This window comes from Trichocoleus desertorum ATA4-8-CV12 (assembly GCA_019358975.1).
GTDB lineage: Bacteria > Cyanobacteriota > Cyanobacteriia > FACHB-46 > FACHB-46 > Trichocoleus > Trichocoleus desertorum_A.
Map to the genome: position 1 here is coordinate 57672 of JAHHIL010000004.1, position 115343 is coordinate 173014.

106 protein-coding genes and 2 tRNA genes (1 of these 108 only partly in view) are annotated in these 115343 nt (G+C 48.4%); 49 read left to right on the forward strand and 59 right to left on the reverse strand.

Annotated features, from left to right (window positions below; all coding sequences use genetic code 11):
* The 3 genes from KME12_05950 to KME12_05960 form a co-directional block, all read left to right on the forward strand.
* Positions 1 to 99, forward strand: partial view of a UDP-N-acetylglucosamine--LPS N-acetylglucosamine transferase gene (locus KME12_05950; protein MBW4487316.1) — the end only. 1107 nt of this gene lie to the left of the window's left edge; the window shows 99 of its 1206 coding nt (coding positions 1108-1206); its start codon lies beyond the left edge, outside the window; it ends in the stop codon at positions 97 to 99.
* Complete coding sequence (locus tag KME12_05955; protein MBW4487317.1) at positions 89 to 1624, forward strand: family 1 glycosylhydrolase; 1536 nt, start codon at positions 89 to 91, stop codon at positions 1622 to 1624. Before KME12_05950 ends, KME12_05955 begins: the two co-directional genes overlap by 11 nt.
* 117 nt (positions 1625 to 1741) lie before the next feature.
* Positions 1742 to 2281, forward strand: coding sequence for a hypothetical protein (locus KME12_05960; protein MBW4487318.1), 540 nt, complete (start codon positions 1742 to 1744; stop codon positions 2279 to 2281).
* Between the two features lie 109 nt (positions 2282 to 2390).
* Here the strand turns inward: KME12_05960 and KME12_05965 are convergent, their stop codons facing one another.
* Together KME12_05965 and KME12_05970 are read right to left on the reverse strand one after the other, a co-directional pair.
* A complete protein-coding gene (locus KME12_05965) occupies positions 2391 to 2648 on the reverse strand; it encodes a hypothetical protein (protein MBW4487319.1) in 258 nt (85 codons plus the stop codon).
* 73 nt (positions 2649 to 2721) lie between these two features.
* Complete coding sequence (locus tag KME12_05970; GenBank protein ID MBW4487320.1) at positions 2722 to 2946, reverse strand: hypothetical protein; 225 nt, start codon at positions 2944 to 2946, stop codon at positions 2722 to 2724.
* A 204-nt stretch (positions 2947 to 3150) separates the two neighbouring features.
* Between KME12_05970 and KME12_05975 the strand changes: the two genes are divergently transcribed.
* Complete coding sequence (locus KME12_05975) at positions 3151 to 3798, forward strand: VTT domain-containing protein (protein MBW4487321.1); 648 nt, start codon at positions 3151 to 3153, stop codon at positions 3796 to 3798.
* An 83-nt stretch (positions 3799 to 3881) separates the two neighbouring features.
* Positions 3882 to 4700, forward strand: coding sequence for an NAD(+) diphosphatase (gene nudC, locus KME12_05980; GenBank protein ID MBW4487322.1), 819 nt, complete (start codon positions 3882 to 3884; stop codon positions 4698 to 4700).
* Position 4701: 1 nt separating this feature from the next.
* Here nudC and KME12_05985 read toward each other — a convergent pair whose 3' ends face one another.
* From KME12_05985 to KME12_05995, 3 genes are read right to left on the reverse strand one after another with little or no spacing between them, the layout of a single operon-like run.
* Positions 4702 to 6735, reverse strand: a complete 2034-nt coding sequence (locus KME12_05985; protein ID MBW4487323.1) for a plasmid pRiA4b ORF-3 family protein — start codon at positions 6733 to 6735, stop codon at positions 4702 to 4704.
* A 55-nt stretch (positions 6736 to 6790) separates the two neighbouring features.
* Positions 6791 to 8575, reverse strand: coding sequence for an ABC transporter ATP-binding protein/permease (locus KME12_05990; protein MBW4487324.1), 1785 nt, complete (start codon positions 8573 to 8575; stop codon positions 6791 to 6793).
* The gene (locus KME12_05995; GenBank protein MBW4487325.1) at positions 8572 to 10332 is read right to left on the reverse strand and encodes an ABC transporter ATP-binding protein/permease; all 1761 of its coding nucleotides are present in this window, start codon (positions 10330 to 10332) and stop codon (positions 8572 to 8574) included. The genes KME12_05990 and KME12_05995 overlap by 4 nt, the downstream gene beginning before the upstream one ends.
* A gap of 258 nt (positions 10333 to 10590) precedes the next feature.
* On the opposite strand from KME12_05995, the gene KME12_06000 reads away from it, so the two are divergent.
* Both KME12_06000 and KME12_06005 read left to right on the forward strand, forming a co-directional pair.
* Positions 10591 to 10803: a hypothetical protein gene (locus KME12_06000; protein ID MBW4487326.1), complete on the forward strand. Its 213-nt coding sequence runs from the start codon at positions 10591 to 10593 to the stop codon at positions 10801 to 10803.
* Between the two features lie 171 nt (positions 10804 to 10974).
* Positions 10975 to 12840 (forward strand): AAA family ATPase, encoded by a 1866-nt coding sequence (locus tag KME12_06005; GenBank protein ID MBW4487327.1) that lies wholly within the window; start codon positions 10975 to 10977, stop codon positions 12838 to 12840.
* Positions 12841 to 13043: 203 nt separating this feature from the next.
* On the opposite strand, the gene KME12_06010 is transcribed toward KME12_06005, so the two are convergent.
* From KME12_06010 to KME12_06020, 3 genes are all read right to left on the reverse strand, one after another.
* Positions 13044 to 14750 carry an RluA family pseudouridine synthase gene (locus tag KME12_06010; protein MBW4487328.1) on the reverse strand — a complete coding sequence of 569 codons (1707 nt, stop codon included), beginning with the start codon at positions 14748 to 14750 and terminating at the stop codon, positions 13044 to 13046.
* A gap of 102 nt (positions 14751 to 14852) precedes the next feature.
* Positions 14853 to 15182 (reverse strand): endonuclease/exonuclease/phosphatase family protein, encoded by a 330-nt coding sequence (locus KME12_06015; GenBank protein MBW4487329.1) that lies wholly within the window; start codon positions 15180 to 15182, stop codon positions 14853 to 14855.
* A gap of 169 nt (positions 15183 to 15351) precedes the next feature.
* Positions 15352 to 15732, reverse strand: a complete 381-nt coding sequence (locus KME12_06020) for a hypothetical protein (GenBank protein MBW4487330.1) — start codon at positions 15730 to 15732, stop codon at positions 15352 to 15354.
* Between the two features lie 142 nt (positions 15733 to 15874).
* Between KME12_06020 and KME12_06025 the strand changes: the two genes are divergently transcribed.
* From KME12_06025 to KME12_06050, 6 genes are all read left to right on the forward strand, one after another.
* Positions 15875 to 17269, forward strand: a complete 1395-nt coding sequence (locus tag KME12_06025; GenBank protein ID MBW4487331.1) for a carotenoid oxygenase family protein — start codon at positions 15875 to 15877, stop codon at positions 17267 to 17269.
* A gap of 223 nt (positions 17270 to 17492) precedes the next feature.
* Positions 17493 to 17822 (forward strand): metalloregulator ArsR/SmtB family transcription factor, encoded by a 330-nt coding sequence (locus KME12_06030; protein ID MBW4487332.1) that lies wholly within the window; start codon positions 17493 to 17495, stop codon positions 17820 to 17822.
* Between the two features lie 120 nt (positions 17823 to 17942).
* Positions 17943 to 18683 (forward strand): aquaporin, encoded by a 741-nt coding sequence (locus tag KME12_06035; GenBank protein MBW4487333.1) that lies wholly within the window; start codon positions 17943 to 17945, stop codon positions 18681 to 18683.
* Between the two features lie 123 nt (positions 18684 to 18806).
* Positions 18807 to 19211, forward strand: a complete 405-nt coding sequence (gene arsC / locus KME12_06040) for an arsenate reductase, glutathione/glutaredoxin type (protein MBW4487334.1) — start codon at positions 18807 to 18809, stop codon at positions 19209 to 19211.
* On the forward strand, positions 19208 to 19864 hold the full coding sequence (gene arsH, locus KME12_06045; GenBank protein MBW4487335.1) for an arsenical resistance protein ArsH: 657 nt from the start codon (positions 19208 to 19210) through the stop codon (positions 19862 to 19864). Before arsC ends, arsH begins: the two co-directional genes overlap by 4 nt.
* Positions 19865 to 20207: 343 nt before the next feature.
* Positions 20208 to 21032: an SDR family NAD(P)-dependent oxidoreductase gene (locus KME12_06050; protein ID MBW4487336.1), complete on the forward strand. Its 825-nt coding sequence runs from the start codon at positions 20208 to 20210 to the stop codon at positions 21030 to 21032.
* A gap of 84 nt (positions 21033 to 21116) precedes the next feature.
* Here the strand turns inward: KME12_06050 and treZ are convergent, their stop codons facing one another.
* Together treZ and KME12_06060 are read right to left on the reverse strand one after the other, a co-directional pair.
* Entirely contained in the window at positions 21117 to 22952 is a 1836-nt protein-coding gene (treZ, locus tag KME12_06055; protein MBW4487337.1) for a malto-oligosyltrehalose trehalohydrolase, read from the reverse strand.
* Positions 22953 to 22994: 42 nt separating this feature from the next.
* A complete protein-coding gene (locus tag KME12_06060) occupies positions 22995 to 24923 on the reverse strand; it encodes a cyclomaltodextrin glucanotransferase (protein ID MBW4487338.1) in 1929 nt (642 codons plus the stop codon).
* A 257-nt stretch (positions 24924 to 25180) separates the two neighbouring features.
* Between KME12_06060 and KME12_06065 the strand changes: the two genes are divergently transcribed.
* Both KME12_06065 and KME12_06070 read left to right on the forward strand, forming a co-directional pair.
* A complete protein-coding gene (locus tag KME12_06065; GenBank protein MBW4487339.1) occupies positions 25181 to 25693 on the forward strand; it encodes a hypothetical protein in 513 nt (170 codons plus the stop codon).
* Positions 25694 to 26007: 314 nt separating this feature from the next.
* The gene (locus KME12_06070) at positions 26008 to 27132 is read left to right on the forward strand and encodes a transposase (GenBank protein ID MBW4487340.1); all 1125 of its coding nucleotides are present in this window, start codon (positions 26008 to 26010) and stop codon (positions 27130 to 27132) included.
* 156 nt (positions 27133 to 27288) lie between these two features.
* Here the strand turns inward: KME12_06070 and KME12_06075 are convergent, their stop codons facing one another.
* Both KME12_06075 and KME12_06080 read right to left on the reverse strand, forming a co-directional pair.
* The gene (locus tag KME12_06075; protein ID MBW4487341.1) at positions 27289 to 28014 is read right to left on the reverse strand and encodes an SGNH/GDSL hydrolase family protein; all 726 of its coding nucleotides are present in this window, start codon (positions 28012 to 28014) and stop codon (positions 27289 to 27291) included.
* A 120-nt stretch (positions 28015 to 28134) separates the two neighbouring features.
* A complete protein-coding gene (locus KME12_06080; protein MBW4487342.1) occupies positions 28135 to 28896 on the reverse strand; it encodes a 5-formyltetrahydrofolate cyclo-ligase in 762 nt (253 codons plus the stop codon).
* 175 nt (positions 28897 to 29071) lie between these two features.
* Between KME12_06080 and KME12_06085 the strand changes: the two genes are divergently transcribed.
* Entirely contained in the window at positions 29072 to 30142 is a 1071-nt protein-coding gene (locus KME12_06085) for an arginase family protein (protein MBW4487343.1), read from the forward strand.
* A 131-nt stretch (positions 30143 to 30273) separates the two neighbouring features.
* Positions 30274 to 30978 (forward strand): cytochrome b/b6 domain-containing protein, encoded by a 705-nt coding sequence (locus KME12_06090; protein ID MBW4487344.1) that lies wholly within the window; start codon positions 30274 to 30276, stop codon positions 30976 to 30978.
* Here the strand turns inward: KME12_06090 and KME12_06095 are convergent.
* On the reverse strand, positions 30971 to 32482 hold the full coding sequence (locus KME12_06095) for an AAA family ATPase (GenBank protein ID MBW4487345.1): 1512 nt from the start codon (positions 32480 to 32482) through the stop codon (positions 30971 to 30973). The two genes, KME12_06090 and KME12_06095, sit on opposite strands and share 8 nt — an antisense overlap.
* Positions 32483 to 32556: 74 nt before the next feature.
* Here KME12_06095 and KME12_06100 point away from each other — a divergent pair, with 74 nt between their 5' ends.
* Entirely contained in the window at positions 32557 to 32847 is a 291-nt protein-coding gene (locus KME12_06100) for a hypothetical protein (GenBank protein MBW4487346.1), read from the forward strand.
* Positions 32848 to 32857: 10 nt separating this feature from the next.
* Here KME12_06100 and KME12_06105 read toward each other — a convergent pair whose 3' ends face one another.
* The 5 genes from KME12_06105 to surE all read right to left on the reverse strand — a co-directional run bounded on the left by KME12_06105 (position 32858) and on the right by surE (position 38584).
* The gene (locus tag KME12_06105) at positions 32858 to 34354 is read right to left on the reverse strand and encodes a peptidase S10 (protein ID MBW4487347.1); all 1497 of its coding nucleotides are present in this window, start codon (positions 34352 to 34354) and stop codon (positions 32858 to 32860) included.
* Between the two features lie 386 nt (positions 34355 to 34740).
* Positions 34741 to 36471: a glycosyltransferase family 39 protein gene (locus KME12_06110; GenBank protein ID MBW4487348.1), complete on the reverse strand. Its 1731-nt coding sequence runs from the start codon at positions 36469 to 36471 to the stop codon at positions 34741 to 34743.
* The gene (locus tag KME12_06115; GenBank protein MBW4487349.1) at positions 36468 to 37400 is read right to left on the reverse strand and encodes an NAD-dependent epimerase/dehydratase family protein; all 933 of its coding nucleotides are present in this window, start codon (positions 37398 to 37400) and stop codon (positions 36468 to 36470) included. The genes KME12_06110 and KME12_06115 overlap by 4 nt, the downstream gene beginning before the upstream one ends.
* A gap of 194 nt (positions 37401 to 37594) precedes the next feature.
* Positions 37595 to 37747, reverse strand: a complete 153-nt coding sequence (locus KME12_06120) for a hypothetical protein (protein ID MBW4487350.1) — start codon at positions 37745 to 37747, stop codon at positions 37595 to 37597.
* Between the two features lie 159 nt (positions 37748 to 37906).
* Entirely contained in the window at positions 37907 to 38584 is a 678-nt protein-coding gene (gene surE, locus KME12_06125) for a 5'/3'-nucleotidase SurE (protein ID MBW4487351.1), read from the reverse strand.
* Positions 38585 to 38736: 152 nt separating this feature from the next.
* Between surE and KME12_06130 the strand changes: the two genes are divergently transcribed.
* Positions 38737 to 39933, forward strand: coding sequence for a sensor histidine kinase (locus KME12_06130; protein ID MBW4487352.1), 1197 nt, complete (start codon positions 38737 to 38739; stop codon positions 39931 to 39933).
* Between the two features lie 95 nt (positions 39934 to 40028).
* Here KME12_06130 and KME12_06135 read toward each other — a convergent pair whose 3' ends face one another.
* The 4 genes from KME12_06135 to KME12_06150 all read right to left on the reverse strand — a co-directional run bounded on the left by KME12_06135 (position 40029) and on the right by KME12_06150 (position 41203).
* Positions 40029 to 40442, reverse strand: a complete 414-nt coding sequence (locus KME12_06135) for a response regulator (protein MBW4487353.1) — start codon at positions 40440 to 40442, stop codon at positions 40029 to 40031.
* Positions 40443 to 40576: 134 nt separating this feature from the next.
* The gene (locus KME12_06140; GenBank protein MBW4487354.1) at positions 40577 to 40735 is read right to left on the reverse strand and encodes a pentapeptide repeat-containing protein; all 159 of its coding nucleotides are present in this window, start codon (positions 40733 to 40735) and stop codon (positions 40577 to 40579) included.
* Positions 40707 to 40892, reverse strand: coding sequence for a hypothetical protein (locus KME12_06145; protein ID MBW4487355.1), 186 nt, complete (start codon positions 40890 to 40892; stop codon positions 40707 to 40709). The genes KME12_06140 and KME12_06145 overlap by 29 nt, the downstream gene beginning before the upstream one ends.
* 167 nt (positions 40893 to 41059) lie before the next feature.
* Positions 41060 to 41203, reverse strand: coding sequence for a hypothetical protein (locus KME12_06150; protein MBW4487356.1), 144 nt, complete (start codon positions 41201 to 41203; stop codon positions 41060 to 41062).
* A gap of 126 nt (positions 41204 to 41329) precedes the next feature.
* On the opposite strand from KME12_06150, the gene KME12_06155 reads away from it, so the two are divergent.
* Positions 41330 to 42556, forward strand: a complete 1227-nt coding sequence (locus tag KME12_06155) for a transposase (protein MBW4487357.1) — start codon at positions 41330 to 41332, stop codon at positions 42554 to 42556.
* A 385-nt stretch (positions 42557 to 42941) separates the two neighbouring features.
* On the opposite strand, the gene KME12_06160 is transcribed toward KME12_06155, so the two are convergent.
* Positions 42942 to 43181 (reverse strand): KGG domain-containing protein, encoded by a 240-nt coding sequence (locus KME12_06160; GenBank protein MBW4487358.1) that lies wholly within the window; start codon positions 43179 to 43181, stop codon positions 42942 to 42944.
* A gap of 462 nt (positions 43182 to 43643) precedes the next feature.
* On the opposite strand from KME12_06160, the gene KME12_06165 reads away from it, so the two are divergent.
* On the forward strand, positions 43644 to 44375 hold the full coding sequence (locus tag KME12_06165; GenBank protein ID MBW4487359.1) for a TPM domain-containing protein: 732 nt from the start codon (positions 43644 to 43646) through the stop codon (positions 44373 to 44375).
* A gap of 35 nt (positions 44376 to 44410) precedes the next feature.
* Here the strand turns inward: KME12_06165 and KME12_06170 are convergent, their stop codons facing one another.
* From KME12_06170 to KME12_06185, 4 genes are all read right to left on the reverse strand, one after another.
* Complete coding sequence (locus tag KME12_06170; protein ID MBW4487360.1) at positions 44411 to 46000, reverse strand: metallophosphoesterase; 1590 nt, start codon at positions 45998 to 46000, stop codon at positions 44411 to 44413.
* Complete coding sequence (locus KME12_06175) at positions 45997 to 46755, reverse strand: DUF2993 domain-containing protein (GenBank protein MBW4487361.1); 759 nt, start codon at positions 46753 to 46755, stop codon at positions 45997 to 45999. Before KME12_06175 ends, KME12_06170 begins: the two co-directional genes overlap by 4 nt.
* 195 nt (positions 46756 to 46950) lie before the next feature.
* Positions 46951 to 47142, reverse strand: coding sequence for a YqaE/Pmp3 family membrane protein (locus KME12_06180; protein ID MBW4487362.1), 192 nt, complete (start codon positions 47140 to 47142; stop codon positions 46951 to 46953).
* A 161-nt stretch (positions 47143 to 47303) separates the two neighbouring features.
* On the reverse strand, positions 47304 to 47672 hold the full coding sequence (locus KME12_06185; protein MBW4487363.1) for a phage holin family protein: 369 nt from the start codon (positions 47670 to 47672) through the stop codon (positions 47304 to 47306).
* Positions 47673 to 47889: 217 nt separating this feature from the next.
* Between KME12_06185 and KME12_06190 the strand changes: the two genes are divergently transcribed.
* Positions 47890 to 49341, forward strand: coding sequence for a lysophospholipase (locus tag KME12_06190; protein MBW4487364.1), 1452 nt, complete (start codon positions 47890 to 47892; stop codon positions 49339 to 49341).
* Between the two features lie 103 nt (positions 49342 to 49444).
* Here KME12_06190 and KME12_06195 read toward each other — a convergent pair whose 3' ends face one another.
* The 3 genes from KME12_06195 to KME12_06205 form a co-directional block, all read right to left on the reverse strand.
* Positions 49445 to 49720 (reverse strand): GlsB/YeaQ/YmgE family stress response membrane protein, encoded by a 276-nt coding sequence (locus KME12_06195; protein ID MBW4487365.1) that lies wholly within the window; start codon positions 49718 to 49720, stop codon positions 49445 to 49447.
* Between the two features lie 175 nt (positions 49721 to 49895).
* Positions 49896 to 52886: a HEAT repeat domain-containing protein gene (locus KME12_06200; protein MBW4487366.1), complete on the reverse strand. Its 2991-nt coding sequence runs from the start codon at positions 52884 to 52886 to the stop codon at positions 49896 to 49898.
* Positions 52887 to 52897: 11 nt separating this feature from the next.
* Positions 52898 to 53461 (reverse strand): Uma2 family endonuclease, encoded by a 564-nt coding sequence (locus KME12_06205; protein ID MBW4487367.1) that lies wholly within the window; start codon positions 53459 to 53461, stop codon positions 52898 to 52900.
* Positions 53462 to 53796: 335 nt separating this feature from the next.
* On the opposite strand from KME12_06205, the gene KME12_06210 reads away from it, so the two are divergent.
* The 6 genes from KME12_06210 (at position 53797) to KME12_06235 (ending at position 61257) form a co-directional block, all read left to right on the forward strand.
* A tRNA-OTHER gene (locus tag KME12_06210) sits at positions 53797 to 53925 on the forward strand.
* A gap of 26 nt (positions 53926 to 53951) precedes the next feature.
* Positions 53952 to 54076, forward strand: a tRNA-OTHER gene (locus tag KME12_06215).
* Between the two features lie 40 nt (positions 54077 to 54116).
* Complete coding sequence (locus tag KME12_06220; protein ID MBW4487368.1) at positions 54117 to 55721, forward strand: TROVE domain-containing protein; 1605 nt, start codon at positions 54117 to 54119, stop codon at positions 55719 to 55721.
* A 352-nt stretch (positions 55722 to 56073) separates the two neighbouring features.
* Complete coding sequence (locus tag KME12_06225) at positions 56074 to 59364, forward strand: DEAD/DEAH box helicase (GenBank protein ID MBW4487369.1); 3291 nt, start codon at positions 56074 to 56076, stop codon at positions 59362 to 59364.
* A 21-nt stretch (positions 59365 to 59385) separates the two neighbouring features.
* Entirely contained in the window at positions 59386 to 60225 is an 840-nt protein-coding gene (locus KME12_06230; protein MBW4487370.1) for an SWIM zinc finger family protein, read from the forward strand.
* A gap of 81 nt (positions 60226 to 60306) precedes the next feature.
* Entirely contained in the window at positions 60307 to 61257 is a 951-nt protein-coding gene (locus KME12_06235; GenBank protein MBW4487371.1) for a hypothetical protein, read from the forward strand.
* Here the strand turns inward: KME12_06235 and KME12_06240 are convergent.
* Positions 61254 to 62603, reverse strand: coding sequence for an FAD-dependent oxidoreductase (locus tag KME12_06240; GenBank protein ID MBW4487372.1), 1350 nt, complete (start codon positions 62601 to 62603; stop codon positions 61254 to 61256). The two genes, KME12_06235 and KME12_06240, sit on opposite strands and share 4 nt — an antisense overlap.
* 266 nt (positions 62604 to 62869) lie before the next feature.
* Between KME12_06240 and KME12_06245 the strand changes: the two genes are divergently transcribed.
* The 5 genes from KME12_06245 to KME12_06265 all read left to right on the forward strand — a co-directional run bounded on the left by KME12_06245 (position 62870) and on the right by KME12_06265 (position 66699).
* A complete protein-coding gene (locus KME12_06245) occupies positions 62870 to 63265 on the forward strand; it encodes a hypothetical protein (protein ID MBW4487373.1) in 396 nt (131 codons plus the stop codon).
* 153 nt (positions 63266 to 63418) lie between these two features.
* A complete protein-coding gene (locus KME12_06250; protein ID MBW4487374.1) occupies positions 63419 to 63604 on the forward strand; it encodes a hypothetical protein in 186 nt (61 codons plus the stop codon).
* A gap of 336 nt (positions 63605 to 63940) precedes the next feature.
* Positions 63941 to 66007, forward strand: a complete 2067-nt coding sequence (locus KME12_06255; GenBank protein ID MBW4487375.1) for an SDR family NAD(P)-dependent oxidoreductase — start codon at positions 63941 to 63943, stop codon at positions 66005 to 66007.
* Between the two features lie 86 nt (positions 66008 to 66093).
* Positions 66094 to 66339 (forward strand): hypothetical protein, encoded by a 246-nt coding sequence (locus tag KME12_06260; protein ID MBW4487376.1) that lies wholly within the window; start codon positions 66094 to 66096, stop codon positions 66337 to 66339.
* A 51-nt stretch (positions 66340 to 66390) separates the two neighbouring features.
* Positions 66391 to 66699: a hypothetical protein gene (locus KME12_06265; GenBank protein MBW4487377.1), complete on the forward strand. Its 309-nt coding sequence runs from the start codon at positions 66391 to 66393 to the stop codon at positions 66697 to 66699.
* A gap of 99 nt (positions 66700 to 66798) precedes the next feature.
* On the opposite strand, the gene KME12_06270 is transcribed toward KME12_06265, so the two are convergent.
* The 3 genes from KME12_06270 to KME12_06280 are packed head-to-tail and all read right to left on the reverse strand — an operon-like array spanning position 66799 to position 67820.
* Positions 66799 to 67002, reverse strand: a complete 204-nt coding sequence (locus tag KME12_06270; GenBank protein MBW4487378.1) for a hypothetical protein — start codon at positions 67000 to 67002, stop codon at positions 66799 to 66801.
* A 3-nt stretch (positions 67003 to 67005) separates the two neighbouring features.
* The gene (locus tag KME12_06275; protein MBW4487379.1) at positions 67006 to 67581 is read right to left on the reverse strand and encodes a hypothetical protein; all 576 of its coding nucleotides are present in this window, start codon (positions 67579 to 67581) and stop codon (positions 67006 to 67008) included.
* Positions 67578 to 67820, reverse strand: a complete 243-nt coding sequence (locus KME12_06280) for a hypothetical protein (GenBank protein ID MBW4487380.1) — start codon at positions 67818 to 67820, stop codon at positions 67578 to 67580. The genes KME12_06275 and KME12_06280 overlap by 4 nt, the downstream gene beginning before the upstream one ends.
* A gap of 687 nt (positions 67821 to 68507) precedes the next feature.
* Here KME12_06280 and KME12_06285 point away from each other — a divergent pair.
* Both KME12_06285 and KME12_06290 read left to right on the forward strand, forming a co-directional pair.
* Positions 68508 to 70718: a sugar nucleotide-binding protein gene (locus KME12_06285; protein MBW4487381.1), complete on the forward strand. Its 2211-nt coding sequence runs from the start codon at positions 68508 to 68510 to the stop codon at positions 70716 to 70718.
* 145 nt (positions 70719 to 70863) lie between these two features.
* Positions 70864 to 72801, forward strand: coding sequence for an ABC-F family ATP-binding cassette domain-containing protein (locus KME12_06290; GenBank protein MBW4487382.1), 1938 nt, complete (start codon positions 70864 to 70866; stop codon positions 72799 to 72801).
* 60 nt (positions 72802 to 72861) lie between these two features.
* Here KME12_06290 and KME12_06295 read toward each other — a convergent pair whose 3' ends face one another.
* A complete protein-coding gene (locus KME12_06295) occupies positions 72862 to 73653 on the reverse strand; it encodes a cobyrinic acid a,c-diamide synthase (GenBank protein MBW4487383.1) in 792 nt (263 codons plus the stop codon).
* A gap of 437 nt (positions 73654 to 74090) precedes the next feature.
* Between KME12_06295 and KME12_06300 the strand changes: the two genes are divergently transcribed.
* The 6 genes from KME12_06300 (at position 74091) to KME12_06325 (ending at position 79688) form a co-directional block, all read left to right on the forward strand.
* Positions 74091 to 74402, forward strand: a complete 312-nt coding sequence (locus KME12_06300; GenBank protein ID MBW4487384.1) for a BMC domain-containing protein — start codon at positions 74091 to 74093, stop codon at positions 74400 to 74402.
* A 79-nt stretch (positions 74403 to 74481) separates the two neighbouring features.
* Entirely contained in the window at positions 74482 to 74841 is a 360-nt protein-coding gene (locus KME12_06305) for a carbon dioxide-concentrating mechanism protein CcmK (protein ID MBW4487385.1), read from the forward strand.
* A 143-nt stretch (positions 74842 to 74984) separates the two neighbouring features.
* Positions 74985 to 76787 (forward strand): ABC transporter ATP-binding protein/permease, encoded by a 1803-nt coding sequence (locus tag KME12_06310; GenBank protein ID MBW4487386.1) that lies wholly within the window; start codon positions 74985 to 74987, stop codon positions 76785 to 76787.
* Between the two features lie 689 nt (positions 76788 to 77476).
* Positions 77477 to 78019 carry an inorganic diphosphatase gene (locus tag KME12_06315; GenBank protein ID MBW4487387.1) on the forward strand — a complete coding sequence of 181 codons (543 nt, stop codon included), beginning with the start codon at positions 77477 to 77479 and terminating at the stop codon, positions 78017 to 78019.
* A gap of 348 nt (positions 78020 to 78367) precedes the next feature.
* Entirely contained in the window at positions 78368 to 78775 is a 408-nt protein-coding gene (locus tag KME12_06320) for an aspartate 1-decarboxylase (GenBank protein MBW4487388.1), read from the forward strand.
* Positions 78762 to 79688, forward strand: a complete 927-nt coding sequence (locus KME12_06325; GenBank protein MBW4487389.1) for an MBL fold metallo-hydrolase — start codon at positions 78762 to 78764, stop codon at positions 79686 to 79688. Before KME12_06320 ends, KME12_06325 begins: the two co-directional genes overlap by 14 nt.
* Here KME12_06325 and KME12_06330 read toward each other — a convergent pair.
* The 5 genes from KME12_06330 to KME12_06350 all read right to left on the reverse strand — a co-directional run bounded on the left by KME12_06330 (position 79656) and on the right by KME12_06350 (position 83799).
* Positions 79656 to 80744, reverse strand: a complete 1089-nt coding sequence (locus KME12_06330; GenBank protein ID MBW4487390.1) for an anthranilate phosphoribosyltransferase family protein — start codon at positions 80742 to 80744, stop codon at positions 79656 to 79658. The genes KME12_06325 and KME12_06330 overlap by 33 nt on opposite strands.
* A 79-nt stretch (positions 80745 to 80823) precedes the next feature.
* Positions 80824 to 81780 (reverse strand): LysR family transcriptional regulator, encoded by a 957-nt coding sequence (locus KME12_06335; protein MBW4487391.1) that lies wholly within the window; start codon positions 81778 to 81780, stop codon positions 80824 to 80826.
* 124 nt (positions 81781 to 81904) lie between these two features.
* Positions 81905 to 82660: a hypothetical protein gene (locus tag KME12_06340; GenBank protein ID MBW4487392.1), complete on the reverse strand. Its 756-nt coding sequence runs from the start codon at positions 82658 to 82660 to the stop codon at positions 81905 to 81907.
* Between the two features lie 579 nt (positions 82661 to 83239).
* Positions 83240 to 83479, reverse strand: a complete 240-nt coding sequence (locus KME12_06345) for a hypothetical protein (protein MBW4487393.1) — start codon at positions 83477 to 83479, stop codon at positions 83240 to 83242.
* Between the two features lie 125 nt (positions 83480 to 83604).
* Positions 83605 to 83799, reverse strand: coding sequence for a heavy-metal-associated domain-containing protein (locus KME12_06350; GenBank protein ID MBW4487394.1), 195 nt, complete (start codon positions 83797 to 83799; stop codon positions 83605 to 83607).
* A gap of 325 nt (positions 83800 to 84124) precedes the next feature.
* Here KME12_06350 and KME12_06355 point away from each other — a divergent pair, with 325 nt between their 5' ends.
* On the forward strand, positions 84125 to 85249 hold the full coding sequence (locus KME12_06355; protein MBW4487395.1) for a DNA topoisomerase IB: 1125 nt from the start codon (positions 84125 to 84127) through the stop codon (positions 85247 to 85249).
* Between the two features lie 28 nt (positions 85250 to 85277).
* On the opposite strand, the gene KME12_06360 is transcribed toward KME12_06355, so the two are convergent.
* From KME12_06360 to KME12_06370, 3 genes are all read right to left on the reverse strand, one after another.
* Entirely contained in the window at positions 85278 to 89126 is a 3849-nt protein-coding gene (locus KME12_06360) for a diguanylate cyclase (GenBank protein MBW4487396.1), read from the reverse strand.
* A gap of 108 nt (positions 89127 to 89234) precedes the next feature.
* A complete protein-coding gene (locus tag KME12_06365) occupies positions 89235 to 91139 on the reverse strand; it encodes an aminopeptidase P family protein (GenBank protein MBW4487397.1) in 1905 nt (634 codons plus the stop codon).
* Between the two features lie 45 nt (positions 91140 to 91184).
* Positions 91185 to 91817: a TetR/AcrR family transcriptional regulator gene (locus KME12_06370; protein MBW4487398.1), complete on the reverse strand. Its 633-nt coding sequence runs from the start codon at positions 91815 to 91817 to the stop codon at positions 91185 to 91187.
* Positions 91818 to 91976: 159 nt separating this feature from the next.
* On the opposite strand from KME12_06370, the gene KME12_06375 reads away from it, so the two are divergent.
* The 3 genes from KME12_06375 to KME12_06385 are packed head-to-tail and all read left to right on the forward strand — an operon-like array spanning position 91977 to position 95103.
* Positions 91977 to 93191: an ABC exporter membrane fusion protein gene (locus KME12_06375; GenBank protein ID MBW4487399.1), complete on the forward strand. Its 1215-nt coding sequence runs from the start codon at positions 91977 to 91979 to the stop codon at positions 93189 to 93191.
* On the forward strand, positions 93191 to 94393 hold the full coding sequence (devC, locus tag KME12_06380) for an ABC transporter permease DevC (protein ID MBW4487400.1): 1203 nt from the start codon (positions 93191 to 93193) through the stop codon (positions 94391 to 94393). Before KME12_06375 ends, devC begins: the two co-directional genes overlap by 1 nt.
* 8 nt (positions 94394 to 94401) lie before the next feature.
* Positions 94402 to 95103, forward strand: a complete 702-nt coding sequence (locus tag KME12_06385) for a DevA family ABC transporter ATP-binding protein (protein MBW4487401.1) — start codon at positions 94402 to 94404, stop codon at positions 95101 to 95103.
* Positions 95104 to 95362: 259 nt separating this feature from the next.
* Here the strand turns inward: KME12_06385 and KME12_06390 are convergent, their stop codons facing one another.
* A complete protein-coding gene (locus tag KME12_06390; protein MBW4487402.1) occupies positions 95363 to 96415 on the reverse strand; it encodes a DUF3474 domain-containing protein in 1053 nt (350 codons plus the stop codon).
* A 210-nt stretch (positions 96416 to 96625) separates the two neighbouring features.
* Here KME12_06390 and KME12_06395 point away from each other — a divergent pair, with 210 nt between their 5' ends.
* Positions 96626 to 96967 carry a 2Fe-2S iron-sulfur cluster binding domain-containing protein gene (locus tag KME12_06395; protein ID MBW4487403.1) on the forward strand — a complete coding sequence of 114 codons (342 nt, stop codon included), beginning with the start codon at positions 96626 to 96628 and terminating at the stop codon, positions 96965 to 96967.
* A gap of 50 nt (positions 96968 to 97017) precedes the next feature.
* Here KME12_06395 and KME12_06400 read toward each other — a convergent pair whose 3' ends face one another.
* From KME12_06400 to KME12_06415, 4 genes are all read right to left on the reverse strand, one after another.
* Positions 97018 to 97524 (reverse strand): hypothetical protein, encoded by a 507-nt coding sequence (locus tag KME12_06400; GenBank protein MBW4487404.1) that lies wholly within the window; start codon positions 97522 to 97524, stop codon positions 97018 to 97020.
* Between the two features lie 60 nt (positions 97525 to 97584).
* Positions 97585 to 97776 carry a 30S ribosomal protein S21 gene (rpsU, locus tag KME12_06405; protein ID MBW4487405.1) on the reverse strand — a complete coding sequence of 64 codons (192 nt, stop codon included), beginning with the start codon at positions 97774 to 97776 and terminating at the stop codon, positions 97585 to 97587.
* A gap of 120 nt (positions 97777 to 97896) precedes the next feature.
* The gene (locus KME12_06410; protein ID MBW4487406.1) at positions 97897 to 98211 is read right to left on the reverse strand and encodes an RNA-binding protein; all 315 of its coding nucleotides are present in this window, start codon (positions 98209 to 98211) and stop codon (positions 97897 to 97899) included.
* Between the two features lie 218 nt (positions 98212 to 98429).
* On the reverse strand, positions 98430 to 100043 hold the full coding sequence (locus tag KME12_06415; protein ID MBW4487407.1) for an FAD-dependent oxidoreductase: 1614 nt from the start codon (positions 100041 to 100043) through the stop codon (positions 98430 to 98432).
* A 188-nt stretch (positions 100044 to 100231) separates the two neighbouring features.
* On the opposite strand from KME12_06415, the gene KME12_06420 reads away from it, so the two are divergent.
* Positions 100232 to 100789 carry a hypothetical protein gene (locus KME12_06420; GenBank protein ID MBW4487408.1) on the forward strand — a complete coding sequence of 186 codons (558 nt, stop codon included), beginning with the start codon at positions 100232 to 100234 and terminating at the stop codon, positions 100787 to 100789.
* 665 nt (positions 100790 to 101454) lie between these two features.
* Complete coding sequence (infC, locus tag KME12_06425; GenBank protein MBW4487409.1) at positions 101455 to 101946, forward strand: translation initiation factor IF-3; 492 nt, start codon at positions 101455 to 101457, stop codon at positions 101944 to 101946.
* A 101-nt stretch (positions 101947 to 102047) separates the two neighbouring features.
* Here infC and KME12_06430 read toward each other — a convergent pair whose 3' ends face one another.
* The 6 genes from KME12_06430 to KME12_06455 form a co-directional block, all read right to left on the reverse strand.
* Positions 102048 to 103016, reverse strand: a complete 969-nt coding sequence (locus KME12_06430; GenBank protein ID MBW4487410.1) for a protochlorophyllide reductase — start codon at positions 103014 to 103016, stop codon at positions 102048 to 102050.
* A gap of 279 nt (positions 103017 to 103295) precedes the next feature.
* Positions 103296 to 103835 (reverse strand): DOMON-like domain-containing protein, encoded by a 540-nt coding sequence (locus KME12_06435; protein ID MBW4487411.1) that lies wholly within the window; start codon positions 103833 to 103835, stop codon positions 103296 to 103298.
* A complete protein-coding gene (locus KME12_06440) occupies positions 103832 to 104953 on the reverse strand; it encodes an aminoglycoside phosphotransferase family protein (GenBank protein ID MBW4487412.1) in 1122 nt (373 codons plus the stop codon). Before KME12_06440 ends, KME12_06435 begins: the two co-directional genes overlap by 4 nt.
* A 143-nt stretch (positions 104954 to 105096) precedes the next feature.
* Complete coding sequence (locus tag KME12_06445) at positions 105097 to 105510, reverse strand: PIN domain-containing protein (protein ID MBW4487413.1); 414 nt, start codon at positions 105508 to 105510, stop codon at positions 105097 to 105099.
* Positions 105507 to 105779: a DUF2281 domain-containing protein gene (locus KME12_06450; GenBank protein MBW4487414.1), complete on the reverse strand. Its 273-nt coding sequence runs from the start codon at positions 105777 to 105779 to the stop codon at positions 105507 to 105509. The genes KME12_06445 and KME12_06450 overlap by 4 nt, the downstream gene beginning before the upstream one ends.
* Positions 105780 to 106229: 450 nt before the next feature.
* Positions 106230 to 107966, reverse strand: coding sequence for an AIPR family protein (locus tag KME12_06455; GenBank protein ID MBW4487415.1), 1737 nt, complete (start codon positions 107964 to 107966; stop codon positions 106230 to 106232).
* Between the two features lie 346 nt (positions 107967 to 108312).
* On the opposite strand from KME12_06455, the gene KME12_06460 reads away from it, so the two are divergent.
* The gene (locus KME12_06460; GenBank protein MBW4487416.1) at positions 108313 to 108876 is read left to right on the forward strand and encodes a Uma2 family endonuclease; all 564 of its coding nucleotides are present in this window, start codon (positions 108313 to 108315) and stop codon (positions 108874 to 108876) included.
* 47 nt (positions 108877 to 108923) lie between these two features.
* On the opposite strand, the gene KME12_06465 is transcribed toward KME12_06460, so the two are convergent.
* The 5 genes from KME12_06465 to KME12_06485 form a co-directional block, all read right to left on the reverse strand.
* Positions 108924 to 110297 (reverse strand): N-acetylmuramoyl-L-alanine amidase, encoded by a 1374-nt coding sequence (locus KME12_06465; protein ID MBW4487417.1) that lies wholly within the window; start codon positions 110295 to 110297, stop codon positions 108924 to 108926.
* A gap of 112 nt (positions 110298 to 110409) precedes the next feature.
* Complete coding sequence (locus tag KME12_06470) at positions 110410 to 111591, reverse strand: AGE family epimerase/isomerase (GenBank protein ID MBW4487418.1); 1182 nt, start codon at positions 111589 to 111591, stop codon at positions 110410 to 110412.
* Between the two features lie 228 nt (positions 111592 to 111819).
* On the reverse strand, positions 111820 to 112791 hold the full coding sequence (locus KME12_06475; protein MBW4487419.1) for a 50S ribosomal protein L11 methyltransferase: 972 nt from the start codon (positions 112789 to 112791) through the stop codon (positions 111820 to 111822).
* 48 nt (positions 112792 to 112839) lie between these two features.
* Positions 112840 to 114591: an ABC transporter ATP-binding protein/permease gene (locus KME12_06480; protein MBW4487420.1), complete on the reverse strand. Its 1752-nt coding sequence runs from the start codon at positions 114589 to 114591 to the stop codon at positions 112840 to 112842.
* A gap of 96 nt (positions 114592 to 114687) precedes the next feature.
* Positions 114688 to 115260 (reverse strand): GNAT family N-acetyltransferase, encoded by a 573-nt coding sequence (locus tag KME12_06485; protein MBW4487421.1) that lies wholly within the window; start codon positions 115258 to 115260, stop codon positions 114688 to 114690.
* Positions 115261 to 115343 lie beyond the last annotated feature (83 nt).

The following is a 115343-nucleotide window of genomic DNA, read 5'->3' on the forward strand; positions in this document are numbered from 1 at the left end:
GTCTTAGACAATTGGCAATCGGACTCGGTTCCTAAAGACCATCCCCCTAAAAACTCGAATGTAGAACCTTATGCAGAACAGCTCAACGATGCCACCTGAATCTTTTTTATGGGGAGTTGCCACCTCTGGATACCAAAGTGAAGGAGGATATAACCGCCCTGGAGAACCTCAGAATAACTGGGCCTGGGGTGAGTCGAAGGGGAGTGTGATGTCCACAGGTGGGGCTACAGAGTTTTGGACTCGCTATGAAGAAGATTTTCAACGCTGCCAAAATATTGGGCTAAACTCCTTCCGCTTGGGCTTGGAATGGGCGCGAATTCAGCCCTCTAGCGATCGCCACGCCAGTTCTCCTCCAGCCTTTGACGACAGCGCTCTAGATGCTTATGCTGACCGCATTGCCGCTTGTCGGCGGTATGGCTTAGAACCAGTCGTGACGTTGCATCATTTCACCCATCCTGCCTGGTTAGGGATAGATGCTTGGCTAAATGAGGCTACCGTTGATTGTTTTGTCGAATATGTCCGGGTGAGCGTCACCCATATCAATCGGCGCTTAGTCGATCACTATCAGTTGCCACCGATTCATTGGTATATCACGATCAATGAACCGAATATTCTAGTTTCCAATACCTATCTCAGTCGGCAGTTCCCCTCAGATGCCGCAATGGGTTCGGGTATCGTACTAGAAGCTTATAACTACATGTTGGCGGCCCATGTCCGAGCTTATAACTGTATCCATGACATTTATATGGCGGCAGGATGGATCACGCCACGAGTCACTCTCAATACCTATTGCAGCGATCTCTATTGGTCGGAAAAGGTAATTTGGGATCTCTTGGATCTGCGACAACATGATGTCAAGCCGAGAGATGTCAAAGAGTACATTCACGATAAAGCGGATCAGCTAGAAGCAGCTCTAATAGGGGCAAAGTTACCTTTTCAGCACAATCTACCTTATCAACTCGGACGACTCACTCATTGGAGCGTCAATCGCCTGGGTTATCGGCTATTTAACATTGAGAAGCTCGATCTCTTTTTACAGGAATTAGAACTTTCTCCTCGTCCTCAAGTAATTGACTATCTGGCGATCGATTACTACGACCCGTTTATTGCTCATATTTTTCGTCTGCCCGCCTTCTCAGATTTTGAGTTTAAAACCAAAGGGTTCCGAGCTTGGCTCATGAGTGGTATCACCAGCAAGTGGTGGGATTGGCGCAGCTTACCCGAAGGTCTGCATTTCTTCTGTAAATATTATTCGGAAGATTTGGGCAACCGCCCCATGATGATTGCCGAAAATGGCATGGCATTGCGACGGAGACCAGATAACAGTGTAGCCACCCATCGCACCGATCAACTTCGTCGCAGTGAATTCCTCAAAGCCCATCTCCAGCAGGTTCAACGATTGTTGAAGGAGTCTGTGCCGATGATTGGCTATATGCACTGGTCGCTGACTGACAACTATGAGTGGGGTTCCTATACTCCCCGCTTTGGTTTGTTTACTATCGACTTTGCGCATGGCAGCGATCGCCTCGAAGAAGACCACTTAGGCGATCGCCCTTCGGAAACCTATGCCCAACTCATCCAAGAAATTCAGGCTGAAATGCAGCAGGCGCGATCGCCCCGTTAAAAGTCGAATTCGCGGGAAGCTGCTTTGTATCTAGAAAAAAACGAAAGCCTTGGGAAAGTCTCCTGGGAAGGCTCAAGACAGCCTAGAATGCTTAAGGAAGCTTAGAAGAATGCATGAATGGAGACGATACGCACGTTCGCGATTCTTGCTCCTGTCCCAGAAATTCACCTACTTTCTGGACTAGAAGCGATCGCTGCTCAACTCAACTTAGATGAAGTGACTAGCCAAGGGTTGCCCAAGGTAGCTTTTGGTAGTATGGCCTTTGAAGTTTTTCGGAAAGCGGATGAACTTCGGAAAGAACGCGCGGTCGAAGTATTAATTTATGCTTCCGATGCTCAAGGCGACAAGCCATTAAATCCTGAAGTCTGGTGGCGCGCCCGCTACATTAGACATCTGCCTTCGCGCAATGGTCGTTACCCAGGCAAATCGGTGTTTCGTCCTCAATCTACTACAGGCGACAGACCAACTTGGGCGATTTATTGGGAAGTAGAAGAACTGGAGAAATTGAAGGCTCCCGTTGCGATCGCCTCTTTACAAGGTTTGGGCCAAAAAGCGAATTTTAAGTCTCGGTTTATTCCTGAAGGCCCCGTTTTGACGGAATATCCATTTGCCGCGTTTGTAGCAATTTCTCGCCAAGCTGCTGCCGATCGCAAGTAAAAGCAGGCAGTAACTTCTAGCGAAACCTCTAGCGAATGGTGGGCCTGAGCAATTTCTCGCCATTCGCTGCTGAATTTTATTTGAGTCTTAACTTTAATTAAAAATTAGCTTAGTTGTTGCGCTGTTCCTTAAAAGAGCGGTGCAGTAAGCGACAGGGCCAGAAAAAGGCTCCACCCACGCTAACAGCGGTAATGACTAAAAAAACTTGTAAAACTTCTCCCGCTGATTCAGGGGACTCTGTTGGCTTATCTTCTGTGCCTTTTAAGAGTTCTGGAACCAATTGGGAGAGCTGGTTGGCAGTACTAATTCCTTCGATCGCGGCTCCGATCAAATACGCTACTAAGGCGATGCCGAACCAGGAATGCATAAATATGTTCGGATGAAATCCGAAAGTTGGCAGAATGGTGAACGATGCGGCTGTAGTAGAGGTAATGGTAGCTTTATCGAACACAGAGCCGACTTTCAGCGGTATCGCGAATCAAAGGTAATTTTTCTTGAATATAAGTATTAAGGCAGTGCGCTGCTTGAGCATCAATGGGTTGCTCGGCTGTAAACTGCTTAAGAAGTAGTTGTGCTAAAGCAGAGTCGTCGAACTGGAGTAGAGTGCTGACCTGGGTCGTGTCTACTAAAGTCCAGAGTTGACGCATCATTTTGGGAGTAATCATGTTTCCTCCACCCTTTAAGCTTTTCTTTATAATTACCATGATTTCTGATTTCGCGTTGACTTTCTGTTTCAGATGTCACAAATCAACATAGCCCGCTCTGTTTTTCTCATAAACTGTCTAACGGGTTAATCTCAGCGATCGCGCTCTCAATCTGATGGGGTGCCTTTTCGTGCCACCATATAAAGTCTGAGAAAGGAACGGCGGATGAAATACAACTGGATGAGCCTGCTGCGCTGGATGCTAATCGGAGGTTTGATTGTTTTAGCGATCGCGTTTCTCAACCAAGTGGGAATTGAGCGGATTCGGCAGCAGGTTGATCAGTTCGGGATTTGGGCACCTGCGATCGTATTTGCGCTCCGCTTTACCAGCATTATCCTGCCCGTGCTACCGGGAACGGCCTACGCCATTTTGGCAGGTGGACTGTTTGGATTTGCTGAAGGGCTGCTGATTGTGGCCTTGGCAGATTTGGCTTCCTGTACCTTCAACTTTTACATTGCCCGTCGCTATGGCCGCAGCTTGGTGGAGCGCTTTGTCGGTCAGCAATTTATGGAGAAAGTCGATCGCTTGGCTCAACGCCATTTAGAACGTAACTTTTTCCTGATGACAGGTTTTCTCATGACTGGGTTGTTTGATTTTGCCGCTTATGGGGTTGGCTTGACTCAAGTGCGCTGGCACAGTTACTTGCTGGCTTTAGTGGTCAGTATTCTCGTCGCTAAACCCCTTTGGGTGGCAGCAGGTGCAGGCATCTTCGAAGATAGTCAGTTACTTTTAGGCTTTGCTCTCCTGGCGGCCTTTGGCATTGGTATTGTGACAGCAGTGGTGCAGCGACAACCCGATTCATCCAATTCCTAGTCCTGTACCAGTTTGTAGGGCGTTTGTGGAGCTAGGCCATCGCGATCGCAATGATAGGATAGAGGCCGTGACGTTATCCTGTTATGCACCGAACGTTTATCCCTAGCACTGCTGCCCCCGCAGTTCAATCTGGCCCTGCTTGGTGGTTTGCGTTTCTGGGTAATAAATTGTTGGTTCAGGTCAATGGTAGTAGTCACACGATCCCCAATCTCACTGGCTTGACAGCGATCGGCTTAGTGCCTGTACGAACCCAGTTTCTTGGCACGCTAGATGGTCAACCCTGCTACTCCGCAGAACTGCCTCCTGAGTCAGCAATTCCAGACAATATGGCTGTCCGAGGGCTCCGTGAGCTATATGGTGCTTTAGACGAAGATTTATATGGGGTGAGCAGTCGGGCCATCCAGATCATGGAATGGGATCGAACCCACCAGTATTGTGGTTGCTGTGGTACTCCAACCACTCAAACTTCCACAGAGCGGGCTAAGCGTTGCCCTCAATGTGGTTTGACGAGTTATCCGCGTCTCTCTCCCGCTGTGATCGTCTTGATCTCGCGTGGTGAGGAAGTATTACTGGCGCGGGCTCCTCGCTTTCCTCCGGGGATGTATAGCGTGCTAGCTGGCTTTGTAGAACCGGGAGAATCCCTAGAAGAGACAGTGGCGCGAGAAGTGCGGGAAGAAGTAGGCATCGAGATCAAAGATATCCGTTATTTTGGCTCTCAGCCTTGGCCCTTCCCCAACTCCTTGATGATTGGCTTCACGGCTACTTATGCTAATGGCGAGATCGTTGTGCAACTAGAAGAACTAACAGACGCAGCTTGGTTTCATAAACACAACTTGCCTAAAGTGCCACCCAAACCCAGCATTGCCCGCAAACTGCTCGACTGGTTTATCTCAACTCCCTAAACTATTCTTCCCACTCATCATAATCAGGATATTGGGGTGGGGCTTCTCCGTGACGCTCCAGAATTGCCCCATAATCGGTTCCAGGGTCATCAGACTGAATTTTTTCTAACTGCACCTCAAATTCCCACCAGTCACCAAAATCAAAAACATAAGTCATTGAGGCACCTTCAGCTAGGGGAAGATCCCCAATTCGTACCTCATCCGTTGCAGGAGAGCTTTCCGCATAGGGATGAGAAACTTCTATCGTGCGCCCTAGAGGGTTTTTATAGATGAACATATCCAAGTGATCGGAGTCGAACTCGACTGATTCGAGAATGAGGCTGCTTAAATCCGCTAGAGTCATTTGGCCAGAAATGCCAATGCGTCGCCACATTTTATCGAGGGATACCTTAAAGAGATGTAGCCCCGAACGAAATTCCAGCTTGGGCGCTGCTAAAGTGTTTTGCCATTCAGGAAAGTAAGGTTGAAAATCAGGCTGCAATTCACCAAACGGAATGCTTGGATCGGTTTCTGACTCCCACACCATGCCATGCGCCATAAAAGCCTGAACGACCACTTTCATCAAGGCATTTCCTAGAGGCGATCGCTTAATTTTCTTAACTCGCCAACCTTTGCCAGCCTCTGGCTTGCCCGATTCTACTTCCAAGATGCCAAACATTTTGAAGAGCGCAAGATTATGGAGGTCGGGATAATAGATTAACCTTTGCTGCTCACTATAACTATTAAATCGCTTGCCTTGGCTAGGAATATCAGGCCAAAATCTCACACATTTTGTCCCCTCATTTAGATGAGATCTTCTCTCTCCCAGCATCTCTGCATGACCTCGGATCAACCAAGCTTCCAGTAACGTAAAGTACTGCTCAGTCGGATTTAGGTTCTGCCAAGATTGCAGTAGCGTCGGCTCAAGCATGAGAAATCGTTTTTTGCCCTTGCCTGCCACCTGCCCCAAACCCGTCGCGCGGAGCAGCAGGTAAAGGCCATGAATGGATGAGTAAGACTTCTGTACAGGACGCTTGAGGTCTAGTTGAACGGGTTCACTCAGACGCTGATTCAGCTCTGCCAACGACTTCTGAGGTAATAGATGCTGAGTCCCGCTGATCGCAATGCCTGCTTCTCCTACAAAATCAAGTAGGGTCTGAAAATCTCGGAGGATCGTTCCAGGTTCAGTGTCACTAATCTGCTGTTGGTTTAACAGCGCTACAGTTTCAGCCGAGAGGGGAGGTAGTTCCTCTGCTACCTGCTGCCACATGCTGTTTTGAAGTTCCTGTAGAAAACTCGCTGGAGATTCTGGCTCAAGTCCAGAGGTCGAGTTTTGGGCGATCGCATCTCCTTCTTCACTACCAGAAAACTCACCTCCTAAAGCACCTAGCAGCTCCTGCAATTCTGCGGGGACTGGTGCAGATGAGCCTACCAGCATTGCACCTAAGTTACTCATTAGCATGCCTAAACCAGGGGGCACCCCAGGGGGCACAGGAGCGCTAGCGGAAGTTTCTTGAAGTTGCTGATTGTATTGCTCTTGAAAGGCTTTGAGTCCTGCTTCAGTCGTCATATCGAAGCCTGCTGCCATCCCAGCGGAGACAAAAGATTTCGCCATCCCAAACCGATTGGGATCGTTCATGATGTCTTTGTACTTAGGCTGAGTTTTCTCTAGAAACTTGATGATTTGGGTCGCATGGCGGTGTTTATAGGCCCGCTTGAGAAATTGCCAAAAGGCGAGTAGTTCAGGAATGGTGGTGTCTGCTTCGTCTGGGTGCGGCAAAGTTATCTTTTGTGGAAATAGCCCAGTCACAACTGCTTCCACATCCTGCTTGGTCATGCGCGGCAGGGTAACGGAGCGATAGGCATAGCCAAAGTAAAGCAGCTGATTGATCCAACTGCCAACATACTCTGACATCTCTGGATGAGCACTCAGATAGGCTTTACCTTCAGGAGATTCAATGAATTCTTCGGCTAGATCTGCAACAAACTCTTCCAAGGCCGCGATCGCCTCGTCATAATCTTGAATGGCATCAATGCGGTTGAGATCAATCGTCATGGCAGCACCGTTCCTGATCGCTACTTAAATTATGCGGGTTGAATCAATATATGACTTAGGCCACTGTAGCTGCGCCTAGTTGAAGAGCATAGAGATTGGCGTAAACTCCTTGTTGAGCGATTAGTTCGGCATGGGTGCCAGATTCTACAATTTGTCCTTGCTGAATCACTAGCACCTGATCGGCTTGGGTGACGGTGCTAAGGCGGTGAGCGATCACGAAGCTGGTGCGGCCTTGGAGGAGACGGGCGATCGCATCTTGCACCAGAGCCTCAGTACGGGTGTCGATGCTGCTGGTGGCTTCATCGAGGATCAAAATTCGGGGATTAATCAAGACGGCGCGAGCGATGCTGACTAGTTGCCGTTGACCTTGACTGAGAGGTGCTCCGCGTTCTCCTAGTTGAGTTGAGTATCCCTGGGGTAGGGAGGTGACAAATTCATGGACATTCGCGAGTTGAGCAGCCGCTTCAATATCCGCTTGAGTCGCGTGCGGAGAACCAAAAGCGATGTTTTCTGCTACAGTGCCGCTAAAAAGGATATTGTCTTGCAAAACAATGCCAATCTGCCGACGCAGACTAGCTTGGGTCACACTGCGGATATCAATGTCATCAATTTTGACTGCTCCACCCGTCACATCATAGAAGCGTAGGATCAAGTTGATAATTGTGCTCTTCCCCGCTCCTGTTGGCCCTACTAAAGCAATCATCTGACCTGGCTTGGCGCGGAGGTTGACTTCCTTTAGCACTAATTGATTAGGGCTATAGCCAAAGGAGACATTCTCAAAAGTAACTTCTCCTTGAATTGATGGCATTTCTGTAGCGTCAGGAGCATCATGGAGTTGAGAGGGTTCATCGAGTAGCAAAAAGATCCGCTCTAAACCCGCCAGAGCTGATTGGGCTTGAGTATAGAACTGGCTGAGAATCTGGATAGGGCGAAAGAATTGCTGCACATACAACAAGAAAGCAGTCACTACCCCCACTGTCGCAGCTCCAGTCACCGCCAGATAACCGCCATAGGCTAGTACCGCAGCGGTTGCCAATGTATTGAGAAAATCAATCGAGGGGAGAAACGCAGCCGTGATGGCGACCGCCTGGACGTTAGCATCTCGGTTAGCCGCGTTCACTAAGTCAAACTCGGCAATATTAAGCTCTACCCGGTTGAAAGCTTGCGCTTCTCGGACGCTGGTGATGCCTTCTTCTAGCTTGGCCGAGAGGTCGCCGATAGTCTGACGGGTGACGCGAAACCTGGCTCTAGCCCAACCCGCAAAGAAACTGGTGGTAAAGATCATCAGAGGCACTGCCAAATTGCTCAACAGCGCCAGCTTAAAGTTGATTAAAAACATGGCAATGATGATGCCGAACAAGCTGAATGTGTTGCCTAGCATTTGAGCGATCGTTTGTCCAAAGGCTTGATTCACCGTGTTGACATCATTCAGCAAACGGCTCATCAAGTCACCCGCTTCACTGCGATCGAAAAAGCTAACCGGGAGACTTTGGATTTTGGTGAAAATGTCCTGCCGCAGTTGTCCCAACAATCGCTGCATGATCCAACCCACGCGCAAAATCTGGCCACGAATTGCCTGAATGCCAAGGATATAGATTAACGCTAGCAACGCCAACATCAACAGCAATCCGGGTAGGTTTCCTTGGGTGATCAGGTTGTCGATTGACCAACCAATCAGGAAAGGGCCTATAGACTGAGTTGCAGCACCGAGCGCCACTAAAAGGAGAGCGATCGGAACTTCTTTTTTATAAGGTCGGAGATATTGCAAAAAGCGCTGCAATGTCGAAAGCTGACGGCTCGCTTGCTGCTCTCCTGCCACAACTGGCCCTGCACCTCTCATACTTTCTCCTTTTGTTTTACCTGCGACTCTAAGATGGCTCCATACAGCGGACTACTACGCATCAACTCCTCATGAGTTCCTTGAGCGACTAGGTTCCCTTTATCCATGAGCAGAATCCGATCGGCGTTCTGAACCGTACTAATGCGTTGGGCGATCACAAAAGTTGTACAGGCTTTTTGGCGCATCAAGTTGTCGAGTTCTGCTTGAATTTGTGCCGCAGTTTTGGCATCGACGGCAGAGGTGCTGTCATCCAAAATGAGAATTTTGTAGTCGGTGAGGAGGGTTCGCGCGATCGCGATGCGTTGTTTTTGCCCTCCCGACAAGCCCACGCCTCGTTCTCCCACAATGGTTTCATAACCATCGGGCAAGCTGGTGATAAAGTCATGCATTTGAGCTGTTTTTGCGACCTCAATCACTTCTTCTAGAGTCGCGTCTGGTTTAGCATACGCAATGTTTTTGTAGAGAGTGCCAGAAAACAAGGTAGTTTCCTGAAAGACAATGCCGATATGCGATCGCAGGCTCTCCAGGGTGAAATCTCGCACGTCTCGGCCATCAATCCGGATCGAGCCAGAGGTGACATCATAAAAGCGAGGTAGCAGGTTCATGATCGTGCTTTTGCCAGAACCCGTCATGCCCAAAATAGCGATCAGTTCTTTCGGTTTGGTTTCAAAGGAAACGCCTTTTAGGGCTTCGGTTGTAGCTCCGGGATAACGGAAGAAAACATGCTCGAAGGTGATTCTGCCCACGCAACTGTCAAACAACATGGCATGGGGGCGATCGCGGATCTCAATTTTGGCATCCACCACCTCATAGACTCGTTCGGCTGAGGCAGCAGCTTGAGCGATCGCGGGGGCAGCAAAACCAATTAACAAAATGGGTTGCAGAATTAGGAGCAAGTAGGAGTTAAACGCGACCAGTTCGCCGATCGAGAAGCGCCCGCCAATTACGGCTGCACCTCCGTAACCCACCACTACAACGGTGACTAAATTACTCAGCAAAAAGATAAAAGGGAACGTGTCATGAATGGCGCGAATGGTCTTCATGTTAGTCTTGACCAAAACATCATTCAGCATTGTGTAGCGGGCCGTTTCGGTGGACTCGCGCACAAACGCTTTTACCACTCGCACTCCAAACAGGTTCTCTTGCAACACCGCGTTCAAGTCGCCCAACTGCTGTTGTACCTGCCCAAATAAACTACTCGTTTTGCTGAGAAATTGGGCCATCAGCCATCCTGCCATTGGCACCACAGTTAGCGTAATCAGTGCCAGTCGCCAATTCATTAGCAGCAAAATCACAGCGACGCTTACCAATGTCACGATCGCACTAATGACCTGCATCAAGCTTGTGCTTAAAAACGTGCGAATTTGCTCGATATCGCTAGTGACACGGGTTAGCAGTTGTGAGGTTTGCGATTGGTCGTGGTAGCTAAAACTGAGGTTTTGAATTTTACTAAAAATGTTGTTTCGGAGATCGTAGGCCACGCCTTGGGACGCTGCCTCTGCCCAAAAGCTTTGACCAAAGTTAAACAAACCTCTGGCGATCGCGGCTGCCACCATCCACCCTGCACTATAGAGAACCACTTGCAAGTTTTTCTGGGCAATCCCGGCGTCAATGCCCCAGCGAAACAGTTGAGGCGTCACAGCGTAGGCAGCGGTTAAAAGTAAGGTGCTGAGCAACGCTCCGATTGCCGTCCAACGGTAAGCGCTTAAACTGCCCAGGACTCGCTGGAGTGGGTGTGTGGGTGAAGTTTCTCGCAGGTTTGGTGACTGAACCAAGGAAATTCCCTCTGCTATACGTGGCAATTGTATGTGGCAATCTTCTGCTGATTTAGCCTAATCCTGAATCACCATTCGATGGATTTTCTACCAGTTCTTTCCCAAATCTCAGCTAAGGCGATCGCTCTTTTATCGCTAGAATCGTCTAGTTGAGAAACTAGCGTATCAGCAGGAAGAAGGCAAACCACTAACCTAAAGCTAGCCTAGAGATCAAGAGCCAGAAAAACGGAGGGAGTGAAGATGCAGGATATACCGTTTACGTTCTTTATTGTCTTTGGCTTCGTCTGGGTGGTCATGGGCATTGCAGCGGTCGTTGCCATTCTCAAGGCCGATGGTCAAGAAATCCGCTTTGGTAAACAAGGTCTGCTTGTTGCCATTCCCATCCTCATTCCCATTGTTTTCACTCTGCTTTATCAAGTGTTCAGGTCGCTGAGCTTGGGGCACCACGCCTAAGTGTAACGAGTCTGACACACTCGCCAATCTGGCCTGAACTGGGATGTCTATACTGGAAGCACTCCCAAAGCACCTCAAAAGCACTCCCAAAACTGCCGAGTGGCCGTTGCCTTTACGCCTGTCTCTAGCTCCTTTCCAGCAAGCCCCCGCCCGCGATGCGGACACAAAATTATGGATGACTTACTTAAAGAATTTGAAGACCTCTTAGATCAAGGATTTGAGGGTCTATTAGAGATTGTCAGAACGCTGGAAGGCAGAGCGGAACCAGAAGAGTTTCAGGCAGAAGTACGGCGCAACACTTCCAAGACTGACAAGGCGGAGAGCGGCAGGACAACCACAGCAGAGCACCCAAGCTCCACGGTTGCGGGTGGTAGCCGCACCCAGGCTAAACCGACTCCACCTCGTCCATCCTCAACAGCAGATGAGGTGATTATCACGCCTCCTCCAGCGGATAGCGTCGCAACTGTCTCTCTCGCAGGCGTAGGCGGACTGTCTGAGGTGATTAGAGAGCTACGAGAATTAGTTGAACTGCCACTAAAACGTCCCGATTTATTAACCTCCTTGGGTCTAGAACCACCTAAGGGAGTGCTACTGGCGGGGCCTCCGGGTACAGGTAAAACGCTGACAGCGCGGGCTTTAGCTCAAGAACTAGGAGTCAACTACATCGCCATTGTGGGTCCAGAGGTGATGGGCAAGTACTATGGAGAAGCCGAGGCAAGGCTACGCAGCATTTTCATGAAAGCGTCGCGGTCAGCTCCTTGCATTGTCTTTATTGACGAGATTGACAGCCTCGCCCCCGATCGCGCCAAGGTAGAAGGAGAGGTAGAAAAGCGAGTAGTTGCCCAACTGCTGAGCTTGATGGATGGCTTTGCCAAGACCAAAGGCGTGATTGTCCTAGCTGCCACCAATCGGCCCGATCATCTTGATCCCGCACTACGCCGCCCTGGACGTTTTGACCGAGAAGTGCAGTTTCGTGTGCCCAATCGAGTGGGACGGTTAGAGATTCTCAAGATCTTGACGCAGACCATGCCTCTAGAACGTTCTGTAGATTTGGCAGCGATCGCAGATCTCTCCGTCGGAATGGTAGGGGCAGACCTGAAAGCGTTGTGCCAAAAGGCTGCTTATACGGCTCTGCGGCGTCATGTGCCTGCTTTGGATGGTCCTATCTCTGCTAACTTGACCGTATCCCAAGCCGATTTTCTCCAAGCGATTAAGGAGATCAAGCCTGCCGTGTTGCGATCGGTAGAAGTAGAATCGCCTAACGTCTCCTGGGATGCGATCGGTGGATTAGACAGCCTCAAGCAGACCCTACAGGAATCCGTTGAGGGAGCGCTGCTATATCCTGAACTCTACCAGCGCACTAAAGCCAAAGCACCACGGGGCATCCTACTCTGGGGGCCTCCAGGGACAGGCAAAACCATGCTCGCCAAAGCAGTCGCCTCTCAAGCCCGCGCCAACTTTATCGCTGTCAACGGCCCAGAACTCTTAAGCAAGTGGGTCGGTGCTTCCGAGCAAGCAGTCCGGGAGCTGTTCACCAAAGCCCGTCAAGCCGCTCCTTGTGTGGTCTTTATTGATGAGCTCGATACACTAGCCCCAGCAAGGGGAAGTTTTGGAGATTCAGGCGTGAGCGATCGCGTCGTCGGCCAATTACTCACCGAACTAGATGGTTTGCACGAATGCCCCAACGTTCTCCTGATCGGAGCCACCAATCGCCCAGAAGCCCTCGATCCTGCCTTATTGCGATCGGGCCGCTTGGACTTGCAACTGAAAGTTGATTTACCGGATCAAGCTAGCCGCTTAGCCATTTTGCAAGTTCATAACAGCGATCGCCCTCTGGCCGCAGTTGATCTACCTCACTGGGCTGCTCAAACGGAGGGTTGGAATGGTGCTGACCTGACTTTGTTGAGCAACCAAGCCGCTCTAGAAGCCATTCGTCGCTACCGCAAACAAGGACTGAATGATCCCAGCAGCATTCAAATCACCACTGAGGATTTCACAGCAGCATATCAACGCCTCTGTGAACAACGACACGTGTAGGGGCGTAGCATTTGGCAGTGGATCTGTACAAAAACAGTTTGTGTCAATTCCAAATGCTACGCCCTCAAATGCCTGCGTGGGGTAAATTGCAAAATATTTTGCACTGGGCAAAGCATTCAGACCAAAATTTGGAACTAATGTCTTACACTAATTGCTGAATGCTTTGCCCCTACAGTACTGTCAGGGTTAGGGTCATGTTATTTTCAAAATGGAGTTTTCGATTTTAGATGTAGCGTTTTACCCGATCGCGGGTGCTGGAAACGTAGCTTTCTGGCATGCAGATGTAATCGATGCGTATCTACGTCACATCCATATAAGCGATCGCCCAATATCGGTATCCCCAATCCTTGAGCATCCGCCGCATGCACCCTCAGTTGATGAGTCCGTCCTGTCACCGGAAAGAACTCCAGACGGGTAGATTCTCCTTCTCTCGACATGACACGAAAACGAGTGATACTAGGCTTGCCCTGCTGCCAATCTACTTTTTGCGAAGGGCGATCGCTGGGATCTCCCCATAAGGGTAGTTCAATCATCCCCTGCTTTCTAGTAACCACACCTGCCACAACTGCCTCATAAACCTTCTGTACTTGCCGCGCTTGAAACTGTTGGCTCAGTTGCCGATGTGTTTCGCGATCGCGAGCCAGAACTAAGATGCCCGAAGTTTCCTGATCCAAACGATGAACGGGAAAAAGAGAAGCACCATCAGGCAGGAGATACCGTAAGCGACTGAGAATGCTGTCTTGGCGATCGCGATACCGTCCGGGCACAGAGAGCAGCCCTGTGGGTTTGTTGACGACAATTAGCCACTGATCCTCGTAAAGGGTTGTTAAACTCTCTGCACTTGGCCCCCCCGACCCCCCAATGCTGGGGGGAGCAGACCAATAAATTCCCCCCAGTATTGGGGGGCTAGGGGGGCAAGACCCCGAAAGGAGAAATCCCATTAATGGTTGACATCGCTCTGCACAAGCAGCATAAAATTCTCCCTGAACTTTATCTCCGCTAGGTGACGCTGGTCCCCACCAGAATTCTGCCATCGCTAAGGGTTTGAGACCATGCGTAGCAGCATAGTGGAGCAATTTAGGCGCACAACAATCGCCCGTTCCCATTGGAGCGGAGTTCCCCAACACTAACTGTTCCAAAGAGAGAGACTGCCCAGCAAAATTGGTTAAATAATAAGCCTGTTGCATTTGGTTTTGTAGCTGATGCGACAAGGCTTTGCGCCGTTTTTTGAGTTCTCCTATCTTGAGGTCTTCTGCTGATATTATTTGTTGCAGCGATCGCAACTCAGTATCTCTTTCTTGTTTCAATTGCCGTCTTTCCATCCCATCCTGACGACTAGCTACATCCAGTTGTTGTAGCGCGATCGCCAATTCTTCTCCAGCCAATCTCTCTGAGAAGATCTGACGTTTCTTTTGTCGTTGTTTTTTGCGCTCTTGATGGCGATCGCTGATCTCCCGGAAGCGTTGCTCCCACTCCTGACATAACTGTTGGTACTGCTTCCGTTCTGGCAACTCCTGGAGCGTGATGATCTCCTGTTTCCAGGCATCCAATTCTGCCACGATCTGAGCTTCTACCAACGCTACTTGATCTCGCCCAGGAATTGGAGGCACCCACCCTTCACCTTGGCTTTGAGCGTTCAGTAGACCGGAAAAAGCTTTCAGAACTCTCTGTTCTCCGGATGGTAGCTCTACTAGCAACACCCCATACATTTTTCCTTCATGTGAGTAGGCGGCATCCTTGGCTAACCGTTGCATTAGACCTTGGGCGATCGCTTCTGCCAAAGAGGTACGAGGTAATCTCAGCCAAGCACCCGTTTGAGGGCAATATCCTTCATACCAGTAAACAGGAGTGACATTGCTGATTTCAATATTTTTATCAACAAAAGTTGAAAGTTTATGTAGATCCGCCATATCTAGTGATAAATCTACTGCCTCCTGGGAAGGTTTTTCTGTTTGCATTGACAACTCTAAAGTGTGACGCGATCCAGAGGAAACTAGCTTTATAAACTCGTTTCAAACTCTAAGTTTAGCAATTAGAGGACGATGATCAGAAACGCTGGGAGGTGCTGTGGTTATCTGCTCAACTCGGATGTGAGGCCTGACAAGGATATGGTCGAGAGGAATCTTGATGAACTGGAAAAATTTGTGGGTTGAAGGAGTTGCTTTGGCAGAGGTTGCATAATACCAGGTGGGATGCAAACCATGCCCTACAGCCGCATTCCGTAGCCGCGATCGCTGAGTAAAATCATGCAAATAGAATGACCATGCCGTTGTATTGAAATCCCCCATGACAATCAGCGGTGTTTTCTGTTGTTTTGTATATGCTGCTAAGGTTCGCAGCACTTGATTGCGGCGATTAAAGTAGTTTTGAATCTAATCCAGGTGGGAAGTCTATTTAAACTCCGCTCTTGTCCTTGACTGAAAACAAGACCAAGCAAGGGAATTCCGCACTCTAGCTTTAGTACAACCTGACAACTATTTGTAACCCAACCAGTTTTGCATGGCTATCCTATCAATGGTTCCTCAGGATTTGATTTCGTGTATTGCGAGTGATGCAGGAATCTAACGAGGTTATCAATATGGCAATATCCTGTTTGTGATCTGTTTCAGTGTACTGATTAGGATCGCGATTCACGAGAGCTTCAGCGATCGCGACCCCTCCCGCCACTACTTCAAAACGAACTTTAAAGACAAAGTCGCCCGTCCAACTACGATACAGATAGAGCCAGGGAGATTCATAGAAAACAAACCATTTCTCCTCCATTACCTCTGGAATCACCCCAGCAATGAGCTTATTGAACTCATCTTGAGAGTAAAACTTTTCGACTGAAATGGATGCCAACTTAGAAGGTATAGGTTGGATTTCCCAATCGTCCCGTTGAGCAATTCTCATTGTCTTAATTTGGTTCTGTGTGGCCAATATCCTAGCTCAATCACTCAGAAATTCTTCTGCTCATTCACAGTTCAAGCCAATAGCGATCGCAGACTGGAAGAGTTTTTGCTAGAACAGAGTAGCAGGCTCATTTTTAGGTTCCATGACTGCCACAAGCATCAACCCCTACTTGGCTGGCAACTTTGCCCCTATCCGTACCGAGATCACAGTTGAAGACCTCCCGGTGATCGGGGAACTTCCGGCTGATCTCAACGGTATGTTTGTTCGCAACGGCCCCAACCCACAATTTCCGCCCCTCGGTCGCTACCATTGGTTCGATGGAGATGGCATGTTGCATGGGGTGCGAATTAAAAACGGCAAAGCCAGCTACCGCAACCGCTACGTCCGCACAATGGGATATGAAGCCGAGCAAGCAGCAGGGAAAGCTTTGTGGGGCGGTATGTTGGAACCAACGCCTCCCAATAACCCCTACGGACCCAGTAAAAATGTTGCCAATACTGCCCTAGTTTGGCATCGCGATCGCCTACTTGCCACTTGGGAAGGAGGTGCGCCCCACGCCGTCACAGTGCCTGAGCTAGATACCATCGGTTCTGAAACTTACCAAGGTAAACTTACCTCCGCCTTCACCGCTCACCCCAAAGTAGACCCTGTGACAGGTGAGATGCTGTTCTTTGGCTACTCCCTCCTCCAGCCTCCCTACTTGCAGTACAGCATTGTTTCTCCCCAAGGCGAATTAGTTCGCACTGTTCCCATTGATCTCCCCGTAGGCGTGATGATGCACGACTTTGCCATCACCGAGCACTACACGATCTTTCTCGATTTACCGATGGAGTTTCGGCTAGAGCGGATGCAACAGGGGCAACCTCCTTTAGTGTTTCGGCGCGATCGCCCCAGTCGCTTTGGCATCTTGCCCCGCCACGGAGACAACAGTTCTATTCGTTGGTTTGAAGCTCCCAGTTGCTATATTTTCCATACCCTCAACGCTTATGAGTCAGGTGATGAGGTAGTTTTGCTAGCTTGTCGGATGAGCGAGTTAGATGTCCTTGGTGCTGCCGATTCACCTCTACATGACGAGAACGACCTCTCTCATGATTCTGGAGCCCCTTTTCTATACCGTTGGCGCTTCAACCTCAAAACAGGTGAGGTTCATGAAGAGAGACTCAGCGATCGCCCTGGCGAATTTCCTCGAATTAATGAGCAATATACAGGTCGCCCGAACCGCTATGGCTATCTGGCTAAGAGCGCTCCCGGTTCCATGCCCCGCTTCGATGGCTTCATTAAATATGATTTCACCACTGGATCTACCCAAGTTCATGAATTTGGGGCAGAACGTTATGGTGGCGAGGGCGTTTTTGCACCACGGCCCCAAGCAGCGGCTGAGGATGACGGTTGGCTAGTGACTTATGTACATGACCAGACTACAGACACTTCCGAACTGGTAATCATTAATGCTCAGGATCTAACCACCAAACCTGTTGCCCGTATTTCACTCCCCCAGAGAGTGCCCTACGGATTTCATGGCATTTGGGTTGCCTAAACTCATATCCGCTGTCCAAAACTAGCTTGAATTAGCACTCAACCCATTCATAGTTAGGTTGAATACACTTGTTGTCCCAATAAGCAATTGCTGAGAAATCTGTTGATTGTAGTTAGGGCGATCGTAGCCAGGGGGATAAGAATGACATTAACTTCAGCTAACACCTACAATGAAGTGTTAGAAAGATCACTTCAACAAAAGTCGATTTAACAAGTAGGACTTAATGCCAAAAGCACCCTCTTTGCCATCTACTTTAATCGTGGCTGGTTTCCACGCCCTCTCCGATCCGCTCCGCCTCCGGGTTCTGGATTTGATCAGAAATCAAGAACTTTGCGTCTGTGATTTGTGCGAAGCCTTAGAAGTCAGCCAGTCCAAGCTCTCCTTTCATTTGAAGGCACTCAAAGAGGCACAACTGGTACAAGCAAGGCAAGAGGGACGGTGGATTTACTACAGCCTCAATCTGCCTCAGTTCGTGATTCTAGAGCAATACCTCGCAGAATTTCGCCGCTTCAGCCCTATTTTGCCTGGTCGCATGTGTCAAAACGACTCCTAGATGACCAGCTTGGCTCATCAATTTTTTAGCAAGTCGTTTCTAGAATTCTCTTCACAGTTTTGCTGCTTGACATATCAATTTTTCTTGAAATAATGGATGTAGTTTCAATATAGGCCGTACATGCGGGCAGCGAAAACTTTATCCAAACCAAGGCAATGGAGAGCAGAGCAGTTCAGGTTTATTGCTTGTCAGCGAGAGGCGATCGCGGAAGCAGTAGGAACGTTCATCTTGGTGTTTGCGGGCACCGGAGCCGTTATGGTGAACCAGCTCAGCAATGGTGCTGTGACTCACCTAGGGATTAGTTTTGTCTTTGGGGCTGTTGTCGCTGCCTTGATCTATACGTTGGGACATATCAGTGGAGCCCACTTCAACCCAGCCGTCACGCTAGCTTTTTGGGCCAGTGGTTTCTTCCCTGGCCAGCATGTACTGACTTACATCTTGGCTCAGTCCCTCGGTGCCATAATTGCTTCTGCAACCCTTTTAGTCTCTCTGGGGCCAGTCGCTAACTTAGGGGCAACGCTACCCCTGAACGATAATTGGCTACAGTCATTCGTGCTGGAGACGATTCTGACCTTTATTCTCATGTTTGTGATCTTAGGCTCGGGTCTCGATCGCCGTGCTCCCATTGGGTTTGCGGGAGTGGCCATTGGGCTGACGGTAGGACTAGAAGCCGCCTTCATGGGGCCAATTACGGGAGCTAGCATGAACCCTGTGCGATCGCTTGGCCCTGCTTTCGTGGGTGGCATTTGGCAGCACCATTGGTTGTACTGGATGGCTCCCATTCTCGGCGCACAATTGGCTGTCTTAATTTATCGCCAGTTGTCTAACAATTTTCAAGACATCATTCGAGATATTACCTAGTGCTTCACTCCATTAGATTTGTGGTGTTGGGCGGGCTTCTATAAGGCGTCGCCCGCCCAACACCAACCAGCAAAATTAATGCGGTGAACTCCTGAAAACATTATTGAATTGGAGCAAATTGCGATGAAACGTGTGATGTTTGTGTGCAAAAAGAACTCTGCCCGCTCCCAAATGGCTGAGGGTTTTGCGAAAACCTTGGGGCAGGGAGTCATAGAAGTGACAAGTTCCGGGCTAGAAGCCAGCCAGGTACGACCAGAGGCGATCGCAACCATGAAGGAGATCGGGATTGATATTAGCGATCAAACTTCTGATGCTCTGAGCGACTTCAATCCAAATAATTTTGATGTGGTGATCTCCCTCTGCGGTTGTGGTGTCAACTTACCTCCTGAATGGGTGACACGGGAAGTATTTGATGACTGGCAGCTAGATGACCCCGCCGAGCAACCCGAAATCTTCCCTAGAGTTCGAGATGAAATTAAGGAACGGGTGACTCGCTTGGTGACATCGTTGCAAGGAGTAGCAGTATGAACTCATTTGACCATCCGCCTAGAATCTTGTTCTTATATGGTTCCTTGCGCGATCGCTCCTATAGCCGCTTGTTGTCAGAAGAAGCGGCCCGGATCATTCAAGAATTTGGGGCTGAGGTAAAATTCTTCGATCCGCGGGAACTCCCGATTTACGGTAGCGTGCCAGACACCCATCCCAAAGTGCAGGAATTGCGAGAGCTGAGCCTATGGTCGGAAGGACAAGTCTGGTCTAGCCCTGAGATGCATGGCCAGATTACGGGCATCATGAAAAACCAAATTGACTGGATTCCCCTTAGCATTGGAGCCGTTCGCCCTACCCAAGGGAGAACTCTGGCAGTGATGCAGGTGAGCGGCGGTTCCCAGTCCTTTAATGCCGTCAACACCATGCGGCTGCTCGGTCGCTGGATGCGGATGTTCACAATTCCGAATCAATCTTCGGTTGCTAAAGCCTACCAGGAATTTAACGAAGATGGCACGATGAAAGATTCTCCCTACCGCGATCGCGTAGTGGATGTGATGGAAGAACTCTATAAGTTCACGCTGTTGTTGCGAGATCAGGTAGATTATCTCACCGATCGCTACAGTGAGCGGAAAGAAAAGGCTGCCAAGCAAGTGGCTGAGGTTGCAAACCAAGCCTTAGAAGCCAGTCGGTAGGATGAGTGCCTGAGGGTAATCATTACGATTTCTCAGAGTGTTCTGGTTGAATCAAAAACTAAAAATTTTATAAAGCTGACCGCTGTCTAGGTTAGATAGTGGGGGCTGAACTGGGGTTCTCGTTGAATTTATGAGAGCCTCATTTCATTATGTAACAACTTAAGTTCTTTGTTAATAAATGTTGCAGCTATTTGATCCCATTGTTAGCTTGTGAGGGTTCAGTTCTGAGAGGAGTTTCTCTCATCTCTCAACCCGTGCTGAAAATACGATTCTACCGACTCTACAAAGTCATTCGATTCAATATCAGCTCAAAACAAGACCTCAATTTAGGAGGCTTTGCTTTATGGATATTCAAGGAAAAACAGCCCTTGTGACTGGGGCTTCTCGCGGCATAGGACGGGCGATCGCCTTGGAACTAGCTCAGCAAGGGATCAAGCGATTGCTCCTCGTTGCCCGCGATCGCCAACGCTTAGATGCGATCGCCACAGAAATTGAGGGGCTGGAGGTGGAAGTTGTGACCTTGGCTCTAGATTTGTCTCAACCCGTTGCTGTCAGTATTGCGATCGCTCAAGCTTGGCGCGATCATGGCCCGATTCATCTCTTGGTCAACTGTGCTGGCATCGCCCACCAGGCCCCCTTTTTGCAGTCCAAACTATCCAATGTCCAAGACGAGATTGCCGTCAATCTAGTGGGTATGTACACCATTACTCGTCTGATTGCCCGACGCATGGCGGCTCAGCGACAAGGACAAATTGTGAATGTTTCTAGCTTGATGGGTAAGGTAGCGGCTCCCACGATGGCCACCTATTCCGCCACCAAGTTTGCAATTTTGGGATTCACTCAAGCTCTCAGGGGTGAGTTGATGGCTTACAACGTTCAAGTCGCGGCCTTATTGCCCTCGCTGACCGACACCGATATGGTCCGGGAACTCCGCTGGTTCCGCTGGGCCGTCCCCATGACTTCTCAGCAGGTCGCGCAGTCATTGGTGACAGGGGTGCGCAAGGAATCTGCTGAAATTTTAGTCGGATGGCAAGGTCATCTAGTCGCCTGGGGCAACCGGATTGCGCCTGGTTTATTAGAGAAAATCTTGCTGATCGCGGCTCCCTTACCTCGCCATAGACACCCCATGCAGCATATCCCTGCGGCGGATAGTCCAGCGGAACTCTAATCTCCAATCTCATCTCCTAATTGGCCCCAAGGGTGGAAAAACATATCTCCATGCTTGGGGCCAAAACTGCCCCTAAACACCAGCTTAGACATAAGCCTCATACAGGGCAAAAGTCTGGGCTGGGATCTGGGCTGACTCATAAGCTGCTAGTTTCTCTGGCAGAGTTGAACCCGCTCCTAGCCATTTGGGTTCCGCTGTATCTAAGATTTTTTGCCAATTTTGACTATGGCTATCTGCCGCAAAAGTGGCCGCGCGATCGCCAAAATTGATCACTAAAAACACTTGGCTCTCCTCGGCGTATCGACGCATCAACAGCAGCTTATCGGCTTCGCGGCTAGAGACTTCTAAGTGATGTTTGTCTAGCTGCTTCAGAGCGGGATGAGCGCGGCGTAGGTTGATTAAATGTTGATGAAATGCCCACAGCACTTGATGTTTCCCTGTATATTGTTGCTCCCAATTCAGCTTGCTGTTTTGAAAGGTTGCGGCAGCTTGGGGATCGTAGGAATCGCCAGCCACATCTACTTTTTTAAACTCCTCCTCTTTCGATCGCCTTACCATTTCAATCAGTTCCGGGTCTGAGTGACTAATGAAGTAGAAGAAGGGAGCCTCCTCTCCATATTCTTCGCCCATAAACAACATCGGCAGATAAGGAGAAAGCAGAATTGTCCCTGCTGCCAACTTCAACCCTTCAAAGGACGTGAGTTTTGGCAACCTTTCAGCCAACATCCGGTTGCCCACCTGATCATGACTTTGGATATAGACAATAAATTTCTCAGCAGGTTCAGCCGCAGACGAATTGCCGTGGCGACGTTTGCGGTGAGGCGCATACTGCCCAGAATAAACAAAACCTTCCCGTAAAGATTTCTCTAAATCCTGACATCGACCGAAGTCTTGATAATAGTTGTGCTGTTCCCCAGTCAAAAGCGTGTGCAGCGAATGGTGAAAATCATCACACCACTGAGCTGCCAGTGCATAGCCCCCTCGTTCTTTCGGACGAATAATCCGCACATCATTCAGATCACTCTCGGCAATTAAAAAGAGGTTTCTTCCCTGTTGCTGAGAGAGTAACTGCACGCGATCGCTCAACTCATCCAGAAAATGTTTCGCACCCAGATCGAAAATGCCCTGGACTGCATCTAAGCGTAAGCCATCAATGTGAAAAGTTTCTAGCCAATACAAAGCATTGTCGAGGAAGTAGTCGGTGACGCCATCGCTGTAAGCATCATCAAAGTTGAGGGCTTCTCCCCAATCTCCGCCGTATTTTTTCGTGAAGTAAGGACCGAAATCACCTAAGTAGTTGCCTTCTGGCCCCACATGGTTGTAGACCACATCTAAGATCACCGCTAATCCTTGTTGGTGGCAGGCATCGACTAAGCGCTTAAAGCCCTCTGGCCCCCCGTAGGAATTTTGTACCGCATAGGGATAGACGCCGTCATAGCCCCAATTTCGTTCGCCGGGAAATTGTGCCACGGGCATGATCTCGATCGCAGTAATGCCCAATTCTTTTAAGCGAGGGAGATGGGCGATCGCCGCTTCAAAAGTGCCTTCAGGGGTGAAGGTGCCAATATGCAGCTCATAGATGATCAAGTCTTCCTGAGCGATGCCAGACCACCCTGCATCCGTCCAAGCGTAGGCAGACTGATCTACTACCTCCGAGGGGCCATGCACACCTTCTGGCTGCAAGTGAGAGGCGGGATCGGGACGCTCTATCTCACCCGCCTCACCAGCCCACTGATAGACATAGCGCGTGCCTGGTTCTACCCCTTCTGCCGTCACCTGCCAGTAACCATACTCCAGCGATCGCATTGGCAGAATTTGCTGATTGGGAGCCAAGAGTTTAACCGCGACTTGTTGATGCAGCGGTGCCCAAACGGTGAACTGACACCGAGCATCGCCTAAGTAATGAGCGCCTACTTTCACGATCTACTAGTTCCTGTATTGATGAATTTGTTGATGCTCTGCCTATGACTCGCGCCCAGAAGACCAAGTATCGCGCCACTTCACGGTGCCTTCGCTGGCAATGACCCAACGACGAGACACGATGTTCTCACGGAGAGGAGATTGGCCTTCACGCAGCAAGACATATTTGTAATTGATCAACTTACCAGCGCTTTCGTCAAACGGGATTTCCCCAAACCAAGTGTTGGTATTGATGTACTCCAAGGGATAGGCTTTGGCAATATCCCAATTACCCAGTTCGGGGCAGTCGCCAATCACGGCAATTTGCTCACCTAGCTTAGTTTGCACACCGTTGAGTTGCGCCCGTACAATCGTTTGGCCCTTCACTCGTTCACCCACATGGCTCAGCACGATGACATCACGAGGTTCTAGTTCTAAATTGATCAGTTTGCCATCTACCACTTCAAACTTGCGCCGCGTCAGAATGCAAGTATGTTCACCATCTGGCAAATCAGTCACTACCTCTGGCACCTGGCTGGCTTCACCACGATTCATCGCTACGAAACAAACAGAGTCCCGGTAACGCCGGATATAACAATAAACATCGGGAGTGAGATATCTTTGCCACTGTCCACCCATTGCCACTGCTGGGTTAAGGCGACGCAAACCAGACAGTAAACGGATATCTCGATATAGCGGTGTATCGGTATCCCACTGGTTCATCATGGGGCGGTTGTAGGGGTCATCGCCACCGTTGGTATCATCATGTAGATACTGCTCAGTGCCGTAGTAGATACAAGGAATCCCCCGACAGGTCATGATCAACGCGATCGCCACTCTCACCAGATCTGGGTCAGAATTGAGGCTTTGGAAGCGCGGCATGTCGTGATTATCAATAAAGGTAATCAGTTCATTCGCGCCCTTGTAGCGGTGATCCAAGTCAAAAATAGTTTGAATCTCTTGAAATCCTGCCTCTGAACCCTGCGCTAAGGTGGCACGAATAGCTAGACAGAGGCCAAAGTCCAGCATGGTCATGCCTGAGTCATTAGCAAACTCAACGGAGCGATCGCTGAAGGGGCTGCTAAAAATCCACTCACCAAAGATAAATACATCTGGTTTATGGCTCAGAATATCCGCGTTGAACTCCTGCCAAAACCAAATCGGCATGTGCTTCACCGTATCCACCCGCAGCGCATCTACCCCTCGGTCTAACCACTGCTTAATCGCCGATTTGATGTAGTTACGATACTGGATGTTGTTTTCATTAAAGGTAGCCAAACCCGATAACTCGCAGTTTTGCACCTGCCATTCATCTTCCCAGTTGGTCACTTCGCCATAGTGGTGATACCAGTTGTCTTTGTCATCGTTGAAGTCGGCGATCTTGACTCCGTCGTCGTACAGCTCTCCTTTCTTACCGCTGAAGTCGGGATTGCTGTGGTTGCAGACAATATCTAGCACCAACTTCATCCGCCGCTTGTGCATCTCCTCAATCAGGCGATCGAACGTTGTATTTCTCGTTTCCTGCGTGTTATTCAAGGAAGGATCTTCTCCCTCGGCAATAAATCGGGGGTTAATCCGCTTGAAGTCTTTAGTCCAGTAACCGTGGATCGCTGCTTGCGCCACAAACAGATCTTCTACCTGTTCAAACAAAGGAGTGAGCCAGATGGCTGTTACGCCTAGATTTTTCAAATAGTCGAGTTTGTCGATCACACCCTGGAGATCGCCGCCCCAGTATTTGCCCCAATCTTGCCGCTCTGGGTCATACAGCTCAGCGTTGGGACCGATGCTGTTGTCCGGATCGCCATCATGAAAGCGATCGACCACGATGAAGTAGATTGTTTCCTGGCGAAACTCAATGTCTCTCGTGTAGAGAAACTCTAAATCAATTTCGCTATCTGTTTTAGGGGCTTCTACCAGCGATTCAACTTTCTCCTGAGCATTCGTAACTTCATATTGTTCGGTGGAAAGTTGAGAGGGAGGTGTGCTTACCATAGGATTTTTTATACTTCTATAGATTTTTAATGAGTTTTAGCATCACTAGTCTCTAGAGAATGTAACGAATCAAGTCTCTGTTTGTATATCTACCTATGGGTAGGCGATAGGGAGGAATTCTGTTAGTAGCGATCGCGGATCAGGTCACTTTCTGACTGGCTATTTGCTACTAGCTCTTAAGGCGGACGTTCCCATAAATCAGAGACAGCTATCCTTCTGAACATGACCTAACAGGCGATTTTGAGTAGTCAAACTTCATGAACGACATTCAGCGAATCGGAGATTTGGAGATCATCCAAGACTTGGAGTTTCAGCGCCGAGCTTGGGTAGTACAGCGCCTAAGCTGGATTGGATTGGGATTAACTGTTCTAGGTGCATTAGCGGGTTTATTTGGCTCAGGCCCCTTAAGTCAAGGTAAGGCTAGCAGTCCAAGCAATTCGCTACAGTTAGAGTACGATCGCTTTAGTCGCTTCCAAGCCCCAGCCAAGCTGAAAATCATTTTGGGAGCAGGCACTGAGCGGAATGGTCAGGTGAAGGTCTGGGTAAGCCGCCATTATCTAGAAGCAACCGAAGTGCAACAGGTTACTCCACAGCCAGAGTGGGTGGAAGCGAGTTCCGATCGCCTGACCTATGTTTTTCGCGCTAATATCCGCGATCGCCCTACAGCAGTAACCTTTTATTTACAGCCTGAGCAAGTCGGTCTACAAACTGGTCAGGTTGGGCTCACTTCAGGAGCAACCCTCAAGCTCAACCAATTCGTTTATCCATAAAGAATTTATCTATAACCAATGAACTCGGTGCTACGGGCTATTGGGATCTATGTTGTTTTACGAGGGTGATGCGTAAAGCCCCCGCATTTTAATCGGGGGATATCAGCGAATAGCCGAATTTATTCGGCAGTGTCCTCCTTTGGTGGATTGGGTAGGCGATCAATCCAGTCCTCAATCAACTGAGTCATGGTTTTCTTTCTCACTTTTGCGACCTGTCGTAGTTTCTGAAGCCTTGACTCTTCAACTCTGATATTGAGTGTCTTTTTCATTCTATGTCTATACATTGCCTATGCGAATAGGTTATCATAGAACTCATGAAGACACTGAAGTTCAAGCTCTATCAGCACCAGCGCAACCGCTATCTCAAGCGGACGATTAATGCTGCTGGAGTGATCTACAACCACTGCATTGCTCTCCACAAGCGCTACTACCGCATGTGGGGCAAGTACTTGAGTTGTGCGAAACTTCAATCTCATATTGCCAAGCTACGGAAGCGTAAAGTGTTCTGGCAATTAGTCGGCTCTCAGGCTGTACAGGATGTCTGTCAGCGCATTGAGCAGGCATACCAACTGTTTTTTAAGCATCACAAAAAAGGAGTCAGACCACCGGGTTTCAAGAAAGTTAGACGATACAAATCATTCACCCTGAAACAGGCAGGGTACAAATTCCTGGGGGGTAATCGCGTCAAGATTGGAGAGCGGGTTTATCAATACTGGAACTCTAGGGAGATTGAGGGCAAAGTCAAGACTCTGACCATTAAGCGGACTCCGTTAGGGGAGTTGTTTATGGTGGTGGTCGTAGACGCAGGCCAATACCCTGAACCAGAAGTCGCGCCGAGTCGTATCGCGGGCTTTGATTTTGGGTTGAAGTCGTTCCTCACTTGCTCTGAGGGCTTCAGTATTGAATCACCCCAGTTCTTCAAGCAGTCGCTAGCTGCCATTCAGAAGGCTAGCCGTCACCACTCCCGCAAACGCAAAGGCTCTCAGGGTCGTGAAAAAGCTCGGCTCAACTTGGCCCGCAGGCATGAGGATATCGCTAATCGTAGACGGGACTGGTTCTGGAAGTTGGCACACAAGCTGACTGAGCAATTTGATGTGCTGTACTTCGAGACACTAAACCTCAAGGGAATGCAGCGTCTTTGGGGACGAAAGGTGAGTGATCTAGGATTCCGCGAGTTCCTGCAAATTCTCGAATGGGTCGCCATCAAAAAGGGCAAGCACGTCGCCTATATCGACCGTTGGTTTCCCAGTTCTAAGACCTGCTCAAAGTGTGAACATGTTTTGGAATCGCTGGAACTCTCAACCAGACAGTGGCGTTGCCCTTCGTGTCAGTCGGTGAATGACCGCGATGACAACGCCGCAGTGAATATCAAACAGGTTGGGATCTCAACCTGGGGATTAGGGGATGTCAGTCAGGCTCAGCCTGCAATCTCTGTCTGAGTCCCGAATCCCCGTTCTTTAGAGCGGGGAGTGGATCAAATGGATTAGAGCGTCTAGATCAGATCAAATATGCTGTTTTAGAACGGAGTGGCGGAATTTCCATTATTCCTAAATCGTAATTGCTCCTGCTAACTCTCGCTCCCCCGACTCAGCAAGCTACGTGTGCTTCAAAACATAAGGCAAGAAGGCCCGCCGAACTTCCGATGCTCCTTGGAGGCTCGGTTCAATGGTGGCTGTGAACCATGAGGGATCGCCCGTCAGAAAATGAGCATGCAGATCGACTAGCTGACCATAACGGATAGCAATCTCTTGAATCACCGTATTAATGCGTTGGAGATTAGTTCGGGCGATCGCGGGATCAACGCCTAAAAAGTTGCGCGCGTCATCACCAAAAGTAGGATCGTACACATTCCCCAAGAGCACAGGCCGAACGGGGAGCTTCTGCACAAATTCGTCAAGCGCTTTGCCAAAGGTCGTGATTCCTGCGCCCGTATCCCGAATTAATCCGCCTAGGAGATCGTTGCCGCCAATGGTGATCAGAGCGAGGGCTGGCCCCTCCACTCGGAGTCCTTGTCCTTGGGATGACAGCGCCCTTACTGTTGCTCCGTCTTGGGCTCGGTGCTCCAGATGAGCTTGCCCCCGTGATTGCAGGTCTTGACCTTGGAATTCTGGGAACAGGCGATCGTCGTTGCGAACCAGCAGTTGTCCTGGATGAACACCGTAGTCGTTGTACCGCGCACAGTCTAAGATCGAATCGCCGAAGGTGTATAGAGTTACCATGCTTTGCCCACCGCGTTCAACACAGCCGAGAAGTGCCAGCACACTTGCCTCTCCAGCGATCGCTTGGATAAACTGTCGCCTTGTGGGTCGAAATGGAGCCATGACACTCTCCTCCTGAACTGAGCATAGCGTAGCCCCTAAGCCAAGATCTGAATCAGAGGGTAGATTTAGTGGGTTGATCCTGGTCTAGGAGGCTTATGAATTGCCTCAATATGAATTGCCTCAAACGGAGCGATGCTGAAGTTTTCGCAGAATGGGAATCTTCTCATACTGGTTGGGTCGGATTACGTCCCAATAGAGCCCGATTGGGCGAGGGTGAGTGTTTTGAGTCGCGATCGCAGCGTCTGGAGTCACAATCCAGTTAAGCGGCCAGTCATGATGCTGCATAGGTAATCGAGCTGACTCGACAATCTGTAAAGGATGGACGGTTGTCACAATGGGTGTATCCTGCCGAACTAAGCCAAACTCCTGAAGCATGGCTAATTCCAAGTCAGCAAAGCCCGCTCCTTTGCCTGTGCGACCACCATTCTGCGTCACAGCCACACAACCTACCATCACCAGATCGATCGCCTGCATTTCCTCAAAGCTGACCAAACGGCCATAGCTAAGGGCTTTACGAGCGATCGCGGCATCTTCTAAAGCAATCTGGCGTTGCTGCAAATCTTCAGCTTGCAACTCAACAAAACAACGGCTATTTGTTAAGCGTGGCACAGCCATATAGAGGCGTTTTCCTGCTTGGAGTGCCCGAAGCCGCACCGGAATCTGAGCAGAGTCTGGATTGCACTTAATTACCTGAGCTTGTTGCCATGCGGGTAAAGCGGTGAGTTGTGCTGCTGCCTGCTCAGCGCCAACAAAGTTAGGGATATGCCCAAACGGTTCTCCAATGGCTGCTTGCGCTTGTTTAAGGTGTGACCAAATTTCCGCCCTTAAAGCGTCTTTGTCAGCATGATAACCACTCCAAACTGTTGAAACCGAGTTAACCATATCTAGACTCATAAAGTCGTTCAAGTGCGGAATTCTCACCACTTCTACGCTAATCCACCCTGTTGCTTCGTTTCAGGGAAATATAGACTAGGAAAGCATTGAATTTAACGGTGCGCTTTTCATTTTTCTCCCTCTCCCGCCAGTTGCTACCCCAGCTTAGTTCAGGAACTGCCCCATGCCTACTAGAGAAGAAATTCTGCAAAACTTCAACCCTAACGATATTGGCCTCGACAACGGCAATCTCTTAGGTCTGCCCTTTGACTACGAATCTGCTCAAACCATTGTATTTGGTGTTCCTTGGGAAGTCACCGTTTCCTATGGAGCAGGGACAGCCTCAGGCCCACAGCGAGTTCTAGAAGCTTCTCGCCAATTAGATATCTATGATTTCGATGATCCGGATGGCTGGAAGCAAGGTATCTTTATGGCCCCAATTCCAGAGCAAATCCAGCAGAAAAACGAAATGCTGCGGCAAGAGGCGACTCGCATCATTGCTCATATGGAGCAAGGGAAACAAATTGAAGATGAGCCAGAGTTGGCGCAGCTATTGCAAAGGGTGAATCAAGAATGCGAAGCCGTCAATCAATGGCTGTTTGAGCAAGCAAAAACGGCAATGGATCAAGGCAAGCAAGTAGCAGTGATTGGTGGCGATCACAGCGTTCCTCTGGGTTGTATTCAGGCTTTAGGCAAGCGTTATGCAGATTTTGGCATTCTCCACATCGATGCTCATGCCGATCTACGTCAAGCTTATGAAGGCTTTGAATATTCCCATGCCTCGATTATGTTCAATGCGCTGAAAGTCCCTCAAGTCTCGAAGCTGGTTCAGGTTAGCATCCGAGACTTTTGCCACGATGAGGTTAATCTAATTCAGCAATCTGGTGGACGGATCTCGACCTACTACGATCCCATGCTGAAGCAAAAACTTTATGCAGGTGTGCCTTGGTTAGAACTGTGCCAACAGATGGTGGCTGAGCTGCCGCATCAGGTTTACATCAGCTTTGATGCCGACGGTCTAGACCCTAAGCTCTGTCCCAACACTGGCACTCCCGTTCCTGGTGGTTTGGAATTAGAGCAAGCTTTTTGTCTATTCCGAGAAGTCGTCAATAGTGGTCGGGAAATCATCGGCTTTGATGTTTGCGAAGTTGGCGATGATGAGTGGGATGGCAATGTCGGCGCGAGGGCCGTTTACAAGCTTTGCAATTTAATGGCTCTGTCACGCTCTGCTGCGGCTATCCCAGCCTTGACTTAATTGTTTTAGGGCGATCGCTTGGCTACATCCAACAGATGCAGCGTTTTGTCATCGCGGCATTTTGTCATCGCGATCGCCTTGAAAAACCTTATCTAACAGTTGGTGAAAGACTGATTCCTCCGGTGACACAGATGAAATCTAATCAACCTTATCAACCGTTTCTCTTTCGCTTGTTGCATGGTCTCACGGGTCTGTTTCTAGTCACCGCCATTCTGACAGCTTTCTGGACATACAACACCTATGATGGCCGTTGGGGAACTATTCCGCTCCCCTCCTTCCGAGAGATTGAAGGCATACATGGAACCTTTGGGCTCTATACGTTGTTGATATTTCCGGCGTTTGTCATCTACTCCTGCCATCAAGGACGGAAGCGGTTGGTTCAGCCTGATTCATTCGCCAAACTAACACAGGTTGGTAAGCCGATCTGGTGGTATACCCTCAACCGTTTTGCCAATACATTTGCCCTGCTGGCATTAACGTTTGCTCTCTTTAGCGGCAAAATGATGGATGAAACTTGGTTGCCAAAAGGAGAATTAAATCATACCTGGTACTATGCTCACTTAATAGCCTGGGTGTTGATGGTAGCGGCGATCGCCCTTCACCTGTTGATGACTGCCAAAGTGGGTGGAGTATCCCTCCTGCTGTCTATGCTCCAATGGCAATTCCGTGAGCAGGATAGCCCAACTCTATGGTCTAGCCATGTGTCGCAATGGTGGTCAAGTGTCCGCCAAGGTTCCTGGTCAGCCTGGTCTTTATTCTCGCACTCTTTAGGAGGGCTAGAGATGGCTATCTTTTTCAGCCTGATTGCAGCCTGGATGATACCGTTGTTTAAGTAGTTAAGTTTTGCCAGTCCAGCTTGCCCGCATGGACTTTAACCACGTTAACCGGGATATCTTCTGGAAGCAAGGTCGTGAGCACCTCGTCATCCAGTGATGACAGGACAGCTAACCGATTGGCTTGTTGTTCAATACTCTTCTCAAACAAATTACGCACAACTCTAGCATTACCAAAGGTCTGATTTCGATTGGTATAGAGTTCTGAAAACAGCATTTGCAGCTTCTCTCTGGTGGCGGAAGTCAGGCGGAAATGGCTTTTGCCAGACATCTTTTCAAAAATGGCAAGTAACTCTTCTGGCTTGTAGTGGTTGAAGTAAAAATAGCGATTAAACCGAGATTTTAAGCCAGGATTAGATTCAATAAAAGTGGTCATTTCATCGGTGTAACCTGCCACGATAATAACTAGGCGATCGCGATAATCTTCCATCCGTTTGAGCAAAACATCGATCGCTTCTTGACCAAAATCGCGTCCAGCTTCTTTAGGAACTAGGGCATAGGCTTCGTCAATAAACAGAACTCCATCTAGAGCCGAGTTAATTAATTCATCTACTTTCTGGGCTGTTTGGCCCACATAACCCGCTACTAAACCTGTGCGATCGGTTTCTACTAAATGCCCTTTCTTCAGAAACCCAAGTCCATGATAGATCCGCCCCATTAACCGAGCTACAGTGGTTTTCCCGGTTCCAGGTGGCCCACAGAATACCGCATGGAGGGATACTGAAGTTTGAGCTAAACCTCGCTCAGCTCGTACTTTCTGGATTTTGAGGAAATTAGTTAAAGTTCTGACCTCTTCTTTAATATTTTCCATCCCAATCAAATCATTCAACTCAGCTAGTGCCTGCTCCAGAATTTCTTCTGGATTATCCGTGGCTTGAGTTGCGGTGGCTTCAGGGTTTGCCGAATTTGGGTTAGAGCTTGATGTAGAGCTTTGTGTAATTGGAGCAAGGTGAGAAACAGCTTTTAATCCTGCTTGATAATTCTCTAGCTTCTGATAGGAGTGTAATAGTTGCCAAATTAAAGACAAAGATTCTAAATCTTGCAAATCTACGGCATTATCAGCTTTAATAATAACCTGAGCAAACTTGTAGATGGCATTGATCATCTCTCCCAAATAGTTTGTTCCTTTCTCCTCATCTAATTGATTCAAAATGGAAGGCAAAATCAATTGTTCAGGCTGTTGATCTTTAGTGAAATCTAGCAGGAGCTGCAACGTGATTTTTTGATATTGCAACTGCGCTTCCGTAGAAGTTTCCCATAGATTAACGGCAGCATTGAGTTTATCCGCATCTTGCTTAATTAGGGCATAAATTACCAAATAGGCCAGTAATTCCGCAGAACTTAACCTACCAGTGCTGCGTCCACAGACTTGTACAATTTTTGCTAAGTCCATCAAGATCGCATCGCCAAATCTATTATCTACGCTCAAGAGTGGCGAGAGAGATTTATAGAGCAGATTAGCTTCTTTTCTCAGCAGTCGGAAATTCACAAAGTGTTTGAAATCCACAAAAGGCTCCTCTATTGGCGATCGCTGGTCAGCTAACAACGCTTCGTTTCATTCTGCTGAATTTTAATCTGTTTTTGGGCGTCAGCCTCATTAGGAGCGAATATAGCTCAATTCAGAACTTGATCACTGCTTTTTCTGTACCTATCAGCTTAGAAGAAATCGAAAGAATTGGTGAACGGGAAGGCTGGCGCGTATTTCCAGCTAACCAAGATGGCTTGTTTGATGTGGTTGAGTTCTGGGTAGAAAACCGCTTGATGCTACAACTTTTGACTCCAGCGATCGTTCAGAAGTATCTCAATCTTTTCAGCCCAGAGAGCATCGAGAAGTTTGCCCAAGAATTTACTACCGCAGAAGCCCGTCGCTAATCAGCTTCCCTTAGGCGATCGCCTCTCTGTAGAAAGTCTGCATCTCTGTAAACCACTGCTGGCGCGAGTCATCCCAGCTATAAAACATATGTCCACCCTGAAAATGTTTTAGTGTCAAGTTAGGGCGAATTTCAGGGTTGAGCTTCATGAGATCCGCTAGATGGTTTGAGGCAAAATAGGGAGTGACTAAATCAAAAAAGCCGTGGGTGATATACACCTGCATATAAGGATTTAGCGTCATTCCTACCCGCAGGTCATCGACTGCACCAATGAAGCCTTGTTTCAACTCTCCCTTGAGGTCAAACTGCCAAGCTTTGAAAGTTTCCAAATTGAGGAGATGATAAGTTAAGTCTGTTTCCACACCCAAGGTATCGCGCAAGTGACTGTTGATCGCTCCTGTAAACAGGCGATCGAGTCCATCTAGAGTGGGGTCAATGCCTTGGTAAACGGTGCGATCGGGAAAGGGATCGATCGCGGTAATGGAGGCATCATACAAACCAACAATCCGCTGGCGATCGCGCAACAGTTCTCTCGAAAAGACTTCAATATCAACCCGCCCCGCCTGTCTCTCTACCAAAGACAGCGGCAAGCCAATCAAATTAGCGATCTGCTGATAGGCTGTTTGACGTTCCTCGGTGCTCAGGGCATCTCCCATTGCTAGTAGCGGAATTAGCGTCTTACGGGCAAAAAGTTCGGCTGCGGCCATATGGGTAGATAGATCTCCCGGTTCTCCAGCCCACTGAGCGCGTCCATGATGAGCTGCGGCTGCGGCCAAGGAAGGCAATAGAGTCGCCCAAGAGGTGAGGTTGTAATCATTACCGCCTAGTAAGCTGAATTCTAAGGCAGGAGAGATTAAGATCGCTCCAGAAAGACCAATGCCAAACTCTTGCTGTAGCTTGCGAGCCAACTTAGCCACCCGGAAGCCACCATAGCTTTCTCCGGCGATAAAGATGGGAGACAACCAACGTTTGCGGCGCGAGAGAAATCTTTGGATAAACTCTCCTAACGCCTTCAAATCTCGCTCAACTTCCCAAAACTCCACTTCCTTGGGTTTATCGCTTTCTTGAGAATTAGCTGACTCACCCGACTTATCCTGTTTATCTTTATCCGCTGGTAAACTGCGGCTAAAACCAGTCCCAATTGGGTCAATAAACACCAAATCCGTGAAACTGAGCCAACTTTCAAGATTATCGACTAATCGTACCGGAGGTTTTGGCAAACCACCATTGGTATCAAAGTAGATCCGCTTTGGCCCTAACGCACCCATGTGTAGATAGGCAGAAGCAGCCCCAGGCCCACCATTAAACACAAAAGTCAGAGGGCGAGCCGTTGCTTCATCCGCTTCAGCCAGGTAAGCGACATGGAACATTTCCGCCACAGGCTTTTCTTGGTCAAACAGAGTTTGCCACTCGGCTGAGGCTGTATAGCGAATCCGGCGATCGCTCAGCGCTAGAGCATGTTCGGTAGTGCTAGACTTACGGACTACAGCGGGAGAAGTTTCAGACATAGGCTCAGGTAGAGCAAAAGTTCAGATGGAGGTAGTCTTTAGACTAGCATTCAGAATAATTCCTGGAAGTCAGCAATCATCACTGCCTCAAGTATTAAAAGAAGGATCAGGCCAATCCAGGAAAGTCGGTTAGATAGTTGGCTCGGATGGCGTTGCCGTCTAAACCCTAAGGCTAAGCTACAAATCTGTAGCACTGAAGCCAAGAGCAACAATCCGAGAAGCCATAAAAAGCCAGGGCCAGGGCCGTAAAGCAAAAATCCAGTGAAGTCCAGTGGTTTTACTCCAGGTGCCATCCCTAGGAGAATGAGGAAAAGCATCAGTAGACTACCAACTAGCGACAGCAGCCAAAACAAAATCCTGATAACTAGATTCATAGACTCAGCAGGTTATCTAGCAGCGCAACGATAGAGTTGATAGGGCACGCCAATACGATGATAGTTCTCTTCGTCGCGATCGCAAGTCACCACTTCAGCTTTCAAATTAGATTGGCTCGGTAAACTCAGCTGCTCTGGAAATTCTTGACGCCTTAAACCACTACCGACAATCCACAAGTTCGGTGAACTAGAGACAGGCGGCTGGACATTCGCTAGATTTTGCCAAAATTGGCTGTAGGTCGGTTGGCGACTCAAGAAACCAAAGGAGATGTTTTGGTTGATGTCTGGCAAGATGAGCGATCGCCGATGCACTTCTAAGTCAAAGCTGAGTCCTAGCGCCACTTCCAAGAGCGTGTCATACCCCGTCACGACTACCAAAGGTTTAGCGGGTTCTAGCAGAAAATTTTCAGCGACTCGTTGTGGCTGGTAGGGTTTCTGAAAGATTAAACCCAGTCCTAAAAAGATACAACTGAGGAAGCCGACCAATAAGACACTAAGCTGAACTCGGTAGGCTGTCCAGTAGTGCTGCCAAGATATTTTTTCAGGCCAGGGATGATTTTGAAACAGCCGAGCTAAACTGGCTCCCAGCAAAGCACAAACTGCTGGATAGTAGACAAAGTTGTAGCGAGGCACCACTGTAATGTCTTTACCCAAGACATAAACAATCCCCAAAAATTCCAGTACCACACAAAGGATAAAACTACTTAGGGTGATCGTAGCCAAATGGGTTTCTGGCTCTCTCCACAACTGTTTCAAGCCACGAATAGCATATCGCCCCAACCAGACTGCAAACACCAACATTAGTAGAGCGGCTGGAATCGCGATCCAGAGCGGTTGATTCTCGACAGGAAAGGAGACCACCATGATCAACCAAGCCGCAGGTAGTTGGTAGAGCGGTGCCAGTTTGTCGAGCCAACTGGGTTGAAAAGGAGATAGCCAATCAGTCTCTGGACGACCTGTGTGGCTAAGTAATGTTGGAATCCAAGGGAGATAGCTCAACGCCACACCAGAAATGGCTAGGGCGATCGCTCCCCAATGATAACGAGAGATTCTGGAGCGTTGCCAAACTGCCACCCCGACTAGGGTAACCACTTGCCCCACAAACGCTAACAAGAAAAAGTAATGGATATAGAAGCCAATGCCGTTGACCAAAATCCAACCGAGCCAAGGCAATGGTCTGATCCGCCGCGATCGCCACAGATCCTGTTGCATCTGCACTAACCCCAACAGTGCCAGCGTAATCAACAACATCGGCAAAGTGTAGTGACGCGCCTCTTGGGAGAGATAAACCGCAAAAGGAGATACCGCCATCAGAGCTGCTGCCATCAATCCTGCTTTGGGAGAGAAAGCGACCCGATTTAGGCCATAGATGGCTATGATTACCGCAACCCCAAATAAAGCAGGGAGCGATCGCAGCTTCCATACCCACGACTGCGCCAATGGATTAATCCACTGCAACCAGCCATTCAGCAAGCAAAAGAACAGCGGTGGATGCACAGATTCTGTGCTGACAGTTTGGGCGATTTGCGGGCAACTAACCCCCGCCTTGAGCGTAAACACCTGCTCCAAAACCGTATGGGGAAACAGCACATTCAGCGGCACATCATAGTAGCTGCGACCAAAGCTAAAAATGGCCGTAATCACTTCATCCAGCCAGAGGGGTTTGGCATCCAAATTCCAGAAGCGTAAAGCTGTCCCCAGAGCGATCGCCCCAACCAAAGCCAAATAGTGTAAACGTTTCATGCGCCCAAGATCTCGTCATCCACGGAAAAGTCTACTGCTGCTTTGTTCCGACCGGAGACGAGATAATCCTGGTGAAACGAGTCTTGCAGACCAAAAACTAGATCAAACTTGGGCTGCCAGTTAAGTTCGGCGATCGCCTTCTGCACAGAGGCAAAGAAGTGTTGGGCTCGGAGGGGGAAGGCTTTCCGCTTACCAAAATCAAACTGTTTGGGATCGTAATGCACAATTTCAACCGCATCCGCAGACTTACCCGCAGCTACAGCACAAGCCCGCGCCAAACCATCAAACGTAACATAGCGATCGCCAGAGACATTGTAAATTTGTCCGATTGCTGCGGGGTTGCCTAACACATTTACCATTGCTTGAGCTAAATCCTGCACATGCCCTAGTTGCGTCAGGTGCAGCCCGTGTCCTGGGATCAGAATCGGGCGATCGCGAACAATGCGGTCAAAAAACCAAGCTTCTAAGTCGTTGTAGTTTTGCGGGCCGTAGATATAAGTAGGACGAATTGAGGTAAACGGTAATCCCTGTTCTGCTAGATAAGCTTCTGTCTCATGCTTACCCCGATGCCGACTTTTAAGATCTACCGCATCTCCTTCCACATGCGGCATTTGATCTGATTTCAAATACACACCCGCCGAACCCATATAGACAAAATGTTGCACTTTATCTTTGAACAGTTCCGCTAACGGTTGAGTATCGCTCACCTCTCGACCGTTGTTATCAAAGATGGCATCAAATGATTCTGTGGCTAATTTTTCCTTGAGTTGAGCAGGATTTGTGCGATCGCCATGAATTTGCTGCACCCCCGCTACCGGAGCAGGTTTATTCCCTCGATTAAACAAAACCACTTCATGACCCTGCTCAACTAGAATCCGGGTCAGGTAAACCCCGATAAATCGAGTACCACCCATGATCAAAATTCGCATGCTCCACATCCCTCATAACACAGCTTTATTATCTTAGGACGTGGGAGGGGAGAAGTTAGGAATCAGGGGTTAGGAACCAGAAGCCAGGAATCAGGAGTTGAGAGACTTACTCCCTGGATAAATAGCTCAAAACCCCTCTCCGAGCAGAGAAGGGTTGAAAAAGAGAGTTGCAGGTTTTTCACCATAGCCTAGATTTATGCACTCTGAAGTTTCCCCGTTTTAACTAGGCGATCGATGGCAACTTTTACGTCTTGTTGGGGATAATTTAGCTGGTATGCAATCATCGTGGCGCTCCAAACTGGACGGCGCTGAACTACATCCAACACTCTTTGCTCTAAGTTATTCATTGGAATTGCTCCTCTGCAAAACTTTGGGCTGTCATTCTCTTGATATTAACTTTCGTGATGAAGTTATAAATCCACCAATCAGCGCAGATTTCGCTGCTACAAAAACGGCATACCTACGATTAATCACCCTTAAGTTAGGAATTGAACCAATATTAAAGATTATAGGTGGAGTTGAGTTATGGCAATTTTGCCAGAGAAACAAACATCCACATCGCTTCCGGGGGTGCGATCGCGCTTCGAGTATTCTCCTTTATAAATCAGAGAATCTCCTTCGACCCCATAGTCAATGGGTAAGGGTTGCTTGCAGGAATCACAAAACACCATTTCTGGATCAGGATCACTTGGTTCTAGATGAGGGAGATTGACATTCCAAAATCTACCCAGTTCTAGGGGGCGTTGATGCAGCTCTACCAAGACTTGGGCAGTCCAACGAGCGGCTCTATCCCAGTCCACAGGGCGTCTACCTTTGCGGTAATGAGATATGGCAACCCCTGGAATTCCGTGTAGTGCTGCTTCTCTGACGGCGGCAACGGTTCCAGAAATATAGACATCTGCGCCCAAGTTTCCCCCAGCATTGATTCCAGAGAGGACAAACTGGACTTTGGGAAAGAGATGACTGATGCCGACACGGACACAATCGGCAGGGGTGCCTCCGATCGCATACTCGGCGGGCGATCGCTGCTCGATGTGAATCGGAGTGGTAGTCGTGACCCGATGCCCACAGCCAGACCACTCCAGTTTGGGGGCCACAACTACCCCTGCTCCATTCACTGCCTTTTGCAACGCTCGGATTCCAGGGGCATCGATACCGTCATCATTGGTGAGAATTAGAGTCATACTGGGTTAGTTGCTGGATCAGCGCAAGCACAAGGGGAATTGGCCTTATTCTAAGGGGGCGATCGCGCAGTTGATCAGGTGACTACTCAATTAGAATGAGGTCAAATAGAATGAGGTCAAAGGTCTGCCCCATCTTCTTAACTTGAGGCACGATGGATTTTAGTCAATCGCTAGCCAACAAACGAGACACCATTGTCCAGAACTGGATCGATGCAGTTCACCAGGATCGACAGATTCCAGCGGCTGATGAGTTGCCACGCTCGGCGATTCGGGATCATCTGCCTGAAGTGCTCGTTGCAATGGTCAGTGTGCTCTCCCATTCTCAAGACAGTGATATTCAATTTATTGTCTGCAGAAGTTTGGCGCATGGGACTTTGCGGGCGGCTCAAGGTTTTGCACCCAACGAGATTGCCCGAGAGTATCACCTCTTACGGCGGGTCATTTTTTCGACTCTAGAGATTGATTTCCTAGAGGGGACGGTGCCGGAAGTGATGCGAGTCTACAACTTGATTGACACGACCATTGATGAAGCGATTACCCAGTGCTTTAACAGCTATGTGGAGGAACGCTTGTGTGAGTTGCAGCAACTCCAAAGCCAAGCAGAACTGACTAATCAGGAATTAACTCGCTTAGTGAAGGCTAATCAAGATAATCTGTCGCAGTTAGCTCATGAGCTGAAAAATCCCCTCAACTCCATCATTGGATACTCAGAGCTGGTTTTGCGGGCTTCTCGGAAAGCTCCTGAGCCGCGAGATGCCACGCCTCACTTAGAGCACATTGAACAAGTGCTACGCAATGGTAGGCGACTACTGCGCTTAATCAATGATGCCCTAGAAATTTCCCGCTATGAGGCAGGGAAGATGGAGTTGCATTTAGAAGCAACGGAGGTGCGTTACATCGTCAAGGATGTGGTGGAGATGCTCACTCCTCTAGCGGATACCAAATCCTTAGAGGTTGTGGTTGATTGCGATCGCGCCCCCGAAACAATACTCACAGATCCGCTGCGCCTACAGCAAATTCTCACCAACCTCTTGAGTAATGCGATTCGCTATACTGAGTCGGGCACCATTTGGCTCACCTGCCAGACCTTAGGCGATCGCCAATGGTCGCTTGTCGTCAAGGACACAGGGATTGGGATTTCTCCAGAAGAACAGTTGCTAGTCTTTGATCCCTTTTATCGAGCTGAGAACAACAACGTGCATGTCCCGGACAGTACTGGTTTAGGTTTGGCGATCGTCTTACAGCTCGTTAATCTGATGCAAGGTAAGATTTCGCTGGCATCAGAGGTTGGAGTCGGATCTACCTTCACTGTAATTTTGCCCCTAGAGGTCAAAACCCAGATAACCTAAGGTTTCATAGAGAGTTTGGCTTTCCAAAAGCGCGAAAAACCAACTCTCCATGAAACTCTCCATGAAACTTGACTACGAAACCTGACCACAAAACACTATTGCGCAGGACTCATGGTGTCTTTCAAACGCAAAAATGCGTTAATTCTTGCTATTAACTCGTCATACTCGATCGGTTTGCGGATGAAATCATTCGCTCCTAAGTCCAATCCTTCTGGAGCGCTAGCATCTTCAGACGCTGTAATTAGAATCACAGGGATAAACGGTAGGCTCTGATCTTGCCGAATCCGCCGAGTCAATTCGTAGCCATCCATACCAGGCATCATGGCGTCAATCAGCGCTAGATCTGGGATAGAAGATTCAAGTATCGCTAATGCGGCTTTACCACTTTTCGCGCTATCAACTTCAAACCCCTCTTCGAGCAAAATTGCTTCTAAAAGAGATAAATTATCAGCAATGTCATCGACAATCAAGATGCGTTTATTTTGGCGATGAGCTTGAGCAAAAGACATAAAATTAATTTTTAGGTGGAGGTGTTATGGCCTTTTATCATAGTGATGGAGTCGCTGATTTACCTCCGTCTTAGGGTGATCTCAGTTGTGAGCTACCTCAAACCCAGATCATTCAAGACTCTTTCAAGACCGTTTCAAGCCGAGACTAGCTCGTCCTCGTAGTATGCTCCCTGGGCGGCTGGATCAAATTCGAGTGGAAACTGGGTGGCTGCATCATAGATGGCTTGCTGAAAATCTGCCTCCGCTAACTCAGCACCCGATAAATTAGCTCCTTTTAAGTTGGCTGCTCTCAGACTGGCTTGAAGCGCCTGCTAAGTTAAGCCGACTAAGATTAACTGCATGGAAGTCCCGTTGGCCTTCTAAGTACCGTTGTAGCAGCTCGTAGTCGTACATCTGCTGTACCTCCGCAGGTTTGTCTGAACTCCACTCAGTTCTAGAGTTCCCTTGCATCAGTACGCTGTGTATAGATTGTACGGAAATTTACATTGCTACCTTAAACCACTGATCTCAGAGCCTGGTCTCAGAGTGTGATTTCAGCCTGTGATCTCAGAGTAGCGATCGCCCCACCTGAAACGTCCTTACCTAGGCCATTTGTTGCAAGCTAGCTTTTACGCAACTCAAGGATAAACAGGCATCGTCGCGTCAGAAGTCATGCCAAAGCTTAAGAACGAGGGAGCTACAGTGTTTGCGGTCTCAGCCGTTCTCAAGCCTAGACTTAGCAAGCCAGTGATGAGCGTTGCTAGCAAGAGTTTCTCTGCCATGATGTTGGCCCTCTCAGCTCAATTCCATAGTCCAAAGATACTTCTTAGGTCAGAGATGGCTCTGCCACTAGAAACGAAATCGTCTTTCATCTAATCACCGTAACTGAATCATGGTACACTCATTGTATGAGGATTGCGTACCAGTATCGCTTACGCCCAAACACAGCCCAGCAAGCCATGATGGAGGACTGGCTGGAACGATTGCGTCGGCAATATAACTACAGGCTGGCTGAGCGGTTCAACTGGTGGGAGCAAAATCGCTGTGATGTGAATGCTTGCCCCCTACTCTGCTACTTACCTGAGCTGAAGGATCAACCTGATTTCTACAGCCAAAAACGTGACTTGGTGAACAGCAAGGCTTTATTTCCTGAGTATGGAGCCATTCACTCACAGGTGCTTCAAAACTGTGTGGAGCGAGTCAAAAAGACGTTTGAGCGGTGGCTGAAGGGGGATAGCAATGGCCACAGGTCAGGCAAGCCACGATTCCAGGGTCAAGGCCGCTACAGGTCATTTACCTTGCCGCAGATCAAGCCAGACTGTGGGGATGGCAAGTTCGTCACACTGCCGAAACTGGGCAAGGTTAAGCTGATTCAGCATCGCCCCTTACCCGATGGATTCAAGATTAAAACTGCCACTGTTACCCACAAGGCTGACGGGTGGTATGTGACGTTAAGCCTTGAAGATGCTTCTATACCTGTCTTCTCGCCCGACGATCCAGTGATGGAAAACACCATCGGGATTGATGTCGGCTTGAAGTCGTTTCTGGTCGATGATTCAGCCAAAGAAGTAGTCATCCCTCAGCCCTACCGTAAATCAGAGAAGCGCCTGAAGCGGTTGCAGCGATCGCTCTCCCGCAAGCAGAAAGGTTCTAACCGTCGCAAGAAAGCAATTAAGCGGGTTTCCAGGGCACATCTAAAAGTCGCCAATCAACGCAAAGACTTTCACTACAAGACCGCCAAAAAGCTTTTGTCTCAAGGGAAACACGTCGCACATGAAAAGCTGAATATCAAGGGGCTGGCTAAGTCGAGACTGGCAAAGTCAATCAGCGATGCTGGGTGGGGTCAATTCCTCGCAATTCTCTCAATCAAGGCTGAAAGAGCCGGGTTGATGACAGTTGCAGTGAATCCCAGCGGCACCTCTCAGAACTGCTCTGGATGCGGTACAAAAGTTCCAAAAACACTAAAGGACAGACTTCACGCCTGTCCTGAGTGTGGGTTAACGATTGACCGTGACCATAATGCAGCTATCAATATTAAGCACTTGGCGGTAGGGCATTGCGTCAATAAAGCTCAGGTAACGTCCCATGCAATCGCAGGAGTCACTGAGAAGCCCACATTCTATGCTGACGCATAGAATGTGGGAGTATGTCACTACGGGTATTGTATTTCGCCCATCTGAAGGAACCAGTTGGGTGAATGTGATAGCTAATCGCGATCGCAATTAAATAAATATTAAAAAATGTTAAGTAAGTATCAAAAAATGCCGCATGGAGCAGGGAAAATCACTGCATTTCTGCCCCCAACGACGGATCTTTTAAGTCAGATTTGTACTGGTTTATTAGAAGAACCATTAGAGAAATAGGACAACTTTAGTTCAAGATATTTCAAGCGATCGCTTTTTAATGTGAAAAACTAATTGATCATTGAGGTCAACCGTCAATCGTTTCTAATTCAACATAAAAGCCCCAGCGATCACCGGAGCTTTTATATCAAAATTTAAGTGAATTCATGCCTTGGGCCTAGCGATTTTTGTGGCTATTACGACCACCCTCTCGACCAATCTCTGCCATGTGATCGCGGTCTTGGCTTACAACTTCGCCACCTTTACGGCCTGCTTCTCTGGCTTCTTCAGGAGTAAATTCATGAGCAGTTCCTTTTTCATGGGCCGCTTTTCCACCCATGCTGGCAATCTCGCGCTGCTTCTTTTCGTCCATGGAGGCAAAGCCCTGTTTGCCTTTTTCTTCCTTCTTGTTTGCCATAGAAAGCTCCTTGTTCTGACAGGTATTAAACTTTATTGAAATGCAAATTATTACAAGTTCTTCACTTGTTGTTTATAGCCTAGAAAAATGAGTCTATTGCTTCCTCTGACTTAGGATTGATAATTAAGGCTGAAAAGAGAAAATTTATCATTCTAATGGTGTAGGCAAGTAATTTGGAAATCCAAACTTGGAAATTAATTATATTTGCTTCAACTATGTTAGTAGAAGGTAAGCTTGAAACGTCGCTGTAGCCTATAGATCAGAACTCCTTAAGCGATTTTTTGGGTAAAGAGTTGTAGAGACTTTGCTTAAAAAGTGCCTATACTCTCAACTCTATTCGTTGGCAGGCTCTCTGACTGCGTTCTCGGTTAGGTCTGTTTTCATCCTTTAATCTCTGTAATAATTGTTCATGGTTTAGCTAAGCGGTGTATGGTGAAAAGATTGGTTTAGAGATACGTGCGTATGAGACAGTTCTTCATTCACATTCGCCGTTGGAGTGCCTCGCTTCAACGATTGGTTCTATCCCTAGTGCTAATGACGTTGGCTGTGCAATTAGTGGCCTTACCCGCGATCGCCACTGGAATTTATGAGATGCCCAGTTCACCTCCAGACGCACTATTGCTGGATCAAGCTGATGTAGTCAGTCGCCTGAATGAAGGCAAAATTACGAAAGAGCTAGAAGATTTATCGAAGCAAACGGGGAACGAGGTTCGACTAGTGATTATCCGTCGCCTCGACTACGACGAGAACCCAGGAGGGTTTACAAACAAGCTGTTTGAAAAGTGGTTTCCGACCCCTGAGGTTCAAGCTAATCAAACATTGCTGGTGCTAGATAAGGTGACAAATCAATCGGCGATTCGTACGGGCGACCAAGTAAAAACGGTAATGTCAGATGCGATCGCTGAAAGTGTGGCTCAAGAAACGCTCTTGGTGCCTCTAGTGCAGGGTGATAATTATAACCAGGCATTTTTGGATACTAGCGATCGCTTGGTAGCAGTACTATCGGGACGACCTGATCCGGGACCTCCCCAGGTGGTAGATAATGTGCGGACAGAAGGTACATTTGCCACTGCGGAGCAGACGGAGCAAGAGCGTGGTAGTGCAATGGTTTGGGTGATCGGCTTGTTGGTTGCCGCAACTGTGATTCCGATGGCAACTTACTATTTCTATCTATATTTGCAATCTCAGGCTTAGAACTGAACTCAGGGGGCATCTGCCCCCAAAACCGATTAAATCGTGAAAGGCTCGATCGCGTAGTTCTTCCATTGCCGTTGCGCCCACTCCGACACAAAGGGCCGAATCACAAATTTAAGCGGCTTACCTTCTTTGATATCGATCCGCAAAAACGAGTAAGGGCGGCGCTTTTGAGTGCCTAATCCGGTACGTCCTACATAGAGGAGCGATCGCGCAACTAGGTGCTCATCATTGTTGACCACAGTGCCAATCGGTTCTCGCAATTCTGGCCCTTCCGTTCTTTGGCGACGCAAACTAAAGCCGCTACCACCACATACAATCCAGTTAAGATGCGAATCGGCATGACCTGTATTGAGCGTGCGGAGATATTCTAGACAGTGAGCATGGCCGTTGAGAACTAAATCTACCAAGGGGCGATCGCGCAGAGTTTCTGTTAAGGCATCTCCTGCACCAATCTCAGCCGCCACTGCATCTAAGACTTGGCGTAGGCGATGACGAATGGCTAATGTCTGCCCTTGGTACCATTTAGTCGCTTCTGTCACATAGGGGGGATGATGAAAGTAGATTACACGCCCTCGCACTGAGTCTGTGTGCCAAGACTCAACCAATCGTTGCTTCAACCAATTCAGTTGCTCATGGTCCACGACAGTCGTGCTATCTGCCGCTAATTGTTTTTCAATATCCAACTTGGCTTCTTCCAATTGCTCTAGCTTGGTACGCAGATCATCTAGCTGCTCAGCTTGTTCTGGTTGATCGGGCTTTAGTGTCGTAGAAGTAGCCAATATTTGCTGGTTTTGCTGCTCTAATTCATTTCGTTGTTTTTCTAGCGCTTGGCGATAAGCTTCTCCTTCCCCTGTCTTAGGTAACGGTAGCGGCACATTAAATGTATTAGAGTCGAGCGCAAAGAAATCAACACCGCCATAACGGAAGGTGTAATAGCGATTGGGTAGCCGTGTAAATTCTTTAGGCTCATAACGTAGACATAAGCCTGTCTCTGTTTTCTCGGTATAATGATGATCCAAATGTTGGGCGATCGCTTGAGGCGTACCCAGTCGGTTTAAGCAGTCTAAAAAGGCGTGGGCATACACCTTGCCTTGCCCAGAACCCCGCCAACCCATATCAAAGTCTAAGTGCGATTGTAGTAAGCGACGAAAGGGTAGGGTTGCCTGTACCAGTAGGCCCAAGCCTAACGGGAGATCATAATAATCGTGATTGCCAGGAGTAGGGAGAAAAGGGAGATTGAACACCATGCGATCGTAAGGAATCTTTTCCGGTCGCTCCCCCCCGACTAAAAACTCACGATACGGCTCAATGAAATTTTTCAGATAATACTCGCTAGAGCCGACTAAATAGATCACATCGCCTGTATGCAGTACAAAACGGCAATCTTGCTGCTCCAGCATCTGCTCCGCCACTCGCCGCTGGGGGTTATGCCCGCGATGCTGCCCAGAGCCACTATCCCCTACCACCATAAAAGAAAACTCTGTATCCTCCGATCCACTATCTGCGATCGCTAGCCGAGTTTGGTCAATGCCTCGCTCTAGCACCAGTGGGTCTTGCCACCGAACTCGCTGTTGCATTTGGCGAATCTTGACGGCGATCGGGGGATCAGAAACAAATTTCATAGAGCATCGGTTCCGGCAGAAGGGATTTGATAGACATGAGCTTCAAGCTGTAACACCAGATTACCTGGTTGCACCTCCAAGTGTTGAATTTGGCACACGATGCCTTGCCACTCAAAATAAGGCACCTCTAGCAGCTCCTTGAGCTTTTGAAAGAAGACAAAGGTGAGGCTGAAGGGTAGACCTTGACCGGGATGACAGCGAAATTCTTCTAGTAAAACAGGGCGATCGTTAGTTCTAGGCAAGATTACAGCCGAAAATTGGCTGCGCTGCTCTTGATGGTTCTCTCTGCACAATAAGTTTCCCGCAAATTGGATCTTGCCACCGTTCAACAACCGGATCTCCATTGGCTGCTGCAATTCCACAGTCACAATTTCACCTTCGACATCCAGTTCCCAAGGAGATAGGTATTTGTGGATAGCATCTGAGTTTAGCGTTTGGTTAAGATCCGCTTCTGTCATGACTACTCGCATCGCTGTATCTACAGGACGCTCTAGCTTCACTTTTCCTAATAAAAGGCTCAGCGGGTTGATTTTGACTCCGTGGGTATGCACGTCTAGCTGTTGCACCCGGATGTTAGGTTCGATTACCAATCCCTGACCTGTCACGGAGACTTCGGTGGCTTGTCCCTGTACGATTTTTCCTAGGTCAGTATGCACATCTACTGCGATCGCTTCCACGGCATCCAATTGGCTCGCCAAACCTGCTTCCATGACTTGAGCCAGGACTTGTTCTTCTAGACGCGGTTCTTCTGACATTGCTTTGCGATCCTATCTTTGTGACCTAAATACTTTTATCCGTCGTCAAATAAAAACAACGCCCCTCCTGGACGTTGCTTTAAAGTTTTGAGCTTGAGAAGCTCACCCGCAACTATGACAAATTGGTGAACCTACAGCGGCTATCAAGGTTAGAAACCCAGCCTCATAACTGTTGACAGTACAGTCGGCAGCAAGCTAGTAAACGCCTTCCCGACGGTTGATCCGCTCGTCATGCTTGAAAATGACCCAAATTGCATGGATGCTTCCAGGCAACCAACCCAACAGAGTGAGCAAAATATTGATGATTAAAGTAGGGCCAACTCCTACGGTGAGGAAGATGCCTAAGGGGGGCACCAAGATACCTGCAAGAACGCGAACTATTTTCATAGAATTCCTTTCGTTTGTTAAATTTATTTTGTCTGTGCTCTGTTTTGTCTGTATTTTCCTAAACCCATTGCTCGAAATACTCCATCGAATGGGCTATTTCATGACCAAGACTGGGTAGATCCAGCCAGGGCAAAATTCAAGCTAGGGTGTAGCCGTCAAAACTAAACTTCAGTTTTGAGATCTACGCTTCTCTCAGCAAAGTACCGATTCATAAAAGTGCTGACGAGAGACAAGATCACAGGGCCTAGCAAGAAGGCAATCAAACCATCGACTCTAAACCCAGGAACTAAAACTGAGGCGAGCCAGAAACAAAGACCGTTGATGATGATCGAGAAGCCTCCTAGTGTTACGAAGTTCAGAGGCAAAGATAGAACATTCATAACGGGCTTGACGCCTGCGTTTACTCCACCGATCGCGATCGCCGCAATTAGAGCCGCTGGAAAGGTCGCGATATCAACGCCAGGAACAGCTAAATCTACCACTAGCAAGCTTAGTGCAGTCGCCACTAGCGTCAAAAGATTACTAATCATCTTGTTTTTCCCTTAAACACAACAGTAAAACGCTTTAAAAGTTCTACGTTGATCTTGCAAGACCTAGGCCGTTTATTACCTCTCTAAGAAGACAGATCTTCCACTGGGGCTTAAGTCGTAGAAATCCATCTCTCTAAGTGCTGACTCAAGGCTGTCATTAAGACCTAAACCTCGTTTAAGATGTTGGGCGGAATAGGCCTTCTAATTAAAAAATGTGATGAGTCGGAAGCGGTGGGTTGTTTTAGTTCTGGCCTTGCTGATGATTGGGCTGGCTTGGGTTGGGATCGGTGCGGCTCGGAGTGGGCTAGTGGTGCGTCAGATAGAGCGAAATAATGTGCCTATGCTTTACCTGGCCCCACAAAATCAGGCTCGTATTCCTGGGGTGCTGATTGCTCATGGTTTTGCTGGTTCTAAACAACTGATGTTGGGCTATGGGCATGTATTAGCGCATGCTGGCTATGGAGTGATGCTGTGGGATTTCTCTGGGCACGGGGGGAGTACCCTGCCTCAGCGCGATTCTTTGCAAGCAGATTTACAGGTGGCTTATGCTGCCCTGCTAGCTCAACCAGAGATAGATGCGACTCGATTGGCACTGTTGGGACACTCGATGGGCAGCGGCTCAGTGATGAATGCTGGCATTCAACAGGCCGATCGCTTTGCCGCCACCGTAGCAGTCTCCCCCACCGGAGCCAGAGTCACACCCGAAGCACCGCGAAACTTACAACTGCAAGCGGGAAGCTGGGAAGGTGGCTTTATTGGCAATGCTGAGCGATTGCTAGACAGAGCAGGCGGAAAGAATGAGAACTTAGCGGCGGGACAAGGGCGATCGCTCGTTCTGATTCCCAAGGCCGAACACATCACAATTCTGTTTCGTTCTGCAAGTCATCAAGCTGCTTTACGCTGGTTGGATGCCACCTTTGGTCGTCAAAGTTCTAGTCCTTATATAGATCGGCGGATGGCTTGGTATGGGTTGCATCTCCTCGGCTGGTTACTGGCGATCGGAGCCGTCTTGCCAGGGTTGAGCCAAGTGTCGAACCAAGCCACTAAAATCGAGGTGCGATCGCCCATTCGTCGCTGGGGTAGCTTACTCGTTTCGACTTTAGCAGCGAGTGGGGTTTTACCGCTGTTGAGTCACGAAGCGAACTTAGCAGCACTGGGCGGTGTGCAAGTAGGTGGAGCAGTAGCGCTGTGGTTTGGCATTGCAGGAATCTTCTGGCTAGGACTGTTAACTCAATTTCCGCGACCGACACTTCTGGCTCTGCTGCTGGGCATTTCTCTATTTGCTCTCTTGTGGATCGGCTTTGGTCTCATGGCCCAGTTCGTGTGGCTTCAATGGTGGCTCATTCCTACCCGCTTGGCTCTTTGGCCTTGGCTGGCTCTCGGATTTTTACCGTGGTTCTTAGCCTCTGGTATCGCTCAGCAAAACATTCCCGGTGGCTCCCGCGTTCTGTGGTGGTTGGGTCAAAGCATTGCCCTGGTAATAGGGATTTATCTGCTGCTGCAATTTTCTCCCCAACTTGGTTTTCTCTATCTCCTGCTGCCCCTATTTCCAATTTTCATGGCTCTCTTTGCTTATGTGGCAGCCCTCCTCAACAATACTTGGAGTTATGCCTTAGGCTGTGCGCTGTTCTTTGGCTGGGCGATCGCGGCTGCTTTCCCCCTAGCGTAGACCCTTAAAACAAAAGCCTCTGCTACTAAGACAGAGGCTCGGATTTCTCAAGAACTATTTAACAAAAATCAGATTTCGAACTCTAGATGTTTCAAGCTAGGGTTTAGTAAACACCACGACGGCCAGAAACAGCGTAGTAGATGAATAGAGCTACAATTGCGCCTAAAACAGCGACCAAAATACCGCCCAAACTTAAGCCAGTGGAAGTTAAGGCCAGCGATCCGGTGGTCAAGAAGCTAAAGAGGCTACCACCCACGAATGCACCAATAATCCCCAACAGCATGGTGCCCAGAATGCCACCACCTTGACGACCAGGATAGATAGCTTTAGCAATAGCACCCGCGATTAAACCTAATACGATCCAAGCCAAAATATTCATCTTTTTTCTCCGTTCTTAAAGACTATGGGTTCTAAATAAACGTTCTAAATTTGATGTTTGTAATGCAGGTATTCCTGAATACATTTATAAGTTATCGGATAGCACAGGGCTCTTCCAACTATCACAAGAGAGAAAGCTGTTCCTGCCTACGGCAGAGTTTGGTGAAATCCAGCCTCTACCTCTGCATAGAGCAGGGATGCTGCCAAGCCGTGTAAAAAGCGGCGTAGGGTAATTGCTGAGCACAATACCAAAGCAACTTGTAGCACTCTTGCGCTTGAGGAGAAAGCTTGGCTTTGGGAGGAATAGCTCTCAGATTTGATGGAATCGTAGGGTCAAAGCATTTCAGGGTAGAAACAATCATCGGTAACTGTTCCTGAAGCAGAATTTCCCTCAAGTCCTCACCCATGCGGCGATAGAGAGTTGTGGAGTGTTGAGACTGCAACAGTTGGAGCAAGACCTCAATTGCTTGAGGATGTCCTGGCTGTAGGTGCCCCAATTGGCAAGCTAGTCGTCGCTGGGTGGAAGCATCCGTCGCAACTACCAAACGCTGTTCCAAAGCCGCGATCGCCTGAGCGGGATCTCGTTGAACTTGAGGTTTAGCGCGTCGGGAACGTTTTGGGAAGGGAGCGGGCTGCTGATTCGCTTGGATGAACGTGTTAGCGATCGCATGGCTGGGATCAAGCTGCAATAAATTCTCTGCGGCTTGCAGGCGTAAAGAGATGTCTGTAGCCGTTTCGATCAAGTTGGTTAAAGTTGTGGCGGCGATCGCATTCCCTGAGTCAAGCTTGCCCAAAGCATAAGCAGCTTTCCGACGCAACGAGTCTTGTTTGGTAGTAGCAATGAGGTCTGTCAAGGTCGCGATCGCCAGCGGATTACCAGGGTCAACTTTGCCTAAGCTCTCACCAATTTGCAGCCGCAACGGTTCGCTATGTAGCGTCTTCAGGAGGCGAGTCATCGTCGCGAGCGCCACCCGATTCCCCTGCTCAAAGGTTTTGCCCAAACTGTAGGCCGCATTCCAACAGGCAAAGAAATCAGAGGTAGATTGAATAAATTGTTCTAACGCCGCGATCGCTTGGGTGCGGTCAGTTTGTAGCAGCGCCACTCTCGCTCCCTCTTGCATTGGAAATGGATAGCATTGCCAAGTTTGCTGCTGAGAATCGAACTCACCAAACCGCCAGCGCAGTAACTGAGTCAAGATAGATTCTGCATCAGGATATTCCGGAAACTCGGTCAAACCTGCGGCTGCGAGAAAATAAGCTTGATAGTGATAGAACCCGCCACAGCCATCTTCCCACTCCGTTAGAGCTTGAAGAAAAGAGATCTTTTCTATAGCAGATATATCGGAGCGTCCTAACCACAGCAAGATCACCTCTCGCCATTGGGAGGCACAGACGAGCGGAGATGCCTCTAGATCCACCGGTGAGTTAGGAGCAGTTGGAGGGAGAAAGCAACGCCAATCAGCGATCGCTTGGGCGGCAAAATACTCCTGAAACGTCGGGTGATAAAAGGCGTAGACCTTTTCTCCAGATGTAGTAGAGATACCGACTTGATTTAGCCAGCCTAAATTGAGGGCGAGATCTAGCAACTCCAGGGATTGTTCTCTAAAGACTTGCTGCACTAACGACTGGGATAAGCGAAACTTAGTGTTTGTTTGCGCCAACGCCTGCAAAGCTAGCTGCCCCAAAGCTTGATTCAGTTGCCAGCGTTGAGCCAAGCTGGTAGGAAAGCGGTCTTGCTTCCACTCGTAGATAGTCTCGACAAACTGTTGATATAACGCCGCTTTCGAGTTGGGTAGAGCACCCTGAGCCAGCGACCAAGCACGACAGAGCAAAGCTAATCGCAACGGATTTTTTACCACATCCTTGATTCGTCGGCGCTCCAGCTTGTCGAGTTCTACCTGCAAGCGATCGCCCAATGTGGGCTGCGACTGAAACCAACGCTCAATAAATTGTCCCACCTGATCTGTATTTGCAGCATCTCCATGACTAAACGTGAGATTACGATAAGTGGTAAAGGTTTCTAGCGCATTTTTGCCACTATCCCAAACATTAAGGCGACAGGTGAGAATCACATGGGCATCAGCAACCCAACCGCGCAACTGCCTCGCGATCGCCGCCAAAGCAGAACTTGCCTCCGTTGCCATCTCATCGACAGCATCCAGCAGCAGCCACACTCGCCTTTGATTGAACTGCACTCCTAATTCTTCTTGTAACTCTGTTGCAACCGTAACTTTGCGAGTTGCTGCTTTCAACCAATCTTGTAGTAGATACTGCTCTAAGGTGGCTCCTTGCAAATCTGCCAAGGAGATCCAAATTGGTAAGGCTCGTTGTTCCAGCAACCAACTGGCGATCTTTTGTAGCAATGTGGTTTTGCCCGCTCCTGGTTCTCCGGCGATCGCAATCCGTTTTGCCAATCCGGTCTGCTGCAACTGTTCCAGAAATTGCTCTAGAACCAACTGAGCCGTATCTCCCTCTTCCGTCTCATAGAGTTTCGAGCCTTGATCTGCCCTCACCTCTATATCTCGCCGCTCCTGCTGTTTACGCTCCACTAACCCTAGCGGTACATATACTTCATCTACCTCAAATGCAACTCCATCTCCCACGGTCAGCGGATTGGTCGTGAGTCGTTGATACTGCTGCGCCTCTAAAACTTCTCGGCACCACTGCCACCACGCATCTGCTTGAGGCGAATCGCCATTCGCCCCTACAACTGCTGCATCTGTATTTTGAGTACTTGTTTTCTGAGCTACCTGCTTCGACCTTTGCGATCGCCGCTGTTCCCACTCCGCCTCAAAGCGCTGCAAGTTGACTGCGCGATCGCGCCGAGGATGCCATAACGTCAACGTGAAATGCCAAGTTTCCGAGCCACCCCGATTTGGACGATTATCCTCCAACAATTCCAGAAAATCTTCAAACCGTCGCAACGCTTCCTTAATCTGTTCACCCGTCAAAGGAGTCGCCGCCAGCTTGGTCAAAGCCTCTAAAAACCGCACCTTCGTCCGCACAATTAGGCGCTGTTCGGTCTGCCAATGCACCTGGATTTGCGATCGCAACCCATCCAAAGCCACCTCATCACAGTCCAACTCATCATTGGCGTAATCCAACAACACCGCCAATAACTGCTGCGATCGCTTCTTCACTTCCGGGCCATAACTTAGACGTGCCATTGGTCGTGTCTCTAGATCCCCATCTTGAGCCAACCAAAAACTTGCTCTACTGTTAAGGCTAGATCAATCTCTGGTAATACAGGCAAAACATCCTCTTCTTGAAGTAGAGAAGGCTGTTGCTTTGGTAAAAAGATCAAGATACTCAGGTCGTCGGGGTCAACAAACCAGCCTAAACGACAGCCATACTCCAAACAATGAAGAATATTGCCAATGACTTTATTGGCTTTTTGCTCAGGCGACAGAATTTCAATTGTCCAATCTGGTGGTAGCTCAAAATTATCAGGCACTTCAGCGTTCGTAGTGAATGGTATATGCTGCCACTGGAAAACCGCTAGATCCGGTACAAGCGATCGCCCGCCAAAACTACAACGTAACTCTGGGAATGCGTAGGCTATTTGCTGCTCCTCTGCCGTTTGATTTACAGCAGCACCAATTTTACCTTGCAGACGACTGTGTCTCCCTTTAGGTATGGATTTTTGAATAATGGCACCGTTGATGTATTCGCTAGCAGGTTCTGTTTCTGGAAGCTGCAAAAATTCCTCTAGGGTAAGGGGTTGAGACGTTACCGTAGCCATTGTTCTAGCATCCTCTACAGATGTGTTCTGAGTGTAGCAAAGAGAATGGTGAGCGATCGCTTTATTACATAGGTCGTGAAGGCATTGACCATGAGGTGGGGCGTGAGTCACACACCCTACGATTCTGGGAAAGAAACCACAAAAGCTGGGGGAATCCCTCAAGTCAAAATATTCCCCTAGCGCTCAAACCTTTAGAACAAAAGCATTTTGGCTCTTAGTTGATGGATTCGCCTGAGGGAAGATGGCCCGCCTATTCTGAATTCATCCAAGACAGAGAGGCAGCAGAACGATGAACCGACGACGAACTTAAACCCAGATCATTAACAACTTTGCATGTGGCGGCTAGCTCAACAGTAGAGTACCAACTTTGCCCTTACGGGCCGCAGATTGAGGGTTATCGTTTACAAACCGAATCCCCCCTTAATCGCCGGAGATGCGGGTGCAATTCCCGCGCCGCTACACCAAATCTCCAAAATTTCTCGATTTACACTGGCAGGTCGCTTAACAGTAAAGCACCACTTTTTGCCTTTACGGGCCGCAGATTGAGGGTTATCGCTTGCAAATCGAATCCCCCCTTAATCGCCGGAGATGCGGGTGCAATTCCCGTCCTGTCAATTTTCCAATTTGCCCAAACGGGCCGGAGGCGTTACAAACAATGAATTACCAATTTTTTGTCCAAAACAAAACTCGCACCCCTCAAACTCAACCTATCCCTGGACGCGCAACGGAAATGATCCAGGGACGTTCTGGGGGCTACATGTTCCAGGCAGGGTTGTGGCAAACTCTGCGACGCTGCTTGCTGATTGGCACTGCCCAGAGCACTTACTACGCCGGAAAGCAAGAACTGACGAACGAGTTTGTGGATGTCTTAGAGCAGGCGATCGCAGAGAATCCGGAGCGAGTTGCGGCTGAGATTGTCTATGCTTCGGATGGTCGTGCCATCAACAACAGTGCGCCGATCTTTGCCTTAGTGCTGCTCTCGATGGGGGAAGCCCCGGAAGCGAAACAAGCTTTTCAAAAAATCTTTCCGCAAGTGGTGCGGACGGGTAGCCATTTCTATGAGTGGCTGAACTATACCAAGTCAGTGCGAGGATTCGGCAAAATTGTCCGAGCCGCAGGTCAACGGTGGTTAGCACGAGAGAACGTCAAAGAATTGGCGTACCAATTGCTTAAATATCAACAGCGCCAGGGTTTCTCTCACCGAGATGCGTTGCGGCTGTTCCACGTTAAGCCTCCCACAGAGGAACATAACCAGTTGTTTCAGTGGGTGACTCAAGGTTGGGAGAACCTACCTCACCAGGCTCCTTCAGAGGCTCTAGGGCAAATCTGGTGGTACGAGTGGCTAAAGCGGCACCCAGAGCAAGCTCATGAGGCGATCGCGAAAGGCCGCTTAACTCACGAAATGGCTGCACCTGTGGGCAAAATGGACAAGCAGGCTTGGCAACTCTTGTTCAATGACATGCCAATTGGAGCCATGTTGCGAAACCTGGGTTCCTTGACAGAGCTAGGCGTTCTTCGATTTGACCACCGCAAAAACCTAGACAAAGTAGAGAGAGCTCTCAACAGTCGAGAGCATCTCCGTAAGGGTCGCATTCACCCCATTGATGTCCTCAAAGCGCTGAAAACTTACCAATCGGGCGGTAAATTAGGCCGTAGCCAGAAGACTTGGGAACCCATCCCACGCATTGTAGACATTTTAGAAAAGGCGTTAGAACTCTCCTTTGATGTGCTGCAACCTACTGGGAAAGTGTTTCTCCATGCGATCGATGTTTCTGGCTCTATGTCTTACTACAGTGTGAGTTCTATCGGCTTAACCTGTTGTGAGATTGCTACCACAATGGCGCTTGCTACTGCCAAAGCTGAGAAGAACTATGTGATTCGAGGATTTGCGGAGAATTTTCGAGATCTCAATATTTCTGCTCAAGATTCCTTCAGTTCCGCGATCGCCAAAGCCAACAGCCAGAACTTTGGTGGCACCGACGCTTCTGTGGCCTACGATTGGATGATTCAGCACAAGTTCAAAGCGGATGTCGTTTGCTTCTGGACGGATTGCGAAAGCTGGGCAGGACAACGGCACCCTAGCCAAGCGCTAGCAGAATATCGCCGCAAGGTGAACCCTAACGTGAAGGCGGTGTATATCAGCTTGGCCCCCTACCAAATTTCCTTGGTTGACCCTAAAGATCCGTTGTCTTGGGATCTAGCAGGTTTTGACCCCGGTGCGCCTCGCCTGATTCAAATGCTAGCAACGGGTGAATTGTAAAGACCTAACCCCCAGCCCCTTCCCTACTAGGGAAGGGGAGCTAGATTCAAAACCAATCACAGCCGTTTTCAAATGAATGCACCACGCTTGTAAATTCTCTAAGCCCCCTAAATCCCCTTTTCTGGGATGCCCGCTAGGGCTTTATCCTGGGGGACTGTGAGTCTTGTTCCCCCCAAATTTGGGGGGCTAGGGGGGCCTGGTTTGGAACGCTTTCGTTGTATGAAACAGCCCTGCTGGTAGGGAAGGGGAGCTAGATGCAAAACCAATTAATTTTCCTGTATGAGCAACACCTATTAGAACAATCTGATTTAATGGAGGCAAGATTAAGTCGAGGGTGTTGAGAGTAGCTACGATGCATATTCTTCATGGCACTTGGATTCCAGAAGAGACAACGGGTTTTGTCCAGAGTGGTGGATTTTATCTGTGGATTGAAACCACAGAAACGCTGCGACGGCGTAAGACAGTCCCTCTCCTCCACTTAAATCATTTGCCCCAAGAGAAACTAGCGAAATTTCTCACCGAAGCTCTTGGCATCAAGCCTGCTACTTATCAAAAACTCGAAACCGCGATCGCGCCAAAATATTTTTTGTTGCCGACCGTAGAAGATCAACCTTGCCCTTCTCCAGAACTAGCCCGCTATCTGGAACTGGAGCCACCCGAACAATGGCAGTGGCAATACTGGCAAGTCGATTGCTACCGTCCCACAGCCTATGTCAAAACTAGCACTTACAGCCATGCCTCTGTCACGAATGTCATTAAGCTGCTGAATGAGCTACATTTCATCGCTTTGCACAATTTGGCTGAGATTCAGTTGGGCGCAGATCTCCTATTTTGGTATCACTACACCCAATTCTTTAAACAAATCATTCTGCACGATCAATACATTCCAGCCCTAAAGTATCGATCGCTCACTCCAGCACCGACTCCCACCGCGCCCTCTGCTAAAGCAAAACGCAAAACCACAGCTTCAACCACCGCCAAGACCACCAAGGGTAAGCGCCAGACCAAAACCGAGACAGCAAAAGCAGGAACAGCCCCCAAAGAGTTTGAAATTTATCAAGGCTGGGAAATCCTTTCAGCTCGGTATGAAGCGGAATTAGAGCGATATGTAGAACTGATGCCCTTCATTTGTGTAGCAGGTTGCTCGGAGCCGCAAAAGCCACCGCAACTCTACGATAAAACAACTTTGCTGCGTCATTTTTCGGAGGTATTGCTAGCCGAAATTGTCACTCATACCCCCACCTCCACTGCCTTTGAGAAACAGATTAACGATACTTTGTTGGGGAGTTGCTTACATCCCGGACATCCTTGGCAATATCCGGAAGGGTTAACCCAATATCAGCAGTGGAAAACCTGGCGCGATCGCATTGGCCGCAGTCAAGCTGATCTCCCCTTTCATTTATGTTTTCAGCTCCAATCGCCTGCCAAACCAGAAGATGCTTGGACGCTGGAGTTTCAGGTAGCTTCACGGCAAGATCCCTCAGTGCAGATCCCCTTACAGGACTACTGGCGGCTCCGCACCAATCGCCACAAAGCTCTGATTCAACAGTTTGGAGAAGATTTTGAGCAACATTTGCTGATTCATCTGGGTTATGCTGCGCGGATCTATCCTCAGCTCTGGACTGGCCTAGAAACTGATCAGCCTGTTGGGATCTCTCTGACGATCGCCGAAGCTTCTGCCTTTTTGCAAGAATCAGCCTGGGTCTTGGAAGCAGCGGGTTATAAAGTCAGGGTGCCTGCTTGGTGGACTCCTCAAGGCTGGCGGCGAACCAAGCTGCGGATGAAAGCGCAAGGCCGCACCTTGGGCGGAGACGACAAAAGTAAAACTTACTTCTCCTTTGAAACCCTAGTAGATTACCGCTACGAGTTGTCAATTGATGGCAAGCCCGTGAGCGAACAAGAGTGGCAAGAGTTGGTCGATACCAAAGCTTCCTTGGTGCAGTTTCGCGGTCAATGGATGCAGCTCGACCAAGACAAAATGCAGCAAATGTTGGAGTTTTGGAAAAAACATCAGCACGAGCGGCCAGAGCTGAGTTTGGTTGATTTTATGAAGCTGTCTGGAGGCAGCGAGGATGGCATTGAGCTAGAAGTCGATCACGACGAGACTTTGGCCGAGATGCTGAGTAAACTGAATGACAAAAGTCATCTAGAAATATTGCCCGATCCCAAAACACTCCAGGGAACCTTACGCACCTATCAAAAACGTGGCCTAGCTTGGCTGCACTATCTCGAAACGCTGGGCCTGAATGGTTGCCTCGCGGATGATATGGGCATGGGCAAGTCGTTACAGGTGATTGCTCGCTTGGTGCAAGAGCGGGAACAGGTGCCCAAGAAATCCAAAAAATCAGTAACTATCTCACCCACGTTGTTGATTGCGCCGACTTCAGTGGTGGGTAACTGGCAAAAGGAGATCGAGAAATTCGCCCCACATCTGCGATCGCTCGTCCATCATGGTAGCGATCGCCTCCAGAAAAAAGAGGAGTTTCAAGCCGCGATCGCCAACTGTGATGTCGTCATCACCTCCTACACCTTGGTTCGCAAAGATATCACTCTGCTCTCAGAAGTAGAGTGGCGACGGATCGTGATTGATGAAGCCCAAAACATTAAAAATCCCAAAACAGCTCAAACTAAAGCCATCTACAAGCTACCAGGGCAATATCGGCTGGCGCTCACAGGCACTCCGGTCGAAAACCGCTTACTTGATCTATGGTCCATTTTCAACTTCCTTAATCCGGGTTATCTAGGTAAGGAGTCGCAGTTTCGCCAATCCTTTGAAATCCCGATTCAGAAAAATAATGATGTCATGCGCTCTGCCACGCTCAAAAAATTGGTGGAGCCGTTCATTCTCCGTCGCGTCAAAACCGATCCCAGCATCATTCAAGATCTACCTGACAAGATGGAGCAAAAGCTCTACTGCAACCTCACCAAAGAACAAGCGTCTCTCTACGAAGCTACCGTGAAAGATGTGGAGAAGCAATTACAAGCAGCAGCAGGCATTCAGCGTAAGGGCTTGATTCTCGCTACTCTGATAAAACTGAAGCAAATCTGTAACCATCCCATGCAGTTTTTGCAGGATGGCAGTGACTTTACCCCAGAGCGATCGCACAAGTTAGAGCGCTTAACGGAGATGACCCAAGAAGCGATCGCGGAAGGAGAAAGCCTACTCGTATTTACCCAATTTTCCGAAATTGGCGAAGCGCTAGAGAAGTACCTGAAACATACGCTGCGCTGCAACACCTACTATCTCCACGGCGGCACCCCTCGCCCCAAACGAGAACAGATGATTACCGAGTTCCAAGACCCCAATACTGAACCTTCAGTTTTTGTGTTGTCGTTGAAAGCAGGTGGTGTGGGCATTACCCTGACCAAAGCCAACCATGTGTTTCATTTCGATCGCTGGTGGAATCCGGCGGTAGAAGACCAAGCCACCGATCGCGCCTTCCGGATTGGTCAAAAGAAGAATGTTTTTGTGCATAAGTTTGTCGCAATTGGCACCTTGGAAGAACGGATTGACCAGATGATTGAGGATAAAAAGAAACTGGTCGGCGCGATCGTGGGAGCGGATGAATCTTGGCTGACAGAACTCGACAATGAAGCCTTTAAGCAATTAATTTCTTTGAATCGCAGTGCTGTGTTGGATTAAAAGTTCCGGAAAGGAGTAGCCATGAAAAAACTCTCGAAAACCTGGTGGGGCAATCGGTTTATTCAAGCCTTAGAAATGTTTAGTGATCCGGGGCGTTTGAGTCGGGGCCGTTCCTACGCCAACAGCAACCGTATCCGTCAACTAGACATCATTGACTCCGTGATTCGGGCAGAAGTTCGAGGCAACGTCAATCCTTACTTTGGGGTTTACAAGGAGCCAATCTATCAAATTGAGATTGCCATTCATCCGATTAGTCAGGCGCAATGGGCGGCAGCGATCGCTTACATTGCTTCCAAAGCTAGTTTTATCTCGAAACTGCTGCTGAATGAGATGCCAGACAACATTGAGGATGCCTTTCAGACCTTGGGCTTGCATCTACTACCGAAAGCAAAATTAGATTTTGAAACTCGCTGCTCCTGCCCAGATTGGGGCAATCCTTGTAAACATGTGGCTGGAGTTTACTATCGCGTCGCTGGAGAACTCGATCGCGATCCCTTTCTCCTGTTTGAGTTACGGGGGCTACCCAGGAAACAACTACATGCAGAGCTAGCCAAATCACCCCTAGGCCAAGCCCTGATCGCAGAACTCAATGCCGAAGCCAGCACTCCCGCACCCGTCACTTCCTATTACACCCGCCCTCAGCTTACGGCACTTCCTGAGGAGATCAATCCCAAAACCTTTTGGCAGGGAAACAAACCATTCCCTAAAAATATTGAAGTGCTACCACCCAGTGCCGTTTCTGGAATTTTGGTCAAGAAACAAGGAGATTCTCCCGCCTTTTGGCAAAAGGATAACTCATTTATTGCCGCGATCGATGAGTTATATGAGCGCGTGAAGACAAAAAATCGTGACTTGCTATAATCGCGATCGCGGAGCCTGTCCTAGCCCTTAGTGCTCCTGTCGCCTTTAGCTTGCCTCAACCCCATCAGCCCCAGTAGGTTTATGAAAGCAATCCCCCACCTCTCCCTACTATCTGATTCCACAGCCGCTCAGACAGAGTTTGCTTACCAACTCTTTGATGCGCTTTTTAGGGTTGGTGTGGCCTATATTCCTGCATCCCCCGCTATTCAGGATGATTTGTTCAATAGCTTGCGAGATTTTTTTGCCCTCAGCGATTTACAAAAGCGATCGCTGGCTCAACAGTTATCCTCTCCCTGGCAAGGTGTGTTTCTCTCTCTAGGGCAGGAGCACCTGGGAGATGAACAGGAGGATTATAAAGAAGTCTTAGACCTCAATCTGGAAAATGGTACTTATGCTCAATGGCTTCGGCGTTGCAGAAAGCAGCCATCTGAGGATTCAAGCACTCTTGAAGAGATTCTTCCAGAGGAACTTGCTAGGCTAACAGTCCAACTTTGTGAAATCTTTCATGCCTTTCAAGAACAGGCTAATCGGGTTTTAGCTGCGATCGAGTTGGTATATCAACAGCCTACAGGTAGCCTGGTTAACCAACATGGCCAGAACAGCACCCTACGACTTCTGCATTATCCTCCTGCCCCTCACTTCACCCTCGACTCGATTCGACTAGGAGCCCACCAAGATTATTCGGGCATTACTCTCCTTTGGCAAGACTCCACAGGAGGTTTAGAAGTTCTCACTCCCAATTATGAATGGGTTGCGGTAGATATCCCTCCAGATTGTATTGGGGTGCTTGCCAGTGAGGTGATGCAACGCTGGAGCGGAGATACCCTCCATGCAGCTCCTCATCGAGTACGGGTCACTGAGGCTCAGCAACTCCAGAAAACCCGATACTCGATCGCTTTCTTTTGTGAAACCAATCATGATTGTGTGGTTTATCCAGGCTCACTGCTGAACGAACCGAATTTAGCAGATGCCCCAATCGTGATCCAAGAATTTCTCAGCCAGAAGTACGACCAGATCTTCAAAAAACCCTAATTGATCACCCCCACTTCTGATTCTGCCTCAAACCAGGAGCGATCGAAGTGGCATCCTAAATGCTGTTGAATCCGCAGGAGATCTTGTTCAGCATTTCCTAGGCAAGTAGTAGCTCCGGGGGAAGGTGTGATATTAAAACGGATACCCTCTCCTGGATCAATCTCTGCTTGCCCTAAAATCAGCTTTCGCTGAGTGCGATCGATCAGTTGAGGCCGAATCCCCCCGATCCCGTGGGCGAATTCTAGGTCTTCTAACTGTAATGAGGGCACGATTTTACGAGCATCTTGCAAGAACAAGCGCCGATTCACTACGGGCACCTCAAAAGCTATGTTTTTGAAGATGTAGTTACGGATATCTTTCACCTTCAACAGATCACCTAGAACACTAGCCACAGTTCCGTCGAGCCGCAACACCTCTAGATAATCTACCAAGGTTTTGAGGTTGTTTCGCTCTAGCAAGGGCAGTGGTAGTGCCGTTGGGCCAAAGCGCGTCTTACCAGGCATGGTGATATCCGGATCACCATGAATTGCCGCGAAGGGGAGCTTATCATTTTGGACAGTGTAAACCTTGCCGTTCAGCACCTCTGGTGTGAAGTAGAAGTTTCCTGCGACTGGCAAACAGGAATATTCCAAGCCGATGCCCATGCGGTGGGCAAATAGGAGGCTGTGACCCCCTGCCGAGACCACTACAAAGCGAGCAGTTACTGTGCCCTCAGCAGTGGTGACTTGGTAATTAGATCCAACCTGCTCAATGCTTTGAACGGGGTGGCCCAACTTCAGATCAACGGTTTTATCCGTTACAGCTTGAGCTTGCTCCACAAAAGACTGAGCCAAAGCTCCATAGTTGATCGCGGTGTATTCTCCCAGAATGGCGATCGCAACTAACTCTTCCGGGCGATCGCTGCCATTCACCTGCACGACCCTAGGCTCAATTTCCGCAATTCGGGATTTTTCTAGCAGTTCCATGCCGCTGAAATGGGGCTTAAACACCTCATAGCGCTGCCGCAAGAATTCACACTCTTGGGAGCCAACCCCTAAGACCATCTTAGGAAACTGATAGATAATTTGGTCCCGCAGTGCAGGCGGCAACTGAGAACCATAGCGAACCAGCATCTGAGCCGATCGCCGTACCTTTATCGCTTTTTCTAGCGTGTAGTTCGTCTCAATGTCGCCGCAATGGATTGTCTGACTATTATTTGTGGCTTTTGAGTTGACTGAGGCAACGCTAGGATACTTTTCCAGAAGTGCCACCTTCTTCAAATCTGTAAAAGTTGCCAAAGAGTAGAGCAGGGCTGCTCCCGCTACCCCACCCCCAATTACCACAACATCGTATTCCTGATTGACCATCCCAGAGCCTGCTGAATCCCTAAACTTCTTCAGCGTATCGTATTCAGGAGCAATTCAGGCCCGTAAAATTTCATGAATGCCAAGTGTTTTCTGCTGAAAAGGACAAGTACTTTGGCTATTAAGAGAAATACTCCTTAAGTCTAATGATCAACTGACGCGCTGTGAATTGAATGAGATACAGTACAGGGTTTACGAGCTTTGAGAGGAGATCAGAGAGGCTAGGGAACAGTTGGCAGGGCGGCAATATAAATATTGAGGAGCGAAAAGTGGAAAATTCGGGATTCTGGAAATCTGTATTTCTCACGAAGTCTGTTATTACTAGCGCTGAGGGTGCAGCATTATTTGTGGGTGACGCTTGGTTGCGGGCATATCTTCACACCGCTCCCTTGGTCAATGTTGAATATTCCCAACTGTTTTTTGGGCTAGTGTTCTTTATCGGCGTTGCCTACTGGTGGGTTGGTAGTGATCTTGACAGTAATCACGGAATTGTTAGGTTTGGCATTGGTGCTCAATCACTCGTTTTCTTTCTTCTGGCTTACTACACGGCGATCGGTAATATTCACCCAATTTATCTACTCCCAGGAATTATTGATTTGATCTACGCAGTTCTCTATAGCGCTTTTCTATATTTCTACAATCAAGCCAAACCAGCGTTTGAGTAAAAGGTAGCCTGAAGTAGCGTTTTCCTAGATAAGCTCTATTCCTTTAAGCTTCTGTCAACGTTTTGAGATATAGCCAAAGTTAGAGGTAATTTCTGTGGGTAGCAGTAAGTTAGGGAATAAGTGAAGCTCAGAGATAGCTCAAGGATATTTGATATGGAAACTACAAAAAAGAATTTTGCTCCAGGCTCTAGTGAAGATCTTTCAACTGTGATCGATCATGGTCAGGACGGCCTGAATCCTAATAAAAGCCTTCCAGTGAAATTAACCTTTTGGCTTTCAATGGGAGCCTCAGCAGTCGTCCTCTTTGCTACCCTTTATTACTATGGGATTTTCTCCTAAGTAATTACAGCAGCACTATTAGTCATTGTGGCAGTGTCTTTGATAGGTCAGAAATTTTCAAAGACACTGCCTACTGGTATGTAGTCTTGCGTACCTTATACGCACAGACGTGCGCAGCCAAACAGTCATGCTAAAACAAAGTGTATTCTAGGTTACTTTCGGCCTTAGCACGAGGTTGCTCACTAGGTAGAGCAGATCAAGACGCATACCCCTCATTGGTTAGAGGGAAGCCGTGATCCCAGTTTTTAGGATGAGTGATGAGGAGCTGAGCGCACCCGACCACTCATTGAGGTAACCGGGCAGCGATCGCAAGTAACTAGCACGGAATATTTCTCAATGGATTTCAATTATTCAAGCTTACTGTCTCTAATTGTAGGGGCTATTGCTGTATGGATCTGTGGCTTGCCGCTCGATCGCTGGTGGCGAGAACGCAGTTACGATCTTACTGGCAAAACTATTCTGATGACCGGGGGTTCGCGAGGTCTGGGTCTGGTCATGGCTCGGCAGTTGATTCAGCAGGGAGCCCGTTTAGCCATCTGTGCGCGAGATGAAGCAGAGCTAGAGCGGGCGCGGCATGAATTAGTTGAGCAACGAGGTGGAGAAGTTTTGGCATTGCCGTGTGATGTCACTGACCAAGCGCAAGTAGAGCAGTTGGTGCAGCAGGTGCGCGATCGCTTTGGGGCGATCGATATCTTGATTAACAATGCAGGCACTGACATCGTGGGGCCGATGGATACCCTGACCCTACAGGATTACGATGATGCGATGAAGCTGCATTTTTGGGCACCTCTCTACACCACTTATGCAGTGCTGCCAGAAATGCGCCAGCGACGGGAAGGCCGTATCGTCAATGTCTCCTCCATTGGCGGTAAGGTCGTGTCTCCGCATATGGTGGCCTACTGTGCCAGCAAATTTGCTTTAACGGGCTTGTCTGAAGCCATGCGAACCGAGTTGGATCAAGAGGGAATCACAGTCACAACCGTATGCCCCGGTTTTATCCGGACTGGCGTGGTCGATCATGTGATTGTGAAAGGGCAAAATCGCAAAGAGTTTGCTTGGTTCAGCATTGGCGATTCTCTTCCCTTTATTTCAACCAGTGCCGAAAATGTAGCTCGACAAACCATTGCTGCTCTGCGTCGGGGTGATGCAGAGATAGTTATATCGTTTCCTGCTTGGCTGACTGTCCGCTTATACGGTCTGTTTCCAGGCTTGACAACTAATCTACTCAGTTTGGCAAATCGTTTACTGCCTAAAACCGGAGGAATTGGCCCAGAGCGGGCGTTGGGAAGAGATAGCCACTCCTTGTGGTCTCCTTCCTGGTTAACTTTCCTCAGTAACAGAGCAGCACGACGGAACAATGAGATTCCAGTCGCAGAGCCAGGAACACAAATAGGAAGCGATTCTCCTTCGGAAAGGCTGCGCCAACGCTCCCTCAACCCAGTTGAGATAGGCACTGATCCCTTAAATGCGCCGATTGAGTTTAGTGGTGAACGATCCAATCAGCAGACGGTCGAGCGAGAGCGATCGCCTGAAATAGCGCAAACAGATCCAGAGGCAACTCAGTCTACACAAATTGCTGAGATTACCCCTGAAATTCAAGCCTGTTTTGAAGATATTCAAGACACCTTGGGGATTCCTTGGGTACCTGCTAGCTGGCGTGATCATGCCGCTTATCCAGCTGTAATGCAGTTGTTTTGGCAGCGTCTCAAGCCTGCGATGCAAACAGAAGCCTTTTTGCAGGATGCGATCGCCATTACCGAGCATATCTATCGCGACATCATTGATTGGTATCAACCTGGTTATCAAGTTGATGTCAACGAAGCGGAGCGGCATCGGATTCAGCGAGAACTCAACGCCTTTATCTTTGGTAATTCTCAACTGCTAATCCAGCAAATTGCTCTGAGCCGAGCTTTGGGAGGAGAGATTGTTGGGCAGGATGGTAATACAGATCCGCGTCATGGGCCTAATGCTTATCGTCATACCAAAATCCAAATGACGGATGGGCAAACTGTGCCAGAAATCTCCGAGGAGATGCAGCAAGTTTATCAGGATATCAAGCAAATCCTAGGGATCGCGATCGTCAGTCCTGATTATCAAGCCTTAGCTCGCTGGTCTACCTTCTTTTTGCCAGCGTGGAAAGACCTCAAGAGCTGGCGAGATCGGCCAGAGTATCAGTTCTTAATTCAAGAGGTGGTGCGAAGAAGTGAGGAGGCGGCAAATCATCTCAGCTCTACAGTATTGGTGGGTGAGCGGGAAGTTCGCGATCTGCTGGATAACCCGGATGATTTTGACCAGATTCAGCAAAGAGTACAGATGTTCAAGGGTGTATTGCCAGAACTAATTGTCCAAGATGCTCTGTTTCACATGGCTCTCTCTGGGGCTCAATCGGTGGCTACGCCTTAGACTAGTCAGCGCGGTTAACAAAACTGCCAAAGTTGCTAAAGCTGCCAAAGCAAATATTTTAACAATCAGCTTAAGGAGATAGAAGCATGACTGATAATCATGATAAAAGAAATGAGGGAAAACAAAATCAGCCTGCTCAAGCAAGCGATCGCCCTGAAGAGGTAGAAACCTATGATGTATTAAAGCTAGTCCGCACAGGTGGCTTTGATGGTGATCCGCAGGAGATTTTAGGTAATCCAGCCGTTGCCCCCGAAATGATTCAAGAAGGCAGAGATCTTAGACCCGATTTGTTTAGAGAGGCGGACGAAGCTAGCCCTGATCAAGGAGCTTAAGGCGATCGCCAGGATACATTGACATTCACAATTTTGTGTAAAGGAAAAATCATGAATAAGCAATTCAAAGTTCTAGTTTCAGCGTTTGGCTTAGCTCTATTTCTAGCTGCTTGTGGCACTGGTGGCGGCACTGGTGGAGATACAGGTGGTGGTGCAGGTGGCACAGGTGGCACAGGTACCACCGGAACAGAGGGTGGTACGGGTACAGGTACCACCGGAACAGGTGCAACAGGGACAGGTGGCACAGGAACCACTGATACTGGAACTACCGGGACAGGTGGCACAGGTGGCACAGATACAACAACTACAACAACCTCTCCTAGCCCATCTCCTAGCCCATCTCCTACCACTTCTCCATAAAAATTTAGCGTTGACTGAAAGCCCAACGCATAAGCCTCTTCTCATGATTGGGAAGAGGCTTTTTGGTTTTATTTTTTGGTTTTACTGAGAACTAGCCATTTATGGCTTTGATTCTTCCTCAACGTTGGCTTGGCCAGGGGATTCCGGATCTGATGTCATGGCAGGAGCAGCCTGATGAGCATTTGGATCGTTAGCATCTGTATCTGAATCAGCCTGAACACTATTAGAACCGGGTGATGCTTCTAATTCCGCTTGGGGCAGTTGTTCAACTCCAAGAGATTCATCCTTTTGTTCGTCTAGCATGGTTTAACTCTGGATCACTTCGTCAGTTTGGTCATATATTTCTTGCATGTGCTCGTAATAAGGACGCAACGCTGGATAAAGCACCTGCTCCTCAGCCAAACCGTGAATACTAACGTCTTTGTAGAGCTGTCCAAAATACTCCTGAACTTTCTCAGGATCATCGCTTTCTAAAAGTTCGCTGAATAAAACATCCGATTTCGTATGATCAGCCAGCAGCAAGTCACGAATACTCATCTCTTCATTAACTCGCGTCATCACACTCCCTACAACGCCAGTTAAAGCAGCGGCAGCATCCTGAACCCGCGCTTTCAGCCCCTGAGCTGGATCTTCTCCTGTAAGTTCGCGTATGCCTAAAACTTCTAAAATGCCTTTGAGCTGTTCTTGGTGGGCACGATTTTCAAAATTAATTGTATTAAGAGGGGTAATAGCCATTTCAATATCAGCACCCACCACTTGAGCCGCTTTATGAATTAGCAATCCTCTCATTGTCTGCCGATGCTTGAGCAGTTCCTGCGGAAATACTTGCTCAAACAATGTGAATTCTGCACTTGCCATGTAGTTCCGAACTTCTTCTATCATTGCCCGAATTTTTTTTGTGGCTCGCTCTTAACTCCATACTGAACAATTACAGTTTCAATAATACCCATATTTTTCTGGTCATCTTGGAGCATATTCTGTAATTGTTGATGAATTTGCTCATCAACTACAGTACTCAACAAGACGTGTTCGTTGGCAATCAGCAAATTTTGTAGAGCTTGCATATCTGCCAATTGAGATGCGATCGCGATACGCTTTGCGTCATCCAGCATTACTACCATTTTTTATTCTCCTTTACCCAGGTGATGACAACCTAGCAATTGTTGCTTATGCCATGACACTCAATGTATTTAGGTACGTCAGATATGTATCAGATATGTGTTAGATGCAGGCTCTAAAATCATCCATGCTATTTGACTAACAAATCAAGAAATAGCAGTCATTCCAACTTCTAGCTAAAGAGACAAATTATTGTTAAGTTGTTTCGGATTCCTAAACACAGCTTTTAGGTTGTATTTATGGAAACAAGAATTTTTAATAAAGAACTGCTCTGAATCTAGTAGTGTCAGCTAGTTTAAAGGCTTCATAGTTTTTAAACTAATGTATTATCTGAGAATCCAAAAATAACGATTTAATATTTTAATGATATTCAAGAGATGTGACAAAGCTATCTCGGAAATTGTAGTATTTGAGATTACAATTTTGCTTAATAAAAGGCTTAATACAATTTCTACCTTTTGGTGAATTAGCTGAATTCCTTAGAGAGAAGCTATTCCAACAACAAAAGTGTCTAATCTTTATTAGGGCTAGGGAATCAAAGTCGATAAAAAATAGTACTGGGATTCCAAATAGTGTTTTAGAAGAGCTGTTTAGACCACTAATTGCTCTCAGAAGTTTCTATCTAATTTTTGACGGATGCGATCGCAAAACAGTCTATAGAATCGTATCCCTGCTATCAGCAAGTTGGCATGAATATTTTAGGAGATCAAATGCTTTCAAACGCTAAGTCCCTTCCACCACTAGAACTGTGGGGCGGCATTGAATGTACGGTGAATCGAATTCATGACCAGTATTTTGATCAATTAAAGCGTAATGGTCATGAAACTCGCATTAGTGACCTTGATCTGTTTGCCGCATTGGGCATTCAGGCGATCCGTTATCCAGTACTATGGGAAAAAATTGCGCCGAGTGGACTAGAGCAAGCAGATTGGTCTTGGCCAGACCAGCGATTAGCTAGGTTAGATGATTTGGGCATTCGTCCGATTGTGGGTTTAGTGCATCACGGTAGCGGTCCCCGTCACACAAGCTTAATTGACCCTACCTTTCCAGAAAAGCTGGCTGAGTTTGCCCGTGCTGTTGCAACTCGTTATCCCTGGGTTAGCCATTACACACCTGTTAACGAGCCGCTGACCACTGCTCGCTTTAGTGGCCTGTATGGTCATTGGTATCCTCATGGACAAGACGGATATACCTTTGCTCAGGCTTTGATCAATCAATGCCGAGCGATCGCGCTGTCAATGCAAGCCATTCGAGAAATCAATCCCCAGGCGCAACTCGTACAAACAGAGGATTTGGGCAAGACGTACAGTACACCCCTATTGGCCTACCAAGCTGAGTTAGAAAACGAACGTCGGTGGCTCAGCCTGGATTTATTGTGTGGGCGCTTAACTCCGGATCGCCCGATGTGGGATTATCTGCGTTCTTTTGGCGTGGAAGAAACGGCCCTCACCTGGTTTCTGGATCATCCTTGTCCCCCAGACATTATGGGGATTAATCACTATCTCACGAGTGAGCGATTCCTCGATGAACGACTAGAACGATATCCTGTTTCAGCTCATGGTGGTAATGAGCACCATCAGTATGCCGATATAGAAGCGGTTAGGGTTAGGGTCTGTGAAGAACTGGCGGGACATAGAACGTTGCTACGAGAAACCTGGGATCGGTATGGACGAGCGATCGCTGTCACAGAGGTTCATTTAGGTTGCACTCATGAGGAGCAGTTGCGCTGGCTGAAGGAGGTTTGGGACGCGGCTCAACACTTACGCACCGAAGGGATAGATATTCGGGCAATCACGGTATGGTCACTTTTAGGCGCTTATGACTGGAATACCTTAGTGACCCGGATCGATAATTTCTATGAGCCTGGTGTGTTTGACTTGCGAAGTCCTTCGCCTCGGCCTACAGCGCTAGCCTCCATGCTGCGTCACCTAGCAGAAGAACGTGAATATAACCATCCAGTTTTAGAAGTACCCGGTTGGTGGCGGCGGCCAGAGCGATTGTTTTATCCTCCAGCTCCCCCCGCTTCCTTTGCTTCCTCCGTCTCCTCCGCTGGCTCCTCAACTCCTTCCGCGATTCTCATTACTGGTGCCACCGGAACCTTGGGCCAAGCCTTTGCCCGCATGTGTGATATCCGAGGTCTCCCCTATCACCTGTTGACTCGTCAAGAGATGGACATTACCAATCCATCCTCTGTCGATCAGGTACTGACAGAATTGCAGCCTTGGGCGGTCATTAATGCCGCTGGATATGTGCGGGTAGATGATGCAGAGCGGGAGCCTGATCTGTGTCGTCGTATCAATGCTGATGGAGCAGCAATCCTGGCAGAGGCTTGTATTCAGCATGCTACCTCATTTGTCACTTTCTCGTCCGATTTGGTGTTCGATGGCGATCGCGCTAATCCTTATTTAGAAAGTTCTGAAGTCGCACCTTTAAACGTTTACGGGCGCAGCAAAGCGATAGCAGAGCAATGGGTACTACAAAAAAATCCTTGCTCTTTGGTCATCCGCACTAGCGCCTTTTTTAGCGCTTGGGACGAATACAATTTCCTCACGATCGCCCTAAGAACTCTTGCGTCAGGGCAGCGATTTCTAGCCGCATCAGATGGAGTAGTTTCCCCTACCTATGTGCCCGATCTGGTCAACACCACGCTGGATCTGATGATCGATGGGGAGTATGGTGTCTGGCATTTGGCTAACTCAGGCGCGATCGCTTGGGCAGAACTGGCACGGCATGTTGCTGACTTAGCAGGACTAGATTCTCAGCAAATTGAGGCTAGACCGAATAAGGATTTGGGTTTTAAAGCGGTTCGTCCTGCTTACAGTGCCCTCAGTAGTGAGCGAGGCATCTTGTTACCCTCCTTAGAAAATGCGATCGATCGCTACCTTGGCCAGCGGGTTTAATGCGAGTAATGTGGCAATGTTTGCTAGCGTTTACTATTGAAGCTAGGGTCGTTCAATTTCTTGCCGTTTAATTTCTTACCAAAGTTTTGTCGGTTAGATACATCCCCTGTTCCAAGTAGACTTCAATTTGCTGGTCCAAAGCTCAATGAGTATCTTCACACTTCAGTCGGTTCAAAAAGACTTTGGCATCAAAGAAATTCTTAAAGATGCCAGTTTTAGCCTTAACCCCGACGACAAAGTTGGCTTAATTGGCACCAACGGCTCTGGTAAATCAACCCTGCTGAAAATGATTGCAGGGCTAGAACCGATTGATAGTGGGCAAATTTTAGTCAACTCTGGTGTCAAGATTGTCTACCTACCTCAGCAGCCTGACCTAGACGAAAACCACACGGTTCTAGAGCAAGTCTTTGCGGACAGTGGCGAAGGAATGACGCTGGTACGGGAGTATGAGGAACTCTCGGACAAATTGGCGCATGGGCAGGGTGATGCCACTCAACTCATGGCTAGGTTATCCGTCGTTTCTCAGCGCATGGATGCGGTCAATGCCTGGGAATTGGAGACCCAAGCCAAAATTGTTCTCACCAAACTGGGTATTGAAGATTTTGAAGCGAAGATTGGCTCTCTGTCTGGCGGATACCGTAAGCGGATTGCCTTAGCCGCTGCTTTGATGGCTAACCCCGATGTGTTGCTGATGGACGAGCCTACCAACCACCTAGATGCGCTCTCGGTGGAATGGCTGCAAAGCTATCTAAACCGCTTTCGGGGGGCACTCCTACTCATTACTCACGATCGCTACTTTCTCGATCGCGTCACTAACCGCATCATTGAAATCGACCGAGGAGATCTTTATAGTTATTCTGGCAACTATTCCTATTATTTAGAGAAAAAAGCGCTAGCTGAAGAGTCGGTGGTGAGTAGTCAGCGGAAGCACCAAGGAGTTTTGCGACGAGAACTAGAGTGGTTGAAGCGTGGCCCCAAAGCTCGCAGCACCAAGCAAAAAGCTCGGATTCAGCGCATTCAAGATATGCGATCGCAGGAATTCAAGCAAGGCCCAGGCAAAGTGGAAATATCCACCCCAGGCCGTCGCATTGGTAAAAAGGTAATCGATCTCGTCAATATCTTTAAAGCCTACGATGGTCGTACCTTAATCAAAGACTTTACCTACAACTTTAACCCTGAAGACCGCGTGGGCATTATTGGCGGCAATGGGGCGGGCAAGTCTACGCTGATGAACATCATCACTGGGCGGGTGCAGCCTGACGCAGGCACCGTCGAGATCGGTTCTACAATTCACATTGGCTATTTTGACCAACACTCAGAAGAGTTGCTCACCGCTCTCAACGAAGACCAGCGGGTAATCGACTACATCAAGGAAGTGGGAGAGTTTGTTAAAGTCGCCGATGGCACCCAGATTAGCGCCTCCCAAATGCTAGAGCGCTTTTTGTTTCCAGGTAATCAGCAATATGCGCCCATCCACAAACTTTCTGGGGGAGAAAAACGTCGTTTATTTCTACTGCGGATCTTGATGGGTGCGCCCAATGTGTTGATCCTGGATGAACCAACCAATGATTTGGACGTGCAAACACTGGCAGTTTTGGAGGAATATCTAGAGGACTTTAATGGTTGTGTGATTGCTGTTTCTCACGATCGCTATTTCCTCGATCGCGCCATAGACAGAATTTTTGCCCTAGAACCAGACGGAACTCTACGCCAATATCCTGGTAACTACTCAGTCTACTTAGACTTCAAGAAAAAAGAGGAAGAAGAGGAAACCAAGCAAGTTGCGGCTTCGAAAGCAGACCAGTCAGCGACTCCAACGACCCCAGAGCAACCAACTGCCAAATCGTTGAATGGGGATAAGTCACGAAAAATCTCTTATAAAGAAAAACGCGAATTCGAGTTGCTGGAAACCAAAATTCCTGAAATGGAAGCGGAGAAAGAAGCGATCGAAAAGACGCTCTACAACAACCCACCTTCTGGTTTTAGCGAGGTGCAGAGCTTGTCAGAACGCTTGGCAGAACTGACTCAAGCGATCGATGAGGCAACTGAGCGCTGGATGGAATTAGCAGAATTGGTTGCTTAAACTGTAGAAGCGCGATCGCCCTTAACTATGTTTTCGGTAATTGAGAGGCGATCGCTGGCACTATTGAAAAATTACTTCAGGCTCAAGCTCAAACACGTATTCGTAATCAAAACAAAAAGACTTTAAGTGGCGAATGATTGAGAAGCCAAAGTTAGTAACCACATCCGTCGTAAAGGTAGCCATCACCAACTCTATGAGTTTTTTCTCAGACACCTTGGGTTTTTGAATAAAATGGTCGCGCTTGGCAAAGAACACATCTACATCTCTAGGAACAATAATCCCATTGATTTGATGAGCCTTTTGGATTGGCTTGATATAGGTTTTAATAAAAGCTTCTTGATTTCGTTGTAGCCGATATAGTTTTTCGTGCTCCCACCAGCTCATCCGAAACATCATTTTGAGTAATTCAAAACCCAAAATGTAATTAAAGACGTTATTTCTCTCTTCAATGTTAGTTACTAATTTAAGCGCAGATTCTAAATACAAATCTGGTTGCCGATGGGCATCCTGAGCCGAATGGATATAAAACTGCCGAATGTAATTTCTTAATACTAATTCGCTCAGCTCTGTGTGAATCTGAAACTCATTGAGATAGTTCTTGACTCTTTCCTTGTTTTCCCGATCCTGTAAAACTCTACAGACCAAGCCATCAGCGGTATAGTCGTCCAGAAACTCGGCCTGCTTCTCTGGAGGAGTTGCACAGATCAAGTAGCAGAGGGACAACACATAACGACGCTGTTCCCAGGGCAAGCTCTCAGCCCATTTTTGTACTTCTAAAGGCAGCTTATTCAAAATGCTTTCTGCTGTTTGAGGTGCAGCAGTTAATCCTCCTTTATGCTTTTGCTGAGTCATAAGCTGAAGCATGAGTGCGACCAAACTAACTAAAACGGATAAATCATTGTGAAACTGCAAAAACTAAGAGAAAAACTAGAAAATTTTTCGACTTTATAGCGAAAACTTAGGTTACGGTCTGAAGCTGACCTTGATAGAGTTGATGGGTTTAGCTGATAAGAGAGTTAATAAAAACGAATCATTCAAAATTTTATATAGTTACTTATTCACTAACAAATCATGGTCTGTGTTGTATCTGTAAATACTCTGAGCATCAAGTCGCCTTAAGTGAATATGCTGACTTTTGTCAGTAAAAGCTCGGTTGACGATCGCTAGACCCAACTGGATTTGGCATTTCCAGGTTCGAGCCTAGGAAAAGGAGTCCCGCTATTTGCCCCAATTGGCATCGAAGCCTCGTACAATGAATGGCACGTATTCTGTGACTCAGGAGCTTAGCCATGCCAGCGGCAGTTGGCGTTATTCAAACACTAGGGTTTCCAGGGGTGCTAGCAGCAGCCGATGCGATGGTCAAGGCAGCGGCAGTGACCTTGGTGTATTACGGTCTGGCCGAAAGAGGTGAGTTTCTAGTTGCTGTGCGGGGACCAGTCTCAGAAGTGCAACAAGCAGTAAAGGCTGGAATTGCATCGGCAGAGCAAGTATTTGGGGCTCAAGTAGTGAGCCATTACATTATTCCCAATCCTCCGGAGAATGTAGAACAGGTGCTCCCCATTCATTACACCGAGCAAGATGAGCCGTTCCGCATGTTTTAATCAAGGCGGGATGAAGCTCCACCTTTTCATGGCAGTTTTTAGCTCTCTTACTTAACTTTTTAATTCAGGAGATTTGGCAATGCCTCCACAGGCGGGTAGTTCAGCACAAGCTATTGGATCAATTGAGACGAAAGGCTTTCCAGCAGTACTGGCAGCAGCCGATGCCATGGTTAAAGCAGGTCGTGTCACATTAGTCGGTTATATTCGGGCTGGTAGCGCTCGTTTTACCGTTAATGTGCGGGGCGATGTGTCCGAAGTTAAAACTGCTATGGCAGCTGGTATTGAAGCAGTAGAAAGTGTTTATGGTGGTGCTTTGGAAACTTGGGTGATTATTCCTCGCCCTCACGAAAACGTGGAAGCAGTGCTACCCATCGGCTACACCAACGAAGTGCAACAGTACCGCGATGCCGTTAATCGCCCCATTGCGCCCCGGAGCTAAGCTTCCACCAGCTTTACTAATTCGTTATGTTAGTTTGAGCGGCTGCCATCTGAGGAATTTTGCTGTAGGTCTCCAGAGTTTGAGAAACTAGCAGCGATCTCTATGGCTGGCCGCTATTTTATTTATTGCGATCGCTACACCGCATGCCTAAGCCGCCCCAAAAAGCTTCCTCGCAGCACCCCCTGCAACGCCTTTTCCAGTATGGCCATCGTTACCATGCCCAGATCCGTTGGGCGATCGCCTACTCCATCCTGAACAAAATTTTTGATTTAGCCCCCCCTGCTCTGATCGGAGCGGCAGTAGATGTGGTGGTACAAAAACAAAATTCTTGGCTGGCCCAATTCGGTGTGCAAGATGTCTTTGGGCAATTGGTGATTCTGTCGGTGCTCAGTGCTGTGATTTGGGCCTTAGAGTCAGCTTTTGAATATGCCTATGCTCGGCTCTGGCGCAACCTGGCCCAAAACATTCAACATGACTTGCGCCTAGATGCTTACGGACACCTGCAAGACTTGGAACTGGCTTTTTTTGAAGACCGCAGTACTGGCGGCTTAATGTCAATTCTCAGCGACGACATTAACCAACTAGAGCGGTTTTTAGATTTCGGAGCCAACGAGGTGCTCCAAGTTGCCACTACAGTCGTGATCATTGGGGGAGCCTTTTTTATTCTGGCTCCGAGCGTAGCTTGGCTCGCCATGTTGCCTATGCCCTTGATTCTGTGGGGGTCGATCGCCTTTCAGAAGCGGCTAGCCCCCCGCTATGCCGAGGTGCGAGAAAAGGTTGGCTTACTCAACGGTCAACTTTCTAACAACCTCAGCGGCATTACCACGATCAAAAGCTTTACCACTGAGGGCTATGAGCGATCGCGGATTGCGGCAGAAAGTGAAGGCTATCGTCGTAGCAACCATCATGCCATTCAGCTCAGTGCCGCCTTTGTCCCTTTAATCCGCATGATCATCTTGTTTGGCTTTATTGCCATTCTGTTATTGGGTGGCATGGAAGCGGTGGCGGGTAGGCTGTCGGTGGGGAGTTACAGCGTCATGGTGTTTTTGACCCAACGTTTGTTGTGGCCGCTAACTCGCCTGGGTGAAACTCTAGACCAGTACCAGCGGGCAATGGCTTCCACTAACCGGGTGATGAATCTGCTAGACACCCCGATTGAAATTCATTCGGGCCATTTATCGCTGCCCGTGAAGTCAGTGCGCGGCGAAGTGGATTTGCAGCATGTTACGTTTGCCTATCGCGATCGCCAACCCGTTATTGCAGATTTATCGCTACACATTCCTGCCGGAAGAACCATCGCCATTGTCGGTTCTACAGGCTCTGGTAAAAGCACCTTGGTCAAATTGCTGCTGCGATTGTACGAAATTCAGGCTGGAACAATTACCCTCGATGGCATTCCTTTACAGGATTTGCAGTTACAAGACTTGCGCGGCGCGATCGGCCTAGTCAGTCAGGACGTATTTCTCTTCCACGGTACAGTCAGAGAAAATATTGCCTATGGTAGTCCCACATCAAGCTCGGACGAAATTATTGCCGCAGCCAAGGTGGCAGAAGCTCACGACTTCATCATGCAATTGCCTCAAGGTTACGACACGATTGTGGGTGAACGGGGTCAAAAGCTATCTGGAGGGCAGCGACAACGTTTGGCGATCGCCCGTGCTGTCCTCAAAGATCCGCCGATTTTGATTTTGGATGAAGCCACCTCTGCCGTAGACAACGAAACTGAAGCCGCGATCCAAAGATCCCTCGAAAAAATTACTCAAAACCGTACCACCATCGCGATCGCCCACCGCCTATCTACTGTACGGAACGCTGACTGTATCTACGTGATGGAGCAGGGTCGTTTAGTCGAAAAAGGGCGACACGAACAGCTCATCGATCGCTCAGGCATTTATGCCAGCTTGTGGCGCGTTCAGACTGGCCTAAGCCCTAGCGAGCTAAACTAACGTCGTGAAAGACCAAACTTGCACTTTCGTTGAGATAGGTTGAGGTAGGTCTAGGGTGAATTCTTGAGACTGTTAGCTTAAGAACAGTCTTCTCATCGGGAATAGCTAAAATTATATCTAGAGGGGATGACGACCCACCCCTTACGCAAGTTAACCTATCAGAGTTAGTTAGAAAACTAAGCCCTTTATGGAATCAGGTGGCCAATCCGCCAACCCTCCGGATCGACCTAGTCATAGGTTAGCCGATGTTGTTGGCACTGTAATAGCCTTGTTGACCTTAACCTTACCGATTTACGTGATTGCTCATTATTCACCTAGCACCTCAGAGTCCTTGCAACCGAAGCCGACTTATTCACTGCCCAAGGCAAGGAACCAGGAGAACTGATGTAAGTAACGTAAATCACTTTAAGTTGTTTTGGGCAACCCGGATAGCAGTTTTTAGAACCACTTCAAATCATGAGCCCCCGTATTAGCAGTTCGGCATTAACCGTATTCCCCTAAAATGCTAAGTAACTAGTTTGAACTGGTTACTGAGTTGGGTGGAAGTAAAGTGAAGAGTTTTATTGCAAGACTCTTCACTTTACTTGTGCTTATCTAGTTTGGCTAGCTCAGCTAATTTACAGGTGTCTATCGGACATCTAAAACTTCCTTTAGATCGCCTCTGTAGTCTGTTAACTTGGAGAAACACTGTGGACTTATCACGCATTCCTGCACAGCCTAAAGCAGGTTTGATCAACGTCCTAATCGAAATTCCTGCGGGTAGCAAAAACAAATACGAGTACGATAAAGACCTGCAAGCTATGGCGCTCGATCGCGTCCTCTATGCCTCTGTCCAGTACCCATACGACTATGGCTTCGTGCCTAACACGTTGGCAGATGATGGCGATCCCCTCGATGGCATGGTGATCATGGATCAGCCCACTTTTCCAGGGTGTGTCATTGCGGCTCGTCCTATTGGGATGCTAGAGATGATTGATGGCGGCGATCGCGACGAAAAAATTCTTTGCGTTCCTGACAAAGACCCACGTTATGCTCATGTGAAGTCTCTTAAAGACATTGCTCAACACCGCCTAGACGAGATTGCCGAGTTCTTCAGAACTTACAAGAATCTGGAGAAAAAAGTCACCGAAATCTTAGGCTGGAAAGATGTAGATCACGTGATGCCCTTAGTTGAAGAGTGCATTAAAGCAGGTAGTGAGAAAGGCAGAGACTCTGACTCAAGTACTCACTAAGAATTACGGAGGCAGCAATGCCCAAAATTTCTAACCTGAGCTGACCTCTTCTCCGTCCCCTCTCCTGTAGGCTACGGTGTATACACAAGTTAAATAGAACGATCGAGCTGTGTATAAACGGTAGCTCCTCCAGGAGAGGAGTGCCGCCGTTGGGGTGAGGTTTGGATATTAGATAGGCAATCAAAGCAAGTGAACTACCGCTCCTAGTATTTACCTAGAGCACCCTAAAATCTTCCCGACTTTAATAACTTGTGCCAGTATAGACGAAAGGGGAGTGTACATAATTAATTAAGGTGTTTGGGTGACCTCAGGCTTTAAACTTTTTCCTTTAGAAGACTTTTCCATACTATGCATCGGACGCTTCTCTTAGCCAAAATTCACAGTTGCACCCTCACTGCTGCCAATCTCAATTATGTGGGTAGCATCAGTATTGATGAGGTTTTATTAAATGCAGCAGGGATTTTACCCTATGAGCAAGTGCAAGTAGTCAATGTGGCTAATGGCGAACGACTCATCACCTATGCAATCCCAGCCCCAGCTAATTCTGGAGCGATTGAACTTAATGGTGCTGCTGCTCGTCTCGGTATGAAAGGCGATCGCGTCATTATTATGACCTACGCACAGTTTGATACGACAGAAGTCGAAACTCACTGTCCTACGGTTGTTTTAGTAGATGAGCGCAATCGACTAGCAGAAGTGCTCCGATACAATCACATGCTACCAAGGTCTGGTTTGATTGAAGATGTCAGAGTCTAATTCACCCGCTCAAAACCCACAGTCTGTTCATGAGCCACAGTCTGTTCATGAGATTGCTCTCCAGGCCACAGGGGTTGGTTCCGACCAATTCTTGGTGCAATTTTGGGGTGTCCGGGGCAGCATTCCTGCTCCTGGGTCTGAAACAGTTCGTTATGGTGGCAACACATCCTGTGTTGAAATGCGAGTCGGCGGTAAGCGGCTGATTTTTGATGGTGGCACTGGTCTGCGTGTGTTAGGCCGTGAGCTATTGCAAGAAATGCCAGTAGAAGCCTACATGCTATTTACCCACTCCCACTGGGACCATATTCAAGGCTTTCCGTTTTTTACGCCAGCTTTTATTCCGGGCAACTGTTTTCACATCTACGGGGCGATCGCACCGAATGGGGCTACGATGAAGCAGCGTTTAAGCGATCAAATGCTGCACCCTAACTTTCCGGTGCCGATTCAGGTGATGCAGTCAGACCTCAAGTTTTATGACTTGACACCCGGAGATGCGGTGGCCCTAGACGATATCGCGATCGAAACAGGTTCCTTGAATCACCCTAATACTGCGATCGGTTACCGCATTACTTGGCAGGGACGCACAGTGGTTTACGCCACGGATACCGAGCATTTTCCCGATCGCTTGGACGAAAATCTCCTGCATCTCGCCCGTGGTGCAGATTTGCTAATTTACGATGCCTGCTACACCGACCAGGAATACCACGATGTCAAAACCCCCAAAGTAGGCTGGGGCCACTCAACTTGGCAGGCAGGGGTTGAGGTGGCTAAAGCCGCAGGGGTAAAGCGTATTGCTATGTTCCATCATGACCCCACTCACGATGATGACTTTTTAGATGAAGTGGGTGAGCAACTAAAAATTGTATTTCCTACCGGATTCCTAGCCCGCGAAGGCATGATCTTGGAGATCTGAGGCTAGCTCTGCTACTGCCTGTTGTACTTTTTGTAGTTGGGCGGCTGCTTGTCCTTGCGTGAGTGAGACTTCGGCTTGAGTTAAGCCTGTGGCTAAGTCAGCACAGGCTCCACAGCGCCAGAGATAAAATCCACCGTTCCAGATTGCCGATCGCGCCAGTTCAGAACTCTGCCCCTGCAAAACAGCCTGCATATCAGCAATGAGTTGAGCAGTTTCGCCTAAAGGCACATCGACTCCAGCCAAGTCATAGTCCCGGGGAGCTAGCAACAAACGCTCTAAGGAGAAGTTAGCGCCCCCTTGCCCCAGCCCGATGATGGCTGTGCGATCGCGCGGTAAGTCGCAACTGCCTTCTAGCCCTTTGACCGTGGTGAAGCTCGCAGGAAATCCCCGTAACTGGAAGGCATCTTGTAACATCACTTCAGTGGGTGGGTGGACAAACCCAGACACCACATTGGTGCTGCCTGCGTAAGGAGCCCAAAGTAGCTCTAGAGTGGCGAAGGGAGGACGCTTGCCAATTTGGTCACGGTAAGGCACCAACCCATGCGCTTGGGGAAAATGATGGGGCAAATAGACAAAACCCAGTTGAGTGGTGGCTAACACTTGCTGTACTTGCTCTAGGGTCAGCCCTGTCCAGTCAACGCCTAGCCCTTGCCAAACTTCGATCAATGGTAAGCCCTGCTTGGTGGGCATGCGATCGCCGCCATGTAGGATCACTGGGTAACCCGCTGCCGACACAATGAGCGCTGTTAATGGGCTAATGGGAGCGGTGCGCGATCGCCCGTCGTAAGGGGCGCTAAATACGAGTACGGTTTGCTCTGAGTCTAAAGGCTGCACCTGGGGGCCCAACTCCGCATAAGCATCCAGCATGCCTGCCAGTTCTTCTCCGGTAGGTCGCTTAATACGGTGGGCAATCATGAAAGCTCCGATCTGAGCGGGTGTTGCTTCCTGCTGCAACATCATGCGTGTGGCGGCGGCTGCTTCTGAGCGATCTAAATTCTTCCCGGTATGGGGGCCACTGCCAACTTTTTGCAGTAGTTCTCTAAAGGCATCGCTCATGGTCGCAGCTCAAATAAAACGGTCTTGGGAGTTTTCTCTGGTGTTTCGCTCAAAATGGTTTGGAAACACCGCTAAAGCATCATACCGCTTGCAGCGAGCCTGTGGAACCCAGTCCTAAAGTGCTGTCAGGAATCCCTGCAATGTGATCTCGAATTAATTGATAAACTAACTCACGAAATCGCTGGATGGGAGGAATTTGCAAGCGATCGCGGGTGGTAACTAAGACTACCTGACGGATTAGCATCGGTTCGTCAGTGGGTCGGATCGCCAAAGTTGGGTCAATATGAGCATCAAAAATGGCTGCTTTAGGCAACAGAGCAATTAGCTTTCCTTGGCGCACAATTCCACGAAACGCATCCAAGGTGTTTAATTCTAAAGCCGCGTTTAAGGTGGCTCCTTGGCGCTGGAACTGCTCTTGCACCAACCGCTGCATGCCGTAGCCGTCTTTGAATACCACTTGGGGATAACGCACCAACTCTGCCCAAGGCACCCGCTCATATTCGGTTAGAGGATGATCTGCGCCCATCAAAATTTCGATCGATTCATCATAGAGCGGATCAACCACGACTTCTGGCCCCGTCGTCAGCAAACGGTTGTTCATCACGATCGCCAAGTCTACCAAGCCATCTTTCAAGACTTTGAGGGCGCGATCGCTACCTAGAGAAGTCACCCGTAGCTGCATGTCTGGGTAGTCCTGACAAAATCGTTGTAGAACCGGAGGTAGATAGTGGGCACAAACCGAATGAATCGCAGCGATGCAAAGTTCTGGTTGTTTCCCCGCCATTAAATCGGCTAGCTCATTGGCCGCTAATTCCCATTCTTGACAAATTTTGCGCGCCCGTGGCAGCAATCGCTCGCCCCCTAAGGTAAGACGCGCCTGAGCAGTGCGGTGAAATAGCAACAAGCCCAAGTCGGCTTCCAGCGCCTGAATTTGGCGACTGATGGTAGATTGGGTGACTCCACATCGACGGGCAGCTTGCTGAAAACTAGTCGTCTCAGCCACGGCCAAAAAAGCTTGCAACTGCTCCAGGCGCATAATCATGTAGCCTAAGTTACATGTAGAGATGTAGCCGATCTGCCCAATCAGTTTGGTAAGGCTTGATACATACTGAGTGCGATCGCTCAACTGGTAGCCCCAGATTCCTGAAGATTCTAGAAAACTAGGCGATCGCTCTAGCAGGCGGTAGAGACTGAGTATTTGAGCCGTAGAGAGTGACAAACCGCCCAAACAGCCACATGGTTTCGTGGGTGGGGACTCGATTGGAGTTAAACAACCGTTCTAGATTTCTCTGTGTCAGTCGGTGCAAATAGGGTAGATCCTCAAACAAAGTCAGGAAGGCGGAGACATGTAACAAGGCTTGCAAAAGGGGTTTAGGCCAGGGCAAGTCACTGTAAATGTCGATGAGCAATTTATGTTCAGAGTTGCTGAGGGGAATGGCGTTAAATAGAACCGTGATTCTTTTTTCGTTATAAACCGGGATGCTTAACTCAACCGTGTAAGGGCTATGTAAGATCAAATCGACTTCCACAATGGGTTGCCGCCAGATTCTTAGGACATTAAAGGGAGATGCCAAACTAGTTTGAAATTTAATGTGACCTCCAATGGAAGTTGGCTGAGCATGACTTACTTTCAGAATTCTGAGGTTATTTAAACTGAAACTATGAACATTTTCTAAATGCTTCAGGTTTAGCAAATGATAGATCTGGCAAAGCTGGGGAAATGGCAGATCATATTCCTGCCTGATCATATGCTGATCGGCTAGCTCAGTCATTCTGGCTTGAGCAGTCTGAAGAAAAAGCTCATGGGGTGACAACTCCGAACTTGACTCAACTTCGCTCAGCGCTTCAAGAGGAACTTTCTGCAATGCCTGTTCTGGCTTTAAACATAACCAACTGACAAAGAACACTGAAGCCATAGACAAATGTAAAATTTCAACGGCTGAAAAGCAGCTATCAGCCAAAGCTGAAAAGCTTCTATCAACAATTGCAAACAGCCAGGAAGGAATGCCGAGTAACCAAATTCCGTTTCTAAAGTTGTCTAAAAGTAGCGAAAATTCTGTAACCTTTGTATTGTTAAGCAGACCTATGGGGTCTCGGAGAGAAATATTTTCCGACATGGCAATAACTTCAAGCAAGAGAGAGTTTTAATGTAGTTGGGCACGCAAACTTGCTTGCAAAGCTTTACCAGTTAGATGAAATAGAGCGAGAGGTTAGATGGTAGAATTTGGACAACCATCAGAAATTGTAAGCTAAGATACTGATGGCTGTTTTTCTTGGCAGTAACCCCTCGAAAAATATCTTTCCGGAATTAAGTTGTGTGCTTAATTCTTAAGCTAACACTCCCAATTTGAAGCACCCTCTATCGCAAGTTGAGACCAGTTGAGGCTGTTTTTCTGTCAAAGTAAGGGGTTGATCAAACCCAACCTGGATTTTGACCTAGCCTACAAGCCTAGCCTACATGAGGTTGGTAGGTTCAAGCTAGATTTAAGCTGGGTTCAAACTATTTGATCATCCGTATCGAAAGTATTAGATAACGTGATTCCTAAGCGGCTCTGTAGTGCTCCGATTACCTCATCCGCCGCTGTAGGATCTAAAATTCTTAAGTCTTCTTCGGTGTAGTTCTCTAAATCAGCGATCGCATGAATTTGAGTTCGCTTCAAAAAACCGTAAGCTTGCATTGAAAGCTGTAATTCTTCAATCGGAATTTGAGGTAGAGAATCCATGTGATGGCTCATTGCTGCAATTAATGTCGTCTAATATTAGGGTCAGCCTTGACCATCATGCCATACTAGACGGACACAGAAGCTGATCAGCAGTGAGCCGCCACGAACTGATTATGCAACAGAGTTACAGAACAGAATTACGCAATTTTGTGACCTGTCGCAGAAATCAACTGCTTAATGGTTTCGTCTGATGCATCAGTTTCTACGGTGACTGTCTTTGCTTCTACATCTACTTCAACTTTGGCATCAGGCTCAGTCGTTTTGATGGTTCTCTTGATATCCTCAACAGAATCAGGGCCAGAAATGGTTGGGACATTGAGTTTGAGCGTCATAGTTTTTTCCAGATTAATGATTATAGGATGATGACATTTTCTGCTTCTATCGCCCTCTTTTGCCACTCCTCTGAAGACTTATCTTTTCTGATTTTAGGCTGTTTCTAAGGTTAACTAAAGATAGAGCAGGAGATGGACGCCATGAGGCTGCGATCGCCCTAGTCATAAGCCTTGCAGCCCTTAAAAAAGCCTTGTGAAACACTTGGCTCTGTCTGAGTTTGATTAGTTTGGGCTATATCTATGTACTTATACTTTTTTGTAGAGTGAGGATTTGCGGCTGTTCGTTAGAGTGACAAATACATCAGACTGTATACCTTCTTTCCCCATGCAACTGCAACGTCAGCGTTCCAAGCGATCGCGTCGGCAAAAATTTTTAGCTGCGCTGATCACCGATCCAGTCCAGTCGGCTCAAGCGGCTGGGTTACGCTACGTGAATGACAACGTTCCTGGGATTCAGCGTCAATCTAGGGGTAAGGGATTCGTCTACATTGATCCAGAGGGGCAAAAAATCAGCGATCGAGCCGACATTCAACGAATTGAGTCCTTAGCCATTCCACCTGCTTATCAAGAGGTTTGGATTTGTCCCGATGCTAATGGTCACATTCAGGCAACAGGGCGGGATGCGAAGGGGCGCAAACAGTATCGCTATCACCCGTTGTGGCGGCAGGTGCGAGATCAAACCAAATTTACCCGGATGATCGCCTTTAGTGATGCTCTGCCTATGATTCGTGAGCGTGTGGATCATGACCTGGGTTTACGCGGTTTGCCTTGCCAGAAGGTGCTGGCGACAGTCGTACGACTTCTAGAAACCACCTGTATCCGGGTGGGTAACGAAACCTATGCCCGAACGAATCGCTCTTTTGGTCTTACAACCATGCGCTGTCAGCATGTCGATGTTTCTGGCACCACGCTCCGATTCAAGTTTCGGGGCAAGAGTGCGGTAGATCATGACATTCAAATCAGCGATCGCCGCCTAGCCCGCATCATTAAGCGTTGCCAAGAAATTCCAGGCCATGAGTTGTTTCAATATCTCAATGATGAAGGTCAGCGCCAGTGTATCGACTCTGGGGCTGTTAATACCTACTTGCACGAAGTCACCCAGCAAGACTTTACCGCCAAAGACTTCCGCACCTGGTCAGGCACAGTCATGGCGGCTTTAGAACTAGCAGAAATTGGCCCTTTTCAGTCACAGACCCAAGCGAAGAAAAACATCAATCAGGCGATCAAAAACGTGGCGGCTCATTTAGGCAACCGACCTGCAACTTGCCGCAAGTACTATGTCCACCCTGCCATTCTCGATGCTTATCTAGACGGTTCTCTGGAGCCGACTTTAGAAAAGGTTATGCGACGACCTGCGACAGAATCTTCTTATGCCTTGAAGCCCGAAGAAATGGCTATTGTAGAGATTTTGGAGCAGCAGCTCGAAGCACAGCAACCCGCCGCTAGCTAGACAGTCCTGATGCTAAATTCAAGGGTGATTATGGTAGATAGGTGTTCATGCAAATAGTGCGATCGCGTCCGATGGCTTTGGCTCGATACAGGGCTTCATCAGCGACCGCAATTAATCCTGCCTCAGATCGCTCATTGCTAGGAATGAAGCTAGCCACTCCTAAGCTTAGGGTGATGCACTGATAAATTGCATGGGCGTGAGGAATGCCTAAAGCTCGAACCTGAAGACGCACTTTTTCGGCTACTTGATAGGCTGCTTCCAAGGAAGTTTCTGGCAGAATGATGGCAAACTCTTCTACCCCGTAGCGAGCTACTAAATCCGCCGGACGTTGTACCGAGGCGCGAATTGCCTGGGCCACTTGCTGTAAACAGCGATCGCCTGCTTGATGCCCGTAGGTATCGTTATAGAGCTTGAAGTCATCGATATCGCACAAGATCAAAGCTAGCGGCGTTTGCTGTCGCTTGAGTCTGCGCCACTCCTGATTGAGATACGAGTCAAATCGATAGCGATTGGCTATTTTAGTTAAGCCATCACAGCCAGAAAGCTCTTGCAGTTCTCGATTGGCCGATTCTAGTTGCTGATACAGTTCACCTTGGTTAATCGCGATCGCAGCTTGGGTCGCCAATTGACTCATTAGACTGATTTCATACTGTCGCCATTGCCGAGTTTCCCGGCAGTGATGAGCAATCAACAGGCCCCATAGCTGGTCTCGATACATCACAGGGACGACTAAATTCGCCTTGACTTCGTAGTTGGTCAGCAACGCTTTGTGACAATCACCTAACCCCGCACTTTGTACATCGGCGATCGCCCGCACACGGCCTTGGCGATAGTACTTAACGTAGTTTTCGCGGAAGCAAGGATCATCAATCGTAAATCCCATAATCGATAAGCAATCGGTTGCTACCGACTCTTGCACCACGTCTCCGCTCCAGTCGGGTCTAAAGCGATACAGAATGACGCGATCGGTCTGGAAAAACTGTCGAATCTCATTGACCGTGGTGCTCAGGATTTCTTGTAGATCCAGAGACTGCCGAATCCTCTGAGCAATTTCTGCTACCAAATGCTCATGTTGAGTTTGCTGCTTCAACTCCTGCTTTAACTGCTCATACTCCAAAATTTTCTTGGTTAGTTCTCGGCGTTCTTCTACCACCGGGGCAGTGGCGATCGTTTGAGTGGCAGTCTCTTCCGTGGCAGTTGTCTCTGTGCCAGAGGGTAGGGCAGCGGCATGGCTAATCGGTTGGTAATGAATCCGATAAGGACTAGGGCAGGGTTGTCGATATTTAGGGGATGCGATCGGACGTTCTAGCAACCAGTGCGTCATGGCATCGCTAGCCAAGGGCCGACTAATCAGATATCCCTGGATGCGTTCACATTGAATTGCTCTCAGAAACTCCAACTGCTCCTTTGTTTCTACTCCTTCCGCAATTACTGGCAAATTCAACCCTTTGCCTAGGGCAGTAATGGCTTTGACGATCGCGGCTCCACTGGCATCACTGAGCGCATCCCGAATAAAAGACTTATCAACCTTAAGCGTATGAATCGGTAGCTGCCGGAGCGTATTGAGAGAAGAGTATCCCATGCCAAAATCATCAATGGCGATGCGAATTCCCGCTTGGCTCAATTGTCGCAACGTAGCCAGAGTTTGGTTATAGTCTTGGATCGCCGTGTTCTCAGTAATCTCCAGCTCAAGATAACCCGCCTCCATCTCTGCTACTTGCAATATTTGGGCGATCGTTGTACTCAAGTCAGGCTGCTGAAATTGCTGAGCCGAGAGATTCACGGCAATTTGAATCGGCGGAATCCCAGCTAATTGCCAGACATGGTGTTGTTGGCAAGCGGTTCGGAGAACCCATTCCCCAATTGGCCTGATCAATCCTGTTTCCTCGGCAAGAGGAATAAACTGATCAGGTGCGACCAAGCCCAATCGGGGGTGCTGCCACCGGATCAGCGCCTCTAGGCCAACGACATAGCCTGTGGCGAGATCCACTTGGGGCTGGTAGTAGAGCAAGAATTCATCTCGTTCCAAGGCTCTGTGGAGATCAGCTTCTAAGAATAAACGGGTAAAGCTCCCCGCACTCATAGACGGCGAGTAGATCTGATACTGGTTTTTGCCGCAGCTTTTAGCCTGGTGCATAGCCACTTCAGCATGCTGGATCAAAATCTCTACGGATTCACCGTCGTAGGGTGCCAAAGCAACTCCTAAACTAGCGGAGAGATATACTTCTTGCCCTTGCACATAAAAAGGTGTTTTGAAGATTTCCAAAAGCTGATGGCTGGCTTGATTGGCTTCGGCAATGCCATTGGCTTGTGGGAGTAATAAAGCGAATCCATCCCCGTGCCAGCGGCTTAAAAAGGAGAGCCTAGTTTTAGCGCCACCACAGTGCTTTAATCCTTCTTGCAGTCTTGACGTGACCTGCTGCAATAAGTAATCGCCTACGGCATGTCCGAGGGTTTCATTGACGCCTTTAAAGCGGTCGAGATCTAAGATGCCAACAGCCACCACCTCGCCTTGTTGCAAGGTCCGAATTAAGGTGAGAGATAACTGTTTTTTAAACAGCAACCAATTGGGCAACTGAGTCAACACATCATGGGAAGCTTGGTGCTCCACCATCTGCTTCACCCATTGCTGCACGATCGCCATATAGAGTTGTAGACCCAACTGCTGAGCCAGACGAATTTCTTCTGGGTTCCAATCGGGTACTTCTTGCCGAGTTTCCAACCAAGCTGCAAAAGATTCTCTAGGTCTTTGACGGCGAGGATCAGGCGGTTGTTGACCAGCCCAAGAGATCTCTATGGTTTGCGCCTGTCGAAAGCAAGTGAGATAGCCCACCACTTGGTCTTGCGACTGAAGCGGTACTACCATCATCGATTGGATGGCTGAATCTGCAAATGCCGCTGTCAACGCTGGGAGCTGAAGGTCTGCTATGGCTTGGAGAATAATATGAGGAGCCGCCTGAGACTCCGTTGCTGGAGCTGCATCACACTCAGTCTGGTTTTGAAGCACACAAGCTTGTAATTCTCCTTCAGAAAGCTGGGTTTTAGGAGAGGCTGCTTGAATAAACTGCTGCCATGCAGGTGCTTCTTCTAAGCGATCGCCCTGTGGTTGGAGGCCACAAGTGTAGACTTGGGCGGGGCTGCCTGTGGCATCAGCCGTGATATATAGTCTGCCTCCATCGGCTTTGAGAGCGGCGACACTCTCTTGCAAAATCATGGGCCAAAGCTCGGCTGGATCTTGAGCTGCACCAAAGAACTGACTGATGTAATGTACCAGGGCTTCTCGCTGAGCCTGCTGTTGCGCTTTAGCGATCAGGGCTATTTGGCTGAGGGCCACAGACACTTGACTAGCCCACAGTTGCACAGTCTGGAGTTCATGCTCAGAAAAGTGACGGGATTCACTGTGATGAATGGCTAAGAGTCCCCAGAACTGCTGCTGATGAAAAATGGGGACGCTGAGGGAGGACAACACACCCATCGACAGCAGGTATTGAATGTGACAGGGATCAACCGGGGCATAACGGATATCATCGTTGCCGTCAATTCCGGTTGAATTCAATACTTTGCGTTTGGAAGCAACATCTACAATCACCCGCTGACGCGCATTAATAAACAGTTCTCTGGCTCGTGGCGGAATGTCACTGGCGGGAAAGTGTAACCCCAACAGGGAAGGGAGACGGTCTAGCTGCACAGATTCAGCAATGACTGTGCCGCTGCAATCCGCCTCAAACCGATACAGTTTAACTCGGTCAACCTGCAAGAATGTGTGGACCTGTTCCACAATGGTGTTGAAGATTGCTTGCAGATCAAGAGAACCATTCAGAGGATTGGTAATCTGCTGTAGCAATAAGCCTTGTTGAATTAATTGTTGAACAACCATTGTGTTGCCCCTCCATTGCAGAGTTCCCTAATGGGAGCGTACCTACTTTCAGAGTGGTCTATCGAGTAGCATAGATAACAAGTAGGCAACAAAAGTATAGTGAAATTTTCATGAACTTGAGCTTAGATGGCAAGCTGACTGCAACCACTCAGCTTCATCAGGACTAAGCGTGGGCGCTAGTTTCTTTACCACTTGGGTGTGATAACGCTCTAGCCACTCTCTTTGTTGTGGGCTGAGGCGATCGCGATCGATCAAACGCTGGTCAAACGGAATGTAGGTCAGCGACTCGAACTCATACCAAGTGCCTTTGGGAGATGCACCGTTGTTCTCTGTCACGACTTCTTTGACCACATAAAGGTTTTCGATGCGGATGCCCCCCCACCCTGGCTCGTAATAACCAGGTTCGACACTCGTTACCATTCCTGGTTCTAGCGGTTCTTGGGCGCGCTTGTTAATGCCATTCGGCCCTTCATGCACATTCAGGAAGGCTCCCACGCCATGACCTGTCCCATGTCCGTAATCGAGTCCCGCTTGCCACATAGCAGAGCGCGCAATCCCGTCAAGTTGGCATCCGGGTGTGCCTTTGGGAAAGCGTTGCATGGCACAGTTGATATGGGCTTTCAGGACTTCGGTATAGCGAGCAATTTGCTCTGGGGTTGGTTCTCCTAACACAAAGGTGCGGGTGTCATCAGTGGTGCCAGAAAGAAATTGCGCCCCTGAATCGAGCAGTAATAGCTGACCTGATTGCAACTCTACATCGGGGCTAGGTGTGCCGTAGTGAACGATAGAACTGTTGGCTCCTGCACCGGAGATGGTATTGAAACTCAAGCCTTGGAAGCCTGGTTCCGCTTGGTAGAACTGGGCGATCGCCTCTGCCACATCAAACTCAGTCACGCGATCGCCTGCTGCCCAGCGGTCAGAAAACCATTTCCAAGCTCGAACCTTGGCCCGACTCGCTTTGAGGTTGGCTTGTTGCATCTGCTCGATTTCGATCGCATTTTTGCGAGCTTTCATCCCCTCCACCGGATTCGGCGCTTCTACGATCTGGGCTTTGCCAGCCTTGGAGCTTTCCTGAACTAGCTCGTAGGTGCCCATCGTGGTGTGTTTGGCATCGATCCAAACCCGCAACGGTCGGGGTTGATTCAGCAAAGACTGCAACGTCTCCGCGTACTGCTCGTAAGGCAGCAAAGTAATGTGAGGCTGGAGTGCTTGCTGGATCTCGGTATCAATTCGCTCCAGATTGGTAAACAGGAAGGCTTGGTCAGCGGTGACAATGGTGTAGGCAATAAACACCGGATTGTAGGGGACATCCCAGCCCCGCAGGTTCAACAACCACGCAATCTGATCCAGTTTAGTAATCGGCAGGATATCCGCTTGCGCCTTCTGCATGGCCTGTCTGACCCGCTCCAGCTTTTGCGTGACGGTTTCTCCGGTTAAGGCTTCTGGCACGGCAAACAACCGCGAGGCAGCGTAACTGGCAGGAGTTTGACCATCTGCCCAAGCTGCTGATTCTCGCACGCGATCGACTAAATTTTCGGGTAGGCTCACCAGCACCACCCCATCTGGAGCCAGCCGCTTTTGTAACTCGCGACACTGGTCAACCGCTACCGTAAAGGGGTCAACTCCTAAGCGAAAGGTTTGCTGGGCCGCGATCGCAGCTTGTCCTAGCGCTTCTAGGGTTTCGACTAAGGTTTTGTGGCCTTCCAAGCCCAACTTAGAAACTTGGATGGCTGCGAGATCCACCTGTAAATCGGCTTGTTCGTAGTAGCGAGAGTCTACAAACAACCAGCTTTGCTCGGTCCCTACCAGGAAGTCCCCTGCCGACCCTGTAAAGTCGCTGATCCAAGTCCGACGCTGTTTCGCTTCTGGCAAATACTCGTTCAAGTGCTCATCTGCCGAGGGAATTAGGTAGCCATCGAGTTGATAGGCGGCCATCCAAGCCCGCAAATCGGCTAATTTGGCTTCAGTCAGAGCTTGCTGAGCTTGTTGCTGGACGAGGTCTAGGGGTGACATAGACAAAACTTTGAGACGATAGAAAAGGCGAGGCAAGTGATAGCTCTATGGTACAGCCCTCGTCTCGTTTGCTGGACGGATGATCAGATGCAGCAAATTATCGAGCAGGCGATCGCGCTCCATTGGCACCAAATCACCGCTATGCATAAGTTCTTGCAGAATTACAAAATGTACGATCGTTCCGATAAAGGCACGAGCGGCCACTTCTGGATCGGGCAACTGGAGTTCTGGGCGAGAGGCGAGGTATTGGGTCAAAAGTTCAATCGTGGGCTTCTGGACATTTTGCACAAAGGCTCTGGCCAACCCTGGAAAGCGTCCCGACTCCCCAATAATTAAGCGGACAAAGGTTAACAGGTGCGGATCGGCGTGAATCTTATCGAGCATTTCCAGAGCAAAAGACCTAAGTACTAAGGCTGGATCGTCCTGGATGGCTTGCAGTTTTTCTGGATTAAACAGTTCTTTTTGGCAAGCTAAGCGTTGAATTAAAGCCGTGAATAAAGCTTCTTTATCTTGAAAATGGCTATACACCGTCGCTTTAGAAACGCCAGCCGCCGCTGCCACGCGATCCATGCTGGTTGCAGCGTAACCTTTGACCAAAAATTCTTGCATCGCTCCATCCAAAATGGCGGCGGTCTTCTCGGGGGATAGGTCACGGTTGGCACTTTTAGTTTTTCTCATGGTCAGGCTTCAAACGGGCTAACAGACATAGCACCCTAAATCAAATCAGATTGTTTGTTTTAAGCATACCTCTTGACGATACTAAACTGTTTAGTTTAGCTTGGTTTATAGAACTAAACAGTTTAGTTTAGGTGCAACTAATTTTTCTGGAGCTTGCTCATGTTGCCAAATGCGCCCGCTGACCTTTCTTCTCCTAAATCCCAACGCTGGACTCAGTTAGCGATCGCGGCTCTCTTTTGCGTCGGTGGTGTGTCTGCTTATCAGGTTTGGCAGCTCCAAGCTCCAGCCGCGCCAAAAGCTGAAGTTGCTGTAGTGACTGTGCCACGCATCAAGACGGTAACGGCCCTAGGGCGACTGGAACCGCAAGGAGAAGTGATTAAACTATCAGCCCCTACCTCTAATAACGGCAATCGAGTCGAGCAATTGCTGGTGAACGTCGGCGATCGCGTGCGGACAGGCCAAGTAATTGCGGTGTTAGACAGTCGCGATCGCTTACAAGCCGCTCTAGAACAAGCCCAAGCCGAGGTGGAAGTGGCTCAAGCACAGCTAGCGATCACCCAAGCGGGAGCTAAACAGGGAGAAATTTCAGCGCAGCAGGCAGAAATTGTCCGTCTGGAAGCGAAACGCCAGGGAGATGTTCAAGCTCAGAACGCCACGATCGCCCGCTTAGAGTCAGAAGTACGGAACGCCCAAACCGAATTTAATCGCTATCAATCTCTCTATCAGGAAGGGGCGCTCGCTGCTTCTGCTCTCGACAGTAAACGCTTAACTCTCGAAACGGCCCAAAGAAGTTGGCAAGAAGCCCAAGCGGTATTAACCCGGATTCAATCGACCAGTCCTGCCGAACTGAATCAAGCCAGAGCGAACCTAGATCGGATTGCGGAGGTGCGTCCGGTGGATATTCAAGCGAAGCAGGTAGAAGTGAATCGGGCGATCGCGGCGATGAAACAAGCCAAAGCCAATTTGGAGCAAGCTTATGTGCGAGTGCCTGAACGAGAGACGGCGGTAGGGTCTCAAGTCTTTGAGATTTTAGCGATTCATGCCTATCCCGGTGAGGTGGTCTCAAATGAGGGCATTGCCGAGATTGGGCAAACTCAACGGATGAAGGCGATCGCTGAAGTGTATCAGAGTGACATCAGCAAAGTGCGAGTCGGGCAGCGCGTCAAAATCACCAGTGATTCGATTCCTGATGATCTGCTAGGCACCGTGGAGCGAATTGACTCGCAAATCCAGCGGCAAACCATTGTCAACACAGATCCGAGCGCCAACATCGATGGCAGGGTGATTGAAGTGCATGTGGCTTTGGATACCGCATCGAGCCAAAAAGCAGCCAAGCTGACCAATTTGCAAGTGACCACGGTAATTGAACAATGATGGGCTTAATTCAACAGTTGCAGCGCCGCACGCCTTTGGGATGGCTGCAACTGAGTCACGAAAAAAGTCGGTTGCTCGTCGCACTGTCGGGCATTGCCTTTGCCGATGTTTTGATGTTTATGCAGTTGGGTTTCCAAAGTGCCCTGTATGACAGCAATACCAAACTCAGCCGCAGCTTAAACGCAGATATTGTTCTGGTCAGCCCACAGGCTCGCAATACCCAAAACTTATCTACCTTTTCTCGCCGTCGTCTGTTTCAAGCTAAAGATGTAGATGGAGTCGAGTCGGCAGAAGCTTTTTACTCCAACATCATTACGTGGAAACATCCCGATACCCGCAAGGAAGCCTCGATTCAAGTGCTGGGGCTGAATCCTGATCAACCAATTCTCAATTTGCCAGAAGTCAACCAACAGCTAGACAAGATTCAGCTACCCGATCAGGTGTTGTTCGATCGCAACTCTAGAGGTGATTACCAAAAAGCGATCGCCCAGATTGAGCAAAACCAACTAGACCAAAACCAACCCGACCAGAACCAAACCGTTACAACGGAAGTAGAACGACGCACGATCGCGATCGCAGGTCTGTTCTCCCTCGGAGCTTCCTTTGGCGCTGATGGCATCCTGATTGCCAGTGATCAAACTTTTCTGCGCCTGTTTCCCCGTCGAGATGCTGGCAGTATCAATTTGGGCTTGATTCGCGTAGAGCCTAATGCTAACCCCGAACAAGTGGCGGCAGCGCTCAAAACCCATCTCTCTGATGATGTGCGAGTTCTGACGCATCCCGAATACATCGAGTTTGAGGAAAGTTACTGGAAGAAGGAAAGCCCGATTGGTTTCATCTTTGGCTTAGGAACCAGCATGGCCTTTGTCGTGGGCGTGGTGATCGTTTACCAAGTGCTCTCCACCGATGTCAATGCTCACATGAAAGAGTACGCCACCTTCAAGGCGATGGGATATCGCAATCAATATCTCCTAGCCGTGGTGTTTGAAGAAGCTTTGATTCTGGCGTTTTTGGGCTTTATTCCTGGAATGGTCTTGCCATTGGGACTTTACCAGTTGGCAGCTAACGCTACAGCTCTACCGATCGCGATGAAACTGTCACGCGCCTTAACCGTTCTGTTCCTCACAGTTGCTATGTGCAGTATTTCGGGAGCGATCGCCACTCGCAAGCTGCAATCTGCCGATCCCGCCGATATGTTTTAGGGTTTGTCATGTTTCAACCTGTCATCTCTATCCAGAATCTGAATCATCACTTTGGCCACGGCCAACTCCGCAAGCAAGTTCTGTTTGACATCAACTTACAAATTAACGCAGGTGAGATCGTGATTATGACAGGGCCTTCTGGTTCTGGTAAAACTACACTACTAACTCTGGTTGGTGGTCTGCGATCGGCTCAGTTTGGCAGTTTGCAAGTGTTGGGCCGAGAACTCTGCGGAGCCAAGGACAAAGAACTGACGATCGCGCGACGACAGCATGGTTATATCTTTCAAGCTCACAATTTACATGGCAGCTTGACAGCCCTGCAAAACGTCAAAATGGGTTTAGAACTGCATGCTCATTTATCACTATCCGAGATGGAAGCCCAATCTGCCCAAATGCTAGAGCAGGTTGGCTTAGGTCAGCGGCTCCACTACTACCCGAATGATCTCTCTGGCGGTCAAAAACAACGAGTGGCGATCGCTCGTGCCTTGGTCAGTCATCCTAAAATTGTTCTGGCAGATGAACCCACTGCTGCCCTAGACAGTAAATCAGGCAGGGATGTCGTCACCTTGATGCAAACCTTAGCCAAGGAACAAGGTTGCACCATTCTCTTGGTTACCCATGACAACCGCATTTTGGATGTGGCCGATCGCATTGTGCACATGGAAGATGGCCGACTCACCAGCAATACGGTTTTAAGTGCAGCGGCGTAACCTGATCTGCCGCGAAACGAGCATAGCCATAATGTACTGGATGAATGAATCCGCGATAAGTTTTGTCGAATACATTTGCTGAAAACTTAATCGGAATTGGTTATATGCGGTCGTATTCGTCTCAATAAAAAATCACCAGTAAACGCTGTAAAAGCACAACATTACTACTAGTGATTAGAAGATTTATTACTATCTAGCGCCAGCCCTAAATCTGGGTGGTTTCAGAGATTTTCAAAGTTTTTAAGATGGGTTTTTTGAACTATTTAGAGCTACTTTGGGGCGTTTGATAGTAAACCTTACTGCCTTGATCTGGTACAAAGTAACAAGTTCGATAAGCACGCCATAACGATTTCCAAATCGGTTCCTGGGAGGATCGATAATGCTCCCCTAAAACAGGTTTTATGGCTTCTGTGGCTTCCTTCAAGTGATAGTGAGGAACGGTGATGAAAATATGATGAGCTACGTGAGTGCCAATGTCGTGATGAATTGGATTAAAAATTCCGTAGTCCCGATCAATAGTGGAGAGAGCACCTTTGAGGAAATACCAATCTTTGCCTCGGTACCAAGGAATATCGGCATCCGTATGGTGGAGAAAAGTAACTAAATCTAGCCAGATGACAAAAACTACATAAGGCATGAGATAGTACTTAAACAAAAACCCAAAGCCATAATGCACACCCAAGCCTACCAAGAAGGCGAGCATCACTGACAAACAAAGGGTGCTGGTGAGGACTGCGCGTCTCTCATGAGGCCGAAACAATGGGCTGTCGGGAAGAAAGTGAGACCCTTGCTTTCCGGGCGATCGCCGGAACAGATACAACGGGTAGACAAACAAAATCAAGTGAAATCGGGCCAACCTCTCGTACCAGGGCATATTGTCGTAGTAGCTCTCGGTAACGGGATACCAACTCTCATCGGTTTCGATGTTGCCCGTGTTGGCATGGTGGGTACGGTGGCTAATGCGCCAGCCATGAAAAGGAACCAGAATCGGAGTGTGGCTGAGATGACCCACCAAATTGTTGAGCCAACGGTAGCGAGAGAAAGACCCATGACCGCAATCATGTCCAATCACAAACAAAGCCCAAAACATGGTGCCTTGCATTAACCAGAAGCAGGGAAAAAACCAAGCGCTATCAATGCGGGCCGCGAGCCAATATAGACCTGCCACAATACCCAGGTCTAGAACAAAGTAGGAGAGCGATCGCCAAAGGTTTGATTGAAAACAGTGGCCTGGGATAGCCGTTCGGACATCTTGAAGCGTAAAAGGTAGAACTTCACGCGCAGGAGGACGAGTAGTTAAGTTAGAGGTCACGTTTTCTCAGTTATTGAATGAGATAGCAAAATATAGGGCAGCTGCACGAATGGTTTGACCTGAGTCGCATCCAGCACCTGCCCATAGCTGCATTATTGTAGGGCTTAACGTTATGTGATGAGTAGGGGGAACCGCTGAAATCCTATGTTCTTTAGGAGTTAACTTAGGGAGTAGCGAGATACAAAAACTTTTGGAGCCAGACCAGAGACTATGGCTATTTATCAAGTGCAATTGATTAACCCAGATACCAACCTGGATCGCGCGATCGCTGTACCTGATGACCAATACATTCTAGACATCGCGGAGGAAGCTGGAATCCGCTTGCCATCTGGGTGCAAGCAAGGAGAATGCTCTGCTTGTGTTGCCAAGCTGATGAGTGGTGAAGTTGACCAAAGTGAGCAGAAATTTTTGCGACCTGAAGAAGTGCAAGCTGGGTATGTTGTCACTTGTGTGACTTATCCTTTGTCTGACTGCACCTTGCACACTCATCAGGAAAAAGTACTCTATCAGTCATCGCTCTATCTCAAGTCCGACTCCATCAAACCCGAATAGATCTGCTGATTGCTTTACCGCAGGCTTTTAGCTGAGCTTACAGGCTGAGCTTAGAGATTGACACACAATTCTTGCTCCATTCTTCGCTTTGCTTGTTGAGTCCAAGCTTCAGTGGCAAGAGAACGGCTGGTAATGTTGAAAGTTACCGGATGAGGTGGTTCCTCGACTCCAGAAATCAAGCCTTTGGCTTTGACTAAGCTGACTACCCAGGGTAAAAACTCTAAAATTTCTTCTGGCAATACAGTCAACTCAAAGTACCATTTCCGATTCAAGCCTCGGCAAGACGGCCCTTTTCTGGCGACTGAGATATCACCTGCTCCCCTGTTGATGGTCAGTCGCAGAATGAAAGGCCGCTCCGACTGCAAGGCATCTGGTGCTGTGTAAGCGTAGATGTTGACGTAGTTCAAATGTTGGCTGTCATCGGTCCAAGAAGCAACTAAAGAGCTACTGTTGTAAGAACTGCCACTGATCTTCACAGGGACACCCATTTCAGCAACAAATAGAGAGTAAAACTCCTGTCTCAAGTTAGAAATGATCCGGATTGTTTCTGGCGTCACAGTTGCTGTACCTCTATTATCTCGTTGCTTGTGGCTCTCTAATTCATCGCCAACAAACAGTTATCTGGAATGAGAACGCTGTTTACGCTGTCTGTGTTTTGCCAAAGTCTTACGCTTTTCTTTCTCCAACGGCGTTTCAAAGTGCCGCTTTTTCTTCATATCTTGGAAGATACCTGCTTTAGAAACTTGCCGTTTAAATCGGCGTAAAGCAGACTCAATGCCTTCGTTTTCGCCCAAAACCACTTGAGCCATCTTTATTCCTCCCCGTCTGAATCGTCAACGGCTAAACAGTAAACAAAAAAGTCTCTAGCAGAATAGAGCACTTGCCTTGATCTGCCAGAGACTCTAAATTTTTAAGTTGAAGCTGATGGTTTAATAACGGCGATCGCTACGACGGTTATTGCCCCAACCACCGCCGCCGCCACCACTGGAGGAGCTTCTATCTTCACGGGGTTTTGCTTTGTTCACTTTGAGGTCACGCCCCATCCATTCTGCGCCATCAAGCGCTTCAATCGCAGCAGCTTCTTCTGCTTCTGTGCCCATTTCTACGAATGCAAACCCCCGAACACGACCTGTTTCGCGGTCAGTGGGCAGCTGAACCCGGTTAACAGTGCCGTATTCTGCAAATGCATGCTTGAGGTCTTCTTGGGTAACCTCGTAAGACAGATTACCAACGTAAATCGACATGAATTATCTCCAAAATCAAAGAATGTAGAGAAGTTAGATCCGGAGAAACACTTGTCGGTAAAACAAAAGCGGGTTTCAAAGCCGAAAATAATCCTTACCCTGTGACTATAGCATAGCGATTCAGCAGGATGGGGTGTAAATCTAGCAAATGGTGGAAATTTAGCCAAAAATTTCTCTGATTGTATCAATTTTAACAAGTAGTTGATGAATGTGGAATGTTATCTGAAAAAATCCTTTAAATAATCCATGCAATAGTCAAGATCTGCTTGTTTTTGAGCTTGGTTCCAATGCAAGGTGTGCCCCAGCAATTCCAGTACACGGGGTAAAGCAGCTTGAGCAGCTTCGGAATTCAGGAAACTAAGGCGAGTGCGGCGGGATAACATGTCAGAAGCACTCCGGGCTGATTCATATCTTGCGCCATAAACTACTTCAGCTTCCAAGTAAGGATAATTTTCTGCCAAGCGCTGCCCATATCCTGCTAGCGCTAATTCAGCCACTAAAGCAGCGTGATCGCCATAAGCATGATTAAGATGACTCGCGACATCCGGTGCCAAACCATAGGCGCTTTGTAACTGTGCGTCTCCTTGAGGGGAGTACTTCTCTGCTCCTACTAGCTTGAGGTTTTCGGTTTGAGAGGGGCGATCGCAGTTCAGGTTGCCTAATGTCAGTGCGGCATTGACGGCATCTAAAGCCATCTTGCGATAGGTTGTCCACTTGCCACCTGTGATAGTGAGCAACCCCGACTCACTAATGTTAATCACATGGTCACGGGATAGTTTGGCGGTATCGGCGGCTTTAGGATCGCAAACAAGGGGCCGCAATCCTGCCCAAGCCGCTCGGACATCTCCTTGCGTGACAGAAATAGAGAAGTACTTTTGCAAGTGGCGCAGAATATAGTCTATATCTTCCTGAGTCGCTAGTGGACGAGTTGACAGCGTGGCGGGATTGTCCGTGGTGCCGACCAACGTATGTTCTAGCCAAGGTAAAATGAATAGGACTCGACCATCTTCTGTTTTGGGGATCAATATCCCTGTGGCGGGTAACGAGAATGGCTGATCGAGCACCAGATGCACGCCAGAACTTAACCGCAGCATGGGGGTGGCCTTCGGTTCATCTAACTGGCGAATCGCATCGGTAAACGGGCCAGTGGCATTGATCACAACTTTGGCTACTATTTCCCAACTGTCTCCGCTCAAGCGATCGCGTACAGTGGCACCGCAAAGTTTACCGTTGGCTTTATTTAATGCCACTACTTCTATATGATTGGCGACTACTGCCCCTGACTCAGCGGCGGTGAGTGCTAAAGCCACATTCATCCGAGCGTCGTTGAATTGCCCATCATAATAGAGAACGCCGCCCCACAATCTCTCGGATCTCAACATGGGCAGGCGATCGCGGATCTCCTTGGCACCGAGAAACTGACTAGGAGCTAGGTTTGCTTTTCCGGCGAGGGCGTCATACAACTTCAGCCCGGTGAAGAAGTACGGGATTTGCAGCGGGTTGTACAGCGGCATAACAATGGGTAAAGGCTGGCTGAGGTGAGGCGCAATCTTTAACAAGACTGCCCGCTCCTTCAGGGCATCGCGGACTAAATTAAACTGACTGCGATCGCGCCGCAACACTGCCTGCTCTAGATAACGCACCCCGCCATGAATTAACTTAGTGCTGCGACTACTGGTTCCAGCCGCAAAGTCATCTCGCTCTACGAGTGCCACTGTCAAGTTGCGAGTGGCGGCATCTAGGGCAATTCCGGTTCCGGTTGCGCCACCCCCAATGACTAGCAAATCAAAGGTTTCAGACTGTAAGCGGGTGACGTGCTCTTCTCGGTTCATTCGGGGCTTAGAATGTGAGTTTGGTCTGAATGGCCTGAGGTCTGAATGGCCTGAGGTCTGAATGGCCTGAGGTCTGAATGGCCTGAGGTCTGAATGGCCTGAGATCTGGATGGACTGTGATTGAGTCAGGCTGACTGACTGTTTGTGCTAACTGTTTTGACCGTCGTCAGCCTTAAGGAAACTGCTGCATGTTGTCGATCGCTTGGATGATGTTTTTGCTTTTCTTTCCTGCTTGTCTAGGATTATTGTGGCAGGTGATTGAGGGAGATGAATTATCCACTCAGTTGTTGGCGCTTGGCATTTTCTTGCTTTGTGTTGATCAAGCCCGCATGGCAGTGGTAGATCTAGTGCAGGTAGCCGAGGCACGGCAACAAATTTCAGATGCTCGTCTGAAGCGTTTTTACGAAGCGACGGTCAGCACCATTGCTTTAGAACTGTTGGGCTTTTATGCCGCTACCCTTTGGCTGGGTTGGGGATCGATCGTGATTTTGCTAAGTCAAATCTGGTTCAATCTATGGGCAGGGATTCAACTCCCCTCGGCTGAAAAAGTAACGATTCAAACATGGGGCATCCCCCAACGGCTTCCGGTCTTAGGCGCTGATGCGATCGCTCTGGTTTTGGTCAGTTTGTGGATGCTGAAAATTGCGCCACTAGCGATCGCCACCGGACTGTTGGGGCTGGTCGTCCTTTATGGCTGGATGAAGTATGGATTCTCTATTAAGTCAGTCGGTGAAGCTTCTAGTTGACACTCCCACGGCTAAAGCACGTGGGATTCTTGGCTCTACGAAACCACTTAACTTAGAGTCCTTGCGTCATCTAGCCAGAGGTGGGATTCTCCCCAAGCGTTACTTCGGGTATGCCCTACCCTAGTTGCATTGCTGCAAGTCCTGTTGAGATTGAAACGCATTGGTTTCAAAAACTGATTCGCCTAGTTCCTGTAAATCTTTTACCTGCTGCCAGGAGGAAGCTAGAACAATGCAGCAGAACCGCATAGATTTAATTGCCAAGGTTCAGCCCGTCTTTCGACAGCCAGGTTTTTTGAGTGGTTGATTACCTTTGCCACCAGAATGAGTATAGCATTTACCTACACAAATGAGCGGAAGACAGTTAAACATTAGACTCCCAGAGCACGAAATTAAGATGCTTGAGTGCTATGCCAAGAAAACGAAAAGAACCAAGACAGATGTGATTCGAGAGTTCATTAGGTCGTAGCCTACCTAGCTGTTCGTCTTCGACTCACCGCCTTATATCCCACCGCTAAAGCATGTGGGTTTTACGGCGATTTCTATAAAATAGCATCAAGCTTAAGAGAATCAGCGATCGCCTGCCACCTGATGGAGTGTTGTGTTAAGTTGAAGATACTTGTTTAACTTAAACAAGTATTGACCTACTTTAAAGTTTAAAGGAGCTTATTATCGTAGCCCAGAAACAGCTAATTAACCGTCAAATCACGTCCCCTCAGGTCTTCCTAATTGACCATGAAAATAACAATCGTGGCTTGATCGATACCAATGAAGCCCTAAGGCTGGCTGAGAGTTTAGAGCTTGACCTAGTAGTGGTCTCGCAGGGTAAGGACGCTCCAGTCGCTAAGATTTTAAATTACGGCAAGCTGCAATATCAACAGAAGAAGCGGCAGAGCCAAGGTTCTCGACCAACCGTCAAAGAAGTCAGGCTTCGTCCGAATGTGGGCGTGTCTGATTACAAGCTACGGATTGATAATGCTATTGAGTGGTTGGGTAAAGGCGACTCAGTTAAGTTCATGATTCGTCTGCGGGGTCGAGAAAATCAATTTCGCGATCGCGCTGGGGACTTACTAGATCGGATTGCAGCAGACCTCAGTCAAGTTGGTAAAGTACAGTCGCTTGATAAACGGTCACTGATTGTTCAGGTCGTTCCTGCCTAGGCCTGCCTAAAGACTTAGGAATAATTTTTGGTTGTAGGGGCACCCGTCACAGGGACCCCTACTGTTTTATGTGTAGATAGCCAATGCCGCACGTTGTTTGGTTATGCCAGTGCTACCAGCTTAGCGCTTAGATCCCATAGCTTTTGGGCTTTCTGGTCGTCGCTGGCTTCGTCGGAAACCTCTTGCACAAAAGATTGGCGACCTGGCTTCTGACGATTGCCCCAGCTCCAATACATCCCCGATTCCTTGTACTCTGGATCAGCGACGATCGAAGCTACCCGTTCACCTGCCAATTCCTGAGAGACGTATCCTCCAGTAATGTTTTTCTGGAACAGCGGGAAGATTTTTTGGAATAGCGGGTAGTGGTTGCGGAATAAAGGCGTATCCGCCACGCATCCCGGATAGAGAGAGTTGAACGTGATCCCCGTTGACTCGTGATAGCGGCGATGCAGCTCCCGCATGGTCAAAACATTACAAAGTTTGCTGTCTTTGTAAGCTTTGCCAGACTTAAACTTTTTGCCATTAATCATGGTGATGGGCGTTTTAAAGCCTGCTTCAAAGCCTTGGAGATCTCCTAAATCTGGAGGAGCGGGGATGGGGATTTTGCCGCCTAACTCTTTGGGATTGGCAGTCACAGTGCCCAAAATCACCAATCGGCGATCGGGGTAAGAAGATTGCTTCAAATCTTCCAACATGAGATTGCACAAAAGGAAATGACCCAGGTGATTGGTCGCGACGCTCAGTTCATAGCCTTCGGCGCTGCGTAAGGGTTCTTTTAATAAAGGCAGATAAACTGCGGCGTTACACACTAGCGCATCTAAAGATCTGCCAGTGGCTCTGAATTTATCAACAAACTGCCGCACACTCTCTAGAGAGCTTAGATCGATCGGCAAGAGGGTGTAGCTGTCTTGCGGAATTTCCACCGTTTGGGCAGCATTTTCTGCCTTGGTCAAATCCCGGCAGGCCATCACCACATGCCATCCTTTTTTGGCCAGCGCTTTTGCGGCGTACAAACCAACCCCGGAGGAGGCACCCGTGACCACAACTGTTGGTTTTTGATCTCGTTCCATGCTGTTCAGACTTCGGTTGACCATTGTTGACCTTTTCTAGGATCTCATACCAGTGAACCCGCGATGCTTATTTCTCGATTGGGTGCTAAGGGGACTGCTCGACACAAAATTGACCGATCGCGATCGCTGGAATTAAGTTCTCATGCGGTTTGTAGACAAAAATAAATTATCGAAAAGCTTAGTGTTTAGCTCGTTGCTGAATATAAAGGTTTGTGTGGATCTATTAAGTGCTGGGGCAAACCGTTCCAGCGGGTCTTTAAGCCGAACTGGGTAGAAAAATCAAATTTGTAGCACGAAGCTATCCCGGCGGTGGAAGTCAGCTTCTGAGCCCGTGTGAGCCAAAGCCCAGTAAGTGACCTCACTCTCGTTGGTTTTAACCACTGCGGTAATCGCTACTTCTAAAGGTTGCTCGTCGGGTACGATCGCCGCCAAATTTAGCTCAAGAGAAAGCGTGGGGGCTTCCGGTTGAGTTTCTACTGCAAAGGGCAGCACTGTAAAAGCTGTTTCCTCTTGCATTTTTTGACGATAGCCATCGAAGCGATAGACGTTCCAGTCACCAGATGGGGAGAGATTGAATTCCCAGTAGCGATCGCTGCCCTTTTGTCCCAGAAAGAACTCAAAACAAGTCTCCTGCCACAGCTCATGTTGCCGAGTTGGGATGTCTGTTGGAGCGGCGATCGCAATTTTAGACAGATCGCCAGAGAGTGCATAACGGATATGGAGTGTCTGTGCTTGACGAGTAAGGGTACCTGTAATCTGGAGATTTGGAGGTGAATTGGGATCAGGAAAGGGTTGCAGAGAGAAAGCTTGGCTCTTCATCGCAAATCGGAGATCAGATTTTGGAGAGTGGTGGCTTGAGATTCGATACTTTCAGTTAGCTTGAACTGCACCAAAGCTCTAGCTAGGTTATGTTCTGGGTGTTTGACCTTGAAATAAACATTCCCTGCCAGGTGATCGCTCAAGAACCGCAGCCCTAACTCAAAAGCGAGCAGACGGATGGAGTCGTACAGGTAGTCATAGTCTGATTCAGTCAGGAAGTCTTGGGCGATCGCTAGATATCCTTTAAGGATGCCTTGGCACAGATCCATGTCAAACTGCACTGTTTCCCATTGTTGAGTTTCTTCTCCTGCTGGATTGCAACCCGATCGCAGGCAATCTCCAATGTCGTAATGGACCAAACCAGGCTTAACGGTATCGAGATCAACGATGCTGACTGCTTTTCCGGTCGTGATATCAAACATCACATTATTAATTTTGGGATCTCCGTGCATGAGGCGGAGTGGCAGCTTACCCTGGGCTTTGGCATCTTCCAGGACATGCGTTAAAGCTTGGCGATCGCGAACAAATTTTAAGCAGTAAGAGACTTCGGCTGTAGAGCTAACGTTGGTTTGAGCCAGCGCTTGCTCGTAGTGCTGCCAGTAACTAGGAGTGATGTGGAAACCTTCTAAGGTATCGGCTAGCTGAGCGGGAGGGAGATCACTAATCAAGCTGTGAAACATGCCCAAGGCGTAACCCACCTCTTGAGCCTGGTTTACGTCTTGCATCGTGTCGAAAGAGGTAGAGCCTTCAATGAAGCTAATCGCACGCCAGAAAGAGCCGTACTCATCAATCCAATGATCTTGTGCGTCTTGGGTGAGGAGGACACGCGGAATTTCCCAGCGACGGTTGAGCGGGGTACGTTGTAGGCGATCGCACACATGCTCGGTGAGGATGCGCATGTTTTGCATCACCAAGTCTGGACGACGAAAAACTTGAGTGTTGATGCGTTGTAGGACGAAGCGGGTTTGGTCAAGATCATCCAAGGCGACGAGAAAGGTGTCATTAATATTGCCGTTACCAAAAGCTTGGACGCTGGTAATTTTGCCTTGGTGGGCAAATTGGTCGGCGATCGCCACATGGGGATCTAAGGTGTTTCTGGGGGTGCGATCGCTGGTCATATCTGCCCTGGTTGACATAGGAAACTCTGCTCACTACTCGCCATGACACAGTGTACGGCGTTGCTACTCCCTAATCCACAAACTTGGGTCGCTATAGCGGTTATCCTGTAATATACCGACCCAAGTTAACCAGGTCAGACAAGTTAGGGTAATAACTCAAAATAATTGCAGTGTCTTGGACGAACCATTGTGAAGTCGCGTTGGTCAAGAGTTAGTACACGAGTAATATTCCCCCTCTCAGCCAGTGCAACAATGGCTGCATCTGTAAAGTCAAGGTGACTATCAGCGTACTGCTCTAACACTTCATTCGCTCGGACTAAGTCCTCCAGTAAAGAGGATTCAATTTGAACGTCACTGGCTAAAAGCTTGGATAGAAAAACGCGCATTGCCTTATGCCCTAGCCTAGATGCCACCAAGTAACAAACTTCCGGGAGAACCACGGTAGGCAAAATTAGTGGTTCATTAAGAGTTTGAGCAACAGTTAAAACTCGATGGTGATTGCGATCGCTTTGATCTGTAAGCGCAAAAAGGAAGCTGGTATCGAGTATGGCGGTCATGGAGAATTATTCGGCTTCAAACTCCAGCCTTGAATCGGATCAATCTCTTGATGCAAAACTTCTTCATCCCGCTCTGAAAGATCCTGTTCGCCAGAATCTCCTAGTCCTGCGATCGAGAGCAAGAAGGATGAGCCTTGCTTTCTTTCTTGAGATTGAGCTGATTTGTAACGGAGATAGTCAACGAAGCTGGCAAGTTCAACCAATACTTCATCCGGAAGCGTACTAACTGCTTGAATGAGTTTCTGACGCTCTGCCATTGGTGCATCCATTGTTCAAGTGTTCAAGAAGGTAAGAATGTTCTAACTCATTTTACTTCTACTTTAAAGGGCTCTGATTATTGTGAGCTAACTGCGCTACCAGGGCAATCGCTGGTCATATCTGCCCTGGTTAACATGGGAAACTCCGCTCACTACTCACCATGACACAGTGTAAAGCGTTGCTGGTTCCTAATCCATAAGTCAGAGCCAGCTATCGTTGCTTCCCCGTAATATACCGACTCAAATCAGCCAGGTCAGAACAGTTTCAGAATAAAGGTTTGGGTAATAGCCAAAATTTGAGCTATGGTTGCGATCGCTTTAAATAAGTGCACCCACTTGTGCTTACAAGAAATAAAAGCATACAGCACACAAAGATTCATTACTGCAAGAGAGCTTTACCTATGAATAATTCTGTCACGCTAACCAGGAGACAGGCATAACTTAATACAATTAGTGCTCATGTTACGTAGTTTGAACAAGGATTTCATCAATTCGAGTTTTTGCATTACGAGTTTTAAGAAAAGCAACCTCCGAAAAGTTATTCTGCCTACTGAAAGACCTCTCCAAATTCATTGCCTTTCTTAAAATTTCTAAAGCTTCATCATAAAACCCTTGAATTTTCTGAAGGTTTTCAAAACGAAATTCGATAGAGCGCTGACGGGAAAGTTCATGTAAAATGTACAAAATATAATATGAGCTATGTAAAACAAAGGATTTTTCTGGCTGAAATGATAGGTTACGTCTTACAACTTTTTTCTCTAGCTCAATTTTTTCACATAGTTTGTAGGGTAGCAATATTTTATCTGCGTTTATATCGTCATTGAATATTTCCTCATAGTATTTCTCAGTAAAGATAAATTTTTTCCTATCCTTCGCTTCTAAAGGCATTTTGTTGTAGAAAGCCATTAAGAATTGACCTGCTTTTTCAGCATCTATTCTCTTATGCTTAGGCTTGCCAAAGTGTTGGTTATGTTTGCGTTCATAGTAATAGTCCATAGCTAAAAATTCTTGTTCTATTTTCTGTTGAACAAAATCTATAGAGCGAACATCTCGGTTTTTGACAGGATTTTGGCTGTTAGTGTATTCAGCTATACTACTACTCAAGGAAGGCTCCTTGGTTTCATATATACGACACAGAAGCTGGATGTTTGTTAACTTGCTTGAATCTTCCAAAAAAGCCTCGTACAATGCATGGATTGTTTGGCTTCCATTTACTATTTGAATATTTTCAATCTCTATAGTAGTAGCTCGTCTATTTTGATATTTGACCTTATCGCAAGTAATAGTAATCCTATTGCTAAAATAGAAAAATCTATAGTTCTCGTCTGACAAAGCTGTTTTCTTTATGCTTTTATTAATCTGAGATTTTTTCTGATAAATCCTTACATTATCCTCAAAAATATCCTCAAGAATTGAGTATTTCTTCAAATCCTCATATCCTTCTTCATCTAGATCAACCTTATTTCTAATACTTTCATCATCTAAAACAATTCGGATCAGCTCTCTAGCTTCAACGTTGGCAATCAAAGCACTCAAATCTCCATCGGTCTTTCCAAAGAAGTTATCATCAACAGCCTTTAGCTTTACATTTACTCTTCTTTTCTTACCTTTCGTAATTAGCTTAACTAAATCATCTATTAGATGGCATTCAATTTCAACATTGGAGTATTTACTAATTCCTCTCTCGAATCTCTTTCTCTCATTTTCTGGAAGACCATTACCAAAGTTAGCACAGAGGTGTATAACAAAGCTTGGATATGAACCGAAAAGGTTCCATATCTCCTCGACTTTTGAATATAGGATAGGGTTGACAGTTGTATTAAACGCCTCGCCCTTGTTCATTAAATCTTCTAAAAAGCTGAGTATTTTATCAATCTCACCTGATGGATAGTGAGTGCTTGCTATCTTTTTGTCGTTGTCCGTATATTTGCAATTGAATAGATGCACTCTGGGATTTTCGTCATTCTCTAGTTCTTCTATGTAAACAGCATCAATCTCTCGATCATGGCCACTATTTTTACCAGATTTTTTCAGATAATTACTGTCAGTGATTGAGTCTTCTACTTCGTCATCTTGCAATCCTAAGATTAAATCAAAAACGAGATGATAAAAACCATTTGAGCTTTCTTGAAAGCCAAAATCAGCAGCATACTTTTTGACCTTGGTATGAATTAGAGAAAAGTCTTGGTAGGAAGGCACTTGTATTACTCCAAATTTTCGAGAGTGTAACTACATATTATCCCATTAGCTTTTCGAGTCATTGGCTTAACTTTTAGTCTGGTTATACTTGGCAAGTTATTAAAGAGTACACCTCTTTATGAAAATCCTAATCAAGCCCAAGATGTATGAAATATTGATGGCTGTTATTCTAGGTATTCCCTACTGGTTGCCACCCTCAAATTTAGCTCCCCTCTTTTATTCTTCGAGCGCCTCTTTTGGTAAAAATCTATTGCGATCGCATCTTCTACAAAACTAGTGAACATGCCGCTATCATAGGACTTATCCATAGTTCCTTCTGGCAATTTTTCGTTAGTTGCGATCGCAGATGACTCCTGCCCTGCCTCAAACCCTCACCCTCGAAGAATTTCTCAAGTTACCAAATCTTGAGGAATCTCCCGCTTGGGAGTATGTAGGGGGACGGGCAATTCAGAAACCCATGCCCAAAACTCGACACTCCATCCTGCAAAAACGCCTCATTGCTGCGATCGACAACCATAGTGATACTTATACAGCCCTGCCAGAGCTGCGATGCACATTTGGCGGTCGCTCTATCGTACCGGATATTGCAGTGGTTGCTTGGAATCGGATTCCACTCAAAGAAACTGGAGAACCAGAGGACGACTTTTTGACAGCACCTGATTGGTCTATCGAGATTCTGTCACCTGACCAAAAAGCCAATCGCGTGATTGACAATCTTTTACACTGTCTTCAAAACGGTTGTCAGTTAGGTTGGTTGATTGACCCAGATGATTATTCCGTTTTAATCTTTGCCCCTCAGCAAGAACCCAAAGTTAGTCGAGGAGATCAATCGCTGCGTGTATTAGCAGGGATCGATTTAGCATTAAATGCTTCACAGATTTTTGCTTGGTTGCAGCTAGGAAAACGATGAAACTCTCTCAGAAACTAGCGATCGCTCTTCTACTCTAAGCAATTCGATCAGAGTCGTGTTCTGACAGCCTGACGGATTTCATTCATGCGCTGGTAGAGAGTACCGGGACACCCTGTAGCCACGCGATCGCGATGTCCAATAATTCGAGGGAGTTGTCGAACCACCATCCCTTCTACCAAAGTACCGACTGGTGTAGTGGGGTCAATAATCCGCATACGTTTGCAGAGAATGGTACAGATAGCAACAACCGAATCAAACTGCTGTGGGGTAACGCGTCTCAGGTTTTGGAAGTCGCCATCAACCGCCACTCCAAATCCATCATTAATCACATCATGCGCCCCTTTCTTTAGACTCGATCGGCCCTCATAGACCCTACCACTCGGCATCACGATATAGTGATAGCCAATATCAGAATAGCCGCTACTTTTGAGATGGATATCCAAGATAAAGCGCATTCGTTGAATTTCCTGAGCCTGAGTTGCATTCGCAGGTAAAGCAGCGATGACCGTATGATGCAGTGTGATCCGCTGCGGATTGATCAAATCCGGAATGATATCAGGCGTTGGGGTTGAAGTCCAAAGCGTGTAAGGAAAGATTTGTAACGTGGGCTGTGGGTTATCTACTGTGAGTTCAATTTCTACCTTTTCTTGGTCAGACGCAATTAACTCAACTAGACGCTTGCCTCCTTGATTGAAGAAAAGCGTTGCTTGCCAGCGTTGATCTTGAACAATCGGGCGCGAAATCACATATTGTTTGTCTACTCGAATCACTAGCTGTTGACCATTCTCGAACCCTTTTGCCTCCCCTTGGAGCACAAATCCTTCTCCCACTTGAAGCGATGAACTAGGTGGAGTGATGCTCAAACGTAGTGCCGCAGAAGCAACAGCGATCGTCACAGTTTCGCTGAGGATAGGATTACCCGTGGCATCGTCTGTAGAAGCCGTCATCCGGCGTGTACCAGGCTGTAGAAACTGAAACTGCGTTCGCCACGAGCCATCCGTCGCGACAATGCCACCGTTAATTTTGAATTGATTGTCAATCGTTAAGACGACGGACTTCCCCTCAGATCCCAGTGCCGTCCCACTCAGCGCAAATAGCTCTCTCGCTACTACCTCTTGGGGAGCCGATGTGATCTGAATAGTTTTAGGAGGAGCATCAATCACATTAATCGCGATCGGTTGGCTCCGGATCGTATTTCCCTGTGCATCCTTAATCGCAAATACCAGACGACGAGTTCCGAGTTGGGTAAAGCGAAAACGCAGGCTCCAGGTACCGTTTGCTGCCACGGCACCCGCTCCATTCTCAAAGCGATCGTCAAAGATCACGGTTAGGGGTCTGCCTTCGTAGCCCACAGCAGTACCACTGATGACTAAGAACTCTTCATTTCTAACCTGGCTTGGAAAGGATGTAATTTGAATCATAATCTCTGCCAACTAAAGATACAGCACAGGTTCTGCGGCCCGGAGTGATGCCAAAAGGATGATAAGTGCCCTTTGTATGCTGATACTATCCGATCAGCCTGTCAAGTTAAGGTTAAATGGAGTTGGCGCTTAGCTGCTCGAACTCCCGATGACACAGGTATAGCGCCCGTGGGACGTGGAAGCAGCCTTTCCATTTGCCGCCTTTAAGATTCAACAACACTTCTCCGCGACGGTTAAGATAGCCGAACCACTCGCCGTAGTCTGGATCGGCAAAATGGGACCAAGTGTAATCATGCAACTTTTGGTACCATTGCCAGCACTCGTCGCGTCCTGTTAAGCGATAGCCCATTGCTAAGGCCACCAATGATTCTAGATGCACCCACCATAGTTTTTGATCCCACTCTAGCTGTTGGGGAGGGTGCCCCTCTGCGTCCATGAAGTAGTACAAGCCGCCATGCTCTGTATCCCACGCAAAGTCGAGGATATTGAGCACTACATCCACGGCTTGGTGAATCGTGGCGGTATCCTGGCGGCGATCGCTAATATCCATGATGAACCACATGGCCTCAATGCCATGCCCCGGATTGATCAGCCGTCCCTCAAAAGAATCCACAGGGGAGCCATCTGGCGCGACGTTTTCGTACATCAACCCGCGATCGCGATCCAAGAAATCGGTCATCACTTCCTGTACTGTGGCCTTTAAGACTTGATCCAATTTCTCCTGAGGCAACAGCCATTCCATCTCTAAAGAGAGATTAGCTAAGATCATAGGCACCGCTAATGATTTCAGTGGACGAGTACCGGGATAGGTTTTGTTATATTTGCCCTTGGGGTTCTCCTTGCGGCGCAATACGTTGTTGTAAGCCTGTAACGCGATCTCCTTAGCGCTCTCTGCGCCAGAAGCTAACGCATATTTGCTAAAGGCCATTGCGGCAAAGCAGTCAGAAAAGATGTTGTAAGGTTGCACCAAAGGATTGCCGAGGCGATCGATCGCGAAGTACCAATTTCCCTCGGCATCTCGACCGTGCTGAGCCAGGAAATTCGCTCCATGTGCTGCAATCTTGAGCCAATCAGAGCGCTGTTCCAATTGGTTATACAACATCGAGAAAACCCAGACTTGGCGATTTTGCAGCCAGATAAACTTATCGGTGTCATACACTTGACCTTCACGATCGAGGCAGGTAAAGTAGCCCCCTTGCTGCCAGTCGATCGAGTGCTGTTCCCAGAAAGGAATGACATTGTTGAGGAGCGCGTTTTTATAGAGTGCTGCCAGTTGCTTAAAATCGTGCTCCATCTTCAATTCCCTCATCTTTTCAAACTTATTATTGCTTACAGTAGACTTCCTGCATGAATCGAATTTTGCCCCCCTAACCCCCCAATTCTGGGGGGAACTTTAATGGAGCTTCTCCCTTTCTGGAATGCCCGTTAGGGCTATGAGTTGGGGGACGGGAGGGGGCTTTTATTAGTCGTGCAGGAGGTTTAGTGAGCGACTCAAGGAGAAAGGAGAAGCGATCGCGCTTGGCTAAAGCTGATAAGCCAAGGCCACCCACTCGTCAAAGCGTTCTGAGTCAATGACGGTAAAACCTACTGCTGTAAGGGCTGCTGTTACTTCTGCTTCATGATCTGTGGTAAAACCAGCCGTAATTAGCCGTCCTCCTGGGGCATGAGTCTGTCGTAGCGCTTGTCGGTAGTCCTCTGCTAAAACGACATGCACCCGCGCCAAGATATTTGCCATAATCAGGTCGAATTCTGCTGCCCCCTGCACCGTGGGGATATGGTCGCTAATGTCTCCGCCCATCCAATGCCCTAGCGCGCTGCCACCCCCTAAGCTGCCTTCCATCACTCTGACTCGCTGCTGCACCCCATTGCGCTCAACTGCATCCTGAGTAGACTCTACAGCCACCCGATCGTTATCTAAGGCCAAGACATGTCCGCCTAGCTTCGCGATCGCCACACTCAAAATTCCTGAGCCTGAGCCTAAATCGAGAGCCTGCATTTCAGGGACAACATGCCGCTCTAGCAATCGGAGACTGAGCCTGGTGGCTGGATGGAGACCACTGCCAAACGCAAGGCTTGTCTTTATCCTTAAAGTGATTTCATCTGCTGTTTCAGGTTGGTAAGGGATATCTCCTGGCAGCACAACAAAGCGATCGCCGATGCGGTGAACCAGGGAACTCAGCGCCTCTGAGAGGACAGGTTTCTCCTCCACGATCGCAGTCTGTAACTCCGTGGTCAGCCCAGTGCGATGGAGAGGCGAGAGCACAGACTCAATTTCGGCGATCCGAGTTCTCACCCGGATATCGTAGGGGAGATATAAACAGATCGTGAATGCCCACTCAGGGACTAGAGTTTCTGGCTCTTGGGGGCAGCGAGACTCTAACTGGCTATAAGCCGTGACTTGGACATCCCCTTGATAGTCTGTACCTGCCAGCAGTGTCTGAACCCAATCCACTGCCTCTGGTGTGGTATCAAGGCTCAATTCAATCCACGACATACTTACTTCCCTAAAGCGCTCATTCTATCTTGGCTTATGTACCTTGGCTTACGGCAGCTCGATCAACTCCAGTTGTTCTTGACGGAAAACCAACGGTTGCCGTATCTGCCAGGTTTTGTCTTGGGAGAGTTGCAATACTTGCTGATGATGATTCGCTAAATTGGGGCGATGTCCTACGCTCAAAAAAGTTGTACCCATTGCTTGAAGCGCTTGGTAGAGGCGTTCCTCATTGTCAAGATCCAAGGCGCTGGTGGCTTCATCTAAAATGGCGTATTTGGGTTGATTTACGAGTAGGCGAGCAAAGGTGAGACGCTGTTGTTCTCCTAGAGATAGAACCTCTGCCCAATCGCGCTGGGCCTCAAAACCCCCAAAGCGTTCATCTAAATCCGCTAAGTTGACCTGTTGCAGTACGTGTTTTAAGGATTGGTCATCAACTTCAATATGAGTATTGGGGTAAAGCAGTTGGTCCCGCAGCGTTCCCATCACCATATAGGGGCGTTGGGGCAGAAACAGAATTTCGCCTGCTTCTGGACGCAAAATGCTGCCACGACCCGCGTTCCATAATCCTGCGATCGCGCGTAGCAGCGAACTCTTGCCGCAACCACTCGGCCCCATCACCAAGAGTCCTTGCCCGGTCGATAAGTCTACCGAGAGATCTTCGATCAAGATTCGTTGATGGTTAGGGGTTTCTAAGGTGAGATGTTCTACCGCAAGGCGATCAGCGGCGATGGTCTGAATGGTTGTCTGGGGAGATGAGCTAAGAGCAGCAGTATCAGCAGTTTGGCTGGTTTCTGTCTGTTCTAGAAACTCAGCAAAGGTATACAAACGATTAATGCCCGCGCCAAAAGTAGTTAGCGCTTGGAAACGAGCCACTACCACATTCAGCGAGAAGAAGACCCGGACAAAGGCTCCTTGCGCTTCACTGACTTTACCTACCTCCATCTCTCCCGCAAAGATCGCTGGCGCTACAACCAGAGCTGGCAGCACGAAAGGGATGAATTCATAGGCGTTCGTCAATACATTCAAATTTAATTCCCAAATTAGCAGCCGCTTCACATTGTCGAACACTTCCAGAAAGCGGTGTTGGATCTGTTGCGACTCCTGCTCCTCTCCTCGATAGAAGGCGATCGCTTCGGCATTTTCCCGAATTCGCACCAAACTAAAGCGAAAGTCGGCTTCTTTTTTGAGTTGTTCAAAGTTGAGCCGTACCAGTGGTTTGCCAAATACAAGGGTGGTCACTACGGTACCGACCAAAGCGTAAAGCACCAGGAAAAGTACTAGAGGGCGAGAAATTCCCCAAAGGACGCCACTAAATGCAATCACTGAGAGCACAGACTCCACTAGCACTAACAAGAAGGTCAGAGATTCTTGGGTGAAACTTCTGACATCTTCCGCAATCCGTTGATCCGGGTTGTCGATGTCTGTGTTGGAGGTGTTGAGGTGATAGTAGGCGCGATCGCTAAAGTAGTTCTCTAAAAAGCGATTGGTCAGCCAACGCCGCCATTGCAAACTCAGGCGATCGCGCAAATACCGATAACCTGCGAGTAGGGGAGCGTAGATGACGAGAACGGCAATAAAGATAGTGACGGTTTGCCAGAATCGGGGTTCATCTTGAGCCGAAAGTGCTGAGATTAACACTCCTCGCTTGTTGTTGAGCACCACGCTCAGCCCTGTGTAGGCCAGCAAAAATAGCACCACTCCCAGCAATAAGCCTCTGGCTTGCCATTTCTCATCTCCGAACCAGTAAGATTTGGCGATCGCCCAAAATTGCTGCAACACTTTGAAGTTCAATCGATCCATCTGCTTGCTTTCCTTGAATTGCTCTGCTAGCGGTGCCAACCACGACTCAAAGGCTAAACCGACTCAAGCCAGTTGAAATCTGCCCGATAGCCGATTCTACAGTGCAAAGTGCCGATGTGAGGCTGATCCATACTCCCAGGCTTCTTGTGTCAACCGCCATTCAACTTGTTGCCAACCCTGGGCTGTCATCCAATCGGGGCTGGGACGTTGGCCCACTTCAATAAACCCATAGCGCTTGGCCAAACGAGCGACCCGCAGATTTGCACTAACAGAAACACCTAAAATCTCTTTTAATCTCAGCTCTCCAAATCCAAACTCAATCAAAGCTTGGCCAATCTCAATGGCATAAGCGTAACGCCCCCAAAACTGAGGAGCCAACTCAATGCCTAGTTCTGCTTGATTGGCGTTATAACCTTCGCTGCGTAAGCCACCGCAACCAATGAGCTCTAGTGATTTGCGGCGATCGAGGATAGCAAGCTGATAGTTGCGGCGGGGAGATTCGGTTGCCCATTGGCTGAACAGACGGAGCAGTTCCTGAGTCTGGTTGGGTGTGACTTCTTCGGGCGCACAGAATTCGGCATATCGTGGATCGGCATGATAAGCCAAGAACGGAGGCTCGTCTTCCTGAGTAAAGTCTCGCAGCAGAAATCTCTTCGTGAGGATTTCCATAGTTTTATCTTCTACAGTAGCCTGAAGGCGATCGCCCTATATTGTGAACTTAAAAGATTTTTCCGAGAAAAACCTTCCCTTTG

What these genes read in the sequence shown, in the direction of transcription:
- KME12_05955 (MBW4487317.1), top strand. Translation starts at nt 89, where the DNA reads ATGCCACCTGAATCTTTTTTATGGGGAGTTGCCACCTCTGGATACCAA.
- KME12_05960 (MBW4487318.1), top strand. Translation starts at nt 1,742, where the DNA reads ATGGAGACGATACGCACGTTCGCGATTCTTGCTCCTGTCCCAGAAATT.
- KME12_05965 (MBW4487319.1), bottom strand. Translation starts at nt 2,648, where the DNA reads ATGCATTCCTGGTTCGGCATCGCCTTAGTAGCGTATTTGATCGGAGCC.
- KME12_05970 (MBW4487320.1), bottom strand. Translation starts at nt 2,946, where the DNA reads ATGATTACTCCCAAAATGATGCGTCAACTCTGGACTTTAGTAGACACG.
- KME12_05975 (MBW4487321.1), top strand. Translation starts at nt 3,151, where the DNA reads ATGAAATACAACTGGATGAGCCTGCTGCGCTGGATGCTAATCGGAGGT.
- nudC (MBW4487322.1), top strand. Translation starts at nt 3,882, where the DNA reads ATGCACCGAACGTTTATCCCTAGCACTGCTGCCCCCGCAGTTCAATCT.
- KME12_05985 (MBW4487323.1), bottom strand. Translation starts at nt 6,735, where the DNA reads ATGACGATTGATCTCAACCGCATTGATGCCATTCAAGATTATGACGAG.
- KME12_05990 (MBW4487324.1), bottom strand. Translation starts at nt 8,575, where the DNA reads ATGAGAGGTGCAGGGCCAGTTGTGGCAGGAGAGCAGCAAGCGAGCCGT.
- KME12_06000 (MBW4487326.1), top strand. Translation starts at nt 10,591, where the DNA reads ATGCAGGATATACCGTTTACGTTCTTTATTGTCTTTGGCTTCGTCTGG.
- KME12_06005 (MBW4487327.1), top strand. Translation starts at nt 10,975, where the DNA reads ATGGATGACTTACTTAAAGAATTTGAAGACCTCTTAGATCAAGGATTT.
- KME12_06010 (MBW4487328.1), bottom strand. Translation starts at nt 14,750, where the DNA reads ATGGCGGATCTACATAAACTTTCAACTTTTGTTGATAAAAATATTGAA.
- KME12_06020 (MBW4487330.1), bottom strand. Translation starts at nt 15,732, where the DNA reads ATGAGAATTGCTCAACGGGACGATTGGGAAATCCAACCTATACCTTCT.
- KME12_06025 (MBW4487331.1), top strand. Translation starts at nt 15,875, where the DNA reads ATGACTGCCACAAGCATCAACCCCTACTTGGCTGGCAACTTTGCCCCT.
- KME12_06030 (MBW4487332.1), top strand. Translation starts at nt 17,493, where the DNA reads ATGCCAAAAGCACCCTCTTTGCCATCTACTTTAATCGTGGCTGGTTTC.
- KME12_06035 (MBW4487333.1), top strand. Translation starts at nt 17,943, where the DNA reads ATGCGGGCAGCGAAAACTTTATCCAAACCAAGGCAATGGAGAGCAGAG.
- arsC (MBW4487334.1), top strand. Translation starts at nt 18,807, where the DNA reads ATGAAACGTGTGATGTTTGTGTGCAAAAAGAACTCTGCCCGCTCCCAA.
- arsH (MBW4487335.1), top strand. Translation starts at nt 19,208, where the DNA reads ATGAACTCATTTGACCATCCGCCTAGAATCTTGTTCTTATATGGTTCC.
- KME12_06050 (MBW4487336.1), top strand. Translation starts at nt 20,208, where the DNA reads ATGGATATTCAAGGAAAAACAGCCCTTGTGACTGGGGCTTCTCGCGGC.
- KME12_06060 (MBW4487338.1), bottom strand. Translation starts at nt 24,923, where the DNA reads ATGGTAAGCACACCTCCCTCTCAACTTTCCACCGAACAATATGAAGTT.
- KME12_06065 (MBW4487339.1), top strand. Translation starts at nt 25,181, where the DNA reads ATGAACGACATTCAGCGAATCGGAGATTTGGAGATCATCCAAGACTTG.
- KME12_06070 (MBW4487340.1), top strand. Translation starts at nt 26,008, where the DNA reads ATGAAGACACTGAAGTTCAAGCTCTATCAGCACCAGCGCAACCGCTAT.
- KME12_06075 (MBW4487341.1), bottom strand. Translation starts at nt 28,014, where the DNA reads ATGGCTCCATTTCGACCCACAAGGCGACAGTTTATCCAAGCGATCGCT.
- KME12_06080 (MBW4487342.1), bottom strand. Translation starts at nt 28,896, where the DNA reads ATGGTTAACTCGGTTTCAACAGTTTGGAGTGGTTATCATGCTGACAAA.
- KME12_06085 (MBW4487343.1), top strand. Translation starts at nt 29,072, where the DNA reads ATGCCTACTAGAGAAGAAATTCTGCAAAACTTCAACCCTAACGATATT.
- KME12_06090 (MBW4487344.1), top strand. Translation starts at nt 30,274, where the DNA reads ATGAAATCTAATCAACCTTATCAACCGTTTCTCTTTCGCTTGTTGCAT.
- KME12_06105 (MBW4487347.1), bottom strand. Translation starts at nt 34,354, where the DNA reads ATGTCTGAAACTTCTCCCGCTGTAGTCCGTAAGTCTAGCACTACCGAA.
- KME12_06110 (MBW4487348.1), bottom strand. Translation starts at nt 36,471, where the DNA reads ATGAAACGTTTACACTATTTGGCTTTGGTTGGGGCGATCGCTCTGGGG.
- KME12_06115 (MBW4487349.1), bottom strand. Translation starts at nt 37,400, where the DNA reads ATGCGAATTTTGATCATGGGTGGTACTCGATTTATCGGGGTTTACCTG.
- KME12_06120 (MBW4487350.1), bottom strand. Translation starts at nt 37,747, where the DNA reads ATGAATAACTTAGAGCAAAGAGTGTTGGATGTAGTTCAGCGCCGTCCA.
- surE (MBW4487351.1), bottom strand. Translation starts at nt 38,584, where the DNA reads ATGACTCTAATTCTCACCAATGATGACGGTATCGATGCCCCTGGAATC.
- KME12_06130 (MBW4487352.1), top strand. Translation starts at nt 38,737, where the DNA reads ATGGATTTTAGTCAATCGCTAGCCAACAAACGAGACACCATTGTCCAG.
- KME12_06135 (MBW4487353.1), bottom strand. Translation starts at nt 40,442, where the DNA reads ATGTCTTTTGCTCAAGCTCATCGCCAAAATAAACGCATCTTGATTGTC.
- KME12_06145 (MBW4487355.1), bottom strand. Translation starts at nt 40,892, where the DNA reads ATGCAAGGGAACTCTAGAACTGAGTGGAGTTCAGACAAACCTGCGGAG.
- KME12_06150 (MBW4487356.1), bottom strand. Translation starts at nt 41,203, where the DNA reads ATGGCAGAGAAACTCTTGCTAGCAACGCTCATCACTGGCTTGCTAAGT.
- KME12_06155 (MBW4487357.1), top strand. Translation starts at nt 41,330, where the DNA reads ATGAGGATTGCGTACCAGTATCGCTTACGCCCAAACACAGCCCAGCAA.
- KME12_06160 (MBW4487358.1), bottom strand. Translation starts at nt 43,181, where the DNA reads ATGGCAAACAAGAAGGAAGAAAAAGGCAAACAGGGCTTTGCCTCCATG.
- KME12_06165 (MBW4487359.1), top strand. Translation starts at nt 43,644, where the DNA reads ATGAGACAGTTCTTCATTCACATTCGCCGTTGGAGTGCCTCGCTTCAA.
- KME12_06170 (MBW4487360.1), bottom strand. Translation starts at nt 46,000, where the DNA reads ATGAAATTTGTTTCTGATCCCCCGATCGCCGTCAAGATTCGCCAAATG.
- KME12_06175 (MBW4487361.1), bottom strand. Translation starts at nt 46,755, where the DNA reads ATGTCAGAAGAACCGCGTCTAGAAGAACAAGTCCTGGCTCAAGTCATG.
- KME12_06180 (MBW4487362.1), bottom strand. Translation starts at nt 47,142, where the DNA reads ATGAAAATAGTTCGCGTTCTTGCAGGTATCTTGGTGCCCCCCTTAGGC.
- KME12_06185 (MBW4487363.1), bottom strand. Translation starts at nt 47,672, where the DNA reads ATGATTAGTAATCTTTTGACGCTAGTGGCGACTGCACTAAGCTTGCTA.
- KME12_06190 (MBW4487364.1), top strand. Translation starts at nt 47,890, where the DNA reads ATGAGTCGGAAGCGGTGGGTTGTTTTAGTTCTGGCCTTGCTGATGATT.
- KME12_06195 (MBW4487365.1), bottom strand. Translation starts at nt 49,720, where the DNA reads ATGAATATTTTGGCTTGGATCGTATTAGGTTTAATCGCGGGTGCTATT.
- KME12_06200 (MBW4487366.1), bottom strand. Translation starts at nt 52,886, where the DNA reads ATGGCACGTCTAAGTTATGGCCCGGAAGTGAAGAAGCGATCGCAGCAG.
- KME12_06205 (MBW4487367.1), bottom strand. Translation starts at nt 53,461, where the DNA reads ATGGCTACGGTAACGTCTCAACCCCTTACCCTAGAGGAATTTTTGCAG.
- KME12_06220 (MBW4487368.1), top strand. Translation starts at nt 54,117, where the DNA reads ATGAATTACCAATTTTTTGTCCAAAACAAAACTCGCACCCCTCAAACT.
- KME12_06225 (MBW4487369.1), top strand. Translation starts at nt 56,074, where the DNA reads ATGCATATTCTTCATGGCACTTGGATTCCAGAAGAGACAACGGGTTTT.
- KME12_06230 (MBW4487370.1), top strand. Translation starts at nt 59,386, where the DNA reads ATGAAAAAACTCTCGAAAACCTGGTGGGGCAATCGGTTTATTCAAGCC.
- KME12_06235 (MBW4487371.1), top strand. Translation starts at nt 60,307, where the DNA reads ATGAAAGCAATCCCCCACCTCTCCCTACTATCTGATTCCACAGCCGCT.
- KME12_06240 (MBW4487372.1), bottom strand. Translation starts at nt 62,603, where the DNA reads ATGGTCAATCAGGAATACGATGTTGTGGTAATTGGGGGTGGGGTAGCG.
- KME12_06250 (MBW4487374.1), top strand. Translation starts at nt 63,419, where the DNA reads ATGGAAACTACAAAAAAGAATTTTGCTCCAGGCTCTAGTGAAGATCTT.
- KME12_06255 (MBW4487375.1), top strand. Translation starts at nt 63,941, where the DNA reads ATGGATTTCAATTATTCAAGCTTACTGTCTCTAATTGTAGGGGCTATT.
- KME12_06260 (MBW4487376.1), top strand. Translation starts at nt 66,094, where the DNA reads ATGACTGATAATCATGATAAAAGAAATGAGGGAAAACAAAATCAGCCT.
- KME12_06265 (MBW4487377.1), top strand. Translation starts at nt 66,391, where the DNA reads ATGAATAAGCAATTCAAAGTTCTAGTTTCAGCGTTTGGCTTAGCTCTA.
- KME12_06270 (MBW4487378.1), bottom strand. Translation starts at nt 67,002, where the DNA reads ATGCTAGACGAACAAAAGGATGAATCTCTTGGAGTTGAACAACTGCCC.
- KME12_06275 (MBW4487379.1), bottom strand. Translation starts at nt 67,581, where the DNA reads ATGATAGAAGAAGTTCGGAACTACATGGCAAGTGCAGAATTCACATTG.
- KME12_06280 (MBW4487380.1), bottom strand. Translation starts at nt 67,820, where the DNA reads ATGGTAGTAATGCTGGATGACGCAAAGCGTATCGCGATCGCATCTCAA.
- KME12_06285 (MBW4487381.1), top strand. Translation starts at nt 68,508, where the DNA reads ATGAATATTTTAGGAGATCAAATGCTTTCAAACGCTAAGTCCCTTCCA.
- KME12_06290 (MBW4487382.1), top strand. Translation starts at nt 70,864, where the DNA reads ATGAGTATCTTCACACTTCAGTCGGTTCAAAAAGACTTTGGCATCAAA.
- KME12_06295 (MBW4487383.1), bottom strand. Translation starts at nt 73,653, where the DNA reads ATGACTCAGCAAAAGCATAAAGGAGGATTAACTGCTGCACCTCAAACA.
- KME12_06300 (MBW4487384.1), top strand. Translation starts at nt 74,091, where the DNA reads ATGCCAGCGGCAGTTGGCGTTATTCAAACACTAGGGTTTCCAGGGGTG.
- KME12_06305 (MBW4487385.1), top strand. Translation starts at nt 74,482, where the DNA reads ATGCCTCCACAGGCGGGTAGTTCAGCACAAGCTATTGGATCAATTGAG.
- KME12_06310 (MBW4487386.1), top strand. Translation starts at nt 74,985, where the DNA reads ATGCCTAAGCCGCCCCAAAAAGCTTCCTCGCAGCACCCCCTGCAACGC.
- KME12_06320 (MBW4487388.1), top strand. Translation starts at nt 78,368, where the DNA reads ATGCATCGGACGCTTCTCTTAGCCAAAATTCACAGTTGCACCCTCACT.
- KME12_06325 (MBW4487389.1), top strand. Translation starts at nt 78,762, where the DNA reads ATGTCAGAGTCTAATTCACCCGCTCAAAACCCACAGTCTGTTCATGAG.
- KME12_06330 (MBW4487390.1), bottom strand. Translation starts at nt 80,744, where the DNA reads ATGAGCGATGCCTTTAGAGAACTACTGCAAAAAGTTGGCAGTGGCCCC.
- KME12_06335 (MBW4487391.1), bottom strand. Translation starts at nt 81,780, where the DNA reads ATGCGCCTGGAGCAGTTGCAAGCTTTTTTGGCCGTGGCTGAGACGACT.
- KME12_06340 (MBW4487392.1), bottom strand. Translation starts at nt 82,660, where the DNA reads ATGGCTTCAGTGTTCTTTGTCAGTTGGTTATGTTTAAAGCCAGAACAG.
- KME12_06345 (MBW4487393.1), bottom strand. Translation starts at nt 83,479, where the DNA reads ATGAGCCATCACATGGATTCTCTACCTCAAATTCCGATTGAAGAATTA.
- KME12_06350 (MBW4487394.1), bottom strand. Translation starts at nt 83,799, where the DNA reads ATGACGCTCAAACTCAATGTCCCAACCATTTCTGGCCCTGATTCTGTT.
- KME12_06355 (MBW4487395.1), top strand. Translation starts at nt 84,125, where the DNA reads ATGCAACTGCAACGTCAGCGTTCCAAGCGATCGCGTCGGCAAAAATTT.
- KME12_06360 (MBW4487396.1), bottom strand. Translation starts at nt 89,126, where the DNA reads ATGGTTGTTCAACAATTAATTCAACAAGGCTTATTGCTACAGCAGATT.
- KME12_06365 (MBW4487397.1), bottom strand. Translation starts at nt 91,139, where the DNA reads ATGTCACCCCTAGACCTCGTCCAGCAACAAGCTCAGCAAGCTCTGACT.
- KME12_06370 (MBW4487398.1), bottom strand. Translation starts at nt 91,817, where the DNA reads ATGAGAAAAACTAAAAGTGCCAACCGTGACCTATCCCCCGAGAAGACC.
- KME12_06375 (MBW4487399.1), top strand. Translation starts at nt 91,977, where the DNA reads ATGTTGCCAAATGCGCCCGCTGACCTTTCTTCTCCTAAATCCCAACGC.
- devC (MBW4487400.1), top strand. Translation starts at nt 93,191, where the DNA reads ATGGGCTTAATTCAACAGTTGCAGCGCCGCACGCCTTTGGGATGGCTG.
- KME12_06385 (MBW4487401.1), top strand. Translation starts at nt 94,402, where the DNA reads ATGTTTCAACCTGTCATCTCTATCCAGAATCTGAATCATCACTTTGGC.
- KME12_06395 (MBW4487403.1), top strand. Translation starts at nt 96,626, where the DNA reads ATGGCTATTTATCAAGTGCAATTGATTAACCCAGATACCAACCTGGAT.
- rpsU (MBW4487405.1), bottom strand. Translation starts at nt 97,776, where the DNA reads ATGGCTCAAGTGGTTTTGGGCGAAAACGAAGGCATTGAGTCTGCTTTA.
- KME12_06410 (MBW4487406.1), bottom strand. Translation starts at nt 98,211, where the DNA reads ATGTCGATTTACGTTGGTAATCTGTCTTACGAGGTTACCCAAGAAGAC.
- KME12_06415 (MBW4487407.1), bottom strand. Translation starts at nt 100,043, where the DNA reads ATGAACCGAGAAGAGCACGTCACCCGCTTACAGTCTGAAACCTTTGAT.
- KME12_06420 (MBW4487408.1), top strand. Translation starts at nt 100,232, where the DNA reads ATGTTGTCGATCGCTTGGATGATGTTTTTGCTTTTCTTTCCTGCTTGT.
- KME12_06430 (MBW4487410.1), bottom strand. Translation starts at nt 103,016, where the DNA reads ATGGAACGAGATCAAAAACCAACAGTTGTGGTCACGGGTGCCTCCTCC.
- KME12_06435 (MBW4487411.1), bottom strand. Translation starts at nt 103,835, where the DNA reads ATGAAGAGCCAAGCTTTCTCTCTGCAACCCTTTCCTGATCCCAATTCA.
- KME12_06440 (MBW4487412.1), bottom strand. Translation starts at nt 104,953, where the DNA reads ATGACCAGCGATCGCACCCCCAGAAACACCTTAGATCCCCATGTGGCG.
- KME12_06445 (MBW4487413.1), bottom strand. Translation starts at nt 105,510, where the DNA reads ATGACCGCCATACTCGATACCAGCTTCCTTTTTGCGCTTACAGATCAA.
- KME12_06450 (MBW4487414.1), bottom strand. Translation starts at nt 105,779, where the DNA reads ATGGATGCACCAATGGCAGAGCGTCAGAAACTCATTCAAGCAGTTAGT.
- KME12_06460 (MBW4487416.1), top strand. Translation starts at nt 108,313, where the DNA reads ATGACTCCTGCCCTGCCTCAAACCCTCACCCTCGAAGAATTTCTCAAG.
- KME12_06465 (MBW4487417.1), bottom strand. Translation starts at nt 110,297, where the DNA reads ATGATTCAAATTACATCCTTTCCAAGCCAGGTTAGAAATGAAGAGTTC.
- KME12_06470 (MBW4487418.1), bottom strand. Translation starts at nt 111,591, where the DNA reads ATGGAGCACGATTTTAAGCAACTGGCAGCACTCTATAAAAACGCGCTC.
- KME12_06475 (MBW4487419.1), bottom strand. Translation starts at nt 112,791, where the DNA reads ATGTCGTGGATTGAATTGAGCCTTGATACCACACCAGAGGCAGTGGAT.
- KME12_06480 (MBW4487420.1), bottom strand. Translation starts at nt 114,591, where the DNA reads ATGGATCGATTGAACTTCAAAGTGTTGCAGCAATTTTGGGCGATCGCC.
- KME12_06485 (MBW4487421.1), bottom strand. Translation starts at nt 115,260, where the DNA reads ATGGAAATCCTCACGAAGAGATTTCTGCTGCGAGACTTTACTCAGGAA.